This is a genomic window from Nonlabens antarcticus (genome assembly GCF_015356755.1).
Lineage (GTDB): Bacteria > Bacteroidota > Bacteroidia > Flavobacteriales > Flavobacteriaceae > Nonlabens > Nonlabens antarcticus.
On sequence record NZ_JADFCO010000061.1, the window covers coordinates 57,672 to 160,168 of the forward strand.

Consider the following 102,497-nt stretch of genomic DNA (forward strand, 5'->3'; position numbering starts at 1 on the left):
ACATATTTAGTCCATTTCCTTCTATAGCAATGAGTTTTGCTAAGAAAATAAAGAGCAGGAGAATCGCTATTTGAGTTGGTGCTTTCACTATTGTCGCAAACATAGTAAGAATGGAGATAAGGCAATGTATTCTGCGAACCAATAACTTTGCTTTAACCTAGTTTCCTTTAATACGCGTCCATAATTCGAGCATTAATTTTTTTCCGTCGCTGGTATCTTTCTTCACCTCGGTAAATGTCACTTTTCCAGAATTATCCATCTCTATTTTATATTGAAAAACAAAGTTTTCAGCATCAGGCGCAGTGCTTAAAAGACCAAAACGCAAGTCGTTAAAATAGAGTCCGTCATCCTTTTTGGTAATGGTGTACCACTTTTCTGAAATCGCGATCATTCGCTGGACGGGCTCTTTTTCAATTAATTCACCCAGCAATTCGTGATTTTTAGGATAGCTTTCAAAAGAGATAGGTTGTGTATCAAAAAAGGAATAACTGCCTAATAAAAAAGCATTTTCTGTCTCTACATTAGCATTCCAAAGAATCGTATTTAGTGGCGCTGGTCTGGTGTCTATATTTAAATATTCAATATGTTGTGTTTTTAATGCAGACTCAAACTGAGCAGTAGCGCCCCATTTTAAAAAAATAGTGAGTAGGAGATAACAAGAACTTACCAGCAATCCCATTTTATTATAAAAAAATCTTTTGCGAGCAGTTCGTTTTTGCCATAGTGCTAAAATCAAAAACAGTAGAAACGGCACCGTATACAATGGATCAATGACAAAAATAGTTTTAAAAGCTAATCGCAAATCAAATGACCAAAACAATTGGGTTCCCCATGTTGTAAATGAATCTAGAATAGGATGGGTAAAAAACGCCCAGAAAAATAGCCACGACCAACCTTTGAAATCACTGTAACGTTCATATTTAGAAACCAACCATCCAAAAATGGGAGCAAACAACACAGAAAACACAATCGAATGGGTAAAACCACGATGTATGGAAATAGCGGTAACCGTGTCTGTTAAGTAATTTGCAATGATGTCTAAGTCTGGAATAGTGCCAGCGATCGCGCCATATAACATTGCTTTGTTACCTACTTTTCTTCCTAGAACAGCTTCTCCAACAGCAGCTCCTAATATTATTTGGGTAAGTGAATCCATAGAACCTGTAAACTTAAGTCATGAATTCGATAAATCCAGAAGTTGATCTGTATTGGTATATTATCCATACCTTGAATTGATTAACATTGGCTTGTGTTTAAGGCTATAAAATGTTCCAGTCAATATCTTTACCAGAATTCACAAGCTTAGTTTATATACAGAATAAAAGAGTGGTAAAAATTACTTTTCAAAGCTTCTCAAATATAACTGTCCTACGTCTTTACAAATACGAATGATGCATCCATCTGAATTATTATTAGCTATTAGCAAACAAAAGCAGGAAATTAAATTTTCCATGCGTTTGAAACGAGAATCACAGCGGTTTACCCAGTTACTTTACAATGCTTTATTTGATAGTGAGACGGAAGCTGATAAGACATTAATAGAGCTGGAAGATTTGTTTCTAGTTATTCGAAATCTTGCTTGTCCAGAAATAGTAGGTAAACCTTGCAAAACTTGGGAAGATTTCACCCAAGTCATTCCAGAGTTATTCTGTAGTCTTAAAAAGGATGCGCAGGCAATTTTTGAGAATGATCCGGCTGCTAGATCATTAGAAGAAATTTATCTAGCTTATCCTGGTTTTTTTGCTATCGCAATCTATAGAATGGCTAGAGAGTTTTTCAAATTAAAATTACCACTGATTCCGCGTTTGATGACGGAATATGCGCATCAGCTTACGGGAATTGATATTCATCCAGGAGCGAGTATAGGCAATTCTTTCTTTATTGATCACGGTACTGGAATCGTTATAGGTGAAACCGCAGAAATTCACGACAACGTTAGAATCTATCAAGGTGTAACTTTAGGAGCTTTAACTGTAAAAAAAGGACTCCAAAACAGTAAAAGACATCCTACTATTGGAGATAATGTCACCATTTATGCAAATGCAACTATTTTGGGTGGCACCACAATTATAGGGGAAAACAGTGTGATAGGTGGTAACGCATGGATTATCTCATCGGTTGAAAATAACTCAATAGTGTTACATTCTCCAGAAACTCAAATAATAAAAAATCCAAATAATCAGGATGAATAATACTTTATTAGATCAAATAGGAAATACACCTTTAGTAAAATCAATTGCTTTGAATACAAACCCAAATGTGAGTCTGTATTTTAAAATGGAAGGAGACAATCCTGGAGGCAGCGTTAAGGATCGAGCTGCCTATAATATGATTAAAACAGCGCTTGAGTCAGGTGCGATTGATAAAAGCTCAAAGCTTATTGAAGCTACCAGTGGCAATACTGGGATAGCGCTCGCCATGATTGCTGGTATTTACAAACTAAATATTGAGTTGGTCATGCCTGCATCTGCTACAAAAGAACGTGTCCAAACGATGCGAGCTTATGGCGCTACCGTGACACTGCATCCTGATGGTATTGAAGGAGCTCGGGATTATGCTGATGATAAAGTTACTAAGGAAGGATACTTCTCTTTCAACCAGTTTTCCAATGAGGATAATTGGAAAGCTCACTATAAAACTACAGGTCCAGAAATCTGGAGAGATACTAATGGAACTGTAACTCATTTTGTATCATCTATGGGAACTACGGGAACAATCATGGGAACCTCTACCTATTTAAAAGAGCAACATAAAGTCATTCAAATTGTAGGTGTACAGCCCACAGACGGGTCTAGTATTCCGGGAATTCGCAAGTGGCCTAAAGAGTATTTACCAGCTATTTTTGACTCCTCTAAGGTCGACCGGGTGATGGAAGTAAGCCAGGAGGAATCCATAGCAATGACAAAACGTCTAGCACGAGAGGAAGGCATACTAGCGGGAATGAGCAGTGGTGGCTGTACCACTGCGGCTTTAAGACTTGCTAGCGAGTTGGAGAGTGGGATTGTAGTGAGCATTATTTGTGATCGTGGCGATCGATATCTTTCCTCAGGTCTATTTGAATAGATCACCTTCCCAAACAATTTCTCAAAAATTCATGTAAATCATTAGCTATTATATTCAACTAGGCATAGGTAAATGTTATTGTCAAACAATATGTAGCTAATAAGTAGTAGGGTAACAATTGTTACTGTTTCGCTTTCGCGAAAGCGGCATCTTTGCACTTTAAAATTAAACTTATGAATTGGATATATGAACCGTGGCAGTGGTATGTGGCTGGTCCTTTAATTGCGTTGATCATGTTTTTATTACTAATAGTGGGGAAGCAATTTGGGATGTCATCCTCCTTGAGAACCACTTGTGCTGCAATAGGAGCTGGAAACGCCTCTGGTTTTTTCAAGTTTGATTGGAAGGCAGAACGCTGGAACTTGATGGTCGTTGTAGGAGCTATTATCGGTGGATTTATAGCCTCAAATTTTATGAGTGAAAATACCGTAGAAATTAATCCTGAAGTGGCACAACAACTTGCGGATGATTACAACATTCAAAGTGCTGGGGAGCATTATCTACCACCAGAGCTATTTTCATTGGAAGCGTTATCAGACCCTTTAATAATAGCAGTTTTATTAATCGGTGGCTTATTGGTAGGTTTCGGCGCTAGATATGCAGGCGGTTGTACTTCTGGACACGCGATCTCTGGATTGAGCAATTTGCAGTTGCCATCACTTATCGCAGTAGTCGGATTCTTTATAGGTGGACTGGTAATGGTTCACTTTATTTATCCTTTAATTTTTTAATTATGAAGTACATCACTTATTTGGTAATCGGAATTTTCTTTGGGATTTTAATGTTTAAATCAGAGGCCGCTTCCTGGTTTCGCATTTATGAAATGTTCCAATTCGGGAGTTTTCATATGTATGGAATTATAGGATCTGCGCTTGCTTTAGGAGTTATAGGCGTTCAAATAATCAAACGAAAGAATATTAAAACTACCGATGGGAGCGAGATGAGCCTAAAGCCAAAATCCAAGGGTGTTGCTCGGTACCTCATAGGCGGCATCATCTTTGGATTAGGCTGGGCGCTGGCGGGTGCTTGTCCAGGGCCTATGTATGTTTTGGCGGGTGCTGGTTATGGTTCCATCTTGATCGTGATCTTTGGTGCGCTGGCGGGAACATTTTTGTATGGAGTGGTCAAGCGATTTTTACCGCATTGATGTTCAAAACCTAAGGGCACACATATAAGGAGCAAAGTTTTATCTTTTTCAATAGAACTCTGTTGATGAAATTTTATCTGCTTAACAATTTACCCAAATCTCCCGGATGTTGTAACTTATACCTTCAAAAAATATTAAATAATGGCTTCAATTTTAGACCTACTACAAACAGACATGGGGCAAACGCTGATTAATGGCGCTTCCCAAAAGTCAAATACTGCACCAGACAAGACGGCAAACGTTCTTTCGCAGGCGATGCCCTTAATTTTAGGCGCGATGCAACGCAATGCCAAAACTCCAGAAGGAGCGGCATCATTAAACAACGCGTTATCTGATCCTAAACACAATGGTGGGATTATGGATATGCTGGGTGGACTATTTGGCGATGGACCCGGCAGTTCTGAAGAATTAGAACAAGATGGTGTAGGCATTTTAGGTCATGTTTTAGGCGGTAAACAAAAACAAGTCGAGAGCGCGATTTCAGCCTCAAGCGGCGTTGACATGCAATCTGTGGGTCAAATCATTAAAATCGCAGCTCCTATAGTCATGGGGTTGATCGGGAAGCAAAAACAACAGAACCAAGTTAGTCAAGGAGGAATAGGAGACCTTTTGGGATCTGTTCTGGGACAATCTGGGTCTGGAGACTCTTCTTTTCTAACCTCCATCCTTGATGCAGACGGTGATGGGAGTATGATGGATGATGTAGCAGGAATGATGTCCGGTGGAGACAACAAGAAAAAGGGACTTGGCGGTATGTTAGGTGGACTTTTTGGTAAATAAATATAATATGAGATATACTCTGACTTTCTTATTGGTTTTAGTTGTTGTGCTGTTAGTGGCAAGTTGTGGCAGTGTGAAATCAACAAATCCTATTGATCAGCAAACCTCAAATGAGGGAGATACGATTCGCATTGCAAATGACAGTCTTGAATATGAGATCATCATCATCGAGCCTGGATTCAATTCCTGGCTTGTTACTCAACCATCTAGAGGTTATAGATCCCTTATCTCAATGGATTTGAGTAATGATTTTAAAGTTCCAGAATATAATATTAGAGTAAATAATCCTTTAAGATACGGCCCAGATTTGTATCCCTTTAGAATTGATTACGATAGGAGCGTGGACTATGGTTATGAGGTCACGTATTTATTATTCAATTACTTTAAGTTCTTTGAAGAGCGGTACAATCAACGTCTGTAGATTACTTTTGTGGCATGCAGGAATTGAAAAAACGCTGGGAGATTACAAAAAACTGGCAGCTCATTTATATTTTTTTAGGAATTATAGGACTTCTTGCTTGCGGCTTTTTTGTGGCCTCAAGGATAATACCTAGTAATTTTGACGATGTTACTTACGAATATGTCTTTGTTTTAGCGGTTACACTAATTAGCGCGTTTTTATTTTATAAACTTTGTATGTGGCTTTTTACCATGTTGAAACCGCGGTGGCAAGTTGAATATCGCTGGCAACTGGTCGCTATTTTTATAGTTTTCGCAATCACTGGATCTGCATCTGCAAGGCTTTCTGGTCCTGTAGTAGGTTGGTTGGGACTTCATAGGGAAACTACAAGTGGCTGGATATTTTGGCCTTTACGCATACTAATCTTATTTCCTTTCTATCAAGTTTTACTTGTTTTAATGGGATGGCTTTTCGGCCAATTCAAATTCTTTTGGGCGTTCGAAAAGAAGATGCTCAGAAGGTTCGGAATTAAGTTGTGAAGCACTTGAATAATAATTAAAGAATCTCTTTTGGCTTTTTAAAATTGCTCTATATTTGCAACCGCTTTGAAAGAAGCTATTTTACGGTCGCATAGCTCAGCTGGATAGAGCACCTGCCTTCTAAGCAGGCGGTCGCAGGTTCGAATCCTGCTGCGATCACAAAAATCCTCATCCTTGATGAGGATTTTTTATTTTAAAGATATTTCCAACAGTTTTACCACTGATCTCAGTGAAGGATTGATTTTTTATGAGTAGGAATTGAATCTCGCTTTCGCGAAAGCGAGCTAATTATCAAACCCTCAAATTTTAAAATTTAGAGCTTATCTAAAACTGCTGGAATTAATCGTTGCACAAAGGAATTATTATAGAAAGCGCCGCTGCTGTTCGTCAACGCTATAACAATCGTTTGATCTAATGGTCTGTAAAATAGAAAGGATTGATACTTCAAGGTGCCGCCAGAATGTCCAACGTAGTACTGATTGTCAAAAGTCAAGTCCATTAAACCGAGGCCATAATGATCAATAATACCTGTTCCTATAGGAATTGTCATGGGTTTCATTTCAATGGAGGTATTCATAAGATCCAGCTGGTCTGGGTTAAGAATTGTTTTTTCAATAAATAACTTCTTCATGAATTTCAGCAATTCTTCGCTGGTAGCGTGAACATCACCGGCATAACCATACACTTCCTGAGAATCACTAACATCACTAACTGACTTGAGATCTTGAGCAAAAAACGTTTGAGTGGTATCTCTAGCATTCAGCATCCTGATATTACGTAATCCTTGATTTTTATAAAAGTCGTTGAAGGCAACTGCATAATTTTGTCCGTTAACTTTTTCAACTATTTTTTCTAATATCAAATAGTTGGAGTTGCTGTAATTAAAGATATTAGCTGGTTTTTTAATACCTGAAATTAAGTTTGCCCGTTCCTCAAAGCTACGCGGAGTTTTCCCAATAGTAACTAGCTTTACCCATTTTGGATTCTGTGTATAATCTGGTAAGCCGCTGGTGTGATTGAGCAGTTGTCTTATGCTGATGTTTTTCCACAAAGAACGATCATCATTTTCTATGTAGGAACTGACCTGATCTTCAAGATTTATCTTCCCCTGCTCAACTAAATCTAAGATAAAAACAGCAACCATCATTTTAGTGGTGCTTCCTATACCATAGCTTTTAATATCCTGTACTTCTGGGTTGTGATAATCTATATAAATAGAATCCTTAGGGTTCCAAATGGTTAATTCTAGGGTAGGTAATTTATCTACTTGTGCAATTTTAAGAACATCTTCCCTGATGGAGCTCCATTCTGTACCTTGTGAATGAGCGATTGGAACCTTCAATAAAAGTGCTATAAATACTAGTATCGCTTTCAAATTTCAACTATTTCTATAGGTTTAACTTCTAATTCATTTAAAATTCAGTGAGCCACTTAACCGCCATATTTTCATCTTTTTCCTTGTAAGTTTTAAAGTTGATTGTAGGAATTAGCGCAAATTCAAGAGACAACTTATCTCTTAAAGCAACATCAGAAGTGACTACCGCAATCTTATTGACCTTGGCCATCAAGTCTACAACATGGGTCAATAGCTTTTTAAACTGCGCCCACATGCGAGTAAAGGTTAGCTCTCCAAAATTTTCAAATTCTATGTAAAGTAATATAGGTTGATCCATTCGTTCCTCCTTCTTTTCAACTCGTTCTATAAGCCAGTCTACATCTTCTTTTTCAAGTTCTTCTTTGACTCTAAACGCTAGAATATCCGGATCTTGCTTTGAGATTAGTTTTATCATTGTGAGGTTGATTTGGTTGTTTTAAAGGTATCCTTTTATTTCTACATTATGGAGACTGTTAAATTCTCTGGGAACGACGAGCTTCACGTATTACATTACTCATAGAATCATGATTTTTAGCAGGAAGAAAACTTTAATTCTTTCTCATCAATGGCAAACATAATACTCCTGCATCAACAGTACATGAGGGTTGAAGTCAATGACCTCCTAAACAAAAAGCGCATCCTAATAAAAGGATGCGCTTTCAAAATTATTGTTCTGAGATTATCCCATTATGGCTATAATTTGATCTGCTAGTTCTGTTCCTATACGATCTTGAGCCTCATTTGTGGCTGCACCTATATGCGGCGTCAACGACAATTTACTGTTCATCATTAATATTACCTCTGGAGCTGGTTCTTTTTCAAAAACATCCAATGCCGCAAAGCTAAGATGCTCGTTATCTAATGCATCTACCAAAGCTACTTCATCCAGAACTCCTCCACGGGCCGCATTTACAACTGCAGCACCTTTTTTCATCATTTCAAATTCTTTTTTACCTAAAACATAGCCTTTTTGATCGGGTACATGAAGGGTAACGAAATCTGAATTTTTTAAAAGATAAGATTTCTCGACTAATGGAATTTCCACTTTAATTTCTTGACCATCAAATAATTTCCAAGAAACAGTCGGCGCTTTTTCTACAAAGCTATCGTGAGCAATAACGTTCATTCCTACACCGGCAGCAATTATGGCAACCTCTTGACCTATTCTTCCTAGACCTATGATGCCTATTGTTTTTCCACGCAGTTCAACGCCCTTGGCATAGGCCTTTTTCAAGCCTTTGAAATTACTATCACCTTCTAGAGGCATAATTCTATTTGAATCGTGCAGGAAGCGAACGCCGCCATATAGGTGTGCAAAAACCAATTCTGCCACGCTCGCACTACTGGCTGCAGGAGTGTTGATGACTTTTAAACCTTTTTGACGTGCGTATTCTACATCAATGTTATCCATTCCCACACCACCGCGACCTATGATTTTTAAGCTAGGACAATTATCGATCAATTCCTGGCGCACGGTTGTTGCAGAGCGTACTAACAAGACATTAATTTCGTTTTTGTTAATGTAATCTTGCAATTGATCTTGGGCTACGTTAGTTGTGATTACTTCATAACCGGCAGCTTTTAATTTATCAACTCCAGTTTGTGAAATGCCATCATTGGCGAGTACTTTATTGCTCATAATATATGTTCCTACGTAGGCAGGAATCTCAAGAATTCGTTACCTACAGTTAAATTTTGAATGTCTGGCCGTCGATGGACAGCTTGTTACTTTTTTTGTTTTAATAATGATAGTTTTTTTGCTTTCGCGAAAGCGAACTCTACCACATTCTATGCTTTCTTTTCCAATTCTCTCATTACATCAACTAGAGTCTGGACACTTTCTACCGTCAAACCATTGTACATGCTAGCTCTATAACCACCTACAGATCTATGACCATTAATACCGCTGATTCCAGCATCCTTTGCCATAGAATTGAACTTGTCTGATAATGATTCTTCATTCATGGTGAACGTAGCATTCATGATGGAACGATCTTCTTTATCAATCACATAGCCTTTAAACAACTCATTCCTATCAATCTCAGAATACATAAGATCTGCCTTGTGGTTGTTGATCTTTTCAACCCAATCAATTCCACCGTTTTCCTTTAACCACTCTAAGGTCAGCATCGTCGTATAAATAGGGAAAACGGGAGGCGTGTTGAACATGGAATCGCTAGCGATATGCTTGTTATAGTCTAACATAGACGGAATCTGGCGGCTTACTTTTCCTAAAATATCATCCTTTACCACAACGAGAGTTACTCCAGCAGGACCCATATTTTTTTGAGCACCACCATAAATCAAGTCGTATTTTTCAAAATCACGTTGGCGCGACATAATATCGCTGCTCATATCACAAACTAATGGTACATTAACTTGTGGTGTGCTTTTAAGCTGTGTTCCAAAAATAGTATTGTTAGTCTGAATGTGAAAATAATCAGCATCATCTGGAACAGAGTAATCTTTCGGAATGTGGTTGTAATTATCTGCTTTGGAAGAAGCAATAATATTCACCTCACCAAACATTTTAGCCTCTTTGATCGCCTTTGCAGACCAGGTTCCCGTGTCTAAATATGCTGCCTTTTTCTCCATTAAGTTGTAAGCGACCATCAAGAACTGCATGCTAGCGCCGCCAGCGAGATATAAGGCGGTATATCCTTTACCGCTCAATCCCAAATGTTCTAATGCAAGAGACCTGGCTTTTTCCATGACTTCAACGAAATCCTTACTGCGGTGTGAAATCTCAAGGATACTTAAATCATTAAAATTTAAAACGGCGTCAGCAGCTTTTTTAAGAACCTCTTGAGGCAGCACGCATGGACCAGCACTAAAGTTGTGTTTAAGCATTCGGATTTCAATTTGATTTCTACAAAAGTGCAAAAATGGATTCCGATTCTGATAAAAACCGCTAACTTTTTAAGTTAAAGTCACTAGAAAGTGCACGGTATCAACACCATCTGCATAATCATTAAGCTTAGGCATTTGCGTAGTTCCGAAATCTACCAACTGTGGTGCTGCAAGTTCTTCCACGACGGGTTTCAAAACATTTTGCATTGCGGTTGTTGTAACCACACACTGTAAATTATCTGACTTTGCTTTGATCTCTGCCATTATTTCTTCTTCATTTTCATAAAAACTGTATCCTAATGAAGCGATAGGAGAGGAATAACTATCATTTTCTTCCTTCATGATAAGAAATTCATTATCCAGCAGTTTAAATTCACTCATCAAATAAACTGCTTTATTATAATCGTAATTATTTGAATATTTAATGTAGTTGATCAATTCTCTTTTTTCAAACATCGCATTAAAGAAGGCATCAAAATTATAACCAGTAGGTACTTTTAAGTGACTTACACTGCGACATCCCAATCCAAAAAACAAGAATACATCATCGCTTAAAGCAATGAGTTCCTCGCGGGTTTCATTACCGGTTAAAATCGCGATAGAATTCCTGTTTTTCCGAATAATATTTGGTTTTTTACCAAAGTAGTGTTCAAAGTATCGCGACGTGTTATTGCTTCCCGTGGCGATGACAGCATCAAAATCGGTTAATCTTTCGCTGGTAAATTCATAAGAATCTTTTAAACTAGGAGTTTCTGCGGTGGCTAATTGCAACATCAACGGCAATAAAACATCATCATTACTGCTGGTTTTGATCTGCGCAAAATGACCGGTTAGAATGATGCACAATACATCGTGAAATCCTACCATGGGGATATTTCCAGCAGCGATTACCGCAACCTTTTGGGGACTAACACTATCTAAATGATAGGGTGTCAGCCAGTTATTTAGATTTTCTACGGTTAATGCTTGCGACCATTGCTCTAAAGCAAAGAGCAAATTATCGCGGGTGAACCAGGAGTTTTTCTGCTCTGCGAGCAATAAAGTTTGATTGATGGTCACCGTCCACAAGTCCTTATTGATGTCGATATCGCTACCGCTGGATTGTAGATATTGGGCTAGAATGGAGCCCGCTTTCGCGAAAGCGGAAACTCTATCATTTAACGAGGTATTAATTGGCTTAACAGGCAATGAATCTTATTTTTGCACAAAAGTAAAGAAAACAGTTATGGCGATCATCATTACAGACGAATGTATCAATTGTGGCGCCTGCGAACCAGAATGTCCTAACACGGCAATCTATGAAGCTGCAGACGACTGGAGATATGCTGACGGTACTGACCTGGACGGTAACGTCGTGTTGCCCAACGGTAAAGATGTGGATGCAAACGAGACTCAAGAGCCCGTTAGCGATGAGTTTTATTACATCGTACCTGATAAGTGTACAGAATGCGTAGGATTTCATGAGGAGCCGCAATGTGCAGCGGTTTGCCCAGTGGACTGCTGTGTTCCCGATGATAATGTCGTAGAGTCACAAGATGTACTCAAAGCAAAGCAGGCATTTATGCATAAAGATTAAAGCTTGATTTGTCCACAAATTCAAGATTCCTCGCCTTTTGCTAGTATCAAACTTTAAAAAAGTAATTTTCTAATTAGCGAATTACATTTTTGCAATTGCAGATCGTACTTCCCGATGGACGATTTGAAGGGTTTTAACCACCTTCTAAATTTGTCATGCTTTTGACATTTTCTTTGAGTTAATTCAAGCAAATTTTTAGTTCACTACAAACTCAGATTAATCTACTTCCTTATGAGGAAAGAATGCCTGGGATTAAATCATATTAAATTGATTTAAAGAGACTCTACTTTTTTATTCCATACCTCATCTGAATCTAAGATGGTATCCTATAGTCGTTGATAAACATCGCGACGCAAATCATCATTAAATAAAAACCTGGCGAATATAAATGAGATCATTTTGCCTATTTTTGAACGATGAATAATCCCATTAACTGACTGACAGTTTGAGGAATATACTTTTAAATATCAAATATTCTTGCTTTATGAAATATAGTTGTATGTTTTTGATGTTTTTTGCCTTCGCGGCGGTAAATTCTCAAGAATTGCCACCACAATTAACCGGGCCACAGTTACTCAATAAAGCTATTGCATATCATGATCCTAACGATGCCTGGTCAAACTTTGTAGGTAACCTTGAAATTCTGACAATAGCGCCAGATACAGAGGACAGAACAAGTTTCATCGATATCAATTTACCTGAAAAAAGTTTTGAACTTATCTCAAAACGCGGCGAAATGATCAATGAATATAGAGTTTTTAAAGACAGCGCCACCGTTGCTAAACTTGATATTTCTAAACCTGATAGTATCATTACTACCACCGAAAAGGATTTTGAACGTGCCCTAACGATGCGTAATTATTATACCTATTTATACGGTTTACCCATGAAATTAAAGGATCCGGGAACTATTGTGTCTTATGAGGTGCAACGTAAGAACTTGAATAAGAAGGACTATCTCGTATTACAGGTCAATTATAAACCTGGTGTGGGAAACGATGTCTGGTACTTTTATTTTGATCCCGTGACCTATCGCATGGAGGCATACCAGTTCTACAAGGAAAAGGAAGAAAGGAAACCAGATTTACAAACTGGCGAATACATTTTACTATCGGGAGAATATAAGACCAACGGTATTCTTATGCCTCGAGTTCGCAAATGGTACTACAACAAGGATAAAAAATACCTCGCGACGGATACGATACTAGATTAAGAATCTGAAACCTCAATGCAATCGATCAATAGTTCAAAATCCTGCTCTTTCCCATTGCCAATTAAAAACTGGACTTCCTCAATCTTTTTGAAATTAAAGTTGGGTAAATCCATTTTTTGACCTCTATAGGTAGGAGCCATACTTGAAAGTGGGATGATAATCGTTTCCCAATCTCCACTCGTTTTGAATGTAGCCACATAGCTGTATTCTACTTGGTTTTTATGACTGATCCTGAATTGGTATTCATTTCCATCTCCTTTAACTCTTAAAATGGCAGATTGTTTAGGGTCAACCGCAACCGATGGTGCATAATATCGAACAGATGTGAACCCTCCATTATTTTCTAAAGAAACATGACCATTGAATCGAGCATGACCTTCATCAGTAAGCGAAATTTTACCTTTTGAAAACCCGCCCATAACTCCATCATTGACAATAAGCCATTCTTTAATAGAACTATTTTTTGTAAAATCAAAAAGTGTGATAGGAGTGCTCATAATGGCAAGATTTATTAAAATGAGTATAAGTTTCATGGGTATGACTTTCAATATAAGTCGTTCCCAGCTCTAAGGCTTTCAGTCTGCTTATTTTTAATAGTATTTTAATAGTGAGTCATTATTGCTGCTAACCTTCTATTTCAATATGCTAAGCGAGAGTATCAGCGCTCGCATAAACTATTATTTATATAAATCGAAAGGTAAAGTCAATCGCGATAAAGGGTACTGGTTGAGAAATAATCAAACTGAGGCTAAGAACTATAAAATTAATTAGAGACAAATTTGATTCCTATGATGGAACTCACAAGTGTGAACATGAAGAACATTCTCCAGAATCCTACAGGATCTTTAAATACTAAAATTCCCATTAGAACGGTACCTAGAGCACCTATTCCTGTCCATACGGCATAAGCCGTTCCCAGAGGTAAGGTTTGCGTGGCTTTTATTAATAAACCCATACTTATAGCGATGCTTATCGCAAAACCGCCGTACCACCAATAAACTTCATTTCCCGTTGCCTCATTTGCTTTGCCTAAACAAAAAGTAAAGGCTACTTCAAATAGACCACCAATAATTAAAAAAAACCAAGCCATAGGTTGTTGCTTTAAATATTTAAATGAATACTAAACTTGAAATATTTAGTTGTCTAATAAGGTCAAAATGTCAATAGCGGCTGCGCTAATTTTTGTTCCCGGTCCAAAAACAGCTGCTACCCCAGCATCAAATAAAAACTGATAATCTTTACGAGGAATGACTCCACCTACAATAATCATAATGTCTTCTCGGCCGTATTTTTTCAATTCGGCCATTACCTGAGGAACTAATGTTTTATGTCCGGCGGCGAGTGATGAAATACCTAATACATGCACATCGTTTTCCACGGCTTGTTTAGCGGCTTCTTTAGGGGTTTGAAATAATGGTCCAATATCCACGTCAAAGCCTACATCGGCATAACCGGTGGCTACAACTTTGGCACCGCGATCATGGCCGTCTTGACCCATTTTTGCAATCATGATCCGTGGTCTGCGACCTTCTTTTTTTGCAAATGAATCTGCTAGCTGTTGCGCTTTCGCGAAAGCGGGATCATCCATAATCTCTTTTTTATACACTCCTTGAACGCTTTTGATCTGGGCACGGTAACGACCAAATTCACTTTCCAATGCATCTGAAATCTCACCCAGTGTTGCACGCTCTTTTGCTGCGTTGACTGCAAGTTCGAGGAGGTTTCCCTTCCCAGTTTTGGCACAATCGGTTAATGCCTTTAATGTCTGTTTGATCTTAGAATCATCACGATCCTGACGTATTTGTTTCAATCGGTCAATCTGTTCAATACGCACTGCTGCATTATCAATGTCTAAAGTATCAATGTGATCTTCATCCGGACTAGGATACTTATTGACTCCCACAATAACATCGAGATTTGAGTCGATTCTAGCTTGCTTTTTAGCAGCGGCTTCCTCAATTCTCATTTTAGGAATTCCAGCTTCAATAGCTTTTGTCATTCCACCTAGTTCTTCAACTTCCTCAATTAACTCCCAGGCTTTATGGGCAATTTGGTCTGTAAGAGATTCCACATAATAGGATCCTGCCCAAGGATCTACTGTTTTTGTAATTGCGGTTTCCTCCTGTAAAAATATTTGGGTATTTCTAGCAATTCGCGCACTAAAATCTGTTGGTAATGCGATGGCTTCATCCAGTGCATTAGTATGTAAACTCTGTGTTCCACCAAAGGCTGCAGCGGTGGCTTCAATAGTAGTTCGAGCTACATTATTAAATGGATCCTGTTCTGTCAAAGACCAGCCTGACGTCTGGCAATGGGTTCTTAAGGAAAGTGATTTCTCGTTTTTAGGATTGAATTGTTTGATCAACTTTGCCCAGAGCATTCTAGCCGCACGCATCTTGGCAATTTCCATAAAATGGTTCATCCCAATCGCCCAAAAGAAGGATAGGCGAGGAGCGAAGGTGTCTATATCCATTCCAGCATCAAGCCCTTTACGCACGTATTCTAATCCGTCTGCGAGGGTATAAGCGAGCTCAATATCACTGGTCGCACCAGCTTCATACATATGATAACCAGATATGGAGATGGAGTTGAACTTAGGCATGTGCTCGCTTGTATACTCAAAAATATCTGAGATGATCTGCATGCTAGGTTGGGGCGGATAGATGTAGGTGTTTCTAACCATGAATTCTTTGAGAATATCATTTTGAATCGTACCACTCAATTCCTTGATATCAACACCTTGCTCCATTGCTGCAACGATATAAAACGCCATAATAGGCAATACAGCCCCATTCATAGTCATGGAAACCGACATCTTATCCAGCGGAATAGAGTCAAACAAAATTTTCATATCCTCAACGCTGTCGATCGCAACACCTGCTTTTCCCACATCGCCTTCTACTCGTGCATGATCACTATCATAACCGCGGTGCGTTGCAAGATCAAAAGCAACCGAAAGTCCTTTCTGTCCAGCCGCTAGATTACGTCTGTAAAAAGCATTTGACTCGGTAGCACTAGAGAAACCAGCATATTGACGGATGGTCCACGGACGTCTTACATACATCGTAGAATATGGACCACGCAAATTAGGAGCTATACCAGCAACGAAATCTAAATGTTCCAGATTTTTAATATCCTCAGCAGAATATTCCTTTTTTAATGATATGCCTTCGGAGGTTTGATACTCTTGCTCTTCAGAAGCCGCAATAGTTTTCGGAAACGTAAGTTTTTCAAAGTCTGCTTTAATATGGGAAAGGTCTTTTCTTTTCATCATCATTTCGGCATTTGTGATTTTTCCAGATCTTCTGCAAGTCTTTTTACTGAAATAGGTGTTATCAAGGTTTTGCGTGGTTCGATTTTCTGGAATGGTAAAATCTCGTATTCTTTTTGCAATGGCAAATCGGCATTTGGAAACTTATTGACGCCTACCAGTGTTTTTTCACCTTTTTTCAAAAGTTCTCGTTCTGCCGTATCGCTTTCCTTGATTTTGCGCTGGATCGTTCCCTCAAAAAGAGAAGTTATTAAGCCACCAGAAGCTTCTATAGTTTTGAAGATTTCCAGCGATTTTTCCACTAACTCTTTCGTAAGCGTATTTATATAATAATTACCATCAGCTGCATTGGCCACCTTATTCAAGTAAGCTTCTTCTTTTAAAATCAACAACTGGTTGCGAGCAATGCGTTCCCCAAACTCATTCTGTTTGTGAAAAAAAGAATCATATGGTAAATTGTAAACGGTATCTGAACCTCCCAAAACGGCACTCATACATTCCGTCGTGGTGCGTAGAAGGTTGACGTTGTAATCGAGCAAGGATTTATTTCTAATGCTGGGAGTTGCTGTAATGTAGCAGCTTAACTCAAGGCCGTAGGCATTTCCAATAGTTTTGGTAAGAATGCGGTACGCTTTAATCTTTGAAATTTCCATGAAGTAGTTAGCTCCAATAGTAATGTCAATATTGATCCTTTTTTCCGCTTTCGCGAAAGCGGAAAAAATTTCCTCATCATGCTCCTTTCCTGAATCGCAAAAAGCATTTAAATATTCATTTAAGTGAGCTGTAAAATATGCGAGTTCTTGAGTTGCTGTTGCGCCACCTTGCTGATAATTACTCGTATTGATAGTAATATTTGAAAAATATTTAGGGAATATCTTCAAAAACTCTTGGTAATTTTTAAAATCATGATCTTTATTTTTAAACCAGTTTCCATTCGACCCTAATCTATGAATAGGATCTAAATGAACATTAGCTTTAGGAAGAAAGCCAGAAAGCTTTTTTAAAAACTCTAGATCTAAAAACTGTGGGTGTACTTGAACTCCTATTTCCGGAAGGTTATTTAAGAGAACCTCAAGATCAATCGTTGGATCAGGAATATCGAGAATAACACCTTCTGCACCACGTTCTAGAATGTCAAGTGCTTTCTTGTTAGCTGCCCTAGCATTACCGCAATAAATTTTTTGAGAAACATACCAGTCTTTCTTCTTGCCAGCGCTATCTGGAACATCAAATACAGGCGCGCTATCAGAATGATAAATTGGTTTAATATTAATCCCCTCTGGAGTACTCGTGACCAGCGTTTGATTGTAATCTGCGCCTTTGAGATCCATCTGGATCTTCTGCTTCCAGGCGGTTTCTGAAACTGGAGAGAAATCATCAAATAATCGCTTCTTCATCAATCTTCTTTTTTTACGGAATCAGCATATTCAATAATATATACTTCTTCATTTTCTTTCTTCATTAAATAGCGTTCTCGACCGAATTTTTCAATCCCTATACTATCTTTTAATTGTGCAATCCGTGCTTGATCTGCCGCGATACCGCGCATATAAAAATCTGCGGTTTGTTCTTTTTCTGAAATTTGTTTATCCAGAGCTTTATGAGAAGTGAACCAGGCATTAGTATCTAAAAATCCTATCCACACGGCAAAGCATGCGAGAATAATCACGTATTTATTAATGTACCATTTCTTCCTGAGTTCCTTCCACTTCATAATTCCAATATACGGATTTAGCCCAGTTTTTGATCCAATATGGAGCGTAAAATTTTAACACCTACACGGTTTAATTTGTTCGTCGGTATGATAACATCTGCATACGCCTTTGTAGGCTCAATAAACTGTTGATGCATGGGTTTCAAGGTACTTTGATATCGGTCTAGAACTTCATTTAAATCGCGACCACGATCTGCGATGTCTCTTTTTAACCTGCGAATTAAACGCTCATCACTGTCACAATCAATATAAACCTTAATGTCAAAAAGATCTCGAATGGCGGGCTGGGTCAGAATCAGAATCCCCTCTACAATAATCACGGTGCTGGGTTCTGTTTTTAATATATCTGGTGTCCGGTTGTGCTCCACAAAGGAATATACCGGCTGATCAATTGTTTTACCTTCTCTTAATTGAATCAAATGTTCCTTGAGTAGGTCAAAATCAATAGAGCTGGGATGATCAAAGTTTATTTTTGTGCGCTCTTCATAAGATAGATGGCTGGTGTCCTTGTAATAGGAGTCCTGTGAAATCACGGTGACGTCTGTGTTTGGATATTCATGCGCCACTTGATTGACCACGGTAGTTTTTCCACTACCTGTTCCACCTGCGATTCCTAATATGAGCATTTTTTAGATTTGAATGCAAAGGTAATGGGTTGGTGGGAATAGTTAGAGAATCGTATGAATATCTTGATTACCTACTACTGCAATAATTTCAACTATGTTCTTGACCTTTTAAAAATACTATCTGATCCCTATGGACATCTACAATAGTCAGGTCTTACTTCATCAACGGCTGTGAAGGCGTAAGGATTTTTAGATATTGTTTTAATGCATTCAATTAATTTTTCAGAATAGACTTCTGCTTAATTAAGTCCAAACTAGGATAAATCATAAAAGTCTATTCGCATTGAATCTTGCTCTGCTTGACTGCTAATTTTATATTCCAATACCTGCTTTTTCTCTAGCTTTCTGAAAAACCTCTTCCACGGTCAGTTCCAAAAATTGCTTTGTTCGCTTTTTTCTAATTTGTCCTGTAACGGCGCCAGCTGCTCTGCTTTCTTTCGCGCATTTCTAATCAAATCATTTACCAGCTCGCTCATGCTGGAATATTCCTGATTGTTGACTTGGCTTTTTAGCCATTCATCATTTAGTTCTGTAGGGAAGATACTTTGTCTAGGCATGGTGCGTTTTTGATGTAAATGGACACAAGAGTCTCGCATGTTAATTTATTCATGATGATAAGGCTCATTCTTCAGAATGGTAAATGCTCTATAAATCTGCTCTACCGCAAATAACCGAACCATTTGATGGGAAAATGTCATGGAACTCAAGGATAATTTTGAGTTAGACCTTGAATAAACATCTGGAGAAAAACCATAGGGTCCACCTATTACATAAACAAGTCGTTTCATGCCTGATAGACTTCTCTTATTAATTAATTCCGCAAACTGAAGACTGGAATAGGTTTTTCCCTTTTCATCCAGTAGAGTTACAAAATCACTGGTTTGAAGTTTTGCTAGAATCAAATCACCTTCCATGGATTTTTGCTGATCTAAGCTTAGATTTTTTGTCTTCTTAAGATCAGGAATCACCTCAATCTCAAAATTTATGTAGTGTTGGAGTCGGCTGGAGTAGACATTTACAAGGTCTGCAATGCGATTATCGTCAGTTTTTCCAACAGCAAGGAGTGTAATCTTCATATCGTAAAGGTAAAATCTTTAAACATATTTATAGGATTGGCCTTATAATCTTACTTTTGACTTATCCCGATTAAATAGTCACAGATGAAGTATAAAGGCGAGTTATTTGAAAAAGAACAAAACCGTATTATCACAAATGCGATACGGGAAGATGTGGGAAGTGGAGACCACAGCAGTCTTGCCTGTATTCCTCGCAATGCAACTGGTAAAGCGCGCTTACTAGTGAAAGATGAAGGAGTGATTGCTGGAATCGCTTTCGCGAAAGCGGTATTTCACCATGTAGACCCTGCATTAAAGATCGAGGAATTAAAGAAAGATGGCGATAGAGTTATTTATGGGGATGAGGTTTTTTACGTCTCTGGTTCCTCGCGATCAATCCTCACTGCAGAGCGTATTGTTTTAAATAGCATGCAGCGCATGAGCGCCATAGCAACAAAAACAAAAGCTTTTGTAGAATTACTCGAAGGAACCGGAACAAAAATTCTGGATACCAGAAAAACCACGCCTGGAATACGCTTGTTAGAAAAATGGGCGGTACATATAGGAGGAGGCGTTAATCACCGACAAGGATTGTTTGATATGATTATGCTTAAGGATAATCACATCGATTTTGCAGGAGGTATAACTAAAGCGATTGAAAAAACTCTGGATTACCTTCATGAAAAAGAATTGAATCTAAAAATTATCGTAGAAGCGAGAAATCTAGATGAGATTAAGGAAATACTAAAATCTGGAAAGGTGTATCGTATTTTGATCGATAATTTCGATTTTGATCAAACAAGAAAAGCGGTAGAACTCATAGGTGATCAATGTTTGACGGAAAGTAGTGGTGGTATTACACTCCTTACTGCACGACAATATGCAGATTGCGGTGTTGATTATATTTCTAGCGGTGCTTTAACTCATAGTGTCTACAATATGGACCTCAGTTTGAAAGCCATGCATGAGTAAACTCAAAAAAATTCTGGGTCAAGTTCCAGTCGTTTCTTGGTTTGTCGCGGTTTCCAGTAGGGCAAGGCTTCCCGGTTTTGAAGGGATGACTGCCTATGATCTTTGGGAAACCTATAGCACGGGAATCCTACAAGGTGCATTTACACTGCGAGCAAGTGCGATAAGCTATAGTTTTTTCATGGCTATTTTTCCCTTTATTCTTTTTATGTTGAACTTGATTCCGTTTGTACCGGTGGATAATTTCCAAGTACAATTTTTGGAATTTGTGAATGGTTTATTACCAGCACAAGCAGCAGGCTCATTTGATAATATTTTTAGAGAAATTGCATTACAAGAGAACAAGGGATTACTAACCATTGCCTTTGTGACGTCTTTGTTTTTTATGAGCAACGGTATCAACGCTATTTTTGATGGTTTTGAAAGATCTTTCCACTCATCATTCAATAGAAATATGATTAGGCAATACCTTATTTCGCTAGGTGTTTCCTTGATGTTGTGTTTGTTTCTGGTCATATCAATTGCTCTTACAGGAGTTGTTGAGTACTGGATTAGTACACTGCGAGCACAGGATTTTATGACACAAAGTTCTACTGAAATCGGTTTGATTGTCGTTCGTTATGTGACGATAATAATTTTACTGTATGCTTTTGTCGCTACGTTATATTATACAGGAACTAAAGAAGGGCGACAAACGAGGTTTTTCTCTATAGGTTCAGTAATTACCACCTTCTTAATTTTGTTGTCCTCATATCTATACGGACTGTACATCGATAACTTTTCCTCTTACAATGAAATTTATGGATCTATAGGCGCACTGCTTATTCTAATGATTTACATATGGCTCAATGCAAATATATTGTTGCTGGGATTTGAGCTAAATGCATCGCTCAGAACATTAAAGGCACGGAATTTGAAATGATAATGTTATATTTAAAATCTAAATCTATACTCATGAAAAAAATACTTTTAATAGCTGTTGCCTTCATAGGAACTTATACAGCTTCTGCCCAAATGACCATTGAAGGTGTCAAGGTAGAAAAAAATCTTACCGTCGATGGTAAGGAATTGGTTTTGAATGGTGCAGGGTTGCGTGAAAAATTCATATTTGATTTATACGTTGGTGGATTGTACACGACAACAAAATCAAGCAATGCATCAACGATCATGAATGCAAACGAGCCTATGGCGATTACTCTAGATATCGTGAGTAAGCTAGTGACCCAGGATAAGATGATTGAAGCAATCACAGAGGGTTTTGAAGATAGCGTTTCAGATGCTGAGCGTAAAATTTTACAACCTAAGATTGATAAATTTATAGGTTTCTTCAATGAAGAAATAGTCAAGGGGAATGAATTCCAATTATCATATGTACCAGGAAAAGGAACTATGGCTCATAAAAACGGGAAGCTTTTAGGATCTATTGAAGGTTTAGACTTCAAAAAAGGACTTTTTGGAATCTGGTTAGGTAATGACCCAGCAGATAAAGGATTGAAAAGCGGAATGTTAGGATCCAAATAGATGTACATTGAACTAATTAAAAGCCCATGCATTACCATGGGCTTTCTAATATCATACACATGAAGAATATTGTAATGTTGATGTTGATGTGTTTCGCTTTCGCGAAAGCGTACTCGCAGGATGTCACAGGAACATGGAAAACCGTTGACGAGAAATCTGGAAAAGTAAAGTCACATGTTGAGATTTATAAAAACGGTGATAAATATTACGGAAAAATTCTTAAAGTATTATCTGAAAAGGGCGCCGAATATTCAAAGTGTACGTCTTGTGAAGGAAAATTGAAGGATCAACCCCTAGAAGGTCTAGTTATAATGGAGGGTCTTGAAAAACACGGAAAAATGTATAAAGGTGGATCAGTGGTAGATCCAGAAAGCGGGAAGTCCTATGATTGTAAAATATGGCTTAATGAGGATAACCCAGACTTACTTATGGTACGTGGTTATGTGTTATTCATATACCGCACACAAACCTGGGAACGCATATAAGTTTTTGCAAAATCCATAACTATCTTATGGGAACAAAAAAGCAATCGGTTATTTTTACATAACCGATTTTTTTATGGATTATTTTCTCGATGTCATTTTACCATTGCCTTTGGAGCGATATTTCTCTTATCGCATTAATGAAGCAGAGGCACAGTTTATCCAGCCAGGAATGCGAGTTGCGGTTCCCTTTGGTAAATCTAAGTTATACACTGCGATTGCAGTAAGCGTGCGAGAAAACATAACCGTGGCATATGAGATAAAAGATATTGAATTTATTATTGATGAAGAGCCTATCCTGCAGGACGGTCAGATCAAATTCTGGGAATGGATTGCATCTTACTACATGTGCAGCGTCGGTCAGGTAATGAAAGCATCGCTTCCTAAATCTTTATTGCTGGAAAGCGAAACCGTTATCCAGATTAATGACAGTACGATTCCAGATGAGGCAAATCTTTCTGACCATGAATTCCTGATTTTAGAAGCTTTGGAAAATCGCAAAGCTTTGAAAGTGGACGACGTGATGGCGATTCTTGATCGTAAAACTGTATTACCTATTTTGAAGGAAATGTTGAATAAAGATTTGATCGTTATTCAAGAAGAACTGTATAATACCTACAAACCTAAAACTGAAAAATACATCCAGCTCGCTACAGAATATAAAGATGAGGAGCTATTGCGCGACCTTTTGGATTCCATGACCAGAGCACCTATGCAACGGCAAGCGATAATGACCTTGTTTATGATGCGTGCTGGCAATAAACTGGTAAAAAGTAAAGATCTTGAATCAAGAGCTGATGTAAGTCGTGCAGTGATAAAATCATTAGTGGATAAATCAATTCTCCTGGAGACTGAACAAGAGGTAAGCCGCATGTTGATGGATGCGCAAGAAGGAAACGAATTACATGAACTCAATGAAGGGCAGCAGAAGGCGCTTTTAGAAATACGTGAGAGTTTTGCAACGCATAAGGTTTGTTTGTTACACGGCGTCACTTCTAGCGGTAAAACAGAAATCTATGTCCGGCTCATTCAAGAGGTTTTGGCTCAGGGGAAACAATGTCTATACCTGCTTCCTGAAATCGCTTTGACGACACAGCTTATTTCAAGATTACAGTATTTTTTCAAGCATCAAGTTTTAATTTATCATTCAAAATACAATCTCAATGAACGGCAGGAGGTCTGGAGCCTTGTATTAGAATCTAAAGAGCCATACGTAATCATAGGCGCTCGTAGTGCAATGTTGTTGCCCTATGGAGATCTGGGTTTGATAGTCGTTGATGAAGAACATGAGACCAGTTTCAAACAATTTGATCCAGCACCACGATATCACGCTAGAGATGCAGCCATCGTTTTGGGAAAAATGAAAAATGCTGAGGTCTTGTTGGGAAGTGCTACGCCATCATTGGAAACTTATTATAATACAACAGTAAATAAGTTCTCCTTGGTAGAATTAAAGCAGCGCTACGGTGACGTCAAGATGCCAGAGATTAATATGATCGATATTAAAGAAAAGCATCGCAAAAAACGAATGACCCATCACTTTTCTGATACATTGATAGAGCATATGAAAGATGCTTTTACAAATCAGGAACAAGTAATCCTATTCCAAAACCGCCGTGGTTTTGCACCTATTATGGAGTGCAATACTTGTGGTTATGCACCGCAATGTCCTAATTGCGATGTGAGCTTGACAGTACACCAGCATAAGCAACAACTGCGTTGTCATTACTGCGGGTATCACACCTTGATTCCTATAGAATGTATGGCTTGTTCCAGTACAGATCTGGATACAAAAGGATTCGGTACGGAGCAAATTGAGAAAGAGTTCCTAGAGATTTTTCCAGATCAAAAAGTGGCAAGAATGGATCTGGATACTACTCGAGGAAAATACAGCTATGAAAAAATTATTGATCAAGTAGAAAGTAGGGCTGTGGATTGTCTGATAGGAACTCAAATGCTTACTAAGGGATTGGATTTTAGGCATGTAAGTCTAGTAGGGGTTTTAAATGCAGATGCCATGCTCAATTTTCCTGATTTTAGGGCACATGAGCGTTGTTTCCAGTTGTTGACTCAGGTTGCAGGACGTGCCGGTCGAACGGAGAAACGTGGTAAAGTACTCTTGCAAAGTTATAATCCTGATCACATGATATTGCAACAGGTGAGTGCTTATGATTACTCCACGATGTTTAATCAGCAATCGGAAGATAGGTATCAATTTAAATACCCGCCGTACCAGCGGTTGATTAGAATAACATTCAAACAAAGAGATTACAACCAAACCTTGCAGGCTGGACAGTGGTTTGTGAACGCATTAAACCAAATAGAACATGGAGTCGAAGTTCTAGGTCCTGAATTCCCTGCGGTTTCCAGAGTGCGTAATCTTTATAACGTTCACGTTCTCGTAAAGATTGGGAAAAAACACAGCCCAGAAACAGTAAAGGGATTTATTGGAAAAGTGCGCCGCAGCTTTGAAAGTATAAAACAATTCAGGTCTGTGCGCTGTAATGTGGATGTGGATTGTTATTAAGATCGGAGTTTTATAACAGATCTATTCTTAAAATAACTGAGGCAGAGATAGACACTTGTCGCAACTATAAGTAGCAACAACATGAAGAAAAAGATTAGGAAGCCGATTAATGAGAAATAAAATTTCCATTCAGCATCGGTTCCTAGAGTTTCTAACTTGCTGTAAAAAACATAAAAGGAAACGGAACTCATACCTGATGCATAAATGAAACCAGTCATTAAAAGACCGTAGGTTAAAAAGGTGAAATTTTTGGGTGTGGTTACTGATTTGAAGGTCTTTAGTTTGGTGCTGATAAAATATATTTATTTAAGTTATTCTTACATAACCTTCAGTTCTAATCTTAAAATGAAGTCAATCTGCGATCGCATTAAATATATCAGGTAATAAAAAAAACCTGCCACAATGGACAGGTTTCTATTATAGATTGTCAAAATTCTAAAATTGTGAGAGCGCTTCTATCAAATCAGCCTTGCGATTACGACTTAGAGGTAGAACTTCTGAGTCCAGCTCCACTGCTTTTGAGTTGAATTTTTCTACCCGTCTCAAATTGACGATATATGATTTGTGAATGCGTAAGAAATCCTCTGGAGGCAATTGCTTTTCAAAGGATTTCATGGTGGAAAGAACTACTAAGCTTTCGGTTTCAGTAATTAATTTTACATAATCTCCTAATGCTTGAATAAACTTCAAGTCTTTTAGATATACTTTACGCTTTTTTAAATTGCTTTTTACAAATATGAATTCGCCTTTATCTTCCACCATTTCTGTACGCATTTTGTGAGCGAGAAGTGCTCTTTCCACTGCATAAAGAAAACGATCTTTTTTAATAGGTTTTTGCAAATAATCGATAGCCGAATAATCAAAGGCTTTAAAGGCATACTTTGTCTGACCGGTTACAAATATTACCCCTGGTTTTTCTGTGATATCATCTAAGAGATCAAAACCAGTAAGAATAGGCATTTCCACATCTAGAAAGATGAGGTCAACACCAGCATCTTTAATGGCGGTTTTGGTTTCAATAGCGTTGCTATATTCTCCTATTAGTTTTAAATTTGGATGGTTTTCTATTAGTTTTACGATAGCAAGTCGTTGAATGCTAGAATCATCAACAACAAAACATTTGAGTAAAGTATCGGTCATATGTGAAAACGAATTAAGTACAAACAATACTAATACCTTTATCGATGTAATGCAAATACAAAGCACGTTTTATCGATAAATCGAGTTTTTATATCGAACTAATGATTTCTAAGTACTTGAAACAGCACTATAATAGCTATGTCAAAATATTGTTGTGTAGATAATAGAAAAAGAGTATTTTTGCACTCGTTTTTAAATTAATGTAACATGAATCAATACGAAACTGTTTTCATTTTGAATCCCGTTTTATCTGATGATCAGGTAAAGGAAACAGTAAAGAAGTTTGAGAATTTCCTTACTGAACGTGGTGCCGAAATGGTAGCTAGCGAAGATTGGGGCCTAAAAAAATTGGCCTATGCAATCGACAACAAGAAGAGTGGATTTTACCACTTATTCCAATTTACCGTTCCAGGTGAAGTAATCAATGACTATGAGGTCGAATTCCGTCGTGACGAGCGAGTGATGAGATACCTTACTGTTAGACTTGATAAATATGCTATCGAGTGGGCAGAAAAAAGAAGAAGTAGAATGTCTAAAAAATCTCAAGCTTAATTATGGCAACATTACAACAACAAGCTAAAGGAAAAAAAGATGGTGACATACGTTACCTATCTCCTTTAAAGATCGAGACTCAAGAGCGTAAAAAATACTGTCGTTTTCAACGTAGCGGTATTAAATACATAGATTATAAAGATCCAGATTTCTTGATGGGACTTGTAAACGAGCAAGGGAAGATTCTTCCTAGACGTTTAACTGGAACATCATTGAAGTATCAACGTAAGGCAGCAGTTGCTATCAAAAGATGTAGACACATCGCTTTGATGCCGTTTGAAGGAGATCTTTTAAAATAATTTAATCAGACTATAATAATGGAACTTATACTAAAACAAGACGTAGATCATTTAGGTTTTACCGACGACCTCGTTACCGTTAAGGCTGGTTATGGACGTAACTTTTTGATTCCTCAAGGAAAAGCTGTAATGGCAACTCCTGGAGCTAAAAAGCAACTTGCTGAAACTGTGAAGCAACGTGCTCACAAAGAAGAATCTAATATCAAGGCTGCACAGTCACAGGCAGATAAATTGAATGGAATGGACCTTAAGATGGCTGTAAAGTCAGGTGAAGGTGACAAACTATTTGGTTCTGTAACAACTTCAGATCTTTCTGACGCTCTAGCTAAAGAAGGTGTTGAAATCGATAAGAAATACATAACTGTCGCTGGTGGTAACATCAAGAGATTAGGCCAGTATGAAGCAACAATTCGTTTTCACCGCCAGGTTCAAGCAATCTTCACTTTTGAAGTAGTAGGCCTTAAAGGTTAATTCAAACGTAATTATAACAGAGCCGTTCCATTATTGGAACGGCTTTTTTATTCCATAATATGAAGTATAGAAGACTTACTAAAGAACAGTTAGAGGAGTTACAACCAGAATTCATTAATTTTCTGGCAACTCAAACTATTACCGCTACGGAATGGCAAGAGATTAAATCCAATAAACCTGAAGTTGCAGAAGAGGAAATTGATGTCTTCTCTGATCTCGTTTGGGAAGGTGTACTTTCAAAAGCAGGATTTTTAGAACACATCAGTACGAATACCATGAATCTTTTTGAGCTGCGTGAAAAGGATATGGGGTTGATTTCTATTATCGTAGGAGACGATAAAATTGACATTACCACCGCAACTGGTTACAAATGGTTGCAGAACAATCTTCTCGATGAAGAGGTGAAAATATTCACCGCCGCAAAAGCTTATGGAGAGGACAAGAACCTAGATAAATTCAAGCTTATAGAATCTGGTGCAGTGATTACTAAAGGTGATTTATTTAGATATTTTGATGACCTTCTTGAAATGGGAAAACGGAAATCTGAATTTTAAAATAACGATTGCTGTCCGTGGGAAAGGTCTATTCCTTCTAAGTCTAGCAATGCTTGCTTTGCTCTCAGACCTCCTGCATAACCAGTTAAAGCGCCATCTGCACCTATAATACGGTGGCATGGGACTATTATAGATAGGGCATTTGCTCCATTAGCAGCTGCCACAGCTCTTATACTTTTAGGGTTTTTACGCTTTCGCGAAAGCGAACTATAGGACATCGTTTCACCATATGGGATTTCTACTAAATCATTCCACACGCTTTTTTGGAACTCCGTACCGCACAGAAGAATGGGCAAATGAAACTTTTGAATCTCTTTTGTGAAATAACGATCTAATTGATAGATGGTTTGGTCGATCAACTCATGGGTCCCAGTAATCATTTCTGCCTGGCAAGTAACTTCTATTCGTTTATTCACAGCTTCTCTTTGCTTGCGATAAGTCCAGTCACACATGCATAACTTATCTTCAAAAACGCCTAAGGTTATTTCACCAACGGGTGATTTGTAGATTGTTGTAATGATATTACTCATAACGCAATGCCTCGATAGGATCTAATTTCGCTGCCTTAATCGCAGGAATAATTCCAGAGAAAATGGCAATCAGAATGGAAATAATCGTTGCGAGAATGATGGCCGTCCAGGGTATCATAAATGGAATTTCAAATCCTGCTGAAACACCATAACCTATTAAAACTCCTAAAATAATTCCCAGCAAGCTACCATATTGACTGATCAATAGGGTTTCCATAAAAAATTGCCAGGAAATAGTGCTGCGCTTTGCGCCCAGTGCTTTGCGGACTCCTATCTCTCGAGTACGTTCTGTTACAGAAACGAGCATGATATTCATCAATGCTATAGAACTACCGAATATTGTTATAACACTGATAATTATGGCGGCTGCATTGAGAGCTACGCTAATTTCATCAACTGATGACATCAATTCATCCCGCTGTACAATTCCAAAATTGTCTTCTTCCAACGGTGTTAAACCGCGTATGCTACGCATTAAAAGAACTGCTTTATCTCTAGCATTGTCCATTAATTGCTGGTCCAGCACTTTTACACTCAAATCATAGCTAATGTTGGGCAAGGTGTAAATACTGCGAGCAACTCCTATGGGAATCAACACCCGTAAATCCACATTATTTCCAAACGTGGAACCTTTTTCTTCCAGCAGTCCTATCACGGTGAATTTATTACCACGTATGCTTATTGTTTGTCCTATGGGATTCAAGCCTTGAAAAAGGGCGTCTTCCATATCGCTTCCGACCAGCGCAACACGACTGTTATTTCCTATGTCTGTAATAGAGAAACCACGACCTTCCAGGATTTTTGTACCGCTGTTGTCAATAAAATTTTCATTAACGCCAGACACAATAACCTTTGGCTTTGTTTTACGATCCTCGCTTTTAATTTCCGCTTGAGAAGTAGCTTGGAAAGAGACACCTACCTGTGAGGTTGGAAAATTGTAATTCTGCTCAAACTCGCGAACATCTGTATAATCTACGACTGGATTTATTTTGCGAACTTCTCCACCACCATTGCGCTGGAAACCTAGAGAATACCTCTGGATATTAAATGTGTTTGTTCCTATATCTGAAAAACCACTGCTTAATGTGCGTTCTAAAGCATTCACAGCACTCAATATTCCTACTAATGCTGTTATTCCTATGGCTATAATAAATACAGTAAGAATCGTACGCAACAACTGGCTTTTGATGCTTTGCTGTGCAATACTTAAATTTTCGCGAAATAATCCTATCATGCTCTATTTGACTATTTATCAATTATAACGTTACAGTTATGAGCCCTAAATTTAAAGGTTTAAAAATTAGTTCTCGCCTGCTTTCTAACCTCTCAGTTTTAGTCATACTTCCAGTCACATCTAATAGCAAGGTTTTATATTTGCAGCTTTAAACCACATCATGGCACAAAAACCATCTATTCCTAAAGGCACCAGAGATTTCAGTCCTAATGAAATGGAACGTCGGCAATATATCATCGATATTCTCAAACATAGATTTCAACTTTATGGATTTATGCCTATTGAAACTCCCAGTTTTGAGAATTCAGAAACACTTTTAGGGAAATATGGAGAGGAAGGAGATCGATTGATCTTTAAGATTTTGAACAATGGTGCATTTCTAGACAAGGTAGACGACGAATTATTATCCTCTAAAAATGAAAGTGTCATCACCTCAAAAATCAGCGACCGTGCTTTACGTTATGATTTGACGGTGCCGTTTGCACGTTATGTGGTTCAACATCAAAATGAAATTGCTTTTCCGTTCAAGCGTTATCAAATTCAAAATGTGTGGCGAGCAGACCGTCCACAAAAAGGAAGATTCCGTGAGTTTACGCAATGTGACGCAGACGTTGTGGGTAGCGATTCCCTCCTGCAGGAAGTAGAGTTCATCAAACTTTTTGATGATGTTTTTACCGATTTAAAACTGAATGGCTGTACCATAAAAATCAATAATCGTAAAATTCTTGCTGGTATTGCAGAAATGATGGGAGCAGAGGATAAGCTCATAGATTTTACAGTAGCGCTGGATAAACTAGATAAAATAGGAGCAGAGCAGGTTAAAACAGAAATGCTTGATAAAGGAATCGATCCACAAGCGATTGAAAAATTACAACCTGTATTTGAGCTTTCAGGATCTTTCGAGGAAAAAATAACCCAGATGAAATCTTTACTTTCAGAAAGTACTATTGGACTGGAAGGTATTGCAGAGTTGGAATTTATAAAAAATAAACTGACCACTCTCAAGATGAAAACGGCTCATCTGGATCTAGATATAACTCTTGCTCGCGGTCTTAATTATTACACAGGTTGCATATTTGAAGTTTCTGCTCCACAGGGTGTAAACATAGGAAGTATCAGTGGTGGTGGACGTTATGATGATCTTACTGGTATTTTCGGAATGAAGGATATGAGCGGTGTGGGAATCAGTTTTGGATTAGATCGCATCTATTTAGTGTTGGAAGAGCTCCATCTTTTTCCAGAAACAGTGAAAGCTGGCGTGCAGGCTTTATTCATAAATTTTGGTGAAGCAGAGGCTAATTATTGTATGGAATGGATGTTTCGCTTTCGCGAAAGCGGAATCAAAACAGAATTATTCCCGGATGCTGGAAAGATGAAAAAACAGATGACCTATGCGGATAAGAATGAGATCCCATTTGTGATTCTTGCCGGTGAGGATGAAATAAAAGCTGGAAAACTCACACTCAAGCATATGAAAACAGGTGAGCAGGAAACCTTGTCTCCTGAAGATCTCTTGAAAAGATTTGCTGAATAAAGTTTAGGCTTCCTATTATAAATGTGATGGAGCCCTTTTAGGCACTGTATTTATCGATAAAGTAACGATCCGACAGTTGAGTTTCCGTTTTATTAAAGCCGCTTTTATAAAAGAGGAACTATCAAAGCATAAAAAAACCTTCCAAAATTGGAAGGTTTTTTAGTAGCGTGGGGCGGGCACGATCCGCCGACCTCAGCATTATGAGTGCTGCGCTCTAACCAACTGAGCTACCACGCCATTTCAACTTAAACAGCTGGTTGTTTAAGCGGCTGCAAATATAGTTTTAAAATCCATTTATAACCAAATACTAATCAGCTAAAATTTTCATTCGATTAAATTTAAACGCTTCAAAGGTTTGCATTATATTGCCGTCAAAGATTTAAGTTAATGCAAGATCCTATTAAGTTTGAGTTAGAGTTTGTTGTGCAAGTGTCACCTGCTTTATTATATCAATATATCGCAACACCTTCTGGTATGTCAGAATGGTTTGCTGATAATGTAAACAGTCGTGGTGAATATTTCAGATTTATCTGGGATGGCCAGGAAGAAAAAGCCAAAATCATTAAACGTGTAAGCGAGGAGCGTGCAAGATTCCAATGGGATTATGATGAGGATACTAAAAAATATTTCGAACTGCGTATTGAAGTTGATGAAATCACAAAGGACGTTTCTTTGATGGTGACAGACTTTGGTGATGATGAGGAAGAAGTAGAAGAACAAAAGATGTTCTGGGACAACCAGATAAGTGAGCTAAAAAAGGTGCTGGGTTCTAGATAGACCATTATATAAGAATTAAATTTGTGCCCTGAATTTCAGGGCATTTTTTTATGGTAATTTTGAACGACGTATTGATAGAGAGTGAGGAAGCTACAATAGCTTTCAATAATCGTGGTACCTATTATGGGGATGGCGTTTTTGAAACTATGCGGTGTCTGGACGGACAAGCTATTTTCTATGAATCGCATTATTTTAGGCTTATGTCTAGTATGCGCATCTTGCGCATGGAAATCCCGCAATCCTTTACTCCAGAATTTTTTGAAGAACAGATTCTAAAACTTCAAAAAGCAACAAAGGACAGCTCACCTCACAGTAGGTTAAGAATCACAGTATGGCGCAATACAGGTGGATTATATACCCCAATGGATAGCACTATTTCTTATAGTATAGAAATGACATCGCTACATAAGGTTTTTGAAACAGAGGGTAAAAATGAGGTGGAATTATTTAAAGATCACTTACTTCCATTGGGAATGTTGGGCAATCTGAAGACCACCACAAAAACCGTAAACATTCTGGCGGGTATTTACAAAACTGAAAATGACTACGACGATATGTTGTTGCTCAACCAGAACAAAATGGTGGTAGAAAGCATTTCTGGAAATTTATTCTTGCGTACTGGGGGAACTATCAAGACACCACCACTCAAAGATGGATGTTTAAATGGAATCATGCGGGAACAAGTCATGACCCAACTCAAACGTATGCTTAATTATGAGGTAATAGAAGAGAGCATCACACCTTTTGAGTTACAAAGAGCGGACGAACTTTTTTCCACCAATGTTATTCAAGGAATAAAAAATATAACAAAGTATCGCAAAAAGGAATTTGAGCAAACAACTGGTGAAGAATTGAGAACCTTTTTTAATAAAAAGTTGTTCTCCTAATTATAGCTGGGATTCTCAGGAGCATTTGACCATATTTCATAGCCGTTCCCTAAATCACGCATTTTATTCTTCCAAATGTCCTGCATGTGGTCAGAAAGAATTTTATCGCTATCTTCATTATCAATTACTACCCAGGATCTAGACTGTAATTCTTGCTGCAATTGATCATGTTCCCATCCAGAATAGCCTAGAAAGAACCTGATATCTTCTGTTTTGATCTTATCTTCATTAATCAATCTGCTTACCGTGGTAAAATCACCACCCCAGTAGATTCCATCTTGTATTAAATGAGAGTTAGGTATAAGATCTGGTATGCGATGCAAAAAATATAAATTATCCTGGCTAACAGGACCTCCATCATAAACTTCAAACTTTTGGTTAATCTCTGGAATAAGTTCGCTTAAGCTGTAATCTAGTGGTTTATTCATTATAAAACCGACGATTCCATCTTCATTAAAATCTGTCAACAACACAACAGATCTTGAAAAAGATACATCGCCTATAATTCTAGGTTCAGAAACTAATAATTTGCCGCGTTCAGGAGCAAGTGTGTTCATATGTAAATTTCAGTCCTTAAACTTAATAAAATCAAATTAGCAATTAACATAAATTTATGGATTTCTCTCTTTAAATTAAAATGAATAATAAAAAAACCCGTTTCGGAAAGAAACGGGTTTGATTTTAACGGGAGGTGTAATTAATTTACAGCTTTCTGTAAATCGCTTCCTGCTTTGAATTTCACTACTTTTTTAGCAGCAATTTTGATGGTTTTACCAGTCTGAGGATTTCTTCCTTCACGAGCAGCTCTTTTAGAAACTGAGAAAGATCCGAAACCTACTAGAGATACACGGTCACCTTTTTTAAGAGACTTTTCTACGTTACCTAAGAAAGACTCTAATGCTTTTTTTGCAGCTGCTTTTGAAATACCAGAAGCTTCTGCCATTCCTTCGATTAAATCTGTTTTGTTCATAATAGAATTTAAATTAATGTTGGTTAAACTAAAACGTGGAAACAAATTTATACGGATTCTGCTAGCACGCAAGGATTAGAGCGAGAAATGAGAAAAATTGTTTATAACCTTGAACAATTGTTAATAAATATCTGTTAATTACGTCACTTTATCGCTAGGCCACGCCAAATCTAGCGTCCGGAGAGAATTGAAACCCATTTAACAAATCTGATGCCTTCATTCTTTTTTTATTGGGCAATTGCAACTCTATAATTTCTATAAAATCTGTTTTACAGGCGACCTTAATTTTGCCATTTTCTACCACAATACTTCCAGGTTTCATTTTATGCGCTCTTCTTAAAATTTCGGTTTGGTATATCTTTACCGTTTGTGATTTGTCATCCTCAAGGATTGCTTTTGCAACAGGAAACGGAAATAATCCCCTTACCATCGCATCCACATTTCCTGCTGTTTGATTAAAATCGATGGTAGTATTTTCTATGGTTAGTTTAGGAGCGTCTTTTAAACCTTGTGTCTCTTTTTGTATGGTTGTTTGTACATCGCCGTTGGAAATGTCATTTACGGTCTTTAAACATAGGTTTGAGCCCAGCTCCATCAGCTTACCGTAAAGGCTTCCCACAGTTTCCTGTTCTTCTATATTGCTTTTTACTTGATCGATGATAGCACCGGTATCAATTTTCTCATCTATAAAGAAGGTGGTAACTCCGGTTTTTTCTTCTCTATTGATAATTGCCCAGTTTATTGGGGCAGCACCTCGATATTGTGGTAATAGACTGGCATGGAGATTAAACGTCCCCATGGAAGATAGTGACCAGACCTCTTTAGGCAACATGCGGAAGGCAACCACCACTTGAACGTCCGGCTTTAAAGCAGCAAGTTCTTGATGAAACTCTGCTGATTTGAGGTTAGTAGGTTGTAAAATATTGAGATCGTGAGTTTGTGCAAACGTTTTTACATGACTCTGTTGCAGGTTGCGACCACGACCTGCTGGTTTATCAGGTGCTGTGACCACCCCTATGATGTTGTGAACTGATTCGTTTAATTTTTTCAACACTCCCGTAGCAAATTCTGGAGTTCCGTAGAATACAATGTTTAAAGGCTTACTCATTGATATGGTATTTATTGTCGTTTGTAATGTAAATTTTGTGACGCTCCAGTAGGTTTCTCAACACCTTTGTAAGTTGGGTTTTATCTGCGTCAAAAAAAGAGTGAATTTCTTCAAAGCCCAAAGGATTTCTTAGCTGTTGCAAAAGTAAGATTTCATCCAGATTTATAACCTTGGGTTGTTTGGGATTGCAAATAGAACACTTCCCGCAGGGTGCTTGTTTAGGCTCGTCAAAATAATCAAGAATAAAATTTTGAATACACTCGTCTTTATTTTGAACCAGCTGCATCATCGCGTTAAGTTTTGATTCTTTCAATTTATTCTGGCTTTCCAGTGCCTTAGAAAACTTGTTAATGGTGCGATCATCTTCTCGAGGAACCAGAAAAGTAATTTGAGTATCTGCCGTACTCAGTTGGGCTTCTACTAGTTTTAGCTTCACCATTTTCTCAATGATTTCAATCACTTTTTTTTCTGTGGTATTACTCCGCAGGGCAATTAGGCCTAAATTAATGGATAGATCTTGATTCTGACTGCTTCCGTAAGTGCGCATTAAAGCCTGCAGGATGGAACTTGCCACTAAGTCATTCTTTGTGAAGTTGAGGATTGTTTTTCCGCTTTCGCGAAAGCGTAAACTTGTTCTTCCTTTAATATCCTGCAACATAGAAATTACACCAAACCGATCTAGTGCCATCAAGGCATTGTAGCTAGTAATTCCATTAAAGCCATAGGCGCGGCAGAAATCTGAAAATGAAATAAAATGGGAAGTTTCAGACCCCTCACCTTTGGGAATTTGAAGGTAACTATTCAATTTGCGATAAACGGTTTTTAACAAGGTTACGGTAGGAAGGCCTTTAATAAACTGGTTGTGGGCGTGATTGAGATCATTAATGTTATAGATAAACTGTGCAACACTCGAGTTGCCATCTCGACCAGCGCGACCCGTTTCCTGGAAGTAACTCTCAATACTATCAGGCAGTTGTAAATGCACAATACTGCGCACGTCTGGCTTATCAATTCCCATCCCGAAAGCGTTTGTAGCAACCATAACTGTGGTTTGATTGCTCATCCATTGTTTCATGGCATGATCTCGCAACTTGTGGTTAAGTCCACCGTGATAAAATGCCGCTTTTATGTTATTGTGTTCTAATAAATGGGCAAACTCTATACTATTCTTACGACTGCGCACGTATGCTATTGAACTTTCTGGTTTGCTTTTGTAGAACTGAATTATGGCCTTTCTTTTATCAGGTGTATCTAGAATTCTATAGGCAATATTATCTCTTTTGAAGCTATTTTTAAAAACGTTGGCTTCTTTAATCCCTAGATTTTGTAAAATATCACTCTGTACTTTTTGGGTGGCAGTAGCTGTCAAGGCTATAATTGGGGCATCTGGCACCAGCTTTTTCAATAATGCAATGTCACGATATGCAGGTCTAAAATCATGACCCCATTCACTAATGCAATGCGCTTCATCCACTGCTATGAGGTTTATTTTCATTTTAGTAAGCCGTTCTTGTACTAAAGATTGTTGTAGGCGTTCAGGGCTTAGGTAAAGAAATTTATAATTTCCGTAGACGGCATTATCGAGCATGTCGTCTAGATCGTTGTAGCGCACTGCTCCCGTAATACCCATCGCTTTTACATTTTGCTTTTTAAGCCGTGCGACTTGATCCTTAATTAAGGCTACTAATGGTGATACAACGATGCAAATACCATCCATTTGCAATCCTGGAATTTGATAACAAAGTGATTTTCCACCACCGGTAGGAAGTAATGCTAGTGTATTTTTTTGAAGCAGAACATTGTGGATAATCTTTTCCTGAAGGGGTAGAAAATCCTCATATCCATAAACCTTGCGCAATATATTTTTAGCTTCTTCAATCAAGACCTGCAGTAGCTAGTATGCTTTCCAATCTTTGTTCTACGGGTAGTTTTGATACTATATTGACCGTATATCCTAGAAACTCATAGTAATCGGTTAAAATTTTACCTATTTCCACGGCTTGATCATAGGATTCATAGCGTTCATTATCACTTTGGTATATTTCTTTCCAAGGTGGTAAGAAGAAAACTTGATCGTATTTATGATTTAAACAAGCATCTCTATAGGACTGTGGTATGGGATCTCCTGTAAATTTATGATAGGCAGGAACATCAGGAATACCACGATCGTAGAAGTGGATGGAATTCTCTGCTTCCTGAAATTGTTGTATCCTGCGTTGCAAAAGCTCGTTACTAAATGCCATGGGGTCATCCAGGAATAACTGCTGGATTCCCTGCTCTTGCGCTTTTTGCGTAATGTCCCTTGAGACCTCGTGATGTACTGTATAACCTAACTTTTCTATGGCGTTTATTAAAGTAGTTTTTCCAGAGCCCGGACCACCTATCAATAAAATTCTTGTTACTTGATTCATACTACAAATTAACTAAATCCAGCACTAGTGCAGCCGCCATACGATGATTATATTTGCACAAGTTATTGCAATTATGAACGATCCTAAATCAGAAGAGTTTTATAAAAAGCTCAAATTACAGCTCGCAGACACCAGTTTGTGGCCAGCAAAATACCTTTATAAATTTATTGTCCCGTCAGAACGTGATAAGATTCTCAAGATTGAAGGTTTGTTTGACAACCTAGGTGCTGTTATAAATAAAAAGGAATCCAGTAAGGGAAAATATACGAGCATATCAATAATGGTTAAAATGAGAAATCCCGAAGCCGTTGTTGAGAAATATTTAGAGGTTTCAAAGGTAGAAGGAGTTATTTCTCTTTAGGTGTTTTATGCAATTATCAATTATTTTTAAGAGATTAACAGCTTTTTGTTTATTTTGCAACACTTCACAATAAGAATTACATTTCATTTTGATATCATCATTAGAGTACAACACAGAGCGTAATCAGCTTAATATTCCTGAATACGGTCGCCACATACAGAAGCTGATCGAGCACTGTAAGACCCTTGAAACTAAGGAAGAACGCAATCGCATGGCAAATGCTATCATAGGCGTCATGGGAAATCTAAATCCACACTTGAGGGATGTTGCAGATTTCCAACATAAATTATGGGATCAGTTTTTTGTTATAGCAGAGTTTGATCTGGACGTTGATTCTCCTTATCCATTACCTAAGAAGGAAGATCTTGATGCTCACCCGCCTCGCATGCCTTACCCACAAAAGAAACCTAGATATAGGTTCTACGGCAATAACATCCAGAGCATGATTAATGTTGCTACATCATGGGAAAAAGGAGAGAAGCGTGAAGCACTTACCTTTATCATAGCTAATCACATGAAGAAATCCTTCTTGAATTGGAATAAGGATTCTGTGGATGATTCTGTTATTTTTAAACATTTATTTGAATTGAGTGAAGGTGAAATTAATCTAGCAGCTAAGGATGAAGACTTACTTGCATCTAAAGACTTAATTTATCGCAATACAAGTACTCGTCGAGATACTACCAATAACAATAACCGTGGTCGCTCTAAAAAAGGAGGCCGCAGCAACGGTAGCAACAGCAATAATAACTCAAACAATAGACGCAGACGCAACTAACAGCTGTCTGCTTGATTTAAAAAAGACAGCCTAAAGGCTGTCTTTTTTAGTTTAGTTAATTGCTTAGAGTAAAATCAGTGGCGGCGATATTTCAATGTTTACTAATTATGAATATTAGTGTTCTATAATTCCCGTCATAATAGTATAGATTCTTATTTTTAAAAACCAAACCTAAATTACACATGGGAACTTTTATTATTGAAGGCGGTCAAGCCCTTAAAGGAGATATACAGCCACAAGGCGCAAAGAACGAGGCACTGCAAATTTTATGTGCGGTCTTACTGACAGCAAAGCCAGTGAAAATTGACAACGTTCCAGATATAATTGATGTCAATAAATTAATCGACTTATTAAGTCACCTAGGAGTAAAGGTTACAAAGAACACATCTAGTTCCTACACTTTTCAAGCAGATGAAATCGATCTGGATTTTTTGCAGTCTGAAGATTATAAAGTTTTAGGACGCGGTTTGAGAGGATCTATCATGCTAGTAGGCCCATTACTCGCTCGTTTTGGCAAAGGATATATTCCTCGTCCTGGTGGTGATAAAATTGGTCGTCGTCGCTTAGATACTCACTTTGAAGGATTTATAAAGTTGGGAGCGAAATTTCGCTATAATCGAGAGGAATATTTTTACGGAGTAGAGGCGGAGGAACTGAAGGGAGCCGATATGTTGCTGGACGAGGCGTCAGTAACGGGAACGGCAAACATAGTTATGGCCGCAGTCATGGCAAAGGGGACCACCACTATTTACAATGCCGCTTGTGAGCCTTACTTGCAACAGCTATGTAAAATGTTAGTGCGCATGGGGGCGATAATTAAAGGAATCGGTTCTAATCTCCTCACAATTGAAGGAGTGGATGAGCTTTCTGGAACAGATCACCGCATTTTACCAGATATGGTAGAAATAGGGAGCTGGATAGGTCTAGCGGCAATGACTAAAAGTGAGATTACAATCAAAAATGTAGCTTATGATGAATTGGGTTTAATTCCATCTACATTTAGGAAGTTGGGAATTACCTTAGAACGTCGTGGTGATGACATCTATATTCCCGCTCATACAGATGGCTATGAAATCCAGAGTTATATAGATGGTTCTATTTTAACCATATCTGACGCGCCATGGCCAGGATTTACACCAGACCTTTTGAGTATCGTGCTTGTGGTTGCGACACAAGCGAGAGGCAGTGTCTTAATCCATCAAAAGATGTTTGAAAGTCGCTTGTTTTTTGTAGATAAATTGATCGACATGGGAGCGAAAATTATCCTGTGTGATCCACATCGTGCTACAGTAATAGGTCATGATTTTAAGTCTAGTTTAAAAGCAACGACAATGACATCGCCAGACATTCGCGCAGGGATCTCTTTGTTAATAGCTGCTTTGAGCGCACAGGGAACGAGTACCATTCATAATATAGAACAGATAGATCGTGGCTATCAGAATATCGATACCCGTCTCAAACGCATCGGTGCACATATACAGCGATTGAGTTAGGGTTTGGTAATAGTAGAATTTTCCGCTTTCGCGAAAGCGGAAAATATCATATATCTCTATGCAACTAAATCAGGTTTTAATGGTCCAATAAGTAGCTTCTCAAAGCTAAAATAAATTGGGCAAGGAATTTGCTACATTTAAAGTATGAAAAAAGCGTTGCTACTTTTTACTTTTTTAATTGGCCTTTGTGCTGGAGCACAAGAGACGCCGCGTTCTTCAAATAAAAAGGTCAATCCCGTACCACAAACGGAAGAAGGAGGTTCTATACTATTTCCAAAAAAAGAAAAGGAAACCACTCCGTTTTTTTCTAGAACGAGTGAACGTCCTCAAGTAAGCATGCGAACCGACACGGATTTACTAGATCCAGGGGTTCAATTTAAAAAGCAGAAATTTTTTAAGGATAACGGGAATGCTATCGGTTTTAGAAGCGATACTTTTCTAGGCGAGATACGTACAGGAGAAAATGTTCTTGAAATGGTTTGCCGCGACCATCAATATGAAGATGGTGACCTTGTTAGGGTGTGGCTCGATGGTGTAGTATTAGTTGAAAGAATTTACCTGCGAAATGTGTTTCAAGGGTTTACCATCAATTTAAAACCAGGATTTAACAAGCTAGAGATTGAAGCCTTAAATCAAGGCTCATCAGGCCCTAATACTGCCGAGTTTAAGGTTATGAATACTAAGGGCGAGGTTATTTCAAAAAACGTATGGAACCTGGCTGCTGGTGTGAAGGCCACCATGATTGTAATCAAGAGCTAAATAGCTCTCAATTTATCATCATCAAGTTCTAGTACCGCTCCGCACTTCATATTACCAATGCTATAATTTGCAATTCTTGCTCTTGCGAGCCTAAGTGTTGGAAATCCTACAGCACTTGTCATTTTACGTACTTGTCTAAATTTTCCCTCGTTTAAAATTACAGAAATCCAGCTGGTAGGGCCGTGCCGGTCATCTCTTATTCTTTGAGATGTTTGTGGTAAAAGTGGAGTTTTACTCAACTTTTTAACTGGACATTCATTGGTGAGATATTGTTTACCGTTCACGCTTATTTCAACTCCGTTTTTTAATTGCTCGATGGCCTCAGCGGTAATTTCGCCGTCCAGTTGCACGTAGTATTCCTTAACAAACGCAGCCGAGTTGTTAATGGTATGACTCAGCTTACCATCAGTCGTAATGATCAGCAAACCCTCACTGGTTTCATCCAGTCTCCCTACTGCCATACAACCTTCTGGAAAATCAAATAATTCTCCCAGAAATCGCTTGTTTTTCTGGTGTCTATCATTGGAAATAAACTGGCTGACCATTTTAAAAGGTTTGTAAATAAGAAAATGCTTATGCGTCATTATTTTGTACCATATAGTTGATATTTATACAATAGGAGGATCCTAATTTTGAAAATTTTCTCAAATCTAAACATTAGGTAATCGCCCATTGATATTTCTGAACAGCCCATTTTTACAAAGCTAAGCGGGAATCTACAGTTTTAGAAGCAGTAATCTGGTTTTACCACTTTTCATCAAAATAATAGATTCTTTGAATTGCATTTTAACTATGATAATTAGAAAAATGTTCTTGAGCTGTGTAATTCTTAAGAGTTCCTTTAATTAAAATTATAGTTCGATAATTAATGCAGGACACGATTAGTTTAAGGAAGGCTTTTTTTCTTTTCTTGTAGTATTACAAGTTTAGTGGCGTCCCATCTAGAACGCAAGTATTTAAGCTGTCGTCGCAATCCTTTGTTGCAAGTGTCAAATTTGTCTCTGGTTTTAATAATCGGATTTTTCATAAGTCAGCTATTTAAAATTCCAGTTAATTAAAGGTAGCGATCTTTTTTGATTGCTGTTCCAGATTCCTATTTGTAAACCCTTCAAATCTGCTGCATTGTTCCACAATCCTATTTGTAATCCTCGCGCTACAATAGCCGTATTACGAAATCCAGAAATTTGTACACCTTGCAGTTTGACGCTCATATTGATTAAACCTCCTATCTGTAACCCATTCGAGGCTAGAGTAGCATTTATACCGCTAACGCTCATCCCGTTTACAATGGTTGGTTCAGATATAGCGGATAGAGTGCTTAAATACAGTCCATTAATTTTGACGCTTGCCACGCTATCTTCCGTTAAATCAAAATCTAGATCTGAGGTAATGATTTTATCTGCCGCTTCAAATATTATTAAGGGTAATGAAAATGGATCTGCGGTAATACTTAACCCATTGACGGTAAGATGCTTTTTAAAAACGTGTGGTGTATTTCTATAACTTATGGAAAATCCATTAATCTGATCTACTGGACTCAAATCAGGAACGCCTATCCAGCTACTTGAAAATGTAGTATCGATAGCTCGATGATGCCACAATTCAAAATTATTGTTTTGCAGTCTATACCTGTAATTTACCAATACAGCTTGTTTAATGCCATTCACTGTATAATGGGGAACAGGTATCTGCAAAGAATCTGAATTTATAAAAGGCTTTATAGGTTGAGGTTCGCTTTTTTTAAGACTATCTGATTGATAAAAATTGGCCTTATAATTTTTTAGGTTTCTATAATCTTTAGAACTTAATCTGCCCGAAGTTGGGACACTTATTTCCTTGATCAACTTATATGGTAAAAGTTTAATGTAGTTAAAATTATAAGTAATGGTATCACTAGTATCTTTTATTTGAGTGGTCATTACTAGCGTGTCTGGTCTTATGTCTATAACTCTGTAGGCTTGACGCTCTGCAAGACCAGTACTCAGATAATAAACGACACCTCGTCTTATGGGTATTATATTTAAAGTGTTAGATTTTTCATTTTTGATGTTCACTAACTCTAGCTGCCAGTTTTGAGCTTCAGTGTTTAATGCAAACGTGCATAGAGTTAAAAATATGATGATTGCTTTCATGACGATAGATTTTAATCCAAAACTATTACAGTAATCACAAAACAATCCGTGATTTACGCAAAAGCAGTATATTCATTTTGTGAAAATCGCAAAATGGAAAAACAAGAATTAATATTTATACGCTTTCGCGAAAGCATAAAATCAGCAAGCTCGTTCACTCAACGGGTGGCAGATTGCTTGTCTATAAGTTATGACGCAGCATACCGTCGCATACAGGGACTGGCAAAACTAAATGTGGATGAAGCAATGAAGTTAGCCATGGAAGGGCAGTTCTCGTTGGATAACATTATGGTCAATAGTGAACAACGTACCGCTTTGGGAATCGCGACGACACGCGTCAACTCGATGGACACGCTTAAAAAATACCTCCAGGAAACAATTTCTAATCTCTCTATTCTTGGGAAAGATGGCGTTCAGCTATTTTATAGTGCCAAGGATATTCCTATTTATCATCATTTTGATGAATCTGAATTATCACGCTTTAAAATTTATGTATGGATGCAGCTATTAGATCCTAACAGTGATAACAAGCCATTTGTTGACTTTCATCTACCCTTGGATATTAAACAACAAATTAAAGAAATATCTAGACTGATTAGTCATTTTCATTCTGTGGAGATTTGGAACGATACAACCATATCCAGCAGTTTGAAACAGATCCAGTATTATCATGAATCTGGTTTTCTGACGCAGCAAACGGCAATAGCGCTCTGTGCAGATTTAGAACACTGTTTAAAAACTATCGAATCTGAATTGAAAACGGACAAGCTAGAGATTTACTATAATGAACTGCTGATCATGACTAATAATTCAATGGCAATAAAACATAACAGACCTGTATCCGGTTTTGTAACGATGACTATGTTAGGTTACATTAGATTCACAGCAACACACATGTTACAGCAGCAATACCAGTATTTTGATCATCAAATGAAACAATCAATGTCAATGACTCATGCAAATATGAAGGACAGAAAAAAGTTTTTCCAAAAAATGAATCAAAAAATAAACGCTCTACGTTTAAACATAGAGCGTTATGAACTACTAGATTTCTAATGGCCTAATCCAGGTGATAGATCTCCATAATGTCTTTCAGAATAGCTTGAAAATCAATCTTTAAATCAATTAATTTTCCAGTGGCAAGGTCAAAAACCCAACCGTGAACTGTAATGCCGCGATCCTTAACTGCAATCTGCACATCACTAGTTTTAAGAACATTGATACACTGTTCTTGAACATTGAGCTCCACAAGTCTTTTGTAACGAGCATCTTCATTATGAATAGCGTTTAATTCATCTTTGTGAGTGCGATAGACATCCCTAATGTTTCTCAAGTATGGATTTAAAATCCCTAAATCTTGTGACTGCATAGCAGCTTTCACACCACCACAACCGTAATGGCCACAAACAATAACGTGGTCGACCTTTAAATGAGTAACTGCATAATTGATAACGCCCATGGCTGTCAGGTCTAGATTAGACGCCATGTTTGCTATATTTCTATGAACGAAAACTTCTCCTGGACCTAAGCCCATTATTTCTTCTGCTGTGGCACGACTGTCAGAACAACCTATATATAAGATATCTGGATCTTGACCGGAAGCTAGTTTGTCAAAATATTTGTTATCGTCATCTAGCTTCGTTTTAATCCACTCTTTATTGTTTTCGAAAATTTTATCGATGTTCTTCATTAATCTCTTTTAATTGATGCACAAAATACAATATTAGCCGATTTTCGTTGAGTTTTAATGAACTATTTGGCAGATAATAATAGAATTATTTAATTTTAGAAAACAAATATCTCTAAAAAGGGAAATTGTTCAATTCAAGATTTTTTTAGATAGTTATAGCTTTTATTTTTCTTTTAAAAAATTTAGGACCGTTGTATTCAATTGTTCGGTATGAGTTAAATACAATCCATGTGGTGCATTTTTGAACATTTCTAATGTTGAATTGGCTACCATTTCGTGCCCCTGTTTTGACGTGGGTGCGGGTGGAACGACGGCATCTGCATCACCATGAATAAATAAAGTAGGAACATCTATTTTTTTCATAGCAGCACGTAAATCCGTTTTTCCGAAAGCATCTATACAGTCTAGAGTTCCCTTAGGAGAGGCGCTCACGGCGATATTAAAACTATGATCTAACATTCCTTGAGAGATTGTCTCTTGGTTATCTTTATAATTGAGAAAGTTTTTACCAAATTCCTGTAAGAATCCTGCTCGATCTTTTTTTACACCATCTTTCATACCTTCAAATACATCTGACGGCACGCCATCAGGATTGTCATTTGTTTTAAGCATGAAAGGAGCAATAGAACTCACAAATATCAGGTGTGCTAAATTGTCTGTACCGAACATTTCAACATACTTACCTAATTCACCGCCACCCATTGAAAAGCCAATTAATGTAACATCCTTAAGATCTAGTTCTTTTATAAGATTATTTAAATCTTGAGACATGCTATCATAAGTATAGCCGTCAAACGGCCTGGATGATTTACCGAATCCTCTACGGTCATAAGTAATTACACGATAACCGGCATCAACTAATGCTGGAACCTGATATTCCCACATGTCTCCACTTAACGGCCATCCATGAACTAGAACAATAGGCTTTCCAGATCCCGAATCTTCGTAGTAAATTGAAATATTTGAATTTGCGCTTGCGGTGTTCGTTTCTAGATAAGGCATAAATTTGTATTGATTTACTTCTAAAATAAACCTTATCAATGTGCGGTCATTCTAAAGCTTTAAGAATTTGCATTTCCTTAAGATGAAAAAAACCTCCATTTCTGGAGGTCTTATATATTTAAAATGTAAATGAATCTATAGTTCTATACTGCCTTTTCCTTCCCGTATCAACGTCGGTTCTGGGGTTGTGAGATCGATGACAGTAGACCCTATGTTTCCACCGGCACCACCATCAATAACATAGTCCACTAATTTATCCCACTTTTCAGCAATTAAACTAGGGTCTGTAGTGTACTCTAAAACCTCATCATCATCCTTGATAGAAGTAGATATGATGGGATTTCCTAGTTCACGAACTAGGCCTATTGCTATAGAATTATCAGGAACACGTATTCCTACCGTTTTTTTCTTCTTAAAAATCCCGGGAAGGTTATTATTTCCTGGTAATATAAAAGTATATGGACCGGGAAGGTTACGCTTTAATAATTTAAAAGTAGCAGAGTCAATCTGGCTGGTATAGTCGCTCAAATTACTCAGGCTCTCACAAATAAAAGAAAAGTTAGCTTTATCAGACTTGATCCCTTTAATTTGTGCGATCTTTTCAATTGCAGCTTTATTTGTAATGTCACAACCTAAACCGTAAACCGTATCGGTTGGATAAATGACTAGTGCGCCCTCTCGCATCGCCTTGGCAATTTTACGCAATTGCTTTTGGTCGGTTTTCTCTTCGTAAAGTTTTATTAGTTCTGCCATAATTAAGATCTGTTTAGAATGAAGTCTAGCGGCATAAATAGCACACTAGCAATCACAATAAATATCGCAATTTTTAACCATAATGGAAACATTATTTTAGGTTTGCTGGAAATTCGTTCATATTCATGACGGCCATCCTTGCGTATTTTGATAGCCATGCGATCCTGATGGTCTGTAAATTCCCTGAAACCGTAAATTAGAACCGCTACAATTATTGATAAAATCAGAAACTCTATCATGCCGCCAGTTAATACCATGTAATTCATTGTTCAAAGTTTTAATTAATCAGCGCGTTCTACTTCGCTTTCTAACTTTAAAACGGCATCACCGTCCTCTTGTTTTATGTAAAGTGCTTTATTGCCTTCCTCGCCATCACGTGTAATTTCGCTGCCTTTTATGGTGCGGGTCACTTTTTTACTAAAGGTTGATTGCACGACTCCTTCAGCAGTACCGTTGCCCCATTTCCATCTGACTTTAGTCCCTTCTTTTATCATCACCTTTTTCCTTTAAAGATAGGAGAAGTTCGCTTTCGCGAAAGCGAAATAACATCAACTTAACCTTTTAATGTAAGTAGTATTAGTTACCAGAAAATACACAGTGTTTTAATTTAGATCCACTTCAACGCTTTTTTTACTAAAGCGATGCGCTTGTCATAGGGCGGATATTTCAGGGGAAGGTCTAACCAGGTACCGCGATGTACCACGCTCTTAAAGTGGCTGAAGGTTTCAAATGTTTTCTTACCGTGATAGCTTCCAATCCCACTGTTACCAACGCCGCCAAAAGGTAGTCCCTCATTCAAGAATTGCACCATACTGTCATTTACCACGCCACCGCCGAAGGAAAATCTTTCAATAAACCAGCTTGCAAAATCGTTATGACTGGTGTAAACATAAGCTCCTAAAGGCTTCTCATAACTAGAGATCCATTCTTCAATATCTGACTTATTTGCGTAACTTATAATGGGTAAAATAGGGCCGAAAATCTCGTCTTTCATCACTTTGCTGTCCCGGGAAGGCTCGTCCAGTAGGGTAGGAGCAATATACAGGTCTGATTTGTCATTTTCTCCACCAGTGATTACGGTAGAATCTTCAATCATTTCCATCAACGCCTCAAAATGTTTTTCTCTTATCACACGCGGATAATCTGCCGACTCCTTTGCGTCCTCACCAAAAAATATTTTAATATCTTTTTTCAAAAGCCCAACAAACTCCGCTTTAACCGATTCATGTACCAGCAGATAATCTGGCGCAATACAGGTCTGGCCGGTGTTTAGGAATTTTGCCCATACGATTCGTTTAGAGCAAACTTCTAGATTTGCACTTTGATGCACAACGGCTGGATTTTTCCCACCCAGTTCCAGTGTTACCGGTGTCAAGTGTTTTGCCGCAGCTTCATAAATTTTCTGGCCTACACCTGGACTTCCCGTAAAGAAAATGTAATCCCATTTGAGCGAGGTTAATTCCTGAGCAATATTTCCATCGCCCAAAACAACGCTCACATGACCCGGCTCAAAACTTTCCTCACAAACCCGCTTTAACAAATCGCTGGTCGCGTTTGAGAATTCGCTGGGTTTTAAGGTTACCGTATTTCCCGCAGCGACCGCACCTATTAGAGGTGCCAGCGCCAGCTGAAACGGATAATTCCACGGCGATATAATTAATGTATTCCCAAAAGGTTCGGGATAACGTCGTGCTTTTGAGGGAAAATTGAGTAAGGCAGCTCTCACCTTTAGGGGAGCTGACCATTTTTTAGTATTCTTTATGTAGGTATCCAGTTCCCCTATGACCACTTGAAACTCTGTCACAAATGCTTCAAATTCGCTTTTGCGTAAATCCTCCTTTAGAACTTTGTAAACATCCTGTTCATCTCTAAGTAAAACAGCTCGCAATTTTTGAAGTGCCGTTACCCTGTATTCTATATTAAAGGTAATACGGGATTTGAAAAAGTCGGTTTGTTGCTGATGTACTTGTGATGGTGTCATAAATTCTTTTCTATAGCTTTCCAGATAGGGTCGAGAGCAGGAATTGGTGCAGTAATCTGCACGACTTCCTTTCTCACTGGATGTAGGAAAGATAAGAATCTTGCGTGTAAATGTATGCTCGCATCTTTATTACTGCGTCTAGCACCATATTTAAGGTCGCCTTTAATGATGAATCCTATTTTACTAAGCTGTGATCTAATTTGATGATGACGACCTGTTTCCAGTCGTATTTCTAACAAACTATAATTGTTCATACGCTGTAAAAGCTTGTAATGCAGCATTGCTTTTTTAGAATTAGGGACCTCGTGATCGTGCGCATAGCTTTTATTTTGTTTGGGATTGCGTACGAGATAATGGGTGAGCGTTTGCTGTTCTTTTGAGACGTGGCCTTCTACAACCGCCCAGTAAATTTTTTCCGTTTTATGATCTGCAAATAGCTTGTTCATACGAGAAAGAGCTTTTGAAGTTTTTGTAAATATTACAACTCCTGAAGTAGGCCTGTCCAGACGGTGCGTTACACCCAGATAAACCGCGCCGGGTTTATCATATTTTACCGCAATATATTCCTTGATTAAGTCTGGCAAAATAGTATCACCAGTTTTATCACCTTGCACCAGGTCACCAGAATGTTTATTGACCGCAATCAGATGGTTGTCTTCAAACAATATACGGGAGGAATCTAATTTATTCATTACAGATCTTTACGATATGTACGTCTGCGTTTGTGGAGAATAGGGTCAAAATCTTTCCAGGAAGCCTGGACGGCATAATTGTCTTCAAGTTCTGGATTTGTCTCACAAAGGTCGATCCCGTAGTTCATGAAATTCTGGGTAATATTGCGGAACACCATTGCTGTAACGCCTTTTCCCTGCAATTTAGGGTCAATTCCAATTAAATAAAATGATGCGAGGTTATTTTTCTTTTTTGCTTTCAAAAGATGTAAAAAACCAAAAGGGAACAAGTGTCCGTTAGCTTTCTGCAAGGCCTTAGAAAAGGAGGGCATGGTGATCGCAAACGCAACTAATTTCCCGTCATTGTCCACGACAGCCACCACAAAATCTGGATTGATGAACTGTAGAAATTTCTCACGGTACAGATCTACCTGATATTGCTGTATGGGTACATAGCTTACCAGTTTTGAATAGGACTGATTGAGTAATACAAACATCGCATCCACATAAGGTTCAATTTCCTTGGTGGATTGGAATTTGAGTTCTCGCAGACCATAGCGTTTAGCAATAAGATCAGCAAATTTGTTGAAACGTTCTGGTACCGGATTGGGAGGTTCAAATTTGAATTCGACCCACTCTGCACCTTTCACAAAACCCAGTTGTTCCATATGTTCCATATAATAGGGATCATTATACCATCCTATCATAGTGGCAAGTTCATCGTAACCTTTGATCAACATTCCCGCTCGATCCATGAGTGTAAAACCTACCGGACCTTCCATATATTCCAGGTTGTTTTCGGTTCCCAATTTAGAAACTTCGGCAAGCAGTGCTTTTGTAACTTCCACGTCATCTACCATGTCCAGCCACCCAAAACGCATTTTAGATTTCTGCTGTTCCTCTACTTCAATATGATTGATAATTGCAGCGACCCTTCCCACAATTTCGCTTTCGCGGAAAGCGAGAAACAACCAACATTCTGCATTTTTAAAAACCTGATTTTTCTCTGGATCAAAGTTGGCCATTTCGTCGTTGATCAATGGCGGCACGAAATAGGGATTGTCCTTGTAGAGATCCATAGGGAACTTCACAAATTTCTTGATATCCTTTTTACTCGATATACGTTTAACAGTAATACTCATGTAGATGGTTGTAGGTAATTATTGAAGTGCTGTAACAGGAGCATCCTTATGAAAATCCAGGCGGTAACTCATACCCACGTTGACCTGGTACAGGCTGGGCGTTTCTTTAAAATTCACAGCTGCACTAGCGTCAACCTGCCATTGTCTATCAATAAGGTAAGCGACGCCGCCACGAGCAATATCATCGCTATAGAAATCAGAAATGAGCGTTTGATACTCACCGAAAACGGCCCACCTTCCATCAATAGCATGTGTTAAGGTAAAAATACCTTCATAAGTGGGAACGTCTGTGCTCACCCTATCGCCTATAAAATTCATAACAAAAACCCAAGGGCCAAAATTATGCTGCGTTATGAGCTCAACCCGTGGCGAAATCTTAGCGATATCTTGCGGTAGTAGAGAGTTAGTATCGCTCAAATCAAAATTAACACCGGCATAAACCGAAACTGCTGGAATCAGATCCTTCCATTTAATACGGCGGTTATCTCTCCAACTGCGGATATTAACCTCTCGCTTACCCCATTTTTTAATAGGATCAAACACTAAATATTTGGCTCCTAAAGTACTTCTACTAAAGTTAGAAAACGTGCGATCTACAGAACCAAATCCTTGATTAAGGGTTTCATTAACGCTGTTAAACGTGCCGAAATAAGAGATTTCAAGCTCTTCCCAAAGCAACCCGTAGCGCAGCTGGAATGCCATTCCAGTTATATCTCGCTGATAGTTGAGCAATTCATGATCCTCACTGCGATAAAACGCAGAACCTTCTACTTGTATCACATCTGTTCCCACGGCAAAGGCACCTTGAGAGCGTCCTGGATTATTTGTGTTGATGGTTTCCGTATACTGTGCGATTGCAGGAGTATTGAACCCAAACAAAAACAAACCGGCAGCAACTACTATTTTAAAGATTTTCATAAACGATAATGAATACCAAATTTAAGATTTATTAAAGAGTATGAAATGCGGGAGGCCGTAATTTTATCGCAAACTATAAGCCATTGAAATTATTACAGGCCATTTTAATCATTATAGGCGTTTATCTTGCTGTTAGGTTGATTCTGAAACATTACGGTAAATCCATACTTAGCTGGGCTGGAAAGAAAGCTATGCAGCGGGTACAGAAACAGTTCAACCAGCGTCAAACTCCAGCTGACGGCTCTACTATTAAAGATGGGGAAACAGAACTCAAGTCTAAACGCAGCCATTCTTCTCCATCTGGAAAGAATCCCAACAAAACCGTGGGAGAGTACGTCGACTATGAAGAAATTGATTAATTTTCAATTTCAAACCATTCTGACTCTTAATGCGCATTTCATTTAAAAAAATAGCGCCACATCTCGTGGTGTTACTGATTTTTATAATCACATCATTAGCCTATTTCTACCCTGTTTTGAGCGGTAAGAAATTATATCAAAATGACATTGTTCAATACAAGGGGAATGCGCGCCAACTCATTGAAACCAGAGAGGTTACCGGAGAAGAGATTTATTGGACAGACTCTGTCTTTGGTGGAATGCCTACTTATCAATTGGGAGCGAGATATGATTACGATTTTATAGATCAACTAGATCGAGCGATCCGTTTTTTACCACGACCAGCAGATTATTTATTTCTTTATTTTCTTGGGTTTTATGTGCTGATGATGGTGTTGAGAGTTGACTGGCGCCTGGGATTACTTGGTGCACTTGCTTTTGGATTTTCCACCTATCTCATTATTATATTAGGTGTAGGCCATAATGCAAAGGCACATGCCATTGCATATTTCCCGCTGGTTTTGAGCGGTCTCATTCTCGTATTTCAACGTAAATATCTGTGGGGAGGAATTCTCACAGCCGTTGCGATGGCGCTAGAATTGCAGGCAAACCATCCACAAATGACGTACTATTTAGGGATTGCCTGTTTCATTATGGGTCTTGCCTATTTCATTGATGCCATACGTCGTAAGATATTACCACATTATTTTAAAGCGGTGGCTATTATGGTGGTTGCCGTCGTGATTGCGCTGGGAACAAATGCAGCAAATTTACTGGCGACTCAGGAATACAGCCAGGAAAGCACGCGTGGTCCTTCAGATATTTCCATTAACGCTCAAGGCGAAAGTGTGGAAGCTACAAATGGCCTGGATTACGATTATATCACTCAGTATAGTTATGGAATTGCAGAAAGTTGGAACCTAATCATCCCGCGCTTTGCTGGCGGTGGCAGCGGTGCAAGACCAGAGGAAGATTCTAACACCGTGAATTTTATAATTGATAGATACGGTGCTCCTAAATCTGAAGCTCTTGAGTTTGCACAGCAAAGCGTTCCTTTATACTGGGGCGCACAACCTATTGTGGAAGCGCCAGCTTACATAGGAATCACGGTATTCTTCCTAGCTTTATTTGCATGCTTCTTAATAAGAGGTCGATTGAAATGGTGGACAATAGGAGCAACCGTTCTAGCATTGTTACTCTCTTATGGTAAGAATCTAGATTTCTTAACTGATTTCTTCATCGACTACGTACCGTTATATTCTAAGTTTAGAGCAATTACTTCTATTCAAGTTATTATAGAACTCTGTGTTCCTATTCTTGCGGTAGTCGGTTTATACCAGTTTTTTAATAAAACTCAAGAACGAGAAGACAAAATAAAGGCATTGAAATATGCAGGTTTAGGGCTGGGAGGTGTGATTTTAGTTATAGCGGTTCTCGGGAATCAATTATTTGATTTTGCAGGTTCTTATGATAATTCTTATAGAGATAGTGATCAGTTAGGACCTAAATTCGTTGATGCACTACGTCAGGATCGATTTGAAATCATGCAGGCAGATGCTTTCAGATCCTTATTATTTGTAGGATTGATTGTGGGTGCTTTGTGGATGTATTTAAAATCAAAGCTCTCAGAAAACCTAGTAATTGGTAGTTTGATTGTTTTGATAATGGTTGATCTAATAGGTTTTAATCAAAACTTTATTTCCTACAAAGACACTCCGCAGGAGCAAAGCAATTTTGTTTCGGCCAGAGATTATGACGTTCCGTTTTTGCCAACTTCTGCAGATCGCAAGATTAGTGAGGATCCAGGTTTTTTTAGAGTTTATGATCTCTTGGTAGATCCATTCAATTCTGGAAGAAGTCCGTACTTCCATAGATCGTTGGGAGGTTATCACGGTGCCAAACCTAAAAGAATGGAAGAACTTGCAGATTTCTATTTAAGAGACGAGAATGGCGCTTTGATTCAAGGGGTAACTCCGCAAAACGCTGAGATCCTTAATATGTTTAATGTCAAGTATATTTTAGGTTCTACCGAGGAAGGTGTTCAAACCATTCCTAATGAAACAAATCTTGGCCCAGCCTGGTTTGTAAAGGAATACAAGACAGTCGCAAATGCAAATGAAGAGATCATGGCATTGAGCCAACTCGACTCCAACAGAATTGCATTTCTTCAAAATAACCAGAAAGAATTAATAGGAATTCAAACCATAGGAGCAGACAGCACAAGTAACATAATTCTTGATAGTTTTGCTCCCGAAAATCTGAGTTACACGTCTAATAATCTGCAACCAGGACTCGCTGTTTTTTCTGAAGCCTATTATCCACATGGCTGGAAGGCAACGATTGATGGAAAAGAAGTTCCCATTGCTAAAGTCAACTTTGCTCTACGCGGTTTAAATGTTCCGGCAGGAACGCATAAGATCGAATTCACTTTTGAGCCAGAGGTGGTCGCTACAGGTAATACGATTATGCTGGCCAGTAATATATTGCTCGGTTTGCTCATATTGGGATCTGCTGCGGTATGGTTTCGTAAATCACGATAATTGAAAGAGACACTGTTTATCGTTAGCTATTATTGGCCTCCCGCTGGTGGGCCAGGCGTACAGCGGTGGTTGAAGTTCGTTACCCATTTACCCAAAGAGGATTTTGATATTCACGTTATCATTCCAGAAAACCCAGATTACCCTAGTACAGACGATTCCTTGATGGCAGAAATTCCGTCTGGAATATCAGTCACTAAAGTCGCAATCAAAGAGCCCACGAGATTTTTGAAAAAACTGTTTGGGTCTAAGACAAAACAATTGCAACGCGGTTTTATCGAGAAGAAACCTGGTTTCATAGAAAGGATCTTGTTGTGGATCCGTGGGAATTTTTTCATTCCAGATGCTCGAGTTTCTTGGGTGAACAAAGTGGTTAAAGAGTTGAAAGATGATTCCGCTTTCGCGAAAGCGGACTTCCTCATCACCACTGGACCACCACATTCTGTGCATTTAATAGGATTGTGGTTGAAACAATCATCACATTCAACCGTAAAATGGATCGCAGATTTCCGGGATCCATGGACGACTATAGGGTATCATAAATCCTTGAAACTCACCAAATCGTCTACCGCAGAACACGTGCGGCTGGAACAACAAGTCTTAACAAAAGCCGACCAAATCCTAGTCACAAGTCCCGCTACCAAGGAAGAATTTGCCAAAAAAACCGAAAAACCCATTGCGGTAATTACCAATGGATTTGATCTAGAAACGAACGACACATTGCAGCCCAACGGTAAATTTACCATCAGCCACATAGGAACCCTTCTGGCAGACCGTGATCCCAAAACGCTGTGGATTGCGCTAAGGGATATCGCAAAAAATAATCCAGGTTTTGCTGCAGATCTTGAGTTGCAATTGGCTGGCAATGTTAGCGACAATGTGCTGCAATCCATAAAGGATGCTGGACTGAAAAATTACCTTCAAAACCTGGGTTATGTAAGCCACGTAAAGGCCTTGGAGTTGATGTACGCATCTCAAATATTGTTATTGATTGAGATTAATGATAGAGATACACGAGTCATCATTCCTGGAAAACTCTTTGAATATTTAGCCAGCCGCAGGCCCATCATCGCCATAGGTCCTGCCGATTCAGATATTGAAAAAATATTGGAAGATACAAATGCCGGAACCTACTTTACCTATGACGGGCATAGCCTCAAGGCTCAGATTCTGAAATCTTACATCCTGTTTAAAGAGGGTAAATTAATTGGGAATTTGTCTGATATTTCAAACTTTCACCGCAAGCAATTGACTCAGCAACTTATGAAAATTCTCCAGAACTAATGGGGATCGTGATCAAACATAGCAGTTGGAATCTGGTAGTGACTGGATTTGGTTTTTTACTGGGCGCAATCAATGTTTTGGCACTTGCCACCACTTACTTAGACGACGATTATTACGGTCTGTGGAATTATATTCTGAGCACCTCATTTTTGTTGTTTCCGTTGATGTCCTTCGGTTTGCACAATACTATCGTAAAATATTACTCCACTTTCAAAACCGATCGGGAACGCAATAACTTCCTGACTCAAATGCTATTTTGGCCATTTGTGGGAGCAATTCCTATATTTTTATTGGTCTTTGTTTTTTATGACGATATCAGATTGCTGATTTCCTCTACCAATCAAATGGTGGGTGATTTCCTGTGGCCCATTTTATTAATTGCAGTTTTTCAAGCCTATTTTGAGATCTTTTATGCGTGGACTAAAGTGTATTTAAAAACGATAGGAGGTAATTTTTTAAAAGAAGTTTTTTATAGGGCTGCCGCGACGGTAACACTATTATTAGTGGCATTTGATTTCATCACCCAGGTTCAATTTATCTATGCTTTGATTCTGATTTATTTCCTACGCATGCTGCTGATGGGAATCATGGCGTGGCGGACCTTCGCGCCCAAATTTGTTTTTTACAAGCTCGAAGCATCGAGGGAATTGATATGGTACTCGACCTTAATGGTCATCGCTGGGAGCGTGGGAACCGCGTTGATTGACCTCGATAAGAATATGTTGAATCAATACATGGATATTTCAAACATCAGTTATTATGGGGTTGCAGGTTTTATTGCGACGGTCATTGCCATTCCAGCGCGTGGTATGGCTCAAATTATACATCCATTGACGGCGGGTTATTTTAATGCTGGAAATATGGAAAAGGTGGAATGGTTGTACAAACGCAGCTCCCTTAACCTGACCATTATTTCTGGACTGTTGATGGTGCTAATCATTTGTAACGTGAACGAGTTTTATGAAATTTTACCACCTGCATTTGCAGTTGCGATTCCTGTGGTATTCTTGATTTCTTTGGTCAAGTTTACAGAGAGTCTGCTGGGTAGTAATAATGCTATTTTGTACAATACAAACCTCTATCAGTTCACGCTTTGGCTAGGTCTAGGACTTGCCGTTATTGCGTTTTTGTTGAACATCTGGCTCATTCCATCTTACGGTTTTATAGGGGCTGCGGCGGCGACTTGTGTATCTTATGTGGTTTACGCTTTCGCGAAAGCGTATTACGTACAGATCAAACTTAAGATCCATCCATGGACCACGCAAACGAGCATCACCTTACTATTGGTTGTGGTGTTGATAGCACTATTTTATCCGTGGGATTTTCAATGGAATGTGTATGTAAACATCGGCGTTAAAAGTATTCTGATCACCATTGCTTTTGCCATTACTGTCTACGTTCTAAGGCTTTCTTCAGAAATTAATGCCGCTGTCCAAAAGTTTTTAGACCAAATAAAACGCCCGCGATAAGGCAGGCGTTTTACTATTTTATTGAATTAGATATTATCGGCGACCGGAGCTTCTCCCACTGGATCTTCCAGAATTAGATCTGTTAGAAGATTCTGTACGACTGGGAGCCGATTTTTGAACCGCTGGTCTAGTGGATCTTGATGACGTTGCCGTTGATCTTGTTGAACGTTGCGGTGCAGGTGAAGACTGCGCTCTCGTAGTACGTTGAGGTGCTGGTGTAGCTCGACTATTTCTACTAGAACTCTCTTGTTGTCTAGGTTGCACCGTTCTTTGAGTGCTGCTGGATCTACCATTAGAAGATCTAGAAGTCGTGGACCTACTATTCGTTTTTCTAGCCTGCTGCTGTTCAACTCTGGTTTGAGGCTGTATCGTACCGCTAGATCTTGTTGATCTCTGGTTTGAAGATACCGTTCTACCATTTGTTCTAGAATTGTCTTCCCGTTCTACCGTTCTATTGGCAGCTGTACTACCACGTTGTGTAGAGGATCTTCCAGATCTTGAAGTACCTGAATTTCTTCCTTTACTAATGCTATTAGTACGGGAATCAGAATCAGTAGCCGTTGTGGATCTTCCCGCAACACTGTTATTTCTAGCTGTGCTATTTGAAGATCTGCGGTTTTCACTGCTGCGAACATCTGAAACCAATCGACCATTTGAATTCACAGTGTTTTCTCTTGCAATAGTATTTCTACCGGTTGCGATCTGATTGCGATTTATTTCTGTTCTACGTCCAGTAGCAACGGCACGACCTCTCGTATCTCTACGTCCACGTTCATAGCTGTTATAGCTAACATTATCATAGGGATGGTAGAAATTTCTTTGTGCTCTATTATCTACATAACATCCATTATAGTAACTAGGACTGCTCCAGTACGTCTGGTGATAGCTGTATGAAAACCGAATAGGGTTATAATAAGCACGGTACGGCGAGGAATATACAATTACATGATTAAACAATGGAACCGCATAATACTGGTGCCATGGTCTGTAAACGTAATATCTATTGAACGAATTGATGTATCCAGAATAATTATAAATCACACCTGGACGACTGTAACGCACATAAAGGTTTCCTATGTTGCGAACGTATCCATTTCTATAATTGATATCGATACCTCCAGCCTGTATGATACGACCATAAGAATCATAATATATAGGAGTACTTTCGATCTGGATCACAGCTCCATACTGATCGTACTGAACATAGGGATCATAATCGTATCCTGTATTAAAGGAAATATTCACGTTGCCGTAATTTGCATTGCTGTTGAGCTGTGGCCCGTTGTCCAAATAATTGAAATCAAACTGACCATCAGGAAATACAGCGAACTCAATGCCGCCTTCCGTGAAAATAAAGCTGTTGTCATAACCGCGGTTGCGATCACCATCATCAGCATTCTCTGCTTGGGCTATTCCAAATCCTAGGAATAAAAACGCCAATAGGGTAGAGATATTTTTCATAATAGTTAGGTATTAATGGCAAGTATCAGTACTTACCTAACCTATAAAATCAACTCGCGTGCCAAAACATAATTGAAGTAAGCCTATTAAGTTAATAGGACTTGAAAAATAATTATAACGAACTGATAACTAGTAAATTGAATAATTTTTAAAAACTTAAAAAAAAATAGCACGAGAACTACAACGTTTTCGTAAAAATAGTTTTAGGAGCTTTAAACCGGATATTATTTAGAAGCTGATCAACATTATCTCGGTATCATCTTCCACATCTATAGGCTCATAAACACCATAATTTGTGGCCAGCCTGATGTAGACACTATCTAACGGTACAAAAACTCGAGCTTCAATCTCGCTGCCGTATGCCACTGGGTTGACATAACTTTTTCGAAGATTCTCAAAAGCTAATCCTGGTCCTATCATATCTGCAGGACCTCCGGCAGGGCTAATAACTTGAATGGAAGTGATCACATCATTTTCATAGTAGAACTCGACTGCCTCCTCGCTATCTATGGATAACATGTAAATATCAAAGGCGCCATCTCCGGTTTCAATGACCATAGGACGCAAGGTGTCTTTTTTTCTCAAAGTGGCCGATAACAATGTTTTGACACTACGATCACGTAGAACCTCTGAAAGTCCCAACCTCTTCATTACTATACCAGGACTGAAAGGTGTGTAAATAAACTCGGGCTCCACAATATCAACCTCTAATTCTTGAGAAATGGTTTCGTCATTGGTAAGTTCCAAGGGTGTGACTGTTGTTAATAAGGAGTCACTATCAGTCAGTTTAGGCTCTTTAGAATTCGTAACTTTTGACGAGGTACGATCTTTACAGCTGATTAAGATCACTAAAGCTAAACATACAAAGGAGAAGCTTAAACGGTTCATGGAGATCTATATTTAGGCGGCTAAGATACAGCGGCTTTATAGGTTTTCAAACAGCGCTCTCGAGCTTCTTTGTGATCGACCATCATTTCTGGATAATCGTCCGTATCATGTTCTGGAACAAATTCATTGATGTATTTCCGGTCCTTATCAAACTTGTCCTTCTGGGTAATAGGGTTGAAGATTCTAAAATAAGGGGCTGCGTCAACACCACTGCCAGCTGCCCATTGCCAATTCCCTACATTGCTGGACATTTCATAATCCAGCAACTTTTCAGCAAAATAAGTCTCGCCCCAGCGCCAGTCGATCAAAAGATGTTTGCATAGGAAACTTGCGACAAGCATTCGTACACGATTGTGCATGTAACCAGTTGTATTGAGTTCCCGCATTCCAGCATCTACTAATTTATATCCAGTCGTTCCTGTTTTCCACTTTTCAAATTCGGCTTCATCATTTCTCCAATCGATGCGGTCGTATTTTGCTCTGAAGGATTTTTCTGTCGTGTGTGGGAAGTGAAACAAAATCTGCATAAAAAATTCTCGCCAGATCAATTCTGATAAGAACACTTTATTTTTAGACTGCATTCCCTTCTTCATCATCTTTCGCGGACTCACAACTCCAAAACGCAAATAAACACCTAATCGAGTCGTTCCTTCCTTTGCGGGAAAGTTTCTAGTGTCCTCATATTCTTCAATGGTTGTAGGTGTAACGTCGTAGGCAGGGATTTCAATACCAGATTTTTTAAAACCCATGTCGCTCAAAGTGAGATTGGGCAAACGCGAATTCTGAATACAATTCTCAAGAACAGAACTGGTATAATAAATACGCAGTCCTTCTTCATTTTTATACTCTTCTTGGAAACGTTCTAACCATTTATTCTTGTAGGGTGTGTAAACGACATAGGGATCGCCGTCGCCTTTTACAACTTCGCTTTTTTCAAAAACCACTTGGTCTTTGAACGTATGGAAATCTATATCACTTTTACCCATCAATTCCTTGATCGCTGCATCACGTTCTTTAGCATAAGGTTCGTAATCGTGGTTTGTATAAACCGCTTGAACCTCATGATCCTTTAGAATTTCTTTCCAGATTTCTTCTGGTTTTCCATGATACATGGCGATAGAACTTCCACATTCTTTTTGCAGCTCGTTGCGCATGCGCTGGAGTTCCTCATATATGAAAGTTACCCGAGCATCATCCTCGGGCAACTTGTCGAGAATTTCTTTGTCAAAAATAAAAATAGGTAACACGGGAAGACCTGAATTTAAAGCTTCATAAAAGCCTACATTATCATCTAGTCTCAAATCCCGTCTGAACCAAAATACGTTTACTTTATCTGCCATATTATCCCAAGTCCAGTGTTGATTTTCCACCATCAAGTCCTAAAACTTGACCTGTCATCCAGCCTGCATTCTGTTCTAATAAATAAACAGCAAGGCCCGCAATATCTTCTGGAGTTCCTACTCGTTTCAAAGGATGGAGTTCGCCCATTTTCTCTTTTTTTGCATCATTATTCAATAATCTGCCTGCAAGTGGCGTATCGACTAGGGAAGGAGCGATGACATTGACGCGCACGGTAGGTGCATATTCTGCAGCTAGTGCTTTAGCAAATCCCTCAATGGCACCTTTTGCAGCTGCAACACTGGTGTGGAAGGGCATACCTGTTTGTACAGCAACTGTAGAAAAGAAAACTATACTGCTGGTCCCTTCTTTGGTAAGTAGTGGTAGAACGTCACGAGTAACTTTAATCAAAGAGAAAAAGTTGATTTGCATATCTTCTTCAAACTGCTCCTGTTTGAGCATTTTGAAAGGCTTTAAATTAATGCTACCAGGGCAGTACACAAACCCATCGAGGGATTCTGGTAATTTTGATAAATCTAGGGAATCAGTGCTAGCGTCAAAAGTGATATGAGTAACACCATCTGGTAAATTTTCGTTTTCACGAGAGGCTACAAATACATTGTTTCCCTCATGCAAATGTTGAACGATAGCATTGCCTATTCCATGGCTGCCTCCTATAAGTAGTATATTTCTGGACATATTAATTGAGTATATCTTGTTTTAAAGTAGATTGATTTTCAGGTTCTGTGTACACACCAAATTTTTTAACGAGTGCGCTTTCGCGAAAGCGAAATATTTCATCCAGTTTGGGTTTCACCAAAAACGGATGCACCATTTTCCCTAGAAAGCCTAAGGGTAATCTGTAATGGACAATGTCTTCCATAAGTGTCCCACCGGGAATTTCACTCACAAAATGTTTATGATGCCAGGTTGCGTAGGGACCATACATCTGTTCATCCACAAAATATTGCTTTTCTTTCACCTGGGTAATGTGTGTCACCCAGTTTGTCGTAAAGAAAGGCAATGGCTTAACAGAGTATTCAATGAGCTGGCCAGGATACATCCCGCGATCCGTTCCATAGAGAACTGTCATTTCCATTGCTGGTGGAGTAAGAAGTTTCAGATTATTAGCATCTGTGAGAAACGCCCAGGCTTCATCTAATGTTATGGGTAACTTTTGCTTGGTATGAACTTGGTATAATTTCAATGGCTGGTGATTTAGTTTTTAAATATAGTCGCTAAAGAAAATTAGGGCTAACAATCCTTTGTTAATTGTCCCATGATGAATCGTCACGCAATTCACCGCTGGTGTATTTACGACCGATGGCAAACTTTACACCTAGGGTAAATAATAGGTTTGATAAGTTTGATTCTCTTCTAAAACCTTGGAGATCTGTAGGGTTTGAACTCAATCGTTCAATGGAAGTATTGTATACTAGAGGTTTGCCTAAGCTGGTCAGGAATTGCGGAGAAAAATAGATCTGCGTACCGCGACGGAAGTAATAATTGAAACGCAAACCAGCATGTGTAACCATACTTGAATCGTCAGTATCTCCATTAATAAAATGAAATCGATCATCATTTGTACTTGCAAAACCATTAGTATCGTTGACATCCAGAAATAATATTCCTAGTCTGGCAAACCCATCTACTTGAAACCTATTTATAGTTTTGCTCATCACAACGCCAGCAGTAATTTGTGTAAATGATTCATTTTGAGGGCTAGGCCCATTAGGCTGCATGGTAAAAGCAGTCTCGTTATATCCATGGTGCAACCCCAGCGATAGCCCAATGTTTTTATTAAAATAGCCATCATAGACTATTCCTGCTGTCAGGCCTGTACGGGCCACATTGCCATAATCGCCGGTAGGTTCTGCAATACCCAGGTCAATGGAGAGATTGTGTTTAGGGATTTCTCGTAGGTGCAATGGAAGTTCTGCATCGTCAGTTTGAGCTATCACAAGGATGGGAAAAAGAAAAAGGAGTAAAAGAAGTTTTTGTCTCATATTGTAAAGATATTTGATACAAATTGGCAATTTCTTAAATAAGATTATGATTTTGTTTTGTTCGCTTTCGCGAAAGCGAACTAACTTTAGGTATTCAAATTAACTTAAAAACAATTATCATGAGCGACAAGGAACTAGAAGGAAAAATGGATCAAGCTAAAGGTAAGGTCAAAGAAGGATACGGAAAATTAACCGACGATAAGTCCACCGAAGCTGAAGGTAAAGCAGACCAAGCTAAAGGAAAAGCTAAAGAAGCATACGGTGAGGCAAAACGTGATGTGAAAAATGCGCTGGACGGCGACAAAAAGTAAACATGGAGAAACTGACCGAAGAACAGATTGAAAAACATTTGGAAAATGTAGAAGGATGGGATTATTACGATGATGCCATTCACACTACATTTGAATTTGATAACTTTATGGACGCCTTTTCAGTAATGACAAGGATTGCCATGGAGGCTGAAAAGATGGAGCATCATCCTGACTGGCATAATTTATATAATACTCTTGAGATATCTTTAAGTACTCATGATGTTAATGGATTAACCGAAAAGGATTTTAAACTTGCTGCAGCCATTGAGCATATTGTAGGTGATGAATAATCTTTCTGCATTTAATTAATATAAATCCCTTGCGCGAGCAGGGGATTTTTTTGTTTTATGACGAACGACGCTCGTTTTTCACTTCGACAGGCTCAGCGCCGCGTCTTCACAAAACCTCCTGACGTATGAAAAACGACGTATTTGTGATTGTGAAATAATTTTCTATTTCTTTCTGGAAGATTTCGTTTATTTTGAAATAATGAAAAATGAGTGCTACACCCTTTGACTACGATATTTCCCTGAAGGGAAACAAGAAGTAAGAAGTTTTTGAGAAAGACGAGTGGTTTACAATTTTATCATCTTCCCTTGAGTAAAGAGACGAGATGGGTGTTTTGCGAAGTTAAGTTTTTACTTGAACCCTATGTTAAAATCACGGTCTGTAATATTTTTATAGGTCTACCATGTCAACGTTCTTGCAACATAGACCACAGAACCTTAATTTTACATAACAAACTAAACTATAGAAATGGGAAGAGCATTTGAATTCCGTAAAGCGCGCAAGATGAAAAGATGGGGTGCGATGTCTAAGGCATTTACACGCATTGGAAAAGATATTGTGACTGCTGTAAAAGAAGGTGGGCCAGATCCTGATGTTAATGCTAGATTGCGAGCGGTTATACAGAATGCAAAGTCTGTCAACATGCCTAAGGTAAATGTTGAACGTGCTATCAAAAAAGCAAGTGATAAGGATACTAAAGATTATGAAACGGTTTTGTTTGAAGGCTATGCGCCTCACGGTATTGCCGTTTTAGTGGAAACTTCAACAGATAATAACAATAGAACTGTTGCAAACGTACGTAGTTATTTTACTAAGTACGACGGAAGTCTAGGTACCAGTGGTTCTGTAGAATTTATGTTTGAACATAAATGCCACTTTAGAATCCCAGCGGAAGGGAAGGATCTGGAGGAATTAGAATTAGAGCTGATTGATTTTGGTGCAGAAGAATTGTTTCTGGATGAAAAGGATGAAGAAGACGCCAATAGTGTTGATGGTATCATGATTTATGCAGAATTCCAAAATTATGGAACCATGCAAAACGGACTGGAAGAACTGGGGCTTGAAATCTTAAGTTCTGGATTTGAATATATTCCAACGGTTCAAAAGGAATTGACCGAAGAACAGCAAGAGGATGTGGACAAATTATTAGAGAAGTTGGAAGAGGATGATGATGTGAATAATGTGTACACGACGATCAAGGAAGATTAGTATTGTGATATATCGTGCCGGTTTCTAGTTTGACGGTTAAGACGATATAATAAAGGTATTGACTTTAAACCACAAGTTCAAAATCTCAAATTGTATAAAAAACACGAGAAGCAGTGGTAGGTTTTTTAATTTTTCAAGCATCAAGCATCCAGCATCCAGCATCCAGCATCCAGCAGCACTCGGTCTTTATACTTGGAACTTTGTACTTGATACTTAAAAAAGACTTTAATATTTAATTATTGATTGGTAACTTTTGAAAAACTATCTTCCAACCTAACTTAAAACAAACGATACCATGGTAAAAGAGAAATATCAAAGCGTTCTGGAACTGGGCGAAAAACTAAACATTATAGGAGGTGATGTCAAGGTAAATAATGACAAATTAGAAATAAGTGGTACCACCCGTAATCAGTATCAAAAAGATCAGCTGTGGGACGAGATCAAAAAAGTAGGCGGAGAAAATCCATCAGATATTACGGCAGATATCAAGGTCGCAGACACTAGTATTTACTGCCATCACGAAGTGCAAAAAGGGGAGTCTTTAAGCCTTATTGCCAAGAAATATTATGGCGATCCCATGAAGTATAAAAAGATCTTTGAGGCAAATACAGATCAGTTGAAAAATCCGGACCTAATCCATCCAGGTCAAAATCTTATCATTCCCAATAAATAAATTATTAGGTACATTATGAACCTGCAACTCTTCAAATTGCTGCCCCATCGGGTGGCAATTTTTGTATGAGGTCTTTTGCGTACTGTTGCAACTCTTCAAAAAACAGTCTGAATTGCTCTTCTAAAACCTCATAATGTTCCTGCAGTTCCACAGCCGCATGTTGCATGTTGCTTTTACCATTGGTACGTTTGTTCATCTGGTACAGAATATGACTCATTCCTTCTACCGTTCGGTAGCTGTAGATCCAGTTTTGTTCTACCATAACGGGATAAAACCGCTGAATTCTGGGCGGTAGGATATCCCAGTATTCTTTGAGATCTTCATAGAATCCCAAGGTGTATTTTTCAAGTTCGACGGGATGAAAATCAGACCAGTTTGCTGCCAGAAAGTGATCATAATATAAATCGACGATAACACTGCTCCACAACCCGTATTTAGGTCTGATTAAGTTTTTACTTTGTTTTACAATAGGATGATGATCTGTAAACGTATCAATGTAGCGGTGTAGCATGATTCCCTGAGATACACGGTCTGGAAACTTTGAAAAATTCTTGCCACGTACGGAATCTGCAATAAAATTGCCGATTCGCAGTTCTGTGTCGTTTCCTGATAATACTAAGTGTGCCAGATAATTCATGAATAGGTTTTGCGGGTGATCTCGTAGAAAACTACATTTGTCGTAAATATAACAACTACACACATGACACTCATAAAATCCATTTCAGGAATTCGCGGCACTATAGGGGGCAACCCTGGAGACAATTTAACTCCGCTAGATGCCGTGAAATTTGCTAGCGCTTATGGAAAATGGATCAAAACAGCTTCAGGCAAGGAAAGACCACTAGTAGTAATAGGCCGTGACGCTCGTATTAGTGGTGCTATGATCCAGGCTTTGGTTCAAAATACACTGGTGGGAATGGGATGTGATGTAATTGATTTAGGTTTGAGCACAACGCCTACCGTAGAGATTGCCGTACCCCAAGAAAACGCAGATGGAGGTATCATTCTCACCGCTAGCCATAACCCCAAAGAATGGAATGCCCTTAAACTACTCAATAACAAAGGCGAATTTCTGGATGGAGTAGAAGGTCAGAAGATTCTGGATACGGCAGCTGCAGAGGATTTCGCTTACGCGGAAGTTGATGATCTAGGTCAAGTCACTGCGATAACCGACTATATTGACAAACACATTGTTGAAGTATTAAAATTGCCACTGGTCCAGGTCGATGCGATAAAGGCCGGCAAATTTAAAGTGGTGGTGGATGGAGTGAACTCCACGGGAGGTATTGCCATTCCTGCATTATGCAAGGCATTAGGTGTTGAGGTGGTAGAATTATATTGCGATCCCACGGGACACTTTCCCCACAATCCAGAACCATTGAAGGAACATCTGGGCGATTTATGCGCAGCAGTCACAGAACATAAAGCCGACTTTGGCATCACCGTAGATCCAGACGTGGATAGACTTGCCTTTATTACCGATAAAGGAGAAATGTTTGGGGAAGAATATACGCTCGTAGCTTGCGCAGATTATGTGCTGAGCAAGAAAAAAGGAGATACGGTGAGCAACCTATCTTCTTCCAGAGCATTGCGGGACGTGACCGTAAAACATGGTGGTAACTACCATGCAGCAGCTGTGGGCGAGGTAAATGTCGTTACTAAAATGAAAGCCGTGAAAGCCGTTATAGGCGGTGAGGGAAACGGCGGTATCATCTATCCAGACAGCCATTATGGTCGTGATGCATTAGTAGGCGTGGCACTGTTCCTATCCCTTTTAACAGAGAAGAAAATGAAAGTTAGCGATCTGCGTGACAGTTATCCTTCCTACTTTATGGGTAAGAAAAAAGTACAGCTAACGCCGGGAATGCCAGTAGATGCTATTTTGAAAGACGTCGAAAAAAAATATGCTTCAGAAGATCTAACCACCATAGACGGTGTAAAAATCGACTTTGAAAACGAATGGGTGCACTTGCGTAAATCAAACACAGAACCTATCATTAGAATTTATACGGAATCAGGAAGTCAACAAGCTGCAGATCAACTAGCAGACCGCTTTATTGCAGAACTCGAGGGGATAGCTCAACAGCACGGGTAACATCATCAGGCGTGGTTTTCCAGCGCTTGTGGGACCATAGATAATATTCGGGCTGGCTTTTTATGAGCGCCTCCAGTTTTACAAAAAAGCTATCGGTGACCATCCATTCCGGTTCTTTGCTCGCGTCTCTAGTGATGAGTTCAAAATGTGCTTTGTAATAACCTCGTTTTACTTTTTTCACTTGCAGGAAGTAGACCGGCATTTCATATTGTTTTGCCATGCGTTCTGCGCCCATGAATACTGGTGTGGTTTGATTGAAAAAAGTGGTGAAGAACTGTGCTGATGATTGTTTGGGAGCTTGATCTGCGACGAGTGCATATAATCCGGCTTCCATGGAGTTGCGGCTGCCGCGTATGATGTTGTAGGCCTTTTTCATGGGTACGAGAGTAGAACCAAATTTTGATCGTACTCTCCTTATAAACTGGTCAAAATATCTATTCTTGATGGGTTTATATACCACATAGGATTTGAAATCCAGAAATTGATCCAGTGCAATAGTCCATTCGTAGCTGGCCTGGTGGGCTAGCATTACAACTGTGGGCTGTCCCGCTTTCGCGAAAGCGTTAACCTCCTCAATGTTGTCACATATAAAGCGTTTTTGAACTTCATCATGTGTAATACCCGTTGACTTAACCATCTCAAGGAAAATATCGCAAAAGTGCTGTGTACTTTCTTTTGATATGCGAGTGATTTCTTTGTCATTCAGGTCTGGAAAAGCAATTTTTATGTTTGAGAAGATGACATCACGGCGGTATTTGAAAACGTGATAAAGTAACACATAAATGCAATCGCTTATGAAATAGATGATTGGAAAGGGAAGTCTGGAAATCAGCCAGATTATGGGATAAGCAAGATAAAATCCGACGGCTTGCATTGTTGAGTTTTTCGCAAATATACTATCTTGGCTCCTAAGATTTTCAATATGCTCTACGACATCGACATCGTCACGATTGTCATTATAGGAATTACTTGTCTCATTAGCTTCAAGGGTTTTAAAGATTATGATTTTTTTGATCAATACAAGTTTAATATTCTAGGCATCCAGCGCGGTGAATCCTATCGATTTTTCACAAGCGGATTCCTGCATTTAGATATTCAACATCTACTTTTTAATATGTTGACGCTCTATTTTTTTGCAGGAATTGTCGTTTACAGTCTTGGTACTGTAGCTTTCTTAATCATTTATATTGTGAGTCTGCTGGGTGGGAATTTTCTGAGTTATATGTTCCATAAAGATGAATATCATTATAGCGCTATAGGTGCAAGTGGGGCAGTTTCAGGAATTATTTATAGTGCTATACTTCTATTGCCAGAAATGATGATTTATGGGATCATTCCAGGATATATTTTTGGTATAGGTTATTTGATTTACTCCATTTATGGAATAAAGAAAAAAGTAGGGAATATAGGTCATGATGCACATTTTGGTGGTGCAGTAGCGGGCTATTTAGTCACTCTTGTTTATAATACAGATTTAATATTTACTCAAACTATTACCGTGGTAGCCTTACTTATTCCTATCGTAGTTTTATTTGTACTAATGCGCCTGGGTAAAATTTAATCTAGTAATTCTGATAGTTTCTCATGTAAGCTCTCACCTCTCAAATCCTTGGCGATAATAATACCATTCTTATCCAGCAAAAAGCTCGCAGGAATCGTTGAGACGTTATATTGCCTTGCGATTGGGTCATTCCAATAGGCAAGTCTAGAGATGTGGTTCCAGGCCAGTTGATCCTTTTGGATGGCTGCTATCCATTGATCTTTAGCATCTGGTTGGTCTAGAGATACGCTAATAATATTAAATCCCCTTTTATGATATTTGTTATAGGCAGCAACAATATTAGGATTTTCAACACGGCAAGGGCCACACCAGGATGCCCAGAAATCGATTAAGGTAACTTCTCCTAATACCTCTGGTAGTTTAATGACGCTTTCATCTGGACTTTTCCCCTCAAAATATGGCGCTTTCTGACCTATTCCTGTCAGCTCCATTTTTTTGAGATTTTCGTTGAAACGCAGTGTTATTGGGTTTTCCTTTAGTTCCTGACTTAGCTTATCATAAAGTTTCCTTGCTTTGATTTCATCAATATAATTTGCACCATATATATAATCCAGCACTAATGGCGCAACTAGTTGACTTGGATTTTCAACTACTAAAGCCATTAATTTATTTTTGTATTTTTCTTCACTATTTTGCCAGTCCTGATTTAAGGTTTTTATTTTTTCTTCATCGCCTATTTTGAGGTTCTGATTGCTCATTGCCTGATAGCTTCTATAGTCATCTCTGTGGCTAATTCGTAATTTACGATAGTTACTAAAAAGTTCGTTTTCCATACCACCTGTGATGGTACTGGTTAACATACTATCTTTATAAATAACCAATTTTAATTCTTGATTCTCTGAAATAAAATTGAATTGCTCTTGAGCCGTGTCAAGTTCTAAAAACCTAAGTTCTGGCGTGTCAGTGGATTCAATGACTCCAAAATCAAATTTATTTTCTATGACAATTGCGGTGTCTAAGTAAGTGAGTGTTCCTTCTGGCGATACTTTCTTCAGATAAATCCTCAAACCGTCATAAACACCTGTGGTTTCTCCTGATAAACTGGCAAATTCAGGTGTATCAGTTTTACATGATGTTAATAGAAATAGACTGGTCAAAATCAATAAAAGAATTCTCATAGTTGAACTTTATAGCAAAAATAAGGGAATACTAGGATTAATTAAATCTAAAACAGTAGTGATACGGCATTAGGTTTGCTATATATGTTATATTTAAATTATGGCTGTGAGCAAAAATAAAGATATGAATTTGGGTATGGACATCGTATTGAGTTTTGATAAACTCATACATGCTTATAAGGATAGGATGGAAGGTGAGGAGAATAGCTTTAAAAAACTATACTATTCTGCTTTGCTACAAGCTATTTCTAAAGACGGTTTTCCAGCAGCAAATATTACCGATAGTAATATTAATGATTACTCTGAGCAAATTAGCCTGATTCTGGCAGAGCTTTTTCCCGAATCTTTGACCTTTAACGAGATAAAGGCGGCCACTATTCCATTATCTTCTAAGCTGTTTAATTGCTCTGGCAGGTTACAAAAAATTTTAAATGCTGCAGGAGATGATTTCGAATTTAATTTTTTGGACGATTCAAAAAGCAATAGATTTTTACTTGCCTGTGGTTTGATACTTAATAAGTGCTATGACAGAGAATTAGACATGGGCACGTTCATGCATTCAGAAATTCCAGACAGTAATGGAAATGTAAGAACCTATAGAATTACCTATAATGCTGATTATATCTATGTCGCTCCCCATCAAAACACAAAAAAGCTTTCGGAGGAAGACATCAACCAATTGTTGAGATATCCAGATGATGAGGAGTTGTGGAAAAGCAGCTTCCCAATGGGATCTTATAAATTTGAAGGCTTTGGAATCATCACTTTTACTGATATAACAGTAGATTCAGCGATTTCTGACCTTAAAACAATTCTTCTAAATAATCCCGGATCAAAGCTTGCTCAGCAGCAAAATATTGAGGACGTCTTTAAAAAGATGTTCAACATGGATAAGATCCACGCTGGATTTACGTCATTTGATGCTTATGAGGGCACTTTTGAACAAATGCATTTTACTGATTCTAAAAGTTACATCTTGGGATCTAGTCACAGCAAAAATTGCCAAAATACGTTATGTAAGGATGCTTATGACCACTTAATCAAATTGCGTGAACCATTGATTATTCCTGATGTACTTGATTACCACGAAAGACAGGAGAATGATTTTATGACATTCAATTTGATAAATGCAGGGATTAAAAGTGCGATTCTTTATCCAGTCACTAAAAAGAAAAAATTAATAGGTGTACTTGAAATAGGAAGCGAGGTTCCATTTGCACTCAATAGCTTTAATGCCTCAAGAATAGAAAATGTAATTGACTACATAAAATCTGCCGTATTGCGAGGTGAAGAAGAGGATGAAAACCGAATCAAAGCTATAATCCAAACTGAATGTACTTCAATTCACCCTAGCGTTCAATGGAAATTTGAAAAAGAAGCTAGGCGTATTTTAAAAGCTAGAAACAATGACAAGGAGGAGACTTTCAGGGACGTAGGTTTTGAAGATGTTTATCCTTTATATGGTCAAATAGATGTAGTAGGAAGTAGTGATGCTAGAAACAATGCTATTAAGGAAGATTTAAGCGATCAACTAGAAAAGGTTAGATCTATAATAGACTCTGCTAAAGACTTTGAGCCTTTACCTATTTATGAACAAATAGGATTTAGAGTAAAAGGTTACAACGAGAAGCTCAATTCAGGACCTATTGATGCTAACTCTGAACGAGGCATCATAAAACTACTGACGGAAGAAATTAATCCAGTTATGGATCATGTTAGAACCCTATCGTCAGATCTAATGCAGCGCACACAGGAATATCAAGATCAGTTAGATCCTTTAAATGGGGTTATCTATAAGAAAAGGAACAACTATGATAATACCGTACAGACTATAAACCACGCCTTATCAAGATATATAGACAATAAACAGAAGGAAGCACAAGATATTTATACCCACTTTTTTGAAAGATTCAAAACCGATGGTGTAGAACATAATATCTACATAGGTAGTAGTATTAGAGAAGATCTTGACTTCAATATTGTTTATTTATACAACCTAAGATTATGGCAATTGCAAACCATGATCGAGATGGAAGACAAGTTTTACTCCATACAAAAGAATTTGCCATCTCAACTAGATGCAGCTTCCATGATACTTGTATTTGATAATACGTTGAGCATACGATATAGAATCGATGAAAAACGTTTTGATGTTGACGGCACTTACAATGCTAGATATGAAGTGATCAAAAAGCGTATTGATAAAGCAAATATCAAGGGAACACAAGAACGTGTGACCCAGAAAGGAACTATTTCCATTATTTATACAAACAAAGAGAATGAACGCGAATACATGCGTTACATAAACTTTCTTCAATATAAAAAATACTTAGGTGACGAGGTGGAACATCTAGAATTAGAAGACGTTCAAGGTGTTATAGGTTTAAAAGCCTTGAGAGTAAATATTCTTTACGGATTCAAGGCTTCTGAAAACAGAATGACTTATGATGATCTGACTAAGGAATTACATTTGCAACAACCTCATAATCATAAGTAGTAAAAGCGATTATGAATGCTACTACTGAGCAGATAATACCAATTGCAAACGTAGTGTAGGTCCATCTTAATAGCATGTACTTGCGATTTAAGACCAGACCCAGTAACCATAAATCCTTTAATAGACTTTGGTATACTTCTTCTTTATTGGTAATTAAACCCATCAAGGCTTTTTCATAGCGAGGGAAGGGAACTTTATGAAAATTACCAAAGAATAGTAAATTCACTTGTCGTTTTTCAACTTCCTCATCAGTGAACTCACCACTTGTAACATTAGGTCTAGTGGAGGCTATGGAAAGGATGATACTCGCTACAGAAAATAGTACCAGTATTAAAGTAGGATAGAGTAAATGTCTATTAGTTACCTGGTCTAGTTTTGGAATTATGTTTGCCAGAGCAAGTGATATAATAATTGCATTCACTGAGAGAAGAATATTAGCCTTTGTGTCAGCAATATCGCTCAGTTTGATGTGATTTCTTAGAGTAGTTCTGAAAAGCGTTTGAATGGCTCTTTCTGGACTTTGGTTTTTCAGATCAACTTTAAGTTGTTCTTTTTTGAACTTGGCTTTATTTTTCTTTTTTTGCTTGAAGAGTTTCATAAGGTTTTCATTCTTATGAACATTCCAGCTTTTCACCGCGTAATCACTGTAATAGCGATGTTTTTCTGTGAAAACATTGATATTTTCCTTACGCCATTCTTTATCGGTAAATTCTATACCGCGCAGTTCCAGCTCTTTTTTAAGAAGCTCACTCGTCTCAAAATAATAATCCTTAGCAAAGTGGGAAGAGTCTGCATCTCTTAAAATTTCTTCTAACTCACCTTCTGGCTGATTATTGAATTTTGTAGCTCTAATTAATTTTTGAACTCGATCAATCAAGGCTTCATCGACATCTTTCTGTTCTAAAAACCCTCTGGCAATTAAAGCACTAGCTTCTTCATGCTCATGTGCTCCATCAATATAACCAGTGTCATGAAGATAGGCAGCAAGCAATAAAGCTTGCTTCTTATTTGCATCAATATCTGTATTATCGATGATCTCTTGCGTACTTTTAACGACTCTCTTTGTATGAGTATAGTTGTGATATACGTATATTTCGTCTAGATTTTCTTTGAACAATTGCAACACATAATTATCAGTTGCTTTCAGTAGTTCCGTCATAGGAGAGATTGAGATTTAAAATTACTATGAATTACCCATTAATGAATAAAAATAACATTCTTTTATTAGTTGGCCTTTTGATTATAAGCAGTTGTGCGAGTTACAAAGCACAGTATAAAGATGATGAAAAAGGACCGGCTTACAATCCTAATATTTCAGAAATTGAAAAGAGCTTTTACCTTATAGGTGATGTAGGTTATTCTCCCATAGGTGGTAAAAGTGATGGGCTGCTGTCTTTAGAGAGCTATCTAAATACAGTACAGGAGAAAAAGCAGGACTATCTGGTATTTTTAGGAGACAATATTTATCCAGTAGGGATGCCAGCAGAGGGTACAGAGTTTCGTCCTATTGCAGAAAATCATTTAGACGCACAATTAGATGTCGCCAAGGATTTTAATGGCAGGACCATCTTTATTCCTGGAAACCATGATTATTATAGCGAGAATCTTGTTAATGTAGAGCGGGAGAAAAAATATATAGAGGAGTATCTAAAGGATGAAGACATCTGGGAGCCTAAAGTGGGTTGTCCTATAGAAAGTAAAGAATTAGGCGAGGATGTACAATTATTGATTATCGATAGCCAGTGGTTTTTATCTAAATGGGATAAAATCCCCACGATAAATTCTGACTGTGATCAGATTAAAACAAGAGATGCATTTTTTCTAGAGATAGAAAACGAATTCAAAAAAAATCAAGATAAAACGATCGTCGTTGTCATGCATCATCCCGTTTTTACTAACGGTGTACACGGTGGACAATACGCTGCGATAAAACATTTATTCCCTACACAAAGCGATATTCCCGTGCCAGTTCTTGCTTCACTGGCAAGCTTGATAAGAACTAGTGGCGGTGTGAGTGCTCAGGATAATCAAAACAAAAGGTATAAGGAACTTGCAGATCGTATGGCCGCACTGGCGATATCATCTAAGGCGCCGCGTATCATTTTTGCAAGCGGTCATGAACATAGTCTACAATATATTGTAAACGATGGCGTACGTCAGATTGTTTCTGGTTCTGGCTCTAAACAGAGTTATGCGTCATTAAATAATGATGGACTATTTTCTTATGGAGGTAATGGTTTTGTGCGTATGGACGTATTGAAGGATGGCAGTTCCTGGCTGCAGTATTATGGATTTGAAGATGGTAAACATAAGCTGCTATTCACAAAAAAGGCGATTGAAGAAACTAGGATTTACAATGTGGACTCGTTACCTACTACATTTCCCGCTTTCGCGAAAGCGAACATATATAAAGATGACAGAACAGAAAAATCTGAAGCTTATGAAGGGTTATGGGGTAAAAAGTACCGCGATCTTTATGGCATTGAAATCAATGCAACAGTAGCTCTACTTGATACTTTGAAGGGTGGGCTAGAAGTAGTCCGGGCAGGAGGTGGTCACCAGACTAGAACTTTAAGGTTAAAAGATAAGCAGGGAAGAGAGTACAATTTGAGAGCACTTAAAAAAAGTGCCGTCCAGTTTTTGCAAACTACCGTTTTTAAGAATCAGAATGTAAGTAGAGGTTTCACTGAAACAGCTGCCGAAGATTTGTTGTACGATTTCTATACGGCTGCACATCCCTATGGATCACTGGTAGTCCCAGAATTATCTCAAGCATTAAATATTTTTCATACAAATCCCGAAATCTATTATGTGCCTAAACAGAAAGCTCTAGGCAATTACAATTATGATTATGGCGATGAATTATATATGCTGGTAGAACGTCCTGAAGAAAAACATAAGGAACTAGAAAGTTTTGGGAAACCAGACGATATAGAAAGTACAGCTGATGTTTTTGAACGTTTGCGACGTGATGAGAAATATAAAATTGATGAAAGTTCCTATGTGCGTGCGCGCATGTTTGATATGTTGATAGGAGACTGGGACAGACATCAGGATCAATGGCGCTGGGCAGAGTTTGAAGAGACAGATGGAACTCATTTGTTTAAACCCATACCACGCGATCGCGATCAAGTATTTTCAAATTTTGACGGTGCAGTATTCGCTACATTAAGAACTCTGGTGGGAATTACAAAGCAATTTGCGACCTACGGTGATGGTCTTACAAATGTAAAGTGGTTCAACACCGCTGCAATATATCTAGATAGAAGTTTAGCAAAACAAGCTGACCGGGAAGTGTGGCTCACACAAGCAAAATATATTCAAGATAATCTTACCGATGCACAAATTGAAGCCGCATTTCAAAATTTACCCGCAGAAATTTACCCTCACAAATCCACCCAACTCATTATTTCAAGTATGAAGGAGCGCAGGAATAATATGGTAGATATTGCAGATCGCTATTATGATGTTGTTTCCCGACTTGCAATCGTAACAGGAACCGATAAAGATGACATTATTGAGGTAGATCGATTTGCAAAAGGTAAAACGAGAGTGACTGTTTATCGTAATAAAAATGGTAAGAAAGCAGATGTGATCTTGGATCGTATATATGATCGATCAACCACTAAAGAAATATGGATATATGCTCTGGACGATGATGATATCATCCACGCTACAGGAACGGCTTCAAACCCTATCAAAGTGAGAATTATAGGTGGACAGGATAATGACACCTATGACCTAGAAGAAGGGCGGCGCATCACGCTATTTGATCACCAGACAAGAGAAAACACTTTTGTAGACAAGGCGGGAGCTGTTAAACGTACTACAGACTCTTATAACATAAACCTCTATAATCCTAAAAAGAATATAAAAGCATATAATGTGTTGACCCCAGCCATAGGATTTAATCCGGACGATGGAATTAGGATCGGGATTCAAAACGTTTACACCGTTGACGGGTTTAATAGAAACCCCAACACACGAGTACATAAATTGACCGCAGGATACTTCTTTGCCACGCAAGGATACTCTATTGAATATGAAGGGGAATTTGCCGGAATATTTCGTAAAGCAAATTTATTTTTATATGGTAAGCTAACAGGGCCCAATTTTTCTGAAAACTTTTTTGGACTCGACAATGAGAGCTTTAATCCAGACAGTGATGTTGATTATGACTTCAACCGGGTACGTCTTAGTACATACTCCATAGGCGCTGGTACTATCTATAGGGGTGAATATGGTTCTAACTTGAAATTAAGTGCCATTTTTAGAGGTATAGAGGTAGAAGAGGACAACGATCGCTTCATAACAGAATATGCAGAAACTATAGATGATCCAGAATTCTTTGATAGGAAATGGTATGTTGACGTAAATGCTACATACAACTATTCTTCCTATGACAATCCTTTGAATCCATCTCGAGGGATGATATTTGAATTTGACAATGGCTTCATTGGAAACCTACAGGAATCAGAAGATATTTTTTATTACTTTAAACCTAAGTTAGGTTTTTATAACTCTATTACCACGGATCGGAAATTGGTCTTGCGAACTCTTACTCAAGCACATGTGATTTTGGGTGATGATTTTGAATTTTATCAAAGTGCACAGCTAGGTCAGAATAATGGACTGCGAGGGTATAGAACCCAGCGATTTTCTGGTGAAAGTTCTTTTGCAGGAACGGTGGATCTGCGTTATAGTTTTGGCGAATTCAAAACCGGCTTGATTCCTATTCAGATAGGGCTATTCGGTGGTGGGGATGTAGGTCGCGTGTGGAACGATGAGGTGAGCAGCAAACGCTGGCACAACGATTATGGCGGCGGTATCTGGATAAATTCTGCTGAAGCTATTGGAGCAACATTTAATTTGTTCCATGGAGAGGATGGAACGCGATTTAGTTTTCAGGTAGGGTTTAATTTCTAGTTTAGAAATAACTCATAAGTAAACCATAAAGCATAAAAACGAATTTGATTATTTATTTTTGTGACATCATCAAATAGGCTATGCTCAACCCCAGATCTGGTATTTTATTAATTGCCCTAGGTAGTATTATTGTCATTGCAGGAATAGCAATGTACATCTTTGAAATTTTTGGTTATACTGGTATGATACTTATTGGTGTTGCTGTAGAGCTCTATGGAGGTATTACGTTTCTAAGACATTTGAGAAAGAACAAGAACAAAAAACAGCAGTAAAGTTTTAAATACTCGAGAGTCTACTTCAAGTGATCATAATCAGTACAAGCACTTTGCTTGATCATTCTTTAAAATATTAAAGAATAAAATTTACTTTAAGAATATAAGTTTCTATAAAACATAGGGTTTCATAAAAAAGCCGTTCCATAAAATGGAACGGCTTCAATTTTTTCAAAAAAAGATTTCTTAGATCGCTTTATGTTTGTCGCTAGATTTCATTCTCCAAGCGTCTAACATCCAGCTTGTTGTTTCTAACTGGCGTATATAAGCACCTATTAAATCAATCGTTCCTTCATCTTCCGCCTTTCCTGCAGCATCTACAACTTTGGACATCTGCTCTAAAAGAATGGCGTGATCATCTAATAGGTTATCGACCATTTGCTTGTCCGCAAGATCAGATTTAGTTTCCTTAATACTAGACATTTTGATATAATCACTGTAATTTGAAGTAGGTTGAAAACGCAATGTTAAAATACGTTCTGCAATTTCATCGATCTTCATGATTGCATCATCATACATTTCTTCAAATTTGATATGTAAATCAAAAAAGTTATTCCCCACAATGTTCCAGTGGTAATTGCGTAACTTTTGATAATACATATGGTAATCTGCAAGCAAAATATTTAATTCTTTCGAGGTTAATTTTGCTTTTTCAGTATTAAAATTCAGGTAACTCATTTATTTATTTTTTTCTTTATCTTTTTTATTGATATTCTCTTTTCCTAGATCAAAATCTTTTGGCTTTGATCTATCTCCCAGTTTTCCTAGAGGTTGGTCTTCCGTTTTTCTCTCAAATTTGCGTTCCATAATAATTCTTTTTCTAAAGATAGTAACCATCCTCAAAATTCATGACAACATCTTGTTAAATGCTGTGAACCCTTATTTAGTGGTAGATACGATAAAGAAGGACTCAAAATCACCATTGCTCCATTGCATCCAGATCATGGGGGCAAAACCTCTTTTTAAACTTGAGCTTGTTAGATCTAGAACCTCTTTGTGGTTGTAAGAAACGGCTAGTTCCTGTGGTTGGAGCTTCCATTCCTTTTTTTGTGGAATGTAATATTTGTTACTGGTTTTCGCTTTCGCGAAAGCGTATTCATCCACATAATATCCTACAATCGATTTTTTGTTTAGATATTTAAAATCATTCTGCCATGCCGTTTGAGGAATGAAAACATGGGCAAGAAAACATATTTGTTGCTCTATATTATCAGTAAAAATACCCAGTTGTGACAAACGTTCTTGAGTTTCTGGTTTATACAGCAACGGTAACTGTTTTGAAATTAAGTGATCTAATTTTTTGATAAAGTAATCCCTGCGATTAGGTCCCACATAATGCGCAAGCTCAAAATTTTGAATAGCAGACAAGAAGTCAGATCGATACTGTTTTGAAGGCTCGTAGATGTAAAACTTATAAACCAACTCTACATGGATCAATTTCTTACTGGCCCGTTCTTCTAATATAAAATCCAGCTCTCCTATAGTAGCCTTTCCACGAAAGATCTGCTCATTTGCGAGAATCACATTGTAATTTGAACTTTGCTCCACACAAAACTGAAAGAAAGATTCTGCCCTTTTTCCTAATACAGTCTCTGCTGGAATATCTGGTAAATTGATTGAATCTGGAGATTCTTTCAAATGGCTCAGATCTAGATGAGATAACTGGAACTGTTTTACGCCTGCCAGTTCTCCACTCCAGAAACTAGCGGTTTGATAAAATGCAAGTAATCGCCCGTAATCAGTTGCCACGGTTGAGATTTAGATTTTTCAAATAATCTCTCGCGCTGGGACCTAGGTTAAACAATAAATCTAAAGCAGATAAATGCTCTATAAAGCCATGTTTTTCTTGAAAAACCTGCATGTAGGTAGGCAGTTTTTCTAAGTATTCCTTTTTGGCTGTAATTAGGTAAGTAGCTAGAGAATGATTCCTGTAACTAGAGGCATATTCCCATTCTGGAGTGATATGAAGACGATCACACAGCCAGTGCATGGTTTTTAAGTTCCAATCTGCTAATCGCTCTGGGATGATAGCATAAAGCTGCTTTAGATCGTCCTCATAGTATTCAAAGTAAGGACTATTGCGGTAAGCACTTCCTATACTTTTCATATGATTTGAAGCCCAGGATTGAGTGTTGTCAATTTCTATGCTACAATAGGCTACAGAAGAGGTAGAACCCTGATGTATTATCGGTATGTTGAGTGTTAATTTAGCATTTGCAGCAGCAATCACACAGCGGTTGCGGTAGGTTTGCTTCACAAAACTATCGTTTATATCTATGCAGACTCGGGAGGCATTGTAAACGTGATGTAGCGTTACTACATCCATGAAATAGCTAGGATGTAGAACGAGCGACATTATTTCTTTTTAGCTTTTTGAATCTTCATAATCTTACGGACTACAAAATATATGATCAACAAAACAACAAAATAAACTAAATAGGAGGTGGGTTCACCGCTTCCATGCACCGTTGTGAAAACTCGATCCCATCGCACCATACTTGAAAATGGTTTTGTTTGATCGATACTCATCCAGACAAATACAGGTTTACCTACAACATGATTTTCAGGAACATAACCCCAGATGCGGCTGTCCTCACTATTGTGACGGTTATCACCCATCAACCAGTAATAATTCTGAAGGAACTTATATTCCGTTAACGCTTTTCCATTTAATAAAACTTGATTTCCTTTAAAATCAATGGTGTTTGAGATGTTCATTTCTGCTCCCTCATAAACTTCAATGATTCTTTTATAGAAATCGATGTTCTTATAATTAATGGTAGTAGTCATTCCTTTGGCTGGAATCAGAAAAGGTTTGAAATTATCATAATCATTACCTACCATACCATCATAAGGAAAATACCGCTGTGAACCTCCATCTGAAAATACCACTTGCTCCTTACTCACAATGTTACCCGTTGCTTCCAGCATTGCCACAGCTTCTTCTGTCGCCGCTTTTACGGTTAGACCCGGCACATCCTTTTCAACCAGCTGACCTTGCTGGAAACCGTCCGTTATCCCGTAGGATCGCATCTGTTCGTCTGTGTATTGTTCTCCCTTAGTCTCAAACACATAAGAATGCTGGATTTTAGCACGTCCAGGTAGTTCTAAAGGTTTTCCATTGATGTGGACTTTTCCAGCGATTATAGACAGTGTGTCGCCAGGAACACCTACGCAGCGCTTAACATAGTTGGATTTTTTATCAATAGGTTTATAATGAAACTTCCCATCGTTATAGGGATATGTATTTACAGAATCTACAGGCCAGTTGAAAACGACAATATCATTACGTTTAACTTTACTCAAACCAGGCAGTCGTAGATAAGGCAATTGTGGACGATCTAAATAACTTTTAATTCCTAAAATCGGGATGGTATCATGAACCATGGGTGCGGCAACCGGTGTCATAGGAAAGCGCGGACCATAATGAAATTTAGAAACGAACAGGAAATCTCCCGTGAGCAAACTTTTTTCTAATGAAGGTGTTGGGATAATAAAAGGTTGCATCACATAGGTATGAACTATGGTAGCAGCAACAATAGCAAATAATATGGAACTGGTCCACTCGCCAGAACTGGTGCGAGGTTTCAAAGACCTGTTCTCAATGTAAACCAGCGGTTGAGTGTAGTTTACGTAATACAAATAGAGTCCGCCAGTTAACACGGCCAAAGCTGTGTCTAAAGCACGGTTGTATCCAAAAGATCTTAGTGTCTCTACCCAGATGACCATAAACATGATCAGGTTTACGACGGGAAGAAAAAGTAGCACCGTCCACCATACTGGACGATTAATGATTTTCATTAAAATAACAGCATTGTAAACGGGTACGAAAGCTTCCCAAGCATTTCTACCTGCTGCTTTATAAAATTTCCAAGTTCCCGCACCGTGTACGATTTGTAGTATGATAAATAGGATTAACCAACCTGTCCAACTCATGCTCTAATATCTAAATTTCTTAATTCTTTCTTTCTGTTTGTGCCTGAAATAAGCAGATTGTTACAATCCCAAAACCTCTTTCATGCCGTAAGCTCCAGTTTTACCCACAATCCATTCTGCAGCAATAACAGCTCCTAGGGCAAAACCATCCCGACTGTGAGCAGTATGCTTTATTTCAATTTGATCTACAAGACTGTCATAAGAAACTAAATGTGTCCCTTTGACATCATCCTCTCGCAATGCTTCAATGCCTAAAGAGTCCTTTTGATTTGTGTTCCCAAGATGCCAATTCTTGTAATTAGTTTCTCCCATTATGCCTTCTGCAATTGTGATAGCCGTACCACTGGGAGCATCCTTTTTTTCTGTGTGATGTATCTCTTGTAAACTCACATTATATTCCTCAAAACCTTTCATCATAGCGGCTAGTTTTCGGTTGAGTTCAAAGAAAATATTGACGCCTAGACTAAAGTTTGACGCATGAACTAAAGCGCCGTTTTCTTGTTCTAAAAGGCTATAGATTTCTTTTATAGCGCTATTCCAACCTGTTGTTCCACAAATGATTGGAAGGTGGTTAGTAATGCAATACTTTAAGTTATCTATAACTGCTTCTGGAGCGGTGAATTCTATTACTACATCAGCTTTTTTAAGGTTTTCTTTATTGTCAGAACGATCAATCTTGACTACAATTTCGTGACCTCTTTGCACCGCTATTTGCTCGATGACTTTTCCCATTTTGCCGTAACCTAGAAGTCCTATTTTCATTCTTAAAAAGTAAAAGATAAAGCAAAACCATAACTGGTTCCAGATGCCGATTGATTGTAATCTAAATAGGGTTTAAAGCTCAAATCCCGATCCACATCAAACTGACTAAGGTGGCCATCAACATTAGCATCTATGATTTGAATAGCATAAAAAGCAGCTGCAATTAATAAGCTCAATTCCTTGTTTCGTTGTGAAACCTTTTGCGCTCTTTCTAATCCCAAGTTGCTGATAATAGGCGTGCCATCAGGGTTTGAATACTCATCATTGGAACCACCAGCAAGTCTTATTTGGAATGCCTCCCGCAATCGATCATACTCATTGTCGTTTAGCATAAATGCATAAATAGAACCTCCTATGGCGCCATAAATCAATGGTATCTTCCAATATTTCCCATTGTAAGCCTGACCCAAACCTGGAACTACTGCGCTATAAAAAGCTGCTTTTGAGGGGCGGTTTGCATCATAAAGGTTTGCAATACTATCTTGTGTCGCTAGCAAGCGCTTCGTCTTGGCATCTACTACAATATTATCGGTAGGATCTTGCGCAATTGCAAGCCCGCTAAACAATAATAGTATGAAGAGGCAAAACTTACCCATTTATTAATTTTGTGATGCGTTCTAGGTCCTCCTTGGAGGTGAAAGCAATACTAATTTTTCCTTTTCCCTTAGAATTTGTCGTGGCGGTAACTTTTGTGTTAAGACGCCCGCTTAGATCTTGAACAGACGATTCTACATAGCTAGGCAGAGAATTGGAAGGTTTTTGCTTTCGCGAAAGCGAACTATCCTTGGCTCCCTTTACAAGCGCTTCCGTTTCTCTAACCGATAAGCTTTCTGATAGGATCTTTTGATAAATATCGAGTTGTTCCTCTAGACTTTCGATGGTTATAAGGGCGCGTCCATGTCCCATTGTAATGAAATTATCCCGCATTCCTGTCTGGATAATCGGGTCCAGTTTGAGTAGTCGCAAGTAATTTGCAATCGCACTGCGACTTTTCCCTACACGCTCGCTCATTTGTTCTTGAGTCAAGTCGATCTCTTCAATCAATCGCTGATAGGATAAGGCAATCTCAATAGGGTCTAGATCCTGACGCTGGATATTTTCAACCAGAGCCATTTCTAAGGATTCCTGATCGTTTGCAATGCGCACGTAGGCAGGAATCGTTTTTAACCCTAAGAGTTTAGAAGCACGACAACGACGCTCTCCAGAAACTAATTCAAATTTGCCGAAACCTTTCTTACGAACGGTAATAGGCTGAATAACGCCCAACTCTCTAATAGAAGATGCTAGCTCGCGCAAGGATTCTTCATTAAAACTGGTACGTGGCTGGAAGGGGTTCATGTCTATGTCTACCAACGGTAGATCAATGACATTGCCCACAATTTTATCGGCATTTTTATCTTGTGCCGTATTTATATCGTTTGATGGATCCTTGAGCAAGGCAGATAATCCACGACCTAAGGCCTGTTTTTTAGTTGCTTTTGCCATTCAATTAAGAGTTTTTTTCTATTAATTCATTTGCAAGACTCAAGTAATTCTCAGAGCCTTTACTTGAAGCATCATAATTTATAATGCTTTCACCATACGACGGTGCTTCACTTAAACGCACATTACGCTGAATGATTGTTTTGAACGTCAAACCTTGAAAATGCTGGTTAACTTCTTCTACCACCTGATTTGAAAGTCGCAGTCTGCTATCATACATGGTAAGTAGCAACCCTTCAATATCAAGTTTTTTATTATGTATGTTCTGAACGCTTTTAACGGTATTAAGTAATTTACCCAATCCCTCCAACGCAAAATATTCACACTGTATAGGAATCAACACGCTGTCAGCCGCAGATAAAGCATTTAAGGTTAGCAATCCTAGGGAAGGAGCACAGTCAATTATTATATAGTCATAATCTTCTTTAATGGGCGCTAGTGCCTTGCGCAACATATATTCCCGCTCTTCCATATCTACCAGCTCAATCTCGATAGCGACTAAATCAATATGGGCAGGGATAATATCTAGATTAGGTGATTCCGTTTTTACAATGAGATCTTTTGCTGCGGCAGTATGTTCCAGCAGTTGGTAGGTTCCCATCTCTACATCATCGACATTTATTCCTAATCCAGAAGACGCATTTGCTTGAGGATCTGCATCAATAAGTAATACCTTTTTTTCCAACACGCCCAGCGATGCCGCTAGGTTAACTGCAGTCGTTGTCTTTCCAACACCACCTTTTTGATTTGCAATTGCAATGATTTTACCCATGAAAACGGTTCCTAAATTTAAGACAGCTAAAGTAAATATTTCTAACCGGTTTCTTGAGAAACTTATACATTGTTATCCGTCACTTATGTACAGTATAGAAGCCTAACTTTGCGTTATGTCAAAATTATTGATCATAGGTTACATATGGCCAGAACCGCATCGCACAGCTGCGGGATACCGCATGTTGCAAATAATAGACTTGTTTTTGTCCCAGCATTATGAGGTGACTTTATGCTGTGCCGCGAGGATAAAACCCACATCTTCAGAAGCATTAGAATCTCGAGGAATTCCTATGATTCCTATTCAATTAAATAATGATGATTTTGACCAATTATTGCAGGAACTTCAACCAGATATCGTTATTTATGATCGGTTTTTAGTTGAAGAGCAGTATGGATGGCGCGTGCGTAAGGTATTACCAGCCGCATTACAGATACTGGATACTGAGGATTTGCATTTTCTACGAGATGCCAGAAAAAACCATATTGAAAATCAAATTTCATTAATTCAAAGCTTTAAAAGCGAACTCGCGATTCGAGAAATAAGCAGTATAAGGAGGGTTGATTTTAGTTTGATCATTTCTAGTATTGAAATGGAGTTTCTAATGAATCAATATCAAATGGAATCTAGCCGAATCTTTCATTTGCCATTTTTAATTGACGAAAATGACATCTTAGATCGTTGTAATAAATCAGTACCTTTTGAAGAAAGACAAGGGTTTTGTACCATAGGAAATTTACGACATGCGCCTAATCTTGATTCGGTTAGACAATTGAAGACTGCAATATGGCCCCAAATACGATCAGAGTTGCCAGAGGCACAACTTTTTATTTATGGATCAAATGCGCCACAGGAAGTATTGGAAATGCACGATCCCAAAACAGGTTTTCTTGTAAAAGGTCATGTGCCTAGTGTTGATAAGGCGCTTCAAAAGCACCGGTTATTACTCGCGCCGTTGCGTTATGGAGCTGGATTAAAAGGTAAAATATTTGATGCGATGAAGAATGGTATTCCTTCCATAATGACAAATATTGCGGCAGAAGGTATGTTTGGTGAACATCCTGCTCCCGGAATTATCCACGATGAACCCATCAATTTTGCTCAGTCAGCGATTGTTTTGTATTCAGATCAGAAGCGCTGGAATGAATATGCGAATAACGGTTTTAAGATATTAAAAGAGATTTATAAGGAGTCCGCTTTCGCGAAAGCGTTATTTCAACACATCGAACAGCATCGAGATAAAGTTTATAAATCGCGAACTTTTGATGAGCAAATGATGATTTACCACGCTGATGCTCATTTTAAATTTATGAGTTACTGGATCAATGCTAAAAAAGGGGCGGATAGTAAACTTTAAGTATAATGGCGGTGTAGCAGGGAGATTTGCGCGATAAAGAATACATGCCAATTATAAATTAGCGAAAAAATAATGCGGATCAACATCTTAAACCGATATAAATCCGCATTTATATTCTTGTAAATGAATTTTTAAACTGGTTGAACTCCCAGTTGTTTTAGAATTCCCAGTTCGTCGGTAGATCCCCAACGCTCTACTAATTTACCATCTTCAAACTTGCCTATTTGCATCCCTCGAACGCTGAATTGTTTTCCGGTAGGTGCAACTCCCATAAAGTTTCCTTTGTGAGTTCCAGTGGCAGTGTAGGCAAAACTCACATTATCCTCATCAGTTACAATGTGCTCCACTTTTATACCAAAATCAGGAAACGCAGATCGCATCATGCTAAAAAAGTCTATAAATCATTGAGGGCCATCACCTTGAATATCTGCGGGATCGTGATCTTTGACTTTATCTGAGACAACTTCTCTAATAATCTCTAACTTTCCTGTGTTTACAGCTTCGCCAAATCTTTCTTGTGCTTTTATATTTTTATTTGTGCTCATAAATTTATTTTTATGACCTTAAAGTTAGCGACTACTTATAATTAAGCTCTAAAATTACCGTTAAATGGACACTTACACATGAGTACTTTAAAATCGTAATAAGGCAGAAGATGACTTATTCCTGACGATCTAATAATTTTTTAGAGACTTTAAAATCAGCGCGGTAAACCATTTCTTTCTGTGCCCGTTTCAATTTCCCAAATGCCGATTTGTACCATTGTGGATGCGTTGATTTCTTGCGATAAACTTCATGATTGTCCGTACCAAAAAGTTTGCCGTCGTGATAAGCTTCCATATCAAATATTCCAATACCATAATGCTCTGCTCGCAGGAGGATGGAGGCAAAGTCATCTTCTGAAAAGTAATTTTTGTCAGCTTCAAGGCCTTCGTTTTTATTATCTAGACCGTAAAAAACCTTTTCTACTAAGAAGGTTTGCTCCTTTAAGAGGTCGTTATCTGGTGTTGTATTTTCTTCTGTACTCATAAAATATTTTATTGATCTAAAAGCGAGATGCGAACTTTTCGCTTCTTGATTTTACTATTGTTTAATGTGTTAATTAGGTCAAAGGCTTTATTGTAAGGAACAGCCACAAAAGCACAATCTTGTTTAAGTTCAATTACTCCTAGTTCCTCTTTTTCTAGGTTTCCTTGTTTAAAGAATAGACCAGCAATATCACCTTTTGATATTTTATCTTTTCGACCGCCCGAAATATACAGGGTTTCCCATTTTTGAATAGACTTTGGCTTTTTGACTTCAGGAATTTCTACAAGCTGTGCATCTTCAATAAAGTCAGGCAACTCTTGTTGAACATATTTTATTAAATAGGCGGTTCCTTTTGCATTCATTCTTGCTGTTCTACCGTTCCTATGAATGAACTCCTCCCTTTTATAAGGCAATTGGAAATGAATAATAAAGTCAAGATCTGGAACATCGATCCCACGTGCAGCAAGGTCTGTTGCAAGCAGTATCCTGTGTGTTCCATTCCTGAATTTTATCAATGCGCGTTCTCGATCCAGTTGTTCCAGTCCACCGTAAAAAACAGAATGCTCCAGTTCCCGGTCACTTAAATACTCGCTTACGTCTGCAATGGTGTCCTTTAAATTACAAAAGATAATTCCACGGCCGGGAGCTACAAACGCGAGCAAATCCCTAAGACTACTCAGTTTATCTTCCGTTTTTGAAACAACAGTTTTTAATTTAAGTTTAGATTTTTCCTCTACTAAATAATTGAGTTTTTTAGGAACGCTCATTTTCATAAATCGCGGAATACCGACCTTCTGCGTGGCAGACGTTAGTATTCTTTTGTTGAGCTTAGGAAGTGACTCAGCAATCTCTTTCATCTCACTTTCAAACCCTGTTTCTAATGATTTATCAAACTCATCTAATACTAATGTTTTAAGTTCATCAATGGCAAAATTGCCACGGCGTAAATGATCTGCTACCCGTCCTGGTGTTCCTATTAAAATTGCGGGAGGTGTAGAAAGTAAAATTTTATCACCAGATCCTGAACGTCCACCATAAACAGCATTAACTTTAAAACCGCTGCCCATTTCTCGCAATACTTGCTCTATTTGTATGGCTAGTTCTCTAGAGGGAACAAGTATCAGTACTTGAACTTTATGAATATCTGGATTTAAAGCAGCCACAATGGGCAAAAGAAATGCTAGTGTTTTTCCAGTACCTGTAGGAGAAAGAAGTACAATCTGATCGTTTGATTTGATAGCTTCATGTGCAGCTACCTGCATCTCATTTAATCGTTCAATCCCTAATTTCTTAAGGATTTGCTGTTGGCTTTTTATGGACTCACTCATGTGACAAAGGTAATGAGTAGTTTATGGTATTAAATGAAAATAATTAAAGCATCGAACATGCTATACCTGGCTAAAAGCTGGATTCTCAAAAGTAACTTCTTTAGAAAAGAGGAAATCAGAATTCAACTAAAATACATATTCGAGAATTAGTCATTCTCGTATAATCTCAGTCGGTTTTTCAGACTGTGAAGCTCTTTGCGTAACTCTTGCTCTTTTTGCAGAAGATTAAGCACCACATCTATTCCTTCTAAATTAACTTCTAACTCATTATGTAGCCTGATGATTTTTTCTAAATCACTGATCTGATCTTTGTGTATGAATTGGGTTTGCTCTATTATTTCAACATGTATAAGACCCATCTTCTGTAAAGTATCTACAAAAGAGAATTCAACATTGTAATGCAAACAAATAGTTTGTGCGGGTATCATTGCTTGTTCATTCATTGGTTCTTAATTTTTTGAAGTTCCGTGAATAATTCTTTTTCTCTATCGGTAAGGTTTGTCGGGATCTTAATGTGGTAGGTGATGATCAAATCACCATGCTGGTTCTCCTTCTTGTAAACTGGAAACCCTTTACCTTTTAGTTTGACCTTTGATTCATTCTCAATTCCTGGCTTAATTTTCAATTTTACCTGACCATCAAATGTGTCAACCGTAATTTCTCCTCCTAAAATGGAAGTATAAAGATCCAGATCAACATTGCTGTATAAATTATTGCCCTCGCGTTTAAAAAAGGCATCATTTGCAATATTGAACTTAATATAGAGATCGCCCTTAGGTCCTCCATTTCTTCCGGAACCACCTTTTCCTGAAATTTTAATAACCTGTCCATTATCAACACCTGCGGGAATCGTAAGTCTTATTTTTGAACCATTTACGGTAAGCACCTGTTGCTGACTGGTGTAAACATCTTTTAAGGTTAAATTCAATTCAGCATTGAAATCTTGACCTTTGAATCTAGGATTACGACCTTGATTAAAGGAAGATCCCCCACCTCCAAACATGGAATTTATAAAATCGTCATACTCGCTTTGAGAAAACCCTTGTTGAGCTGATGATCCGGATGTTCTTTGACTGCTACGATTATCAGATTGATTATAGGATCTAGCATTATTCCAGTCTTGGCTATATTGATCGTGTTTTTTACGATTTTCAGGATCGCTCAGGACTTCATTAGCCTCGTTAATTTCCTTGAATTTTTGCTCTGCGTCCTTATTGTCTGGGTTGAGGTCAGGATGATATTTACGAGCAAGTTTTCTATATGCAGTTTTAATTTCTTTAACTGTTGCTGTATTTGAAACACCCAGCACTTTATAATAATCTTTAAAATCCATTAATTGATTTTGTTTTGTTATTTGTGATCTTCAGGATTCTTTTGAAGCAATGAAACAAGAATCTAAGTTAGCATATAAATCTGGTATCGGAAGGATATGGCGTGTGGACTAAGAATTAAATTTGAAAAAGAAGTTCATAAAAACGCATCTTTGATATGCTTCTAACAAATTTTGAAATTCAAAAGGCTAGTACATAAATCAAATAAAACGTGGTATAGTAAAATGCTTTCAATCTTAAAAATAGAATCAATATCACAACAGGTAGAAGTTAGCTACAAAATGAAATTATCGTTCTTAGACCTAATTTGAATAGTGCCAGTATGTACACGAAAGATTATTTGGCAATTGCAACTGAATTTAATTTAAACCCTTAAACAAAAAAAGGGAGGCTATAACTGCCTCCCGATTAATTATATACTTTTTACAAATTCTGTAAAAACTTGTTTATGCCTTTCCAAGTCTAAATTTGGCGACAGCGATGCACGTACTATATAATCCTTATCCCCTTCTTTAGTGGTTCCCTGAGTAGATGTGGCTGGAATGGTCCAATAACATCCTTTTACTTGTCCATAACTCACGCAGAATTTACTTTCCTGTGGAATTTCAGTAATCATCAGGTTGATTAATTTTAAGTTTAATTTTCTCTTGTAAGCTTCCTTTTCTGCGGCGTTCTCGCCTTTGGTAGGCAGATCTAATGAAAATACAGATGGAGTAAACCCTGCGCTTGCCAGCTCTTCCGATACAAAATTGATTTTTGCGCCTGGCAACGTCTCGTGAATAAAGTTTACGAATTCGCGAGTGTTTTTATAAGCCTCGATAATTCTTTCATTCATAGAAGGTAACTGTTCTGCCAGTATTTTATATTGAAGACCGGTAGCCTCATTATCACATAGATTGAGATGCATTTCTATTTTAGACATCAATCCTTCCGTTTTGTTATTTCCAACACAGTATCCAGCAGTACATTTTCCACCACTTGGAAATTTGGATCCACTAGCAAAGGAAATCGTTCTTACTGCCGACAGTATTTCACCTTCACCTAGGAAGTGTACGTTTGGGCAAAATGTTTGATCTAGAATAAAAACAGGATCGATGGCAGTTGCTCCTTCAGGTGTTTTGCGAGTTACCGTTAGCACCTCTTTTAACTTTAATAGATCTGGAACTTCAACTCTGGGATTTGTTGGAATTTCTGCGATGATGTAGGGCACTGCATTCTCGCTAGCGATCATTTTCAAAACCTTATCGATACTTTGCACCATATCGTTGTCACCATCTACGGGTAAATCAACGATGTCAACATTATCTAGACAAGCAGCGACTCTTCGTGCTTGGTCATTTGTACCACCATAGCAGTTAGGTGGGACTATAAACTTAATTCTCTTACCTGGGTGCTGTTCAATGGCATTATCCACAAGCCCCATCATAATAGCATATTGGATGGATAAACCACTAGAACCAACTAAAGCTTTTGTAGTAGTGCCCGTAACCTCATTAACAGAGGATTCAACTTTGTTTTTGCTCGAATCATCATTATCCTCATGCCTTTTCCTAGATGAGTCTATCATCAATTTGAGAGCTTGTAGTGAATCGGCAGGCGTCATTGCAATGGTTTCTCTCCTTCTGACGTGTTGAATATCAGAAATGAATTTTGCATTTTCTTTACCGTTAATTAGTAATATACTCCCTAATTTTTTAAAAACGTTTACAAAAAAGTCGACGTTGGGAGGGAGCTCTATTTTCGCAAAACCTTGATCTTGAGAAATAAAAATGGTGCTTCCATTAAATTTTGGAGCACTTTTAAAATCATTTATTTTCTTGAGGTCAAATTTGTATTGATACACTCTTTTTAAAATTTCAGCATCAAAATGTTCTGGTAAATCACCAGAATATAGGATTTGAGTATTTCGATTTTCAAGAGAATTCTTTCTTAGAATAGAAAGTACGGGCATCGTCATTGAGGAAAAACTAATCACATTCTCCGCATTTAGATTATTCAACTTCCCAATACCCCATTCTAGTACACAAGATAAAGGATGTCCTAAACGAATGTAATCGTAAGCTGTGGGAAGTTTGTCAAGTGCCGAAGTTTGAGAATTATGATCCTTGTATAAATTATCTAATTCTTCTAGAAATTCAGTTTTTGCTAATTCCTCATTATAAATGTCAAGTCTATGTGTGGTAATCCCTAACCATCCGGCAGGCATGTTTTCAATAATGTCTTTGATATAATTCATCACATTGCTGTGGTTCATATTTTATTATTTTAGATATAATTGTAATATACATTCGTTGGTTCAATTTTAAAAGCGCTGGACCACGATTTCTCCTATGGTACTTTAGGTTTTAATGATGGCAAAGGGAAATGCTCCTTGCGTTAACATTCAATAGCACTGAAATGGAAAGTTTTAGATTAATATTATAAACTTAAAATTAATTTTGCCTTTTGATTAAAGCTCCGATATAAATTGTAAGTATTTCTAAATAGCACGAAATAAAAAGTTATTATAACCCCCTTACTCCGAATAGTCTTTGAGTAATCTGCGATAATTGTTGAGGATCATAGAACGACTCACAAAACCTTGGAATTTTCGTTCCTTATCTAATAGAGGAAGCTGCCATACATCTGCCTCATCAAACATTTTGATAACTTTCATCATGGAGTCAGTTGACTCCACTGTGTAAGAAGGGCTCACCAGTAAATCGCCGACGCTAGTTGCTTCAGTTGATTTTTCTCCTAAAAGATAGGGGCGCAATTGATCGCGATTGAGGATACCGTAAAACTGACCATTACTGTCTACAACTGCCATGGTATTTTGATTGCTCTTTCTGAAGGCGCTGATTACTTCATCCATATGATTTATTATATTAATGATCAAGGGTGAAGCGTTTAAACAGTCAGCTAGCCAGAGGTGAGATAAAATATTTTGATCCTGTTGTGTGGTAAAAATCTCACCTTCTGCGGCCAGTTTATCAAAGGCAGGGTTAGTAGGAGAGAAGAATCTATTGACGGCATAAGCAATGACAGATACAATCATCAAAGGAATAAAAAGATCATAACCGCTGCTCGTTTCGGCGATGAGAAATATTCCTGTTAATGGAGCATACATCGCACCAGACATTACACCAGCCATTCCTACCAGCATCAGGTTTGTGGTAGGTACATCAGAAACACCCATCATTTCCAAGGAAAACCCAAACATATATCCCAGCAATCCTCCTGCTACTAATGTTGGAGCAAAATTACCACCGTTTCCACCCGCGCTTAATGTAATACTGGTGGCAAAAGCTTTAAGTAACACGGTTAACCCAAGAAAGACGAGTATAATGATTTGTGAATTCCCAAAACCTCTAAATAGACTTTGTGCAATCAACTGCTCCGCATTGTCCTTATGTAAAATATGAATATTCAAATATCCTTCTCCAAACAATGGTGGGAAAGCAACGCATAATAAAGAGACTACGGCACCACCCACTAGCGCTCTGATTAGAATTTTCTTTTTAAACCGTTCAAAAAAAGTATGAACGATCTGACTGACTACAATAAAATAACGAGCATAGAGTCCCGTTAAAAGTCCCAGGATAATGAAGTAAAAGGTATTAGCATAATCAAAGGCATCTCTGGAATGAAGGTTAAATAAGATTTCATCATCAAGTATAATCTTTGACAACAAACTTCCACAAATAGCTGCGATTACCAGTGGTATAAAGTCCGTAAACACAAGACCTACCAGTAAAATTTCAAAGGCAAACATGACACCTGCTATAGGCGCATTAAATGCCGCAGCGATACCGGCGGCAGCACCAGAAGCGAGTAGGAGTGTGCGTTCCTTAAAACCTAAACTATAACGTTGTGCAAAATTTGAACCTATGGCAGATCCAGTCACTGCGATAGGCGTTTCTAAACCTACAGAACCTCCAAAGCCTACAGTTGCTGCACTCTGTAAAATTTGAGAGTACATCTTGGTAGATTTCATTTTGCTGTCGTTCTGAGATATATTTTTAAGAATAAAAGACAGTTCCTTATCCTCATCCGACTTGAAAAAGTATTTGGCTATTAAAGTGGTGATAAGAATTCCTACTAAAGGGAAAAGACCGTAAACAAACATGCGTTCTCTAAATGGAACATCATTATTTATAAAGAATTGTATATGATGAACTAGCACTTTAAGAAGAACCCCAGCTAGTCCAGCTGTGAGACCTACAAGTACACCAGAAATAATCAGGAATTGAGATCTGTTTACACGCTCCCTAACCCAAAAAAGGAATATTTCAATAACGTTGAACTTCCTGAATGGATAGTTGACGAAGGTTTTTTTGAACTGTAAAAAGCTAACGTAGAGCTTTTTAATTTTGTACATCATTGATCAGCGGATTCATGACACGTACGGTATGTATGCCTTTACAAATTTAAACACGTTAAACCACTAAAAAATAAAAAGGATGGATTAATTACTTCGTTTTACAACCAACATTCATCCAGTAAACCTTTTCGTTATTTTTCAAATAATAGTTTAAAATATGCAGCATGAAACCAATAAAAGTTACAGCCCTTCGGTGGAGGTTATACACACATGAAGGTTTGACATTTTTTAGAGAGCAGTGCAAATGGACCACTTGCCTTAAAAAGCTTTCCTTTCATATTGATTAAAAAAATACCGCTTTCGCGAAAGCGGAAAAAATTGAATTATTAAGACTCATGTTTCACATCTAATAATGATAGACAATAAAGGTCTTTTGATAATACAAATGATCGAATTTTAAATAGGGCATGATGGGGCCAAAATGGATTTTCAACCTATAAATATCAAGTCCAATTTTGCTAACTCAAGATTTATTATTTGAATGATCTAAAAGCTCTAACAATACTTTTTTAAACACGTCAACGGGTTGTGCGCCGGTCAAAGCGTTTTTTTGATTAAAGACAAAGGTCGGTACAGATGTGACACCAAGGTTTTTCCAATAGCTTTCTTCATTTTTCACATGGGATCGTGGCTCATCTTGCTCTAATTGAGTCATAGCCTCTTCCGCGTTTAAACCAACTTCTGATAAGATTTCTTGTAGAATAGCTCTGTCAGATACGTCTTTCCTATCACTGAAAAAAGCCGTAGTAAGTGCCATTTTTAACTCGGTCTGTTTGCCGAAGTCCTTTGCATACTCTAACAAAACATGAGCTTCAAAAGTGTTTACCATTTTCATTTCTTCAAAATAATCAAATGTAAACCCTAATTCTTCGCCTATATCGATCATTCGCTGTTCTGACTCCTTTTGTTGGTCTAAACTAGAGCCATATTTTTCAGTAATATGTTCCTTAACATTTTGACCTTCCACAGGCATATTTGGATTCAACTCAAATGGGTGCCATTCTATGCCAACTTTATCTACGATTTCCAGTTCGTTGAGAGCTTTTTCTAAACGCTTATAACCAATAGTACACCACGGACAAACTACATCTGATACTATGTCAATTTTCAATTTATTTTCCATGTTTATAATTCTATAATTTCGCTGATTTGTAATTCTCCTTTTACATTGCTGTAATTGATCACATCAGCAGCAAAAGACTGTGCGTGAGGAATAAATGCGGATTGAAAAGAAGCTATGTCATCAAATTTTAGGTGCGCAATAGCAACATATGGAGCGGGTTGATCAGATCTGCTTGACAATCCTAAATCCAATTCTAGACCTTTTAATGTATCACCTAAGGCATTTGAAATCATCGGTAAATGATTGTTTTTGTAGTAATTTACGTCAAACTTTACGTTATCGCTATTAGGGTACAATACAGATACTCTTATCATAATTTAAATCTTTATTAATACTTAAAAAGTAAGCCTTCTGCGTTTGAGGCAGAAGGCTGACCTTAATATTACAATTTTAAAATTAAGAAGTTACATTTTGTTTCTTCCATGCAAACTTTTTGAATGCTTCATCCACCGGTGTGTTTGCAATATGATTGACATAATTACTAATGGTTTTTTGAGATAGACCCAAAATAATATTTAAAACATCCTTTTCCTCATAACCTGCTTCAAAGAAAGTTTCTAAATCTTCCTGAGTAATAGAACCTCGATTGCGAACTATGCTCAAAGTCATCGTACGCAATGATTCTAGTTTTGCATTTTTAAGAGGCATTTCATTTCTTAGTGCATCTGTAATTTCATCACCGACTTTCATCATTTGTGCTATACCGGTGTGAGCCGGAACGCAATAGTGACAACTGTGTTCTACATTAATAGCTTGCCATACTACTGTGAGTTCTTCTTCATTAAAATTAGAGTTTATAAACAGTTCGTGCAATTGTTGATAGGCGTCTAGAATACCTGGGGATCCGGCTAATACACCATGCAAACCAGGAATCATTCCATACGCTTTTTCAGATTTTTCCAATAATGGTTTGCTTTGTTCTGGTGCAGATTCTTTGTCGTAAATTTTCATCGTTGTCATATGTTCTGTATTTAAATTGATAAATTATTTAATATCTAAACATTCGTTTAGTTTTAATGCAAAAAAAAGTTAGATGTTTTTGAAGGTCATTTCTATATAATCTTTTATTTCTTCAGGACTATTTACCCGAGCAGCTGCGGCTAGACCGTGTTTTGCTAGCAACAAAAAATTTGCCTGCTTCATAACGGTTTCCTCATCTTTATCTAAATTCATTTTAAGCTTGAGGATAAATAGTGATTTTAAATTATCCATAAAGGAAATCATTTGCTCTCTAATTATTAAGTCTTCGCTTTCAGAAAATTCATTGTAGGTATTAGTCAATAGACAGCCCTTCAATTTTTTTTCTTCACCATCAATATCTATAGAGTCCTTAAAAAATTGTTTAATATCAGCTACTCCTTCTGAAGCATTTTTGAACTTCTGAAGTACCCTATTCACTTTGATTTTATAACATTTCAAGCATTCTATAAAAAGTCCATGTTTACTTCCAAAACTGGAATAGATAGAAAACTTATTAATTCCCATTTCCTTTTCGAGCATTTGCATGGAGGTTGATTCATAGCTGTTATGCCAGAATAAGTTCATTGCCTTTTCTAAAACTTCTTCTTCTTTATATTCTTTCTTCCTAGCCATAATTTTTATGATGCACAAAACTAACCTATCGTTTAGTTAAGGAGAGCCTCTTTAACAATATAAATTAAATGGTATTAGATTCTAAGTAAAAAAAGGTGTTCTGCATTATTATTAATTTACGATAAGGTTTGACAGTAGAAGCCTAATGGAATCAATTGATACTTTAAAATTCATTGACCAATGCGTGTAGTGACTTGTGCTTTGATTAAAAAACTGATTTGACAGTGCGTTGATGTTCTAAGTAAATAAATACTCTCTTTTCAACAACGTTCAGGTTCTAATATAAATTAAATGAAAGAAATATTATTTAACGAAACTATGAAGCGGGATTGGAAAGATCAGAACTCTTGGAAGTTAATTACCGCGATTTCAGATGTGTATTTGATCTTTAAATAGCCGTAGTTTTTGACTCTTAAAATCGGTTGCAACGATAGTAGCACTATTCTTCATTCCTTATTTAAGGACTTTTGAAGGATTTAATGTTTTTTAAGAAGTCTCTTGCTGATCCAAAATACGATCCCACATATCATTAGGATAATAGGATATACAATGATAATATCCACTCTTATTAATGCACCTATTTGATTTTTAGACCAGTTATAAATATAATATTCATAACTAGCAGTAAGGATTACGAACATGGCCAAACCGATAAGAAGGGGTTTTACAAGTTTCATTTGGGCATAATTCTTATGAAAAATAAATTTCAAATATGGTTTTTGCAAACTAGTGTTTAAGTAACTGTATCTTTAATTTGAAGTAAGAATTCACTGCGAGCAACTGCTCTTAAAGAATAAAGCAATCGCAGTTTATATAGTGTCAGACTTTTATTCTCCATTGCAAACCATCTAAACTTTAGATTTCCTAGCGTGGTTAGGTGCCTTTAATCTATCGTCAACAAAATCTTTCCAATGTGCTCACTGCTTTCCATAAGCTTATGAGCTTCTGCAGCTTGATCTAAGGGAAATGTTTTATAAATAATTGGATGCATTTGTTTAGTTTGAAATAGCGGCCAAATATTATTTTTAACATCCTTGGCAATTTGCGTCTTAACAGCAGCAGGTTGAGGTTTTAAAAAACTTCCGGTGAGGATGAGGTTTTTGCTCATTATGGTATTCAAATTAATAGTAACACTTAAGCTTTTCATACCATTAATATTGATTAAACGGCCTTTTGTATTGAGTATATCTAGGTTTTTCTGAGTATAATCGCCGCCTACCATATCTAGGATGACATCGATCTTTTCCTCTTTAAGGACTTCTTTAAAGGATTCTTTTTTATAATTAATGACTTTGCCAAGGTTCATTTTATTTAAAAAATCAATTTTATCGTCAGTTCCCGCTGTCGTATATATAATTGATCCCAGTGCTTTAGCCATTTGCAATCCCATAGTGCCTATTCCGCTAGTGCCGCCGTGAATCAAGAGCTTTTCCCTAGGTTGAAGTTTACCCAAATGAAACACATTAAACCAAACGGTAAAAACTGTTTCTGGTAAGGAAGCAGCATCTACTATGGAAACCCCATCGGGTACGGGTAGGCAATGAGAACTTTCTACTGCAACAAATTCGGCATATCCACCGCTTGCAATGAGAGCGCAGACTTTATCTCCCACGCTCTTATCAATAACACTGTCACCAACTTCAACAATTTCACCGGAAACTTCCAGTCCTGGAATTAATGGATCTTCAGAACTAGAATCAAAGTTGTTACGAGTAATAATGTCACTGCGATTGATACCTATCGCCTTCACTTTGATTAGTATTTCTGTTTTGGTGGGTTTAGGTTTTATAATATCAACAAGTTCCAACACTTCTGGACCACCTGCTTTTTTTATTTGAATTGCTTTCATGTCTTTTACTTTCTACGTGTATTAAGAAACGAAATGTTTTAAAATCGCATACGAATAAAACCTTAAGATTTGAGGGAAAGTTTAACTCATCACAGCTGAAGAAGCAAAAATTTCAGATTTCAACATTACTCTTGTTTGTGATCAGATTAAAATTAATCTAATCCTCAGACTGAAAATAAGTTTTATATCAATTGAAATAAAGACTTCTATAAATACCAAGTTACAATATAGAGATCTGTACCCAGTTTCGTATTTACTGTAATTTGTATTAGTTAGCATTTTGCCGTAAGGCAATAGAGTGGAAGATCTTATAACATATCAACAATCTTACTTAGACTGATTGTCTAAAGGTTTTAAACTTGTCAATAAAACTAAAAAAGCCTTATCTAAACCTCTGTTTTAAAAGTGTTTAGTTAAGACTTTAAATAAATGAAAGGCTCTTAGCCTCACAATGATTTACTTAGCTTTCTTTATTTTTTTATCCGCTTTTTTCTCTTTAGCAGTTTTAGCAGGTTCTTTTTTTACGCTTTTCTTGGCATCTTGACCTTTACCCATGATTGTTCCTTTTATAAATTTGTAAGTTTAAATCTAAGCAAATATTGCTAAGAAACTGATGACTATTTTAAAATAGTAAGATCAAACCTAAAGGTGTTTTCACATGAAGTAAATTATCTTCTACCTCATTATGTAGTTGTGAATTTCTAAGCATTCATTTGAGAATTCTTCTTATGAAAAAATGTGCGTTTCACGCCTTCAAATAAGCCAAAGGAAACACCGCCCACAACAATTCCTGTAATTGCTTCGGCAATGATGGAAGGAAGTGTATCAAAGAACTCTTCAACAAAATGCAAATTATGGACAAAAATTCCGCCAGCAACAAGGATGAGTGCAATGGTACCGATAACCGATAAGCTCTTAACGATCCAGGGCAACGCTTGAACTAAGAAAGTTCCAATCGTATTTTTCAATCCTTTTTTACCGTCGCTTGATTTGATAAGCTTAAGTCCTAAATCATCCATCCTTACGATTCCCGCAACGATTCCATAAACACCTATAGTAGCTATAATGGCTACAATGGAAACTACAAGAACTTGATTGAGAATAGGCTCTTCAACAACAGAACTAAGTGCAATTATTACTATCTCAACCGAGAGAATAAAGTCCGTCACGATTGCGGACTTTATCTTGTCTTTTTCCAAGGCTAGAATTTCCTCTTCTGATAACTCTGGAGCTTTAATGGTCTCTGGCTTTGCATGCGGGAAAATCCATTCGTAGATCTTTTCTGCCCCTTCAAAAGCGAGATAAATCCCACCTATCAATAATATAATCGTGATGGCAATGGGCAAATAAGCACTCAATAAAAATGCAATGGGTAGAATAATAAGTTTGTTGAAAAACGAGCCTTTCGTAATCGCCCATAATACCGGTATTTCTCGTGAAGAGACAAAACCCGAAGCCTTCTCTGCATTCACCGCAAGATCGTCCCCTAAGATACCAGCTGTCTTTTTAGTCGCTACTTTCCCCATGGTGGCGACGTCATCCATCAGAACACCTATATCATCTAATAATGCAAAAAATCCTGAGGCCATGTGGGTTGAATTAACTTTTGCTGCAAATGTACAAAGGGAGCACGCATTTTATTGTTGGGGAATTCTTTTCCTGGATGGTATTTTATTAATTTTTCGGCAAAGCATTAAAAGTTTAGTGGTAAGAAAATAAAATTACATTGAGGTGCTGCTTAGGAAACTGATATCGACCAGTGAGAGGATTTATGTATCGTTTAAAACAATTAGTTTCTATTCCTAAGTCCTAAACAGTATTCTATGAAACGTACGGAAACACAAAAAATCCCAGCGCTACGCGCCGGAATTTTTTTACATTTTAGTTCTAACAATGTCCTATTGTCAAACGATAATCTGATTAAGAATTAAGCCTCAACCAAATCCACATTCAGTTCCAACTCCACATCCACCTGATTCTTCAAGATATCATCCATCGTTTCACGCTCGCGTATCAAGTGAGGTTTGCCGTTGTACCAAAGCACTTCCGCAGGACGATAACGAGAATTATAGTTGCTCGCCATGGAGTAGCAATAGGCACCAGCATTGGAAAAGGAAAGAATATCGCCTTCGGCGATTTCTGATATTTGTCGGTTTTGTGCAAACGTGTCGGTTTCACATATGTAGCCTACAACGCTGTAGAACCTCATTTTTCCTTCTGGATTGGATATATTTTTTATTCCGTGATAGGATCCATACAACATAGGACGGATCAAGTGATTGAAGCCGGAATCAATTCCAGCGAAAACCGTACTCGTGGTTTGCTTGATCACATTGACTTTCGCCAAAAAATGACCAGCTTCTGAAACCATAAATTTCCCGGGTTCAAACGCCAGAGCAATCTCGCGACCGTAAGATTTACAAAAATCATTGAAGCGCTCGCTCAGCTGCTCGCCCAGATCCTCAATATCGGTAGATACATCACCTTCTTTATAAGGAACCTTAAAACCAGAGCCAAAATCGATGAATTCTAGATCCTTAAATTTCGCTGCTGTTTCAAAAAGAATTTCTGTGGCATATAAAAATACACCGATGTCCAGAATGTCGCTACCAGTGTGCATGTGCACACCATTCACGGTCATTCCCGTATTTTCCACGATACGCAGCAAGTGCGGAATCTGATGTATGGAAATACCAAATTTTGAATCGATGTGACCCACACTAATATTGGCGTTCCCACCCGCCATCACATGCGGATTGATACGCACACAAACGGGAATGGTTGGATGTTTTGCACCAAATTGTTCGAGTATAGAAAGGTTATCGATATTGATCTGCACACCCAGCTTAGCCACCTTTTCGATTTCTTCCAGAGAAACACCGTTGGGCGTATAGATAATTTTGGACGGATCAACTCCAGCAGCCAGTCCCAGCTGCACTTCCTGTGAACTCACGGTATCGAGTCCGGCGCCTAACTGTTTAAAAAGCTTCAAGATGGATATGTTTGACAATGCCTTTACTGCGTAGTGAATACGTAGGTTTTTAGCTTTCGCGAAAGCGGATGTCAAACGTTCATACTGCGAGATAATCGCCGCCGCATCATAGACATAGACCGGACTACCGTGTTCCTGCGCTACGTTCAATAGATCTTGTGCATTCATTATGTTATGCGTTAAAATTAAATTAAGGGATCAAAAATAAATAGGACTGGACGATATAATGAGATTTGAGGCAAAACATTTTGATTTTACAAGGGTAGCAGTCAGTTTATTTTTGTTTTATTTTTAATTTGGGCGTTCCCAAAGGGTCGGGCTTTCCGTTACAAGTCCTCGGTTTATCGATTCCATCGATAAAACTGTGGGCTTTTCATTTCAATCCCTAACGCAAAGCTTACCAATCAAAAAACACTTATTTGTTTCATTCAGGCCAAAGCTCCTTGTCTAGAAAAAGGAAAGGTGGATTCCGAATCTGCGATGGCAGGTAAGAAGACGTATAGGTTGAAGTTCCATTCGGTTTGATTCAATGTCAAAGGATAAATCAAATTCACCGGATCTTCTACGATTTTTGATTGCATCGCCGTAAACGACGAGTCCAGTCCGCCATTGTGCAATCCTCTCACGAAACCTCTTCGGATGCAGGCTTCTAAGCGAGAAGCCTTATTCTTGTGTAATTTTAACTAGGATCTGAACTCTAAAAAGCTCCTTTCCTAGAAAAAGGAAAGGTGGATTCTGAATCTGCAATAGCAGATAAGAAGACGGATAGATCGAAGTTTCATTCTGTTTGATTCAATGTCAAAGGGTAAATAAAATTCACTGGATCTTCTACGATTCCTGATTGCATCGCCGTAAAAGACGAGTCCAGTCCGCCATTGTGCAATCCTCTCACGAAAGCTCGTCAGTTGCAGGCTTATAGGCGAGATGCCTTAATCTTGTGTAATTTTAACTAGGATTTAAACTCTAAAAAGCTCCTTTCCTAGAAAAAGGAAAGGTGGATTCTGAATCTGCGGTAGCAGAACGGAAGACGGATAGGTTGAAGTTGTTCTAAACT

109 protein-coding genes and 2 tRNA genes (1 of these 111 only partly in view) are annotated in these 102,497 nt (G+C 38.0%); 41 read left to right on the plus strand and 70 right to left on the minus strand.

Annotated features, from left to right (window positions below; all coding sequences use genetic code 11):
• Positions 1–103 carry the start of a hypothetical protein gene (locus IQ282_RS02780; RefSeq protein ID WP_194850384.1) on the minus strand. It extends 275 nt beyond the left edge of the window, so the window shows 103 of its 378 coding nt (coding positions 1–103); its start codon is at positions 101–103; its stop codon lies beyond the left edge, outside the window.
• Positions 104–157: 54 nt separating this feature from the next.
• A complete protein-coding gene (locus IQ282_RS02785; protein WP_194850385.1) occupies positions 158–1,156 on the minus strand; it encodes a metal-dependent hydrolase in 999 nt (332 codons plus the stop codon).
• A 235-nt stretch (positions 1,157–1,391) separates the two neighbouring features.
• Here IQ282_RS02785 and epsC point away from each other — a divergent pair, with 235 nt between their 5' ends.
• From epsC to IQ282_RS02825, 8 genes are all read left to right on the plus strand, one after another.
• A complete protein-coding gene (epsC, locus tag IQ282_RS02790; protein WP_194850386.1) occupies positions 1,392–2,192 on the plus strand; it encodes a serine O-acetyltransferase EpsC in 801 nt (266 codons plus the stop codon).
• On the plus strand, positions 2,185–3,063 hold the full coding sequence (gene cysM / locus IQ282_RS02795) for a cysteine synthase CysM (protein ID WP_194850387.1): 879 nt from the start codon (positions 2,185–2,187) through the stop codon (positions 3,061–3,063). Before epsC ends, cysM begins: the two co-directional genes overlap by 8 nt.
• 173 nt (positions 3,064–3,236) lie before the next feature.
• Positions 3,237–3,794: a YeeE/YedE family protein gene (locus IQ282_RS02800; protein WP_194850388.1), complete on the plus strand. Its 558-nt coding sequence runs from the start codon at positions 3,237–3,239 to the stop codon at positions 3,792–3,794.
• A gap of 2 nt (positions 3,795–3,796) precedes the next feature.
• On the plus strand, positions 3,797–4,210 hold the full coding sequence (locus IQ282_RS02805; protein WP_194850389.1) for a DUF6691 family protein: 414 nt from the start codon (positions 3,797–3,799) through the stop codon (positions 4,208–4,210).
• 141 nt (positions 4,211–4,351) lie between these two features.
• Positions 4,352–4,990: a DUF937 domain-containing protein gene (locus IQ282_RS02810; protein WP_194850390.1), complete on the plus strand. Its 639-nt coding sequence runs from the start codon at positions 4,352–4,354 to the stop codon at positions 4,988–4,990.
• A gap of 7 nt (positions 4,991–4,997) precedes the next feature.
• Positions 4,998–5,411, plus strand: coding sequence for a DUF6146 family protein (locus tag IQ282_RS02815; RefSeq protein WP_228547193.1), 414 nt, complete (start codon positions 4,998–5,000; stop codon positions 5,409–5,411).
• A gap of 14 nt (positions 5,412–5,425) precedes the next feature.
• Positions 5,426–5,929, plus strand: a complete 504-nt coding sequence (locus tag IQ282_RS02820; RefSeq protein WP_194850391.1) for a DUF6787 family protein — start codon at positions 5,426–5,428, stop codon at positions 5,927–5,929.
• Between the two features lie 85 nt (positions 5,930–6,014).
• Positions 6,015–6,088 (plus strand) — tRNA-Arg (locus tag IQ282_RS02825).
• Between the two features lie 154 nt (positions 6,089–6,242).
• On the opposite strand, the gene IQ282_RS02830 is transcribed toward IQ282_RS02825, so the two are convergent.
• From IQ282_RS02830 to IQ282_RS02850, 5 genes are all read right to left on the minus strand, one after another.
• Positions 6,243–7,304, minus strand: coding sequence for a serine hydrolase domain-containing protein (locus tag IQ282_RS02830; protein ID WP_194850392.1), 1,062 nt, complete (start codon positions 7,302–7,304; stop codon positions 6,243–6,245).
• A 37-nt stretch (positions 7,305–7,341) separates the two neighbouring features.
• Positions 7,342–7,719, minus strand: a complete 378-nt coding sequence (locus IQ282_RS02835) for a SpoIIAA family protein (protein ID WP_194850393.1) — start codon at positions 7,717–7,719, stop codon at positions 7,342–7,344.
• A 264-nt stretch (positions 7,720–7,983) separates the two neighbouring features.
• Complete coding sequence (locus tag IQ282_RS02840; RefSeq protein WP_194850394.1) at positions 7,984–8,943, minus strand: D-2-hydroxyacid dehydrogenase; 960 nt, start codon at positions 8,941–8,943, stop codon at positions 7,984–7,986.
• Between the two features lie 149 nt (positions 8,944–9,092).
• The gene (gene serC, locus IQ282_RS02845) at positions 9,093–10,154 is read right to left on the minus strand and encodes a 3-phosphoserine/phosphohydroxythreonine transaminase (protein ID WP_194850395.1); all 1,062 of its coding nucleotides are present in this window, start codon (positions 10,152–10,154) and stop codon (positions 9,093–9,095) included.
• A 69-nt stretch (positions 10,155–10,223) separates the two neighbouring features.
• The gene (locus IQ282_RS02850; protein ID WP_228547194.1) at positions 10,224–11,342 is read right to left on the minus strand and encodes an acyl-CoA reductase; all 1,119 of its coding nucleotides are present in this window, start codon (positions 11,340–11,342) and stop codon (positions 10,224–10,226) included.
• Between the two features lie 37 nt (positions 11,343–11,379).
• Here IQ282_RS02850 and IQ282_RS02855 point away from each other — a divergent pair, with 37 nt between their 5' ends.
• Positions 11,380–11,730: a 4Fe-4S binding protein gene (locus IQ282_RS02855; RefSeq protein ID WP_194850396.1), complete on the plus strand. Its 351-nt coding sequence runs from the start codon at positions 11,380–11,382 to the stop codon at positions 11,728–11,730.
• Positions 11,731–12,214: 484 nt separating this feature from the next.
• Complete coding sequence (locus IQ282_RS02860) at positions 12,215–12,943, plus strand: DUF6503 family protein (RefSeq protein WP_194850397.1); 729 nt, start codon at positions 12,215–12,217, stop codon at positions 12,941–12,943.
• Here the strand turns inward: IQ282_RS02860 and IQ282_RS02865 are convergent.
• From IQ282_RS02865 to rlmH, 8 genes are all read right to left on the minus strand, one after another.
• On the minus strand, positions 12,940–13,476 hold the full coding sequence (locus tag IQ282_RS02865; protein ID WP_228547195.1) for a CIA30 family protein: 537 nt from the start codon (positions 13,474–13,476) through the stop codon (positions 12,940–12,942). The two genes, IQ282_RS02860 and IQ282_RS02865, sit on opposite strands and share 4 nt — an antisense overlap.
• Positions 13,477–13,706: 230 nt before the next feature.
• Positions 13,707–14,033 carry a DMT family transporter gene (locus IQ282_RS02870; RefSeq protein WP_194850398.1) on the minus strand — a complete coding sequence of 109 codons (327 nt, stop codon included), beginning with the start codon at positions 14,031–14,033 and terminating at the stop codon, positions 13,707–13,709.
• A gap of 45 nt (positions 14,034–14,078) precedes the next feature.
• Positions 14,079–16,214, minus strand: coding sequence for a methylmalonyl-CoA mutase (gene scpA, locus IQ282_RS02875; protein WP_194850486.1), 2,136 nt, complete (start codon positions 16,212–16,214; stop codon positions 14,079–14,081).
• 2 nt (positions 16,215–16,216) lie between these two features.
• A complete protein-coding gene (locus IQ282_RS02880; RefSeq protein ID WP_194850399.1) occupies positions 16,217–17,611 on the minus strand; it encodes a methylmalonyl-CoA mutase subunit beta in 1,395 nt (464 codons plus the stop codon).
• The gene (locus IQ282_RS02885) at positions 17,611–17,928 is read right to left on the minus strand and encodes an FtsB family cell division protein (protein ID WP_194850400.1); all 318 of its coding nucleotides are present in this window, start codon (positions 17,926–17,928) and stop codon (positions 17,611–17,613) included. Before IQ282_RS02885 ends, IQ282_RS02880 begins: the two co-directional genes overlap by 1 nt.
• A 17-nt stretch (positions 17,929–17,945) precedes the next feature.
• Positions 17,946–18,554 (minus strand): uridine kinase, encoded by a 609-nt coding sequence (udk, locus tag IQ282_RS02890; protein WP_194850401.1) that lies wholly within the window; start codon positions 18,552–18,554, stop codon positions 17,946–17,948.
• A gap of 365 nt (positions 18,555–18,919) precedes the next feature.
• Complete coding sequence (locus IQ282_RS02895; RefSeq protein ID WP_194850402.1) at positions 18,920–19,111, minus strand: ribbon-helix-helix domain-containing protein; 192 nt, start codon at positions 19,109–19,111, stop codon at positions 18,920–18,922.
• 45 nt (positions 19,112–19,156) lie between these two features.
• Positions 19,157–19,630 (minus strand): 23S rRNA (pseudouridine(1915)-N(3))-methyltransferase RlmH, encoded by a 474-nt coding sequence (gene rlmH / locus IQ282_RS02900; protein WP_194850403.1) that lies wholly within the window; start codon positions 19,628–19,630, stop codon positions 19,157–19,159.
• Positions 19,631–19,714: 84 nt separating this feature from the next.
• Between rlmH and nadC the strand changes: the two genes are divergently transcribed.
• The 5 genes from nadC to priA all read left to right on the plus strand — a co-directional run bounded on the left by nadC (position 19,715) and on the right by priA (position 25,108).
• Positions 19,715–20,581, plus strand: a complete 867-nt coding sequence (gene nadC / locus IQ282_RS02905; protein WP_194850404.1) for a carboxylating nicotinate-nucleotide diphosphorylase — start codon at positions 19,715–19,717, stop codon at positions 20,579–20,581.
• A complete protein-coding gene (locus IQ282_RS02910) occupies positions 20,574–21,500 on the plus strand; it encodes a YihY/virulence factor BrkB family protein (protein ID WP_194850405.1) in 927 nt (308 codons plus the stop codon). The genes nadC and IQ282_RS02910 overlap by 8 nt, the downstream gene beginning before the upstream one ends.
• A gap of 32 nt (positions 21,501–21,532) precedes the next feature.
• The gene (locus IQ282_RS02915; protein ID WP_194850406.1) at positions 21,533–22,099 is read left to right on the plus strand and encodes a chalcone isomerase family protein; all 567 of its coding nucleotides are present in this window, start codon (positions 21,533–21,535) and stop codon (positions 22,097–22,099) included.
• A 59-nt stretch (positions 22,100–22,158) separates the two neighbouring features.
• The gene (locus IQ282_RS02920) at positions 22,159–22,584 is read left to right on the plus strand and encodes a DUF2147 domain-containing protein (RefSeq protein WP_194850407.1); all 426 of its coding nucleotides are present in this window, start codon (positions 22,159–22,161) and stop codon (positions 22,582–22,584) included.
• A 73-nt stretch (positions 22,585–22,657) separates the two neighbouring features.
• The gene (gene priA / locus IQ282_RS02925; RefSeq protein WP_194850408.1) at positions 22,658–25,108 is read left to right on the plus strand and encodes a replication restart helicase PriA; all 2,451 of its coding nucleotides are present in this window, start codon (positions 22,658–22,660) and stop codon (positions 25,106–25,108) included.
• Between the two features lie 435 nt (positions 25,109–25,543).
• Here the strand turns inward: priA and IQ282_RS02930 are convergent, their stop codons facing one another.
• Complete coding sequence (locus IQ282_RS02930) at positions 25,544–26,248, minus strand: LytR/AlgR family response regulator transcription factor (protein WP_194850409.1); 705 nt, start codon at positions 26,246–26,248, stop codon at positions 25,544–25,546.
• Between the two features lie 207 nt (positions 26,249–26,455).
• On the opposite strand from IQ282_RS02930, the gene rpsF reads away from it, so the two are divergent.
• The 4 genes from rpsF to IQ282_RS02950 are packed head-to-tail and all read left to right on the plus strand — an operon-like array spanning position 26,456 to position 28,124.
• The gene (gene rpsF, locus IQ282_RS02935; protein ID WP_194850410.1) at positions 26,456–26,800 is read left to right on the plus strand and encodes a 30S ribosomal protein S6; all 345 of its coding nucleotides are present in this window, start codon (positions 26,456–26,458) and stop codon (positions 26,798–26,800) included.
• A gap of 2 nt (positions 26,801–26,802) precedes the next feature.
• Positions 26,803–27,099 carry a 30S ribosomal protein S18 gene (gene rpsR / locus IQ282_RS02940; protein WP_194850411.1) on the plus strand — a complete coding sequence of 99 codons (297 nt, stop codon included), beginning with the start codon at positions 26,803–26,805 and terminating at the stop codon, positions 27,097–27,099.
• 18 nt (positions 27,100–27,117) lie between these two features.
• Positions 27,118–27,570 (plus strand): 50S ribosomal protein L9, encoded by a 453-nt coding sequence (gene rplI / locus IQ282_RS02945; RefSeq protein ID WP_194850412.1) that lies wholly within the window; start codon positions 27,118–27,120, stop codon positions 27,568–27,570.
• Between the two features lie 59 nt (positions 27,571–27,629).
• On the plus strand, positions 27,630–28,124 hold the full coding sequence (locus tag IQ282_RS02950) for a DUF6495 family protein (protein ID WP_194850413.1): 495 nt from the start codon (positions 27,630–27,632) through the stop codon (positions 28,122–28,124).
• On the opposite strand, the gene IQ282_RS02955 is transcribed toward IQ282_RS02950, so the two are convergent.
• Entirely contained in the window at positions 28,121–28,654 is a 534-nt protein-coding gene (locus IQ282_RS02955; protein WP_194850414.1) for a methylated-DNA--[protein]-cysteine S-methyltransferase, read from the minus strand. The genes IQ282_RS02950 and IQ282_RS02955 overlap by 4 nt on opposite strands.
• Entirely contained in the window at positions 28,647–29,888 is a 1,242-nt protein-coding gene (locus tag IQ282_RS02960; protein WP_194850415.1) for an ABC transporter permease, read from the minus strand. Before IQ282_RS02960 ends, IQ282_RS02955 begins: the two co-directional genes overlap by 8 nt.
• Positions 29,889–30,048: 160 nt before the next feature.
• Here IQ282_RS02960 and hisS point away from each other — a divergent pair, with 160 nt between their 5' ends.
• Positions 30,049–31,422, plus strand: coding sequence for a histidine--tRNA ligase (hisS, locus tag IQ282_RS02965; protein ID WP_194850416.1), 1,374 nt, complete (start codon positions 30,049–30,051; stop codon positions 31,420–31,422).
• A 163-nt stretch (positions 31,423–31,585) separates the two neighbouring features.
• Here the strand turns inward: hisS and IQ282_RS02970 are convergent.
• Positions 31,586–31,659 (minus strand) — tRNA-Met (locus tag IQ282_RS02970).
• Positions 31,660–31,809: 150 nt separating this feature from the next.
• On the opposite strand from IQ282_RS02970, the gene IQ282_RS02975 reads away from it, so the two are divergent.
• On the plus strand, positions 31,810–32,199 hold the full coding sequence (locus IQ282_RS02975) for an START-like domain-containing protein (protein WP_194850417.1): 390 nt from the start codon (positions 31,810–31,812) through the stop codon (positions 32,197–32,199).
• A 50-nt stretch (positions 32,200–32,249) separates the two neighbouring features.
• Positions 32,250–33,086 (plus strand): aminotransferase class IV, encoded by an 837-nt coding sequence (locus tag IQ282_RS02980; RefSeq protein WP_194850418.1) that lies wholly within the window; start codon positions 32,250–32,252, stop codon positions 33,084–33,086.
• On the opposite strand, the gene IQ282_RS02985 is transcribed toward IQ282_RS02980, so the two are convergent.
• The 5 genes from IQ282_RS02985 to IQ282_RS03005 all read right to left on the minus strand — a co-directional run bounded on the left by IQ282_RS02985 (position 33,083) and on the right by IQ282_RS03005 (position 37,575).
• A complete protein-coding gene (locus IQ282_RS02985; RefSeq protein WP_194850419.1) occupies positions 33,083–33,643 on the minus strand; it encodes a YqgE/AlgH family protein in 561 nt (186 codons plus the stop codon). The two genes, IQ282_RS02980 and IQ282_RS02985, sit on opposite strands and share 4 nt — an antisense overlap.
• 140 nt (positions 33,644–33,783) lie before the next feature.
• On the minus strand, positions 33,784–34,056 hold the full coding sequence (locus tag IQ282_RS02990; protein WP_194850420.1) for an HU family DNA-binding protein: 273 nt from the start codon (positions 34,054–34,056) through the stop codon (positions 33,784–33,786).
• Positions 34,057–34,210: 154 nt separating this feature from the next.
• A complete protein-coding gene (gene fmt / locus IQ282_RS02995) occupies positions 34,211–35,164 on the minus strand; it encodes a methionyl-tRNA formyltransferase (protein ID WP_194850421.1) in 954 nt (317 codons plus the stop codon).
• Positions 35,157–37,046, minus strand: a complete 1,890-nt coding sequence (locus IQ282_RS03000; protein ID WP_194850422.1) for a RecQ family ATP-dependent DNA helicase — start codon at positions 37,044–37,046, stop codon at positions 35,157–35,159. Before IQ282_RS03000 ends, fmt begins: the two co-directional genes overlap by 8 nt.
• A complete protein-coding gene (locus IQ282_RS03005; RefSeq protein WP_194850423.1) occupies positions 37,039–37,575 on the minus strand; it encodes an AAA family ATPase in 537 nt (178 codons plus the stop codon). Before IQ282_RS03005 ends, IQ282_RS03000 begins: the two co-directional genes overlap by 8 nt.
• 43 nt (positions 37,576–37,618) lie before the next feature.
• Here IQ282_RS03005 and IQ282_RS03010 point away from each other — a divergent pair, with 43 nt between their 5' ends.
• The 4 genes from IQ282_RS03010 to IQ282_RS03025 all read left to right on the plus strand — a co-directional run bounded on the left by IQ282_RS03010 (position 37,619) and on the right by IQ282_RS03025 (position 40,966).
• Entirely contained in the window at positions 37,619–37,936 is a 318-nt protein-coding gene (locus IQ282_RS03010; protein ID WP_394355191.1) for a DUF493 family protein, read from the plus strand.
• A gap of 88 nt (positions 37,937–38,024) precedes the next feature.
• On the plus strand, positions 38,025–38,714 hold the full coding sequence (locus IQ282_RS03015; protein WP_194850424.1) for a DUF4290 domain-containing protein: 690 nt from the start codon (positions 38,025–38,027) through the stop codon (positions 38,712–38,714).
• Positions 38,715–38,896: 182 nt separating this feature from the next.
• Positions 38,897–40,207 carry a UDP-N-acetylglucosamine 1-carboxyvinyltransferase gene (gene murA, locus IQ282_RS03020; protein ID WP_194850425.1) on the plus strand — a complete coding sequence of 437 codons (1,311 nt, stop codon included), beginning with the start codon at positions 38,897–38,899 and terminating at the stop codon, positions 40,205–40,207.
• Between the two features lie 144 nt (positions 40,208–40,351).
• On the plus strand, positions 40,352–40,966 hold the full coding sequence (locus IQ282_RS03025; RefSeq protein ID WP_194850426.1) for a hypothetical protein: 615 nt from the start codon (positions 40,352–40,354) through the stop codon (positions 40,964–40,966).
• Here IQ282_RS03025 and IQ282_RS03030 read toward each other — a convergent pair.
• The 3 genes from IQ282_RS03030 to IQ282_RS03040 all read right to left on the minus strand — a co-directional run bounded on the left by IQ282_RS03030 (position 40,963) and on the right by IQ282_RS03040 (position 43,098).
• Positions 40,963–41,550: a pseudouridine synthase gene (locus tag IQ282_RS03030; protein ID WP_194850427.1), complete on the minus strand. Its 588-nt coding sequence runs from the start codon at positions 41,548–41,550 to the stop codon at positions 40,963–40,965. The genes IQ282_RS03025 and IQ282_RS03030 overlap by 4 nt on opposite strands.
• Positions 41,551–41,852: 302 nt before the next feature.
• Complete coding sequence (locus IQ282_RS03035) at positions 41,853–41,993, minus strand: hypothetical protein (protein WP_194850428.1); 141 nt, start codon at positions 41,991–41,993, stop codon at positions 41,853–41,855.
• Between the two features lie 7 nt (positions 41,994–42,000).
• Positions 42,001–43,098, minus strand: a complete 1,098-nt coding sequence (locus IQ282_RS03040; RefSeq protein WP_194850429.1) for an LA_2272 family surface repeat-containing protein — start codon at positions 43,096–43,098, stop codon at positions 42,001–42,003.
• 93 nt (positions 43,099–43,191) lie between these two features.
• On the opposite strand from IQ282_RS03040, the gene IQ282_RS03045 reads away from it, so the two are divergent.
• A complete protein-coding gene (locus IQ282_RS03045; RefSeq protein WP_194850430.1) occupies positions 43,192–44,154 on the plus strand; it encodes a hypothetical protein in 963 nt (320 codons plus the stop codon).
• Between the two features lie 4 nt (positions 44,155–44,158).
• On the opposite strand, the gene IQ282_RS03050 is transcribed toward IQ282_RS03045, so the two are convergent.
• From IQ282_RS03050 to IQ282_RS03090, 9 genes are all read right to left on the minus strand, one after another.
• The gene (locus IQ282_RS03050; RefSeq protein WP_194850431.1) at positions 44,159–44,788 is read right to left on the minus strand and encodes a carbonic anhydrase; all 630 of its coding nucleotides are present in this window, start codon (positions 44,786–44,788) and stop codon (positions 44,159–44,161) included.
• Positions 44,789–44,950: 162 nt separating this feature from the next.
• A complete protein-coding gene (locus tag IQ282_RS03055; protein WP_194850432.1) occupies positions 44,951–45,790 on the minus strand; it encodes an alpha/beta fold hydrolase in 840 nt (279 codons plus the stop codon).
• A gap of 135 nt (positions 45,791–45,925) precedes the next feature.
• On the minus strand, positions 45,926–46,543 hold the full coding sequence (locus tag IQ282_RS03060) for an L-threonylcarbamoyladenylate synthase (RefSeq protein WP_194850433.1): 618 nt from the start codon (positions 46,541–46,543) through the stop codon (positions 45,926–45,928).
• A gap of 2 nt (positions 46,544–46,545) precedes the next feature.
• Positions 46,546–46,809 (minus strand): hypothetical protein, encoded by a 264-nt coding sequence (locus tag IQ282_RS03065; RefSeq protein WP_194850434.1) that lies wholly within the window; start codon positions 46,807–46,809, stop codon positions 46,546–46,548.
• Positions 46,810–46,824: 15 nt separating this feature from the next.
• The gene (locus tag IQ282_RS03070) at positions 46,825–47,037 is read right to left on the minus strand and encodes a hypervirulence associated TUDOR domain-containing protein (protein ID WP_194850488.1); all 213 of its coding nucleotides are present in this window, start codon (positions 47,035–47,037) and stop codon (positions 46,825–46,827) included.
• 113 nt (positions 47,038–47,150) lie between these two features.
• The gene (locus tag IQ282_RS03075) at positions 47,151–48,524 is read right to left on the minus strand and encodes an aldehyde dehydrogenase (RefSeq protein ID WP_194850435.1); all 1,374 of its coding nucleotides are present in this window, start codon (positions 48,522–48,524) and stop codon (positions 47,151–47,153) included.
• The gene (locus IQ282_RS03080) at positions 48,521–49,216 is read right to left on the minus strand and encodes an RluA family pseudouridine synthase (protein WP_194850436.1); all 696 of its coding nucleotides are present in this window, start codon (positions 49,214–49,216) and stop codon (positions 48,521–48,523) included. Before IQ282_RS03080 ends, IQ282_RS03075 begins: the two co-directional genes overlap by 4 nt.
• Positions 49,216–50,337 carry a GTP cyclohydrolase gene (locus IQ282_RS03085; protein WP_194850437.1) on the minus strand — a complete coding sequence of 374 codons (1,122 nt, stop codon included), beginning with the start codon at positions 50,335–50,337 and terminating at the stop codon, positions 49,216–49,218. The genes IQ282_RS03080 and IQ282_RS03085 overlap by 1 nt, the downstream gene beginning before the upstream one ends.
• Before the next feature lie 18 nt (positions 50,338–50,355).
• A complete protein-coding gene (locus tag IQ282_RS03090; RefSeq protein ID WP_194850438.1) occupies positions 50,356–51,255 on the minus strand; it encodes a transporter in 900 nt (299 codons plus the stop codon).
• Between the two features lie 83 nt (positions 51,256–51,338).
• Here IQ282_RS03090 and IQ282_RS03095 point away from each other — a divergent pair, with 83 nt between their 5' ends.
• Genes IQ282_RS03095 through IQ282_RS03110 form a run of 4 tightly spaced genes read left to right on the plus strand, consistent with a single transcriptional unit; the run spans position 51,339 to position 56,883 of the window.
• The gene (locus IQ282_RS03095; RefSeq protein ID WP_194850439.1) at positions 51,339–51,614 is read left to right on the plus strand and encodes a DUF4834 family protein; all 276 of its coding nucleotides are present in this window, start codon (positions 51,339–51,341) and stop codon (positions 51,612–51,614) included.
• 29 nt (positions 51,615–51,643) lie between these two features.
• Positions 51,644–54,133: a YfhO family protein gene (locus IQ282_RS03100; RefSeq protein ID WP_194850440.1), complete on the plus strand. Its 2,490-nt coding sequence runs from the start codon at positions 51,644–51,646 to the stop codon at positions 54,131–54,133.
• Positions 54,134–55,414: a glycosyltransferase family 4 protein gene (locus tag IQ282_RS03105; RefSeq protein WP_194850441.1), complete on the plus strand. Its 1,281-nt coding sequence runs from the start codon at positions 54,134–54,136 to the stop codon at positions 55,412–55,414. It begins immediately after the preceding gene.
• Positions 55,414–56,883, plus strand: a complete 1,470-nt coding sequence (locus tag IQ282_RS03110; RefSeq protein ID WP_194850442.1) for a lipopolysaccharide biosynthesis protein — start codon at positions 55,414–55,416, stop codon at positions 56,881–56,883. Before IQ282_RS03105 ends, IQ282_RS03110 begins: the two co-directional genes overlap by 1 nt.
• Positions 56,884–56,916: 33 nt before the next feature.
• Here the strand turns inward: IQ282_RS03110 and IQ282_RS03115 are convergent, their stop codons facing one another.
• The 6 genes from IQ282_RS03115 to IQ282_RS03140 form a co-directional block, all read right to left on the minus strand.
• The gene (locus IQ282_RS03115; protein WP_194850443.1) at positions 56,917–58,344 is read right to left on the minus strand and encodes a hypothetical protein; all 1,428 of its coding nucleotides are present in this window, start codon (positions 58,342–58,344) and stop codon (positions 56,917–56,919) included.
• Between the two features lie 228 nt (positions 58,345–58,572).
• The gene (locus IQ282_RS03120; protein ID WP_194850444.1) at positions 58,573–59,232 is read right to left on the minus strand and encodes a hypothetical protein; all 660 of its coding nucleotides are present in this window, start codon (positions 59,230–59,232) and stop codon (positions 58,573–58,575) included.
• Positions 59,233–59,252: 20 nt separating this feature from the next.
• Entirely contained in the window at positions 59,253–60,572 is a 1,320-nt protein-coding gene (locus IQ282_RS03125; RefSeq protein WP_194850489.1) for a cryptochrome/photolyase family protein, read from the minus strand.
• Position 60,573: 1 nt separating this feature from the next.
• Entirely contained in the window at positions 60,574–61,269 is a 696-nt protein-coding gene (locus IQ282_RS03130) for an SDR family NAD(P)-dependent oxidoreductase (protein WP_194850445.1), read from the minus strand.
• A 1-nt stretch (position 61,270) separates the two neighbouring features.
• Positions 61,271–61,777, minus strand: a complete 507-nt coding sequence (locus IQ282_RS03135; RefSeq protein WP_194850446.1) for an SRPBCC family protein — start codon at positions 61,775–61,777, stop codon at positions 61,271–61,273.
• Positions 61,778–61,838: 61 nt separating this feature from the next.
• Positions 61,839–62,576: an autotransporter outer membrane beta-barrel domain-containing protein gene (locus IQ282_RS03140; protein ID WP_194850447.1), complete on the minus strand. Its 738-nt coding sequence runs from the start codon at positions 62,574–62,576 to the stop codon at positions 61,839–61,841.
• Positions 62,577–62,695: 119 nt separating this feature from the next.
• Here IQ282_RS03140 and IQ282_RS03145 point away from each other — a divergent pair, with 119 nt between their 5' ends.
• The 4 genes from IQ282_RS03145 (at position 62,696) to IQ282_RS03160 (ending at position 65,057) form a co-directional block, all read left to right on the plus strand.
• Entirely contained in the window at positions 62,696–62,887 is a 192-nt protein-coding gene (locus tag IQ282_RS03145) for a CsbD family protein (RefSeq protein ID WP_194850448.1), read from the plus strand.
• A 2-nt stretch (positions 62,888–62,889) separates the two neighbouring features.
• The gene (locus IQ282_RS03150; RefSeq protein ID WP_194850449.1) at positions 62,890–63,177 is read left to right on the plus strand and encodes a 4a-hydroxytetrahydrobiopterin dehydratase; all 288 of its coding nucleotides are present in this window, start codon (positions 62,890–62,892) and stop codon (positions 63,175–63,177) included.
• Between the two features lie 466 nt (positions 63,178–63,643).
• Positions 63,644–64,384 carry a YebC/PmpR family DNA-binding transcriptional regulator gene (locus IQ282_RS03155; protein WP_194850450.1) on the plus strand — a complete coding sequence of 247 codons (741 nt, stop codon included), beginning with the start codon at positions 63,644–63,646 and terminating at the stop codon, positions 64,382–64,384.
• A gap of 295 nt (positions 64,385–64,679) precedes the next feature.
• Positions 64,680–65,057, plus strand: a complete 378-nt coding sequence (locus IQ282_RS03160) for a LysM peptidoglycan-binding domain-containing protein (protein WP_194850451.1) — start codon at positions 64,680–64,682, stop codon at positions 65,055–65,057.
• Positions 65,058–65,088: 31 nt separating this feature from the next.
• Here IQ282_RS03160 and IQ282_RS03165 read toward each other — a convergent pair whose 3' ends face one another.
• The gene (locus IQ282_RS03165; protein ID WP_194850452.1) at positions 65,089–65,694 is read right to left on the minus strand and encodes an acyl carrier protein phosphodiesterase; all 606 of its coding nucleotides are present in this window, start codon (positions 65,692–65,694) and stop codon (positions 65,089–65,091) included.
• A gap of 63 nt (positions 65,695–65,757) precedes the next feature.
• On the opposite strand from IQ282_RS03165, the gene glmM reads away from it, so the two are divergent.
• Positions 65,758–67,152, plus strand: a complete 1,395-nt coding sequence (gene glmM, locus IQ282_RS03170) for a phosphoglucosamine mutase (RefSeq protein ID WP_194850453.1) — start codon at positions 65,758–65,760, stop codon at positions 67,150–67,152.
• Here glmM and IQ282_RS03175 read toward each other — a convergent pair.
• Positions 67,112–68,026, minus strand: a complete 915-nt coding sequence (locus IQ282_RS03175; RefSeq protein ID WP_194850454.1) for a lysophospholipid acyltransferase family protein — start codon at positions 68,024–68,026, stop codon at positions 67,112–67,114. The genes glmM and IQ282_RS03175 overlap by 41 nt on opposite strands.
• A gap of 48 nt (positions 68,027–68,074) precedes the next feature.
• Between IQ282_RS03175 and IQ282_RS03180 the strand changes: the two genes are divergently transcribed.
• Positions 68,075–68,713 (plus strand): rhomboid family intramembrane serine protease, encoded by a 639-nt coding sequence (locus IQ282_RS03180; RefSeq protein ID WP_194850455.1) that lies wholly within the window; start codon positions 68,075–68,077, stop codon positions 68,711–68,713.
• Here the strand turns inward: IQ282_RS03180 and IQ282_RS03185 are convergent.
• Positions 68,710–69,831, minus strand: a complete 1,122-nt coding sequence (locus IQ282_RS03185; RefSeq protein ID WP_194850456.1) for a TlpA disulfide reductase family protein — start codon at positions 69,829–69,831, stop codon at positions 68,710–68,712. The genes IQ282_RS03180 and IQ282_RS03185 overlap by 4 nt on opposite strands.
• A gap of 106 nt (positions 69,832–69,937) precedes the next feature.
• On the opposite strand from IQ282_RS03185, the gene IQ282_RS03190 reads away from it, so the two are divergent.
• Positions 69,938–72,328, plus strand: a complete 2,391-nt coding sequence (locus IQ282_RS03190) for a GAF domain-containing protein (protein WP_317174172.1) — start codon at positions 69,938–69,940, stop codon at positions 72,326–72,328.
• Here the strand turns inward: IQ282_RS03190 and IQ282_RS03195 are convergent.
• Positions 72,288–73,487, minus strand: coding sequence for a Pycsar system effector family protein (locus tag IQ282_RS03195; protein ID WP_194850457.1), 1,200 nt, complete (start codon positions 73,485–73,487; stop codon positions 72,288–72,290). The genes IQ282_RS03190 and IQ282_RS03195 overlap by 41 nt on opposite strands.
• A 26-nt stretch (positions 73,488–73,513) precedes the next feature.
• On the opposite strand from IQ282_RS03195, the gene IQ282_RS03200 reads away from it, so the two are divergent.
• Both IQ282_RS03200 and IQ282_RS03205 read left to right on the plus strand, forming a co-directional pair.
• A complete protein-coding gene (locus tag IQ282_RS03200) occupies positions 73,514–77,254 on the plus strand; it encodes a metallophosphoesterase (RefSeq protein ID WP_228547196.1) in 3,741 nt (1,246 codons plus the stop codon).
• Positions 77,255–77,334: 80 nt separating this feature from the next.
• Positions 77,335–77,526, plus strand: coding sequence for a hypothetical protein (locus tag IQ282_RS03205; RefSeq protein WP_194850458.1), 192 nt, complete (start codon positions 77,335–77,337; stop codon positions 77,524–77,526).
• Positions 77,527–77,712: 186 nt separating this feature from the next.
• On the opposite strand, the gene IQ282_RS03210 is transcribed toward IQ282_RS03205, so the two are convergent.
• The 9 genes from IQ282_RS03210 to IQ282_RS03245 form a co-directional block, all read right to left on the minus strand.
• Positions 77,713–78,204 (minus strand): Dps family protein, encoded by a 492-nt coding sequence (locus tag IQ282_RS03210; protein WP_194850459.1) that lies wholly within the window; start codon positions 78,202–78,204, stop codon positions 77,713–77,715.
• Entirely contained in the window at positions 78,205–78,333 is a 129-nt protein-coding gene (locus IQ282_RS15020) for a hypothetical protein (RefSeq protein WP_262893084.1), read from the minus strand.
• 72 nt (positions 78,334–78,405) lie between these two features.
• A complete protein-coding gene (locus IQ282_RS03215) occupies positions 78,406–79,275 on the minus strand; it encodes a DUF1853 family protein (RefSeq protein ID WP_194850460.1) in 870 nt (289 codons plus the stop codon).
• Positions 79,265–79,882: a WbqC family protein gene (locus tag IQ282_RS03220; RefSeq protein ID WP_194850461.1), complete on the minus strand. Its 618-nt coding sequence runs from the start codon at positions 79,880–79,882 to the stop codon at positions 79,265–79,267. The genes IQ282_RS03215 and IQ282_RS03220 overlap by 11 nt, the downstream gene beginning before the upstream one ends.
• Complete coding sequence (gene lepB, locus IQ282_RS03225) at positions 79,882–81,462, minus strand: signal peptidase I (protein ID WP_194850462.1); 1,581 nt, start codon at positions 81,460–81,462, stop codon at positions 79,882–79,884. Before lepB ends, IQ282_RS03220 begins: the two co-directional genes overlap by 1 nt.
• Positions 81,463–81,522: 60 nt before the next feature.
• Positions 81,523–82,224 carry a 4-hydroxy-tetrahydrodipicolinate reductase gene (gene dapB / locus IQ282_RS03230; RefSeq protein WP_194850463.1) on the minus strand — a complete coding sequence of 234 codons (702 nt, stop codon included), beginning with the start codon at positions 82,222–82,224 and terminating at the stop codon, positions 81,523–81,525.
• A 2-nt stretch (positions 82,225–82,226) separates the two neighbouring features.
• On the minus strand, positions 82,227–82,820 hold the full coding sequence (locus IQ282_RS03235) for a DUF5683 domain-containing protein (RefSeq protein WP_228547197.1): 594 nt from the start codon (positions 82,818–82,820) through the stop codon (positions 82,227–82,229).
• Positions 82,813–83,709 carry a ParB/RepB/Spo0J family partition protein gene (locus IQ282_RS03240; protein ID WP_194850464.1) on the minus strand — a complete coding sequence of 299 codons (897 nt, stop codon included), beginning with the start codon at positions 83,707–83,709 and terminating at the stop codon, positions 82,813–82,815. The genes IQ282_RS03235 and IQ282_RS03240 overlap by 8 nt, the downstream gene beginning before the upstream one ends.
• A gap of 4 nt (positions 83,710–83,713) precedes the next feature.
• Positions 83,714–84,478: a ParA family protein gene (locus IQ282_RS03245; protein WP_194850465.1), complete on the minus strand. Its 765-nt coding sequence runs from the start codon at positions 84,476–84,478 to the stop codon at positions 83,714–83,716.
• 115 nt (positions 84,479–84,593) lie between these two features.
• Here IQ282_RS03245 and IQ282_RS03250 point away from each other — a divergent pair, with 115 nt between their 5' ends.
• Entirely contained in the window at positions 84,594–85,835 is a 1,242-nt protein-coding gene (locus IQ282_RS03250; RefSeq protein ID WP_194850466.1) for a glycosyltransferase, read from the plus strand.
• Positions 85,836–85,966: 131 nt separating this feature from the next.
• Here IQ282_RS03250 and IQ282_RS14935 read toward each other — a convergent pair whose 3' ends face one another.
• The 15 genes from IQ282_RS14935 to lysA form a co-directional block, all read right to left on the minus strand.
• Entirely contained in the window at positions 85,967–86,233 is a 267-nt protein-coding gene (locus tag IQ282_RS14935) for an ester cyclase (protein ID WP_317174173.1), read from the minus strand.
• Positions 86,234–86,236: 3 nt separating this feature from the next.
• Positions 86,237–86,380, minus strand: a complete 144-nt coding sequence (locus IQ282_RS14940) for an ester cyclase (RefSeq protein WP_228547199.1) — start codon at positions 86,378–86,380, stop codon at positions 86,237–86,239.
• Positions 86,381–86,495: 115 nt separating this feature from the next.
• On the minus strand, positions 86,496–86,864 hold the full coding sequence (locus IQ282_RS03260) for a hypothetical protein (RefSeq protein ID WP_194850467.1): 369 nt from the start codon (positions 86,862–86,864) through the stop codon (positions 86,496–86,498).
• Between the two features lie 8 nt (positions 86,865–86,872).
• Positions 86,873–88,192 (minus strand): DEAD/DEAH box helicase, encoded by a 1,320-nt coding sequence (locus IQ282_RS03265; protein ID WP_194850468.1) that lies wholly within the window; start codon positions 88,190–88,192, stop codon positions 86,873–86,875.
• A gap of 146 nt (positions 88,193–88,338) precedes the next feature.
• Positions 88,339–88,635, minus strand: coding sequence for a chaperone modulator CbpM (locus IQ282_RS03270; protein ID WP_194850469.1), 297 nt, complete (start codon positions 88,633–88,635; stop codon positions 88,339–88,341).
• Positions 88,632–89,525 carry a DnaJ C-terminal domain-containing protein gene (locus IQ282_RS03275; protein WP_194850470.1) on the minus strand — a complete coding sequence of 298 codons (894 nt, stop codon included), beginning with the start codon at positions 89,523–89,525 and terminating at the stop codon, positions 88,632–88,634. Before IQ282_RS03275 ends, IQ282_RS03270 begins: the two co-directional genes overlap by 4 nt.
• A 410-nt stretch (positions 89,526–89,935) precedes the next feature.
• On the minus strand, positions 89,936–91,777 hold the full coding sequence (locus tag IQ282_RS03280) for a PLP-dependent aminotransferase family protein (protein ID WP_194850471.1): 1,842 nt from the start codon (positions 91,775–91,777) through the stop codon (positions 89,936–89,938).
• A gap of 261 nt (positions 91,778–92,038) precedes the next feature.
• The gene (locus tag IQ282_RS03285; RefSeq protein WP_194850472.1) at positions 92,039–93,886 is read right to left on the minus strand and encodes a chloride channel protein; all 1,848 of its coding nucleotides are present in this window, start codon (positions 93,884–93,886) and stop codon (positions 92,039–92,041) included.
• A 463-nt stretch (positions 93,887–94,349) separates the two neighbouring features.
• Entirely contained in the window at positions 94,350–95,009 is a 660-nt protein-coding gene (locus IQ282_RS03290; RefSeq protein WP_194850473.1) for a DsbA family oxidoreductase, read from the minus strand.
• A gap of 2 nt (positions 95,010–95,011) precedes the next feature.
• On the minus strand, positions 95,012–95,323 hold the full coding sequence (locus tag IQ282_RS03295) for an EthD family reductase (protein ID WP_194850474.1): 312 nt from the start codon (positions 95,321–95,323) through the stop codon (positions 95,012–95,014).
• A gap of 82 nt (positions 95,324–95,405) precedes the next feature.
• Positions 95,406–95,969: a carboxymuconolactone decarboxylase family protein gene (locus IQ282_RS03300; protein ID WP_194850475.1), complete on the minus strand. Its 564-nt coding sequence runs from the start codon at positions 95,967–95,969 to the stop codon at positions 95,406–95,408.
• A gap of 69 nt (positions 95,970–96,038) precedes the next feature.
• Positions 96,039–96,602 carry a TetR/AcrR family transcriptional regulator gene (locus tag IQ282_RS03305; RefSeq protein ID WP_194850476.1) on the minus strand — a complete coding sequence of 188 codons (564 nt, stop codon included), beginning with the start codon at positions 96,600–96,602 and terminating at the stop codon, positions 96,039–96,041.
• A gap of 883 nt (positions 96,603–97,485) precedes the next feature.
• On the minus strand, positions 97,486–98,451 hold the full coding sequence (locus IQ282_RS03310; protein ID WP_194850477.1) for an NAD(P)H-quinone oxidoreductase: 966 nt from the start codon (positions 98,449–98,451) through the stop codon (positions 97,486–97,488).
• A 701-nt stretch (positions 98,452–99,152) separates the two neighbouring features.
• Positions 99,153–100,040, minus strand: a complete 888-nt coding sequence (locus IQ282_RS03315) for a DUF808 domain-containing protein (RefSeq protein WP_194850478.1) — start codon at positions 100,038–100,040, stop codon at positions 99,153–99,155.
• A 338-nt stretch (positions 100,041–100,378) separates the two neighbouring features.
• Entirely contained in the window at positions 100,379–101,611 is a 1,233-nt protein-coding gene (gene lysA, locus IQ282_RS03320) for a diaminopimelate decarboxylase (RefSeq protein WP_194850479.1), read from the minus strand.
• Positions 101,612–102,497 lie beyond the last annotated feature (886 nt).

Bases quoted from the DNA above. Each gene is read 5' to 3' on its own strand.
- IQ282_RS02785 (WP_194850385.1), bottom strand. From the start codon at position 1,156: ATGGATTCACTTACCCAAATAATATTAGGAGCTGCTGTTGGAGAAGCT.
- epsC (WP_194850386.1), top strand. From the start codon at position 1,392: ATGCATCCATCTGAATTATTATTAGCTATTAGCAAACAAAAGCAGGAA.
- cysM (WP_194850387.1), top strand. From the start codon at position 2,185: ATGAATAATACTTTATTAGATCAAATAGGAAATACACCTTTAGTAAAA.
- IQ282_RS02800 (WP_194850388.1), top strand. From the start codon at position 3,237: ATGAATTGGATATATGAACCGTGGCAGTGGTATGTGGCTGGTCCTTTA.
- IQ282_RS02805 (WP_194850389.1), top strand. From the start codon at position 3,797: ATGAAGTACATCACTTATTTGGTAATCGGAATTTTCTTTGGGATTTTA.
- IQ282_RS02810 (WP_194850390.1), top strand. From the start codon at position 4,352: ATGGCTTCAATTTTAGACCTACTACAAACAGACATGGGGCAAACGCTG.
- IQ282_RS02815 (WP_228547193.1), top strand. From the start codon at position 4,998: ATGAGATATACTCTGACTTTCTTATTGGTTTTAGTTGTTGTGCTGTTA.
- IQ282_RS02820 (WP_194850391.1), top strand. From the start codon at position 5,426: ATGCAGGAATTGAAAAAACGCTGGGAGATTACAAAAAACTGGCAGCTC.
- IQ282_RS02835 (WP_194850393.1), bottom strand. From the start codon at position 7,719: ATGATAAAACTAATCTCAAAGCAAGATCCGGATATTCTAGCGTTTAGA.
- IQ282_RS02840 (WP_194850394.1), bottom strand. From the start codon at position 8,943: ATGAGCAATAAAGTACTCGCCAATGATGGCATTTCACAAACTGGAGTT.
- serC (WP_194850395.1), bottom strand. From the start codon at position 10,154: ATGCTTAAACACAACTTTAGTGCTGGTCCATGCGTGCTGCCTCAAGAG.
- IQ282_RS02855 (WP_194850396.1), top strand. From the start codon at position 11,380: ATGGCGATCATCATTACAGACGAATGTATCAATTGTGGCGCCTGCGAA.
- IQ282_RS02860 (WP_194850397.1), top strand. From the start codon at position 12,215: ATGAAATATAGTTGTATGTTTTTGATGTTTTTTGCCTTCGCGGCGGTA.
- IQ282_RS02865 (WP_228547195.1), bottom strand. From the start codon at position 13,476: ATGAAACTTATACTCATTTTAATAAATCTTGCCATTATGAGCACTCCT.
- IQ282_RS02870 (WP_194850398.1), bottom strand. From the start codon at position 14,033: ATGGCTTGGTTTTTTTTAATTATTGGTGGTCTATTTGAAGTAGCCTTT.
- scpA (WP_194850486.1), bottom strand. From the start codon at position 16,214: ATGAAAAGAAAAGACCTTTCCCATATTAAAGCAGACTTTGAAAAACTT.
- IQ282_RS02880 (WP_194850399.1), bottom strand. From the start codon at position 17,611: ATGAAGAAGCGATTATTTGATGATTTCTCTCCAGTTTCAGAAACCGCC.
- IQ282_RS02885 (WP_194850400.1), bottom strand. From the start codon at position 17,928: ATGAAGTGGAAGGAACTCAGGAAGAAATGGTACATTAATAAATACGTG.
- udk (WP_194850401.1), bottom strand. From the start codon at position 18,554: ATGCTCATATTAGGAATCGCAGGTGGAACAGGTAGTGGAAAAACTACC.
- IQ282_RS02895 (WP_194850402.1), bottom strand. From the start codon at position 19,111: ATGCCTAGACAAAGTATCTTCCCTACAGAACTAAATGATGAATGGCTA.
- rlmH (WP_194850403.1), bottom strand. From the start codon at position 19,630: ATGAAGATTACACTCCTTGCTGTTGGAAAAACTGACGATAATCGCATT.
- nadC (WP_194850404.1), top strand. From the start codon at position 19,715: ATGAAGTATAAAGGCGAGTTATTTGAAAAAGAACAAAACCGTATTATC.
- IQ282_RS02910 (WP_194850405.1), top strand. From the start codon at position 20,574: ATGAGTAAACTCAAAAAAATTCTGGGTCAAGTTCCAGTCGTTTCTTGG.
- IQ282_RS02915 (WP_194850406.1), top strand. From the start codon at position 21,533: ATGAAAAAAATACTTTTAATAGCTGTTGCCTTCATAGGAACTTATACA.
- IQ282_RS02920 (WP_194850407.1), top strand. From the start codon at position 22,159: ATGAAGAATATTGTAATGTTGATGTTGATGTGTTTCGCTTTCGCGAAA.
- priA (WP_194850408.1), top strand. From the start codon at position 22,658: ATGGATTATTTTCTCGATGTCATTTTACCATTGCCTTTGGAGCGATAT.
- IQ282_RS02930 (WP_194850409.1), bottom strand. From the start codon at position 26,248: ATGACCGATACTTTACTCAAATGTTTTGTTGTTGATGATTCTAGCATT.
- rpsF (WP_194850410.1), top strand. From the start codon at position 26,456: ATGAATCAATACGAAACTGTTTTCATTTTGAATCCCGTTTTATCTGAT.
- rpsR (WP_194850411.1), top strand. From the start codon at position 26,803: ATGGCAACATTACAACAACAAGCTAAAGGAAAAAAAGATGGTGACATA.
- rplI (WP_194850412.1), top strand. From the start codon at position 27,118: ATGGAACTTATACTAAAACAAGACGTAGATCATTTAGGTTTTACCGAC.
- IQ282_RS02950 (WP_194850413.1), top strand. From the start codon at position 27,630: ATGAAGTATAGAAGACTTACTAAAGAACAGTTAGAGGAGTTACAACCA.
- IQ282_RS02955 (WP_194850414.1), bottom strand. From the start codon at position 28,654: ATGAGTAATATCATTACAACAATCTACAAATCACCCGTTGGTGAAATA.
- IQ282_RS02960 (WP_194850415.1), bottom strand. From the start codon at position 29,888: ATGATAGGATTATTTCGCGAAAATTTAAGTATTGCACAGCAAAGCATC.
- hisS (WP_194850416.1), top strand. From the start codon at position 30,049: ATGGCACAAAAACCATCTATTCCTAAAGGCACCAGAGATTTCAGTCCT.
- IQ282_RS02975 (WP_194850417.1), top strand. From the start codon at position 31,810: ATGCAAGATCCTATTAAGTTTGAGTTAGAGTTTGTTGTGCAAGTGTCA.
- IQ282_RS02980 (WP_194850418.1), top strand. From the start codon at position 32,250: ATGGTAATTTTGAACGACGTATTGATAGAGAGTGAGGAAGCTACAATA.
- IQ282_RS02985 (WP_194850419.1), bottom strand. From the start codon at position 33,643: ATGAACACACTTGCTCCTGAACGCGGCAAATTATTAGTTTCTGAACCT.
- IQ282_RS02990 (WP_194850420.1), bottom strand. From the start codon at position 34,056: ATGAACAAAACAGATTTAATCGAAGGAATGGCAGAAGCTTCTGGTATT.
- fmt (WP_194850421.1), bottom strand. From the start codon at position 35,164: ATGAGTAAGCCTTTAAACATTGTATTCTACGGAACTCCAGAATTTGCT.
- IQ282_RS03005 (WP_194850423.1), bottom strand. From the start codon at position 37,575: ATGAATCAAGTAACAAGAATTTTATTGATAGGTGGTCCGGGCTCTGGA.
- IQ282_RS03010 (WP_394355191.1), top strand. From the start codon at position 37,619: ATGATTATATTTGCACAAGTTATTGCAATTATGAACGATCCTAAATCA.
- murA (WP_194850425.1), top strand. From the start codon at position 38,897: ATGGGAACTTTTATTATTGAAGGCGGTCAAGCCCTTAAAGGAGATATA.
- IQ282_RS03025 (WP_194850426.1), top strand. From the start codon at position 40,352: ATGAAAAAAGCGTTGCTACTTTTTACTTTTTTAATTGGCCTTTGTGCT.
- IQ282_RS03030 (WP_194850427.1), bottom strand. From the start codon at position 41,550: ATGACGCATAAGCATTTTCTTATTTACAAACCTTTTAAAATGGTCAGC.
- IQ282_RS03035 (WP_194850428.1), bottom strand. From the start codon at position 41,993: ATGAAAAATCCGATTATTAAAACCAGAGACAAATTTGACACTTGCAAC.
- IQ282_RS03040 (WP_194850429.1), bottom strand. From the start codon at position 43,098: ATGAAAGCAATCATCATATTTTTAACTCTATGCACGTTTGCATTAAAC.
- IQ282_RS03045 (WP_194850430.1), top strand. From the start codon at position 43,192: ATGGAAAAACAAGAATTAATATTTATACGCTTTCGCGAAAGCATAAAA.
- IQ282_RS03050 (WP_194850431.1), bottom strand. From the start codon at position 44,788: ATGAAGAACATCGATAAAATTTTCGAAAACAATAAAGAGTGGATTAAA.
- IQ282_RS03055 (WP_194850432.1), bottom strand. From the start codon at position 45,790: ATGCCTTATCTAGAAACGAACACCGCAAGCGCAAATTCAAATATTTCA.
- IQ282_RS03060 (WP_194850433.1), bottom strand. From the start codon at position 46,543: ATGGCAGAACTAATAAAACTTTACGAAGAGAAAACCGACCAAAAGCAA.
- IQ282_RS03065 (WP_194850434.1), bottom strand. From the start codon at position 46,809: ATGAATTACATGGTATTAACTGGCGGCATGATAGAGTTTCTGATTTTA.
- IQ282_RS03070 (WP_194850488.1), bottom strand. From the start codon at position 47,037: ATGATAAAAGAAGGGACTAAAGTCAGATGGAAATGGGGCAACGGTACT.
- IQ282_RS03075 (WP_194850435.1), bottom strand. From the start codon at position 48,524: ATGACACCATCACAAGTACATCAGCAACAAACCGACTTTTTCAAATCC.
- IQ282_RS03080 (WP_194850436.1), bottom strand. From the start codon at position 49,216: ATGAATAAATTAGATTCCTCCCGTATATTGTTTGAAGACAACCATCTG.
- IQ282_RS03085 (WP_194850437.1), bottom strand. From the start codon at position 50,337: ATGAGTATTACTGTTAAACGTATATCGAGTAAAAAGGATATCAAGAAA.
- IQ282_RS03090 (WP_194850438.1), bottom strand. From the start codon at position 51,255: ATGAAAATCTTTAAAATAGTAGTTGCTGCCGGTTTGTTTTTGTTTGGG.
- IQ282_RS03100 (WP_194850440.1), top strand. From the start codon at position 51,644: ATGCGCATTTCATTTAAAAAAATAGCGCCACATCTCGTGGTGTTACTG.
- IQ282_RS03110 (WP_194850442.1), top strand. From the start codon at position 55,414: ATGGGGATCGTGATCAAACATAGCAGTTGGAATCTGGTAGTGACTGGA.
- IQ282_RS03115 (WP_194850443.1), bottom strand. From the start codon at position 58,344: ATGAAAAATATCTCTACCCTATTGGCGTTTTTATTCCTAGGATTTGGA.
- IQ282_RS03120 (WP_194850444.1), bottom strand. From the start codon at position 59,232: ATGAACCGTTTAAGCTTCTCCTTTGTATGTTTAGCTTTAGTGATCTTA.
- IQ282_RS03125 (WP_194850489.1), bottom strand. From the start codon at position 60,572: ATGGCAGATAAAGTAAACGTATTTTGGTTCAGACGGGATTTGAGACTA.
- IQ282_RS03130 (WP_194850445.1), bottom strand. From the start codon at position 61,269: ATGTCCAGAAATATACTACTTATAGGAGGCAGCCATGGAATAGGCAAT.
- IQ282_RS03140 (WP_194850447.1), bottom strand. From the start codon at position 62,576: ATGAGACAAAAACTTCTTTTACTCCTTTTTCTTTTTCCCATCCTTGTG.
- IQ282_RS03145 (WP_194850448.1), top strand. From the start codon at position 62,696: ATGAGCGACAAGGAACTAGAAGGAAAAATGGATCAAGCTAAAGGTAAG.
- IQ282_RS03150 (WP_194850449.1), top strand. From the start codon at position 62,890: ATGGAGAAACTGACCGAAGAACAGATTGAAAAACATTTGGAAAATGTA.
- IQ282_RS03155 (WP_194850450.1), top strand. From the start codon at position 63,644: ATGGGAAGAGCATTTGAATTCCGTAAAGCGCGCAAGATGAAAAGATGG.
- IQ282_RS03160 (WP_194850451.1), top strand. From the start codon at position 64,680: ATGGTAAAAGAGAAATATCAAAGCGTTCTGGAACTGGGCGAAAAACTA.
- IQ282_RS03165 (WP_194850452.1), bottom strand. From the start codon at position 65,694: ATGAATTATCTGGCACACTTAGTATTATCAGGAAACGACACAGAACTG.
- glmM (WP_194850453.1), top strand. From the start codon at position 65,758: ATGACACTCATAAAATCCATTTCAGGAATTCGCGGCACTATAGGGGGC.
- IQ282_RS03175 (WP_194850454.1), bottom strand. From the start codon at position 68,026: ATGCAAGCCGTCGGATTTTATCTTGCTTATCCCATAATCTGGCTGATT.
- IQ282_RS03180 (WP_194850455.1), top strand. From the start codon at position 68,075: ATGCTCTACGACATCGACATCGTCACGATTGTCATTATAGGAATTACT.
- IQ282_RS03185 (WP_194850456.1), bottom strand. From the start codon at position 69,831: ATGAGAATTCTTTTATTGATTTTGACCAGTCTATTTCTATTAACATCA.
- IQ282_RS03195 (WP_194850457.1), bottom strand. From the start codon at position 73,487: ATGACGGAACTACTGAAAGCAACTGATAATTATGTGTTGCAATTGTTC.
- IQ282_RS03200 (WP_228547196.1), top strand. From the start codon at position 73,514: ATGAATTACCCATTAATGAATAAAAATAACATTCTTTTATTAGTTGGC.
- IQ282_RS03205 (WP_194850458.1), top strand. From the start codon at position 77,335: ATGCTCAACCCCAGATCTGGTATTTTATTAATTGCCCTAGGTAGTATT.
- IQ282_RS03210 (WP_194850459.1), bottom strand. From the start codon at position 78,204: ATGAGTTACCTGAATTTTAATACTGAAAAAGCAAAATTAACCTCGAAA.
- IQ282_RS15020 (WP_262893084.1), bottom strand. From the start codon at position 78,333: ATGGAACGCAAATTTGAGAGAAAAACGGAAGACCAACCTCTAGGAAAA.
- IQ282_RS03220 (WP_194850461.1), bottom strand. From the start codon at position 79,882: ATGTCGCTCGTTCTACATCCTAGCTATTTCATGGATGTAGTAACGCTA.
- lepB (WP_194850462.1), bottom strand. From the start codon at position 81,462: ATGAGTTGGACAGGTTGGTTAATCCTATTTATCATACTACAAATCGTA.
- dapB (WP_194850463.1), bottom strand. From the start codon at position 82,224: ATGAAAATAGGACTTCTAGGTTACGGCAAAATGGGAAAAGTCATCGAG.
- IQ282_RS03235 (WP_228547197.1), bottom strand. From the start codon at position 82,820: ATGGGTAAGTTTTGCCTCTTCATACTATTATTGTTTAGCGGGCTTGCA.
- IQ282_RS03240 (WP_194850464.1), bottom strand. From the start codon at position 83,709: ATGGCAAAAGCAACTAAAAAACAGGCCTTAGGTCGTGGATTATCTGCC.
- IQ282_RS03245 (WP_194850465.1), bottom strand. From the start codon at position 84,478: ATGGGTAAAATCATTGCAATTGCAAATCAAAAAGGTGGTGTTGGAAAG.
- IQ282_RS03250 (WP_194850466.1), top strand. From the start codon at position 84,594: ATGTCAAAATTATTGATCATAGGTTACATATGGCCAGAACCGCATCGC.
- IQ282_RS14940 (WP_228547199.1), bottom strand. From the start codon at position 86,380: ATGAGCACAAATAAAAATATAAAAGCACAAGAAAGATTTGGCGAAGCT.
- IQ282_RS03260 (WP_194850467.1), bottom strand. From the start codon at position 86,864: ATGAGTACAGAAGAAAATACAACACCAGATAACGACCTCTTAAAGGAG.
- IQ282_RS03265 (WP_194850468.1), bottom strand. From the start codon at position 88,192: ATGAGTGAGTCCATAAAAAGCCAACAGCAAATCCTTAAGAAATTAGGG.
- IQ282_RS03270 (WP_194850469.1), bottom strand. From the start codon at position 88,635: ATGAATGAACAAGCAATGATACCCGCACAAACTATTTGTTTGCATTAC.
- IQ282_RS03275 (WP_194850470.1), bottom strand. From the start codon at position 89,525: ATGGATTTTAAAGATTATTATAAAGTGCTGGGTGTTTCAAATACAGCA.
- IQ282_RS03280 (WP_194850471.1), bottom strand. From the start codon at position 91,777: ATGAACCACAGCAATGTGATGAATTATATCAAAGACATTATTGAAAAC.
- IQ282_RS03285 (WP_194850472.1), bottom strand. From the start codon at position 93,886: ATGATGTACAAAATTAAAAAGCTCTACGTTAGCTTTTTACAGTTCAAA.
- IQ282_RS03290 (WP_194850473.1), bottom strand. From the start codon at position 95,009: ATGGAAAATAAATTGAAAATTGACATAGTATCAGATGTAGTTTGTCCG.
- IQ282_RS03295 (WP_194850474.1), bottom strand. From the start codon at position 95,323: ATGATAAGAGTATCTGTATTGTACCCTAATAGCGATAACGTAAAGTTT.
- IQ282_RS03300 (WP_194850475.1), bottom strand. From the start codon at position 95,969: ATGACAACGATGAAAATTTACGACAAAGAATCTGCACCAGAACAAAGC.
- IQ282_RS03305 (WP_194850476.1), bottom strand. From the start codon at position 96,602: ATGGCTAGGAAGAAAGAATATAAAGAAGAAGAAGTTTTAGAAAAGGCA.
- IQ282_RS03310 (WP_194850477.1), bottom strand. From the start codon at position 98,451: ATGAAAGCAATTCAAATAAAAAAAGCAGGTGGTCCAGAAGTGTTGGAA.
- IQ282_RS03315 (WP_194850478.1), bottom strand. From the start codon at position 100,040: ATGGCCTCAGGATTTTTTGCATTATTAGATGATATAGGTGTTCTGATG.
- lysA (WP_194850479.1), bottom strand. From the start codon at position 101,611: ATGAATGCACAAGATCTATTGAACGTAGCGCAGGAACACGGTAGTCCG.